Annotated in this window: 112 protein-coding genes, 3 tRNA genes and 1 riboswitch; of the genes, 54 read left to right on the top strand and 61 right to left on the bottom strand. The window is 60.1% G+C overall.

Annotated features, from left to right (window positions below; translation table 11 throughout):
• The first annotated feature begins 65 nt into the window (after positions 1 to 65).
• Complete coding sequence (gene typA / locus BM225_RS03190) at positions 66 to 1,883, top strand: translational GTPase TypA (RefSeq protein WP_072706919.1); 1,818 nt, start codon at positions 66 to 68, stop codon at positions 1,881 to 1,883.
• Between the two features lie 77 nt (positions 1,884 to 1,960).
• Here typA and BM225_RS03185 read toward each other — a convergent pair whose 3' ends face one another.
• Both BM225_RS03185 and alaS read right to left on the bottom strand, forming a co-directional pair.
• On the bottom strand, positions 1,961 to 2,248 hold the full coding sequence (locus BM225_RS03185) for a DUF1330 domain-containing protein (protein ID WP_072706918.1): 288 nt from the start codon (positions 2,246 to 2,248) through the stop codon (positions 1,961 to 1,963).
• Between the two features lie 3 nt (positions 2,249 to 2,251).
• Positions 2,252 to 4,906, bottom strand: a complete 2,655-nt coding sequence (gene alaS / locus BM225_RS03180) for an alanine--tRNA ligase (protein ID WP_092463832.1) — start codon at positions 4,904 to 4,906, stop codon at positions 2,252 to 2,254.
• Between the two features lie 203 nt (positions 4,907 to 5,109).
• On the opposite strand from alaS, the gene BM225_RS03175 reads away from it, so the two are divergent.
• Positions 5,110 to 5,910 (top strand): class II glutamine amidotransferase, encoded by an 801-nt coding sequence (locus BM225_RS03175; protein ID WP_072706916.1) that lies wholly within the window; start codon positions 5,110 to 5,112, stop codon positions 5,908 to 5,910.
• Here the strand turns inward: BM225_RS03175 and BM225_RS03170 are convergent.
• The 5 genes from BM225_RS03170 to BM225_RS03150 all read right to left on the bottom strand — a co-directional run bounded on the left by BM225_RS03170 (position 5,907) and on the right by BM225_RS03150 (position 8,704).
• Positions 5,907 to 6,518, bottom strand: a complete 612-nt coding sequence (locus tag BM225_RS03170) for a YitT family protein (RefSeq protein ID WP_072706915.1) — start codon at positions 6,516 to 6,518, stop codon at positions 5,907 to 5,909. The genes BM225_RS03175 and BM225_RS03170 overlap by 4 nt on opposite strands.
• 31 nt (positions 6,519 to 6,549) lie before the next feature.
• On the bottom strand, positions 6,550 to 7,173 hold the full coding sequence (locus BM225_RS03165; RefSeq protein WP_072706914.1) for a YitT family protein: 624 nt from the start codon (positions 7,171 to 7,173) through the stop codon (positions 6,550 to 6,552).
• Between the two features lie 71 nt (positions 7,174 to 7,244).
• The gene (locus BM225_RS03160) at positions 7,245 to 7,832 is read right to left on the bottom strand and encodes an HD domain-containing protein (RefSeq protein WP_072706913.1); all 588 of its coding nucleotides are present in this window, start codon (positions 7,830 to 7,832) and stop codon (positions 7,245 to 7,247) included.
• Complete coding sequence (locus tag BM225_RS03155) at positions 7,829 to 8,047, bottom strand: hypothetical protein (RefSeq protein ID WP_072706912.1); 219 nt, start codon at positions 8,045 to 8,047, stop codon at positions 7,829 to 7,831. Before BM225_RS03155 ends, BM225_RS03160 begins: the two co-directional genes overlap by 4 nt.
• A gap of 3 nt (positions 8,048 to 8,050) precedes the next feature.
• Entirely contained in the window at positions 8,051 to 8,704 is a 654-nt protein-coding gene (locus BM225_RS03150; protein WP_072706911.1) for an alpha/beta hydrolase, read from the bottom strand.
• 161 nt (positions 8,705 to 8,865) lie between these two features.
• Between BM225_RS03150 and iscR the strand changes: the two genes are divergently transcribed.
• The 10 genes from iscR (at position 8,866) to BM225_RS03100 (ending at position 16,879) form a co-directional block, all read left to right on the top strand.
• Positions 8,866 to 9,324, top strand: coding sequence for a Fe-S cluster assembly transcriptional regulator IscR (iscR, locus tag BM225_RS03145; protein ID WP_072706910.1), 459 nt, complete (start codon positions 8,866 to 8,868; stop codon positions 9,322 to 9,324).
• A 76-nt stretch (positions 9,325 to 9,400) separates the two neighbouring features.
• Entirely contained in the window at positions 9,401 to 10,444 is a 1,044-nt protein-coding gene (locus tag BM225_RS03140) for a cysteine desulfurase family protein (RefSeq protein WP_072706909.1), read from the top strand.
• Between the two features lie 26 nt (positions 10,445 to 10,470).
• Positions 10,471 to 11,991 (top strand): Fe-S cluster assembly protein SufB, encoded by a 1,521-nt coding sequence (sufB, locus tag BM225_RS03135; RefSeq protein ID WP_072706908.1) that lies wholly within the window; start codon positions 10,471 to 10,473, stop codon positions 11,989 to 11,991.
• Between the two features lie 48 nt (positions 11,992 to 12,039).
• Complete coding sequence (locus tag BM225_RS03130) at positions 12,040 to 12,351, top strand: heavy metal-binding domain-containing protein (protein WP_072706907.1); 312 nt, start codon at positions 12,040 to 12,042, stop codon at positions 12,349 to 12,351.
• Positions 12,352 to 12,375: 24 nt separating this feature from the next.
• Complete coding sequence (gene sufC, locus BM225_RS03125; RefSeq protein WP_072706906.1) at positions 12,376 to 13,131, top strand: Fe-S cluster assembly ATPase SufC; 756 nt, start codon at positions 12,376 to 12,378, stop codon at positions 13,129 to 13,131.
• Positions 13,131 to 14,438, top strand: a complete 1,308-nt coding sequence (locus BM225_RS03120; protein WP_072706905.1) for a SufB/SufD family protein — start codon at positions 13,131 to 13,133, stop codon at positions 14,436 to 14,438. The genes sufC and BM225_RS03120 overlap by 1 nt, the downstream gene beginning before the upstream one ends.
• Entirely contained in the window at positions 14,438 to 14,944 is a 507-nt protein-coding gene (locus BM225_RS03115; RefSeq protein WP_072706904.1) for a YIP1 family protein, read from the top strand. The genes BM225_RS03120 and BM225_RS03115 overlap by 1 nt, the downstream gene beginning before the upstream one ends.
• Before the next feature lie 9 nt (positions 14,945 to 14,953).
• A complete protein-coding gene (locus BM225_RS03110) occupies positions 14,954 to 15,514 on the top strand; it encodes a YIP1 family protein (protein WP_072706903.1) in 561 nt (186 codons plus the stop codon).
• 21 nt (positions 15,515 to 15,535) lie between these two features.
• Complete coding sequence (locus BM225_RS03105) at positions 15,536 to 16,756, top strand: cysteine desulfurase (RefSeq protein ID WP_072706902.1); 1,221 nt, start codon at positions 15,536 to 15,538, stop codon at positions 16,754 to 16,756.
• 46 nt (positions 16,757 to 16,802) lie between these two features.
• A tRNA-Arg gene (locus BM225_RS03100) sits at positions 16,803 to 16,879 on the top strand.
• A 70-nt stretch (positions 16,880 to 16,949) separates the two neighbouring features.
• Here the strand turns inward: BM225_RS03100 and BM225_RS21760 are convergent.
• A complete protein-coding gene (locus tag BM225_RS21760; RefSeq protein ID WP_177218567.1) occupies positions 16,950 to 17,087 on the bottom strand; it encodes a hypothetical protein in 138 nt (45 codons plus the stop codon).
• Here BM225_RS21760 and BM225_RS22385 point away from each other — a divergent pair.
• A complete protein-coding gene (locus BM225_RS22385; RefSeq protein WP_420809846.1) occupies positions 17,022 to 17,240 on the top strand; it encodes a hypothetical protein in 219 nt (72 codons plus the stop codon). The genes BM225_RS21760 and BM225_RS22385 overlap by 66 nt on opposite strands.
• A gap of 161 nt (positions 17,241 to 17,401) precedes the next feature.
• Here the strand turns inward: BM225_RS22385 and BM225_RS03095 are convergent, their stop codons facing one another.
• The 4 genes from BM225_RS03095 to BM225_RS03080 form a co-directional block, all read right to left on the bottom strand.
• The gene (locus tag BM225_RS03095) at positions 17,402 to 18,355 is read right to left on the bottom strand and encodes a TIGR03571 family LLM class oxidoreductase (RefSeq protein WP_072706901.1); all 954 of its coding nucleotides are present in this window, start codon (positions 18,353 to 18,355) and stop codon (positions 17,402 to 17,404) included.
• A 13-nt stretch (positions 18,356 to 18,368) separates the two neighbouring features.
• Positions 18,369 to 18,818, bottom strand: coding sequence for a nuclear transport factor 2 family protein (locus BM225_RS03090; RefSeq protein ID WP_072706900.1), 450 nt, complete (start codon positions 18,816 to 18,818; stop codon positions 18,369 to 18,371).
• Between the two features lie 112 nt (positions 18,819 to 18,930).
• A complete protein-coding gene (locus tag BM225_RS03085; RefSeq protein WP_245780406.1) occupies positions 18,931 to 19,782 on the bottom strand; it encodes an alkene reductase in 852 nt (283 codons plus the stop codon).
• Positions 19,783 to 19,939: 157 nt separating this feature from the next.
• Complete coding sequence (locus tag BM225_RS03080; RefSeq protein ID WP_083595699.1) at positions 19,940 to 21,280, bottom strand: aldo/keto reductase; 1,341 nt, start codon at positions 21,278 to 21,280, stop codon at positions 19,940 to 19,942.
• 94 nt (positions 21,281 to 21,374) lie between these two features.
• Here BM225_RS03080 and BM225_RS21950 point away from each other — a divergent pair, with 94 nt between their 5' ends.
• The 6 genes from BM225_RS21950 to BM225_RS03055 all read left to right on the top strand — a co-directional run bounded on the left by BM225_RS21950 (position 21,375) and on the right by BM225_RS03055 (position 26,831).
• Positions 21,375 to 21,599: a helix-turn-helix domain-containing protein gene (locus tag BM225_RS21950; protein ID WP_181950667.1), complete on the top strand. Its 225-nt coding sequence runs from the start codon at positions 21,375 to 21,377 to the stop codon at positions 21,597 to 21,599.
• A gap of 17 nt (positions 21,600 to 21,616) precedes the next feature.
• Positions 21,617 to 22,261 carry a LysR substrate-binding domain-containing protein gene (locus BM225_RS03075; RefSeq protein ID WP_181950666.1) on the top strand — a complete coding sequence of 215 codons (645 nt, stop codon included), beginning with the start codon at positions 21,617 to 21,619 and terminating at the stop codon, positions 22,259 to 22,261.
• A gap of 474 nt (positions 22,262 to 22,735) precedes the next feature.
• A complete protein-coding gene (locus BM225_RS03070; protein WP_083595698.1) occupies positions 22,736 to 24,172 on the top strand; it encodes a methyl-accepting chemotaxis protein in 1,437 nt (478 codons plus the stop codon).
• Positions 24,173 to 24,298: 126 nt separating this feature from the next.
• The gene (locus tag BM225_RS03065; RefSeq protein WP_072706899.1) at positions 24,299 to 24,523 is read left to right on the top strand and encodes a hypothetical protein; all 225 of its coding nucleotides are present in this window, start codon (positions 24,299 to 24,301) and stop codon (positions 24,521 to 24,523) included.
• A 178-nt stretch (positions 24,524 to 24,701) separates the two neighbouring features.
• A complete protein-coding gene (locus tag BM225_RS03060) occupies positions 24,702 to 25,148 on the top strand; it encodes a MarR family winged helix-turn-helix transcriptional regulator (protein WP_177218566.1) in 447 nt (148 codons plus the stop codon).
• A gap of 60 nt (positions 25,149 to 25,208) precedes the next feature.
• Positions 25,209 to 26,831 carry an FUSC family protein gene (locus BM225_RS03055; RefSeq protein ID WP_072706897.1) on the top strand — a complete coding sequence of 541 codons (1,623 nt, stop codon included), beginning with the start codon at positions 25,209 to 25,211 and terminating at the stop codon, positions 26,829 to 26,831.
• Between the two features lie 7 nt (positions 26,832 to 26,838).
• On the opposite strand, the gene pdxR is transcribed toward BM225_RS03055, so the two are convergent.
• A complete protein-coding gene (gene pdxR / locus BM225_RS03050) occupies positions 26,839 to 28,308 on the bottom strand; it encodes a MocR-like pyridoxine biosynthesis transcription factor PdxR (RefSeq protein WP_072706896.1) in 1,470 nt (489 codons plus the stop codon).
• A gap of 86 nt (positions 28,309 to 28,394) precedes the next feature.
• Entirely contained in the window at positions 28,395 to 29,774 is a 1,380-nt protein-coding gene (locus BM225_RS03045) for an aminotransferase family protein (RefSeq protein WP_072707250.1), read from the bottom strand.
• Between the two features lie 280 nt (positions 29,775 to 30,054).
• Here BM225_RS03045 and BM225_RS03040 point away from each other — a divergent pair, with 280 nt between their 5' ends.
• From BM225_RS03040 to BM225_RS03030, 3 genes are all read left to right on the top strand, one after another.
• Entirely contained in the window at positions 30,055 to 31,035 is a 981-nt protein-coding gene (locus BM225_RS03040; protein ID WP_072706895.1) for a taurine ABC transporter substrate-binding protein, read from the top strand.
• Between the two features lie 64 nt (positions 31,036 to 31,099).
• The gene (locus BM225_RS03035; protein ID WP_072706894.1) at positions 31,100 to 31,900 is read left to right on the top strand and encodes a taurine ABC transporter ATP-binding protein; all 801 of its coding nucleotides are present in this window, start codon (positions 31,100 to 31,102) and stop codon (positions 31,898 to 31,900) included.
• Positions 31,901 to 33,163, top strand: a complete 1,263-nt coding sequence (locus BM225_RS03030; RefSeq protein ID WP_072706893.1) for an ABC transporter permease — start codon at positions 31,901 to 31,903, stop codon at positions 33,161 to 33,163.
• A gap of 56 nt (positions 33,164 to 33,219) precedes the next feature.
• Here the strand turns inward: BM225_RS03030 and BM225_RS03025 are convergent, their stop codons facing one another.
• The 8 genes from BM225_RS03025 to BM225_RS02990 form a co-directional block, all read right to left on the bottom strand.
• Positions 33,220 to 33,951 carry a sulfite exporter TauE/SafE family protein gene (locus BM225_RS03025; RefSeq protein ID WP_072706892.1) on the bottom strand — a complete coding sequence of 244 codons (732 nt, stop codon included), beginning with the start codon at positions 33,949 to 33,951 and terminating at the stop codon, positions 33,220 to 33,222.
• A 1-nt stretch (position 33,952) separates the two neighbouring features.
• A complete protein-coding gene (locus tag BM225_RS03020) occupies positions 33,953 to 35,443 on the bottom strand; it encodes an aldehyde dehydrogenase family protein (RefSeq protein ID WP_092463826.1) in 1,491 nt (496 codons plus the stop codon).
• Between the two features lie 117 nt (positions 35,444 to 35,560).
• Positions 35,561 to 36,739: a calcium-binding protein gene (locus BM225_RS03015; RefSeq protein ID WP_072706890.1), complete on the bottom strand. Its 1,179-nt coding sequence runs from the start codon at positions 36,737 to 36,739 to the stop codon at positions 35,561 to 35,563.
• A gap of 194 nt (positions 36,740 to 36,933) precedes the next feature.
• Positions 36,934 to 37,677, bottom strand: coding sequence for a sulfite exporter TauE/SafE family protein (locus BM225_RS03010; RefSeq protein ID WP_072706889.1), 744 nt, complete (start codon positions 37,675 to 37,677; stop codon positions 36,934 to 36,936).
• Positions 37,678 to 37,721: 44 nt separating this feature from the next.
• A complete protein-coding gene (locus BM225_RS03005; protein WP_072706888.1) occupies positions 37,722 to 38,669 on the bottom strand; it encodes an aldo/keto reductase in 948 nt (315 codons plus the stop codon).
• 39 nt (positions 38,670 to 38,708) lie between these two features.
• Positions 38,709 to 39,254 carry a VOC family protein gene (locus tag BM225_RS03000; RefSeq protein WP_072706887.1) on the bottom strand — a complete coding sequence of 182 codons (546 nt, stop codon included), beginning with the start codon at positions 39,252 to 39,254 and terminating at the stop codon, positions 38,709 to 38,711.
• A gap of 509 nt (positions 39,255 to 39,763) precedes the next feature.
• Positions 39,764 to 41,371, bottom strand: a complete 1,608-nt coding sequence (locus tag BM225_RS02995; protein ID WP_072707248.1) for a peptide chain release factor 3 — start codon at positions 41,369 to 41,371, stop codon at positions 39,764 to 39,766.
• Between the two features lie 52 nt (positions 41,372 to 41,423).
• Positions 41,424 to 42,443 (bottom strand): Hint domain-containing protein, encoded by a 1,020-nt coding sequence (locus BM225_RS02990; RefSeq protein ID WP_072706886.1) that lies wholly within the window; start codon positions 42,441 to 42,443, stop codon positions 41,424 to 41,426.
• A 150-nt stretch (positions 42,444 to 42,593) separates the two neighbouring features.
• Between BM225_RS02990 and BM225_RS02985 the strand changes: the two genes are divergently transcribed.
• From BM225_RS02985 to BM225_RS02960, 6 genes are all read left to right on the top strand, one after another.
• Complete coding sequence (locus BM225_RS02985; RefSeq protein ID WP_072706885.1) at positions 42,594 to 43,373, top strand: SDR family oxidoreductase; 780 nt, start codon at positions 42,594 to 42,596, stop codon at positions 43,371 to 43,373.
• A 131-nt stretch (positions 43,374 to 43,504) separates the two neighbouring features.
• Entirely contained in the window at positions 43,505 to 44,596 is a 1,092-nt protein-coding gene (locus BM225_RS02980; RefSeq protein ID WP_072706884.1) for an ABC transporter ATP-binding protein, read from the top strand.
• Between the two features lie 182 nt (positions 44,597 to 44,778).
• Positions 44,779 to 44,991, top strand: a complete 213-nt coding sequence (locus tag BM225_RS02975) for a twin-arginine translocase TatA/TatE family subunit (protein WP_072706883.1) — start codon at positions 44,779 to 44,781, stop codon at positions 44,989 to 44,991.
• Between the two features lie 6 nt (positions 44,992 to 44,997).
• Complete coding sequence (gene tatB, locus BM225_RS02970; protein ID WP_072706882.1) at positions 44,998 to 45,459, top strand: Sec-independent protein translocase protein TatB; 462 nt, start codon at positions 44,998 to 45,000, stop codon at positions 45,457 to 45,459.
• A 12-nt stretch (positions 45,460 to 45,471) separates the two neighbouring features.
• Complete coding sequence (gene tatC, locus BM225_RS02965; protein ID WP_072706881.1) at positions 45,472 to 46,389, top strand: twin-arginine translocase subunit TatC; 918 nt, start codon at positions 45,472 to 45,474, stop codon at positions 46,387 to 46,389.
• Positions 46,386 to 47,225 carry an ATP-binding protein gene (locus BM225_RS02960; protein WP_072706880.1) on the top strand — a complete coding sequence of 280 codons (840 nt, stop codon included), beginning with the start codon at positions 46,386 to 46,388 and terminating at the stop codon, positions 47,223 to 47,225. The genes tatC and BM225_RS02960 overlap by 4 nt, the downstream gene beginning before the upstream one ends.
• 74 nt (positions 47,226 to 47,299) lie before the next feature.
• Here BM225_RS02960 and BM225_RS02955 read toward each other — a convergent pair whose 3' ends face one another.
• The 4 genes from BM225_RS02955 to BM225_RS02940 all read right to left on the bottom strand — a co-directional run bounded on the left by BM225_RS02955 (position 47,300) and on the right by BM225_RS02940 (position 50,730).
• Positions 47,300 to 48,541 (bottom strand): LysM peptidoglycan-binding domain-containing protein, encoded by a 1,242-nt coding sequence (locus BM225_RS02955; RefSeq protein ID WP_245780405.1) that lies wholly within the window; start codon positions 48,539 to 48,541, stop codon positions 47,300 to 47,302.
• Positions 48,542 to 48,571: 30 nt separating this feature from the next.
• Entirely contained in the window at positions 48,572 to 49,213 is a 642-nt protein-coding gene (locus BM225_RS02950) for a protein-L-isoaspartate(D-aspartate) O-methyltransferase (RefSeq protein WP_420809843.1), read from the bottom strand.
• 2 nt (positions 49,214 to 49,215) lie between these two features.
• Entirely contained in the window at positions 49,216 to 50,007 is a 792-nt protein-coding gene (surE, locus tag BM225_RS02945; RefSeq protein WP_072706878.1) for a 5'/3'-nucleotidase SurE, read from the bottom strand.
• A gap of 66 nt (positions 50,008 to 50,073) precedes the next feature.
• Positions 50,074 to 50,730 carry an SDR family NAD(P)-dependent oxidoreductase gene (locus BM225_RS02940; RefSeq protein ID WP_072706877.1) on the bottom strand — a complete coding sequence of 219 codons (657 nt, stop codon included), beginning with the start codon at positions 50,728 to 50,730 and terminating at the stop codon, positions 50,074 to 50,076.
• Positions 50,731 to 50,898: 168 nt separating this feature from the next.
• Here BM225_RS02940 and BM225_RS02935 point away from each other — a divergent pair, with 168 nt between their 5' ends.
• Complete coding sequence (locus BM225_RS02935; RefSeq protein ID WP_072706876.1) at positions 50,899 to 51,513, top strand: glutathione S-transferase family protein; 615 nt, start codon at positions 50,899 to 50,901, stop codon at positions 51,511 to 51,513.
• Here the strand turns inward: BM225_RS02935 and BM225_RS02930 are convergent.
• The 13 genes from BM225_RS02930 to BM225_RS02870 all read right to left on the bottom strand — a co-directional run bounded on the left by BM225_RS02930 (position 51,510) and on the right by BM225_RS02870 (position 63,500).
• Positions 51,510 to 51,929: a DUF1284 domain-containing protein gene (locus tag BM225_RS02930; protein ID WP_072706875.1), complete on the bottom strand. Its 420-nt coding sequence runs from the start codon at positions 51,927 to 51,929 to the stop codon at positions 51,510 to 51,512. The genes BM225_RS02935 and BM225_RS02930 overlap by 4 nt on opposite strands.
• A complete protein-coding gene (gene purF / locus BM225_RS02925; RefSeq protein ID WP_072707244.1) occupies positions 51,926 to 53,383 on the bottom strand; it encodes an amidophosphoribosyltransferase in 1,458 nt (485 codons plus the stop codon). Before purF ends, BM225_RS02930 begins: the two co-directional genes overlap by 4 nt.
• 120 nt (positions 53,384 to 53,503) lie before the next feature.
• Positions 53,504 to 54,070 carry a CvpA family protein gene (locus BM225_RS02920; RefSeq protein ID WP_072706874.1) on the bottom strand — a complete coding sequence of 189 codons (567 nt, stop codon included), beginning with the start codon at positions 54,068 to 54,070 and terminating at the stop codon, positions 53,504 to 53,506.
• A 23-nt stretch (positions 54,071 to 54,093) separates the two neighbouring features.
• A complete protein-coding gene (gene radA, locus BM225_RS02915) occupies positions 54,094 to 55,461 on the bottom strand; it encodes a DNA repair protein RadA (RefSeq protein ID WP_072706873.1) in 1,368 nt (455 codons plus the stop codon).
• Between the two features lie 13 nt (positions 55,462 to 55,474).
• The gene (locus BM225_RS02910; protein ID WP_245780403.1) at positions 55,475 to 55,951 is read right to left on the bottom strand and encodes a paraquat-inducible protein A; all 477 of its coding nucleotides are present in this window, start codon (positions 55,949 to 55,951) and stop codon (positions 55,475 to 55,477) included.
• Positions 55,927 to 56,313, bottom strand: a complete 387-nt coding sequence (locus BM225_RS02905) for a hypothetical protein (protein WP_072706872.1) — start codon at positions 56,311 to 56,313, stop codon at positions 55,927 to 55,929. The genes BM225_RS02910 and BM225_RS02905 overlap by 25 nt, the downstream gene beginning before the upstream one ends.
• A 19-nt stretch (positions 56,314 to 56,332) precedes the next feature.
• Positions 56,333 to 57,079 carry an ABC transporter ATP-binding protein gene (locus BM225_RS02900; protein WP_072706871.1) on the bottom strand — a complete coding sequence of 249 codons (747 nt, stop codon included), beginning with the start codon at positions 57,077 to 57,079 and terminating at the stop codon, positions 56,333 to 56,335.
• Positions 57,076 to 57,852, bottom strand: a complete 777-nt coding sequence (locus BM225_RS02895; protein ID WP_072706870.1) for an MlaE family ABC transporter permease — start codon at positions 57,850 to 57,852, stop codon at positions 57,076 to 57,078. The genes BM225_RS02900 and BM225_RS02895 overlap by 4 nt, the downstream gene beginning before the upstream one ends.
• Positions 57,849 to 58,889 (bottom strand): alanine racemase, encoded by a 1,041-nt coding sequence (gene alr / locus BM225_RS02890; RefSeq protein ID WP_072706869.1) that lies wholly within the window; start codon positions 58,887 to 58,889, stop codon positions 57,849 to 57,851. Before alr ends, BM225_RS02895 begins: the two co-directional genes overlap by 4 nt.
• 78 nt (positions 58,890 to 58,967) lie before the next feature.
• Positions 58,968 to 60,449, bottom strand: a complete 1,482-nt coding sequence (locus BM225_RS02885; protein WP_072706868.1) for a replicative DNA helicase — start codon at positions 60,447 to 60,449, stop codon at positions 58,968 to 58,970.
• A gap of 232 nt (positions 60,450 to 60,681) precedes the next feature.
• Positions 60,682 to 61,359 carry an orotate phosphoribosyltransferase gene (locus BM225_RS02880; protein ID WP_072706867.1) on the bottom strand — a complete coding sequence of 226 codons (678 nt, stop codon included), beginning with the start codon at positions 61,357 to 61,359 and terminating at the stop codon, positions 60,682 to 60,684.
• A 91-nt stretch (positions 61,360 to 61,450) separates the two neighbouring features.
• Positions 61,451 to 62,491: a dihydroorotase gene (gene pyrC, locus BM225_RS02875; protein WP_072706866.1), complete on the bottom strand. Its 1,041-nt coding sequence runs from the start codon at positions 62,489 to 62,491 to the stop codon at positions 61,451 to 61,453.
• A gap of 49 nt (positions 62,492 to 62,540) precedes the next feature.
• Positions 62,541 to 63,500, bottom strand: a complete 960-nt coding sequence (locus BM225_RS02870) for a phosphoadenosine phosphosulfate reductase (protein WP_072706865.1) — start codon at positions 63,498 to 63,500, stop codon at positions 62,541 to 62,543.
• Positions 63,501 to 63,818: 318 nt separating this feature from the next.
• Here BM225_RS02870 and BM225_RS02865 point away from each other — a divergent pair, with 318 nt between their 5' ends.
• Positions 63,819 to 64,730, top strand: coding sequence for an AAA family ATPase (locus tag BM225_RS02865; RefSeq protein WP_072706864.1), 912 nt, complete (start codon positions 63,819 to 63,821; stop codon positions 64,728 to 64,730).
• A gap of 89 nt (positions 64,731 to 64,819) precedes the next feature.
• Positions 64,820 to 66,082, top strand: a complete 1,263-nt coding sequence (locus BM225_RS02860; RefSeq protein WP_072706863.1) for a vWA domain-containing protein — start codon at positions 64,820 to 64,822, stop codon at positions 66,080 to 66,082.
• On the opposite strand, the gene BM225_RS02855 is transcribed toward BM225_RS02860, so the two are convergent.
• A complete protein-coding gene (locus BM225_RS02855; protein WP_092463818.1) occupies positions 66,079 to 66,789 on the bottom strand; it encodes a glutathione S-transferase family protein in 711 nt (236 codons plus the stop codon). The genes BM225_RS02860 and BM225_RS02855 overlap by 4 nt on opposite strands.
• Before the next feature lie 108 nt (positions 66,790 to 66,897).
• Positions 66,898 to 66,975, top strand: a riboswitch (SAM riboswitch).
• 74 nt (positions 66,976 to 67,049) lie between these two features.
• Here BM225_RS02855 and metZ point away from each other — a divergent pair.
• The 3 genes from metZ to BM225_RS02840 all read left to right on the top strand — a co-directional run bounded on the left by metZ (position 67,050) and on the right by BM225_RS02840 (position 70,942).
• On the top strand, positions 67,050 to 68,240 hold the full coding sequence (gene metZ, locus BM225_RS02850; protein WP_092463815.1) for an O-succinylhomoserine sulfhydrylase: 1,191 nt from the start codon (positions 67,050 to 67,052) through the stop codon (positions 68,238 to 68,240).
• A gap of 104 nt (positions 68,241 to 68,344) precedes the next feature.
• A complete protein-coding gene (gene folE2 / locus BM225_RS02845; RefSeq protein WP_072706860.1) occupies positions 68,345 to 69,448 on the top strand; it encodes a GTP cyclohydrolase FolE2 in 1,104 nt (367 codons plus the stop codon).
• Between the two features lie 45 nt (positions 69,449 to 69,493).
• Entirely contained in the window at positions 69,494 to 70,942 is a 1,449-nt protein-coding gene (locus tag BM225_RS02840) for a TrkH family potassium uptake protein (RefSeq protein WP_072706859.1), read from the top strand.
• Positions 70,943 to 70,963: 21 nt separating this feature from the next.
• Here BM225_RS02840 and BM225_RS02835 read toward each other — a convergent pair whose 3' ends face one another.
• The gene (locus BM225_RS02835; protein WP_072706858.1) at positions 70,964 to 72,757 is read right to left on the bottom strand and encodes a serine protease; all 1,794 of its coding nucleotides are present in this window, start codon (positions 72,755 to 72,757) and stop codon (positions 70,964 to 70,966) included.
• A gap of 158 nt (positions 72,758 to 72,915) precedes the next feature.
• On the opposite strand from BM225_RS02835, the gene BM225_RS02830 reads away from it, so the two are divergent.
• From BM225_RS02830 to glmM, 8 genes are all read left to right on the top strand, one after another.
• A complete protein-coding gene (locus tag BM225_RS02830) occupies positions 72,916 to 73,854 on the top strand; it encodes a glycine--tRNA ligase subunit alpha (RefSeq protein ID WP_072706857.1) in 939 nt (312 codons plus the stop codon).
• Complete coding sequence (locus BM225_RS02825) at positions 73,851 to 74,384, top strand: DUF6446 family protein (protein WP_072706856.1); 534 nt, start codon at positions 73,851 to 73,853, stop codon at positions 74,382 to 74,384. The genes BM225_RS02830 and BM225_RS02825 overlap by 4 nt, the downstream gene beginning before the upstream one ends.
• A complete protein-coding gene (glyS, locus tag BM225_RS02820) occupies positions 74,384 to 76,435 on the top strand; it encodes a glycine--tRNA ligase subunit beta (RefSeq protein ID WP_072706855.1) in 2,052 nt (683 codons plus the stop codon). Before BM225_RS02825 ends, glyS begins: the two co-directional genes overlap by 1 nt.
• Positions 76,436 to 76,578: 143 nt before the next feature.
• Positions 76,579 to 79,119: a putative PEP-binding protein gene (locus tag BM225_RS02815; RefSeq protein WP_072706854.1), complete on the top strand. Its 2,541-nt coding sequence runs from the start codon at positions 76,579 to 76,581 to the stop codon at positions 79,117 to 79,119.
• Positions 79,120 to 79,282: 163 nt separating this feature from the next.
• Positions 79,283 to 79,945 carry a cell wall hydrolase gene (locus BM225_RS02810; RefSeq protein ID WP_072706853.1) on the top strand — a complete coding sequence of 221 codons (663 nt, stop codon included), beginning with the start codon at positions 79,283 to 79,285 and terminating at the stop codon, positions 79,943 to 79,945.
• Positions 79,946 to 80,048: 103 nt separating this feature from the next.
• On the top strand, positions 80,049 to 81,005 hold the full coding sequence (locus BM225_RS02805; RefSeq protein ID WP_072706852.1) for a dihydroneopterin aldolase: 957 nt from the start codon (positions 80,049 to 80,051) through the stop codon (positions 81,003 to 81,005).
• A 17-nt stretch (positions 81,006 to 81,022) separates the two neighbouring features.
• A complete protein-coding gene (gene folP, locus BM225_RS02800) occupies positions 81,023 to 82,027 on the top strand; it encodes a dihydropteroate synthase (protein WP_072706851.1) in 1,005 nt (334 codons plus the stop codon).
• A 6-nt stretch (positions 82,028 to 82,033) separates the two neighbouring features.
• Entirely contained in the window at positions 82,034 to 83,383 is a 1,350-nt protein-coding gene (gene glmM, locus BM225_RS02795) for a phosphoglucosamine mutase (protein WP_072706850.1), read from the top strand.
• A gap of 55 nt (positions 83,384 to 83,438) precedes the next feature.
• On the opposite strand, the gene BM225_RS02790 is transcribed toward glmM, so the two are convergent.
• Complete coding sequence (locus tag BM225_RS02790; RefSeq protein WP_072706849.1) at positions 83,439 to 84,350, bottom strand: DMT family transporter; 912 nt, start codon at positions 84,348 to 84,350, stop codon at positions 83,439 to 83,441.
• Positions 84,351 to 84,461: 111 nt separating this feature from the next.
• Positions 84,462 to 85,484: a ketol-acid reductoisomerase gene (gene ilvC, locus BM225_RS02785; protein ID WP_072706848.1), complete on the bottom strand. Its 1,023-nt coding sequence runs from the start codon at positions 85,482 to 85,484 to the stop codon at positions 84,462 to 84,464.
• Between the two features lie 134 nt (positions 85,485 to 85,618).
• On the opposite strand from ilvC, the gene BM225_RS02780 reads away from it, so the two are divergent.
• The 3 genes from BM225_RS02780 (at position 85,619) to BM225_RS02770 (ending at position 87,845) form a co-directional block, all read left to right on the top strand.
• Positions 85,619 to 86,074, top strand: coding sequence for an Lrp/AsnC family transcriptional regulator (locus BM225_RS02780; RefSeq protein ID WP_072706847.1), 456 nt, complete (start codon positions 85,619 to 85,621; stop codon positions 86,072 to 86,074).
• Positions 86,071 to 86,532 carry an Lrp/AsnC family transcriptional regulator gene (locus tag BM225_RS02775; protein ID WP_072706846.1) on the top strand — a complete coding sequence of 154 codons (462 nt, stop codon included), beginning with the start codon at positions 86,071 to 86,073 and terminating at the stop codon, positions 86,530 to 86,532. Before BM225_RS02780 ends, BM225_RS02775 begins: the two co-directional genes overlap by 4 nt.
• Positions 86,533 to 86,720: 188 nt before the next feature.
• Entirely contained in the window at positions 86,721 to 87,845 is a 1,125-nt protein-coding gene (locus tag BM225_RS02770) for an aminotransferase class V-fold PLP-dependent enzyme (protein WP_072706845.1), read from the top strand.
• Between the two features lie 18 nt (positions 87,846 to 87,863).
• On the opposite strand, the gene BM225_RS02765 is transcribed toward BM225_RS02770, so the two are convergent.
• From BM225_RS02765 to BM225_RS02755, 3 genes are all read right to left on the bottom strand, one after another.
• A complete protein-coding gene (locus tag BM225_RS02765) occupies positions 87,864 to 89,066 on the bottom strand; it encodes a UbiH/UbiF family hydroxylase (protein WP_072706844.1) in 1,203 nt (400 codons plus the stop codon).
• Positions 89,067 to 89,124: 58 nt separating this feature from the next.
• Entirely contained in the window at positions 89,125 to 89,376 is a 252-nt protein-coding gene (locus tag BM225_RS02760; protein ID WP_072706843.1) for a hypothetical protein, read from the bottom strand.
• Between the two features lie 86 nt (positions 89,377 to 89,462).
• Positions 89,463 to 90,107 carry a pyrimidine 5'-nucleotidase gene (locus BM225_RS02755; RefSeq protein WP_072706842.1) on the bottom strand — a complete coding sequence of 215 codons (645 nt, stop codon included), beginning with the start codon at positions 90,105 to 90,107 and terminating at the stop codon, positions 89,463 to 89,465.
• A gap of 115 nt (positions 90,108 to 90,222) precedes the next feature.
• Here BM225_RS02755 and BM225_RS02750 point away from each other — a divergent pair, with 115 nt between their 5' ends.
• On the top strand, positions 90,223 to 90,873 hold the full coding sequence (locus BM225_RS02750; RefSeq protein WP_072706841.1) for a GntR family transcriptional regulator: 651 nt from the start codon (positions 90,223 to 90,225) through the stop codon (positions 90,871 to 90,873).
• Here the strand turns inward: BM225_RS02750 and BM225_RS02745 are convergent.
• Both BM225_RS02745 and carA read right to left on the bottom strand, forming a co-directional pair.
• A complete protein-coding gene (locus BM225_RS02745; RefSeq protein WP_072706840.1) occupies positions 90,870 to 92,558 on the bottom strand; it encodes a glycosyltransferase in 1,689 nt (562 codons plus the stop codon). The genes BM225_RS02750 and BM225_RS02745 overlap by 4 nt on opposite strands.
• A 67-nt stretch (positions 92,559 to 92,625) precedes the next feature.
• Positions 92,626 to 93,798: a glutamine-hydrolyzing carbamoyl-phosphate synthase small subunit gene (gene carA / locus BM225_RS02740; RefSeq protein ID WP_072706839.1), complete on the bottom strand. Its 1,173-nt coding sequence runs from the start codon at positions 93,796 to 93,798 to the stop codon at positions 92,626 to 92,628.
• Between the two features lie 173 nt (positions 93,799 to 93,971).
• Here carA and BM225_RS02735 point away from each other — a divergent pair, with 173 nt between their 5' ends.
• Entirely contained in the window at positions 93,972 to 94,433 is a 462-nt protein-coding gene (locus BM225_RS02735) for a GatB/YqeY domain-containing protein (protein ID WP_072706838.1), read from the top strand.
• Positions 94,434 to 94,504: 71 nt separating this feature from the next.
• Here BM225_RS02735 and BM225_RS02730 read toward each other — a convergent pair whose 3' ends face one another.
• The 5 genes from BM225_RS02730 to lipB all read right to left on the bottom strand — a co-directional run bounded on the left by BM225_RS02730 (position 94,505) and on the right by lipB (position 99,009).
• On the bottom strand, positions 94,505 to 95,419 hold the full coding sequence (locus BM225_RS02730) for a hypothetical protein (RefSeq protein WP_072706837.1): 915 nt from the start codon (positions 95,417 to 95,419) through the stop codon (positions 94,505 to 94,507).
• A gap of 11 nt (positions 95,420 to 95,430) precedes the next feature.
• The gene (locus tag BM225_RS02725; protein ID WP_072706836.1) at positions 95,431 to 95,949 is read right to left on the bottom strand and encodes a DUF2244 domain-containing protein; all 519 of its coding nucleotides are present in this window, start codon (positions 95,947 to 95,949) and stop codon (positions 95,431 to 95,433) included.
• 81 nt (positions 95,950 to 96,030) lie between these two features.
• Positions 96,031 to 97,701, bottom strand: a complete 1,671-nt coding sequence (gene ctaD / locus BM225_RS02720) for a cytochrome c oxidase subunit I (RefSeq protein WP_072706835.1) — start codon at positions 97,699 to 97,701, stop codon at positions 96,031 to 96,033.
• A 158-nt stretch (positions 97,702 to 97,859) separates the two neighbouring features.
• Positions 97,860 to 98,255, bottom strand: coding sequence for a c-type cytochrome (locus BM225_RS02715; RefSeq protein ID WP_072706834.1), 396 nt, complete (start codon positions 98,253 to 98,255; stop codon positions 97,860 to 97,862).
• A 91-nt stretch (positions 98,256 to 98,346) separates the two neighbouring features.
• A complete protein-coding gene (lipB, locus tag BM225_RS02710) occupies positions 98,347 to 99,009 on the bottom strand; it encodes a lipoyl(octanoyl) transferase LipB (RefSeq protein ID WP_072706833.1) in 663 nt (220 codons plus the stop codon).
• Between the two features lie 214 nt (positions 99,010 to 99,223).
• Between lipB and BM225_RS02705 the strand changes: the two genes are divergently transcribed.
• The 3 genes from BM225_RS02705 (at position 99,224) to BM225_RS02695 (ending at position 101,892) form a co-directional block, all read left to right on the top strand.
• Entirely contained in the window at positions 99,224 to 100,864 is a 1,641-nt protein-coding gene (locus BM225_RS02705) for a peptidoglycan-binding domain-containing protein (protein ID WP_083595694.1), read from the top strand.
• A gap of 146 nt (positions 100,865 to 101,010) precedes the next feature.
• Positions 101,011 to 101,097 (top strand) — tRNA-Leu (locus BM225_RS02700).
• 141 nt (positions 101,098 to 101,238) lie between these two features.
• A complete protein-coding gene (locus BM225_RS02695) occupies positions 101,239 to 101,892 on the top strand; it encodes a GntR family transcriptional regulator (protein ID WP_072706832.1) in 654 nt (217 codons plus the stop codon).
• A 3-nt stretch (positions 101,893 to 101,895) separates the two neighbouring features.
• On the opposite strand, the gene BM225_RS02690 is transcribed toward BM225_RS02695, so the two are convergent.
• A complete protein-coding gene (locus tag BM225_RS02690) occupies positions 101,896 to 102,723 on the bottom strand; it encodes a sulfite exporter TauE/SafE family protein (protein ID WP_072706831.1) in 828 nt (275 codons plus the stop codon).
• A 147-nt stretch (positions 102,724 to 102,870) separates the two neighbouring features.
• Here BM225_RS02690 and BM225_RS02685 point away from each other — a divergent pair, with 147 nt between their 5' ends.
• Positions 102,871 to 103,254, top strand: a complete 384-nt coding sequence (locus BM225_RS02685; protein ID WP_072706830.1) for a rhodanese-like domain-containing protein — start codon at positions 102,871 to 102,873, stop codon at positions 103,252 to 103,254.
• On the opposite strand, the gene BM225_RS02680 is transcribed toward BM225_RS02685, so the two are convergent.
• Genes BM225_RS02680 through BM225_RS02650 form a run of 7 tightly spaced genes read right to left on the bottom strand, consistent with a single transcriptional unit; the run spans position 103,251 to position 109,575 of the window.
• Positions 103,251 to 104,180, bottom strand: a complete 930-nt coding sequence (locus BM225_RS02680; protein ID WP_072706829.1) for an AEC family transporter — start codon at positions 104,178 to 104,180, stop codon at positions 103,251 to 103,253. The genes BM225_RS02685 and BM225_RS02680 overlap by 4 nt on opposite strands.
• On the bottom strand, positions 104,181 to 104,978 hold the full coding sequence (locus BM225_RS02675) for an MBL fold metallo-hydrolase (RefSeq protein WP_072706828.1): 798 nt from the start codon (positions 104,976 to 104,978) through the stop codon (positions 104,181 to 104,183).
• Positions 104,979 to 105,785: a TatD family hydrolase gene (locus tag BM225_RS02670; protein WP_072706827.1), complete on the bottom strand. Its 807-nt coding sequence runs from the start codon at positions 105,783 to 105,785 to the stop codon at positions 104,979 to 104,981.
• On the bottom strand, positions 105,782 to 106,927 hold the full coding sequence (locus tag BM225_RS02665) for a DNA polymerase III subunit delta' (RefSeq protein WP_072706826.1): 1,146 nt from the start codon (positions 106,925 to 106,927) through the stop codon (positions 105,782 to 105,784). Before BM225_RS02665 ends, BM225_RS02670 begins: the two co-directional genes overlap by 4 nt.
• Entirely contained in the window at positions 106,924 to 107,562 is a 639-nt protein-coding gene (tmk, locus tag BM225_RS02660) for a dTMP kinase (RefSeq protein WP_072706825.1), read from the bottom strand. The genes BM225_RS02665 and tmk overlap by 4 nt, the downstream gene beginning before the upstream one ends.
• A complete protein-coding gene (locus BM225_RS02655) occupies positions 107,562 to 108,722 on the bottom strand; it encodes a D-alanyl-D-alanine carboxypeptidase family protein (protein ID WP_092463812.1) in 1,161 nt (386 codons plus the stop codon). Before BM225_RS02655 ends, tmk begins: the two co-directional genes overlap by 1 nt.
• A gap of 22 nt (positions 108,723 to 108,744) precedes the next feature.
• Positions 108,745 to 109,575, bottom strand: a complete 831-nt coding sequence (locus tag BM225_RS02650; protein WP_072706823.1) for an SPOR domain-containing protein — start codon at positions 109,573 to 109,575, stop codon at positions 108,745 to 108,747.
• 209 nt (positions 109,576 to 109,784) lie between these two features.
• On the opposite strand from BM225_RS02650, the gene BM225_RS02645 reads away from it, so the two are divergent.
• The 3 genes from BM225_RS02645 to BM225_RS02635 all read left to right on the top strand — a co-directional run bounded on the left by BM225_RS02645 (position 109,785) and on the right by BM225_RS02635 (position 111,797).
• A tRNA-Ser gene (locus tag BM225_RS02645) sits at positions 109,785 to 109,874 on the top strand.
• Between the two features lie 146 nt (positions 109,875 to 110,020).
• Positions 110,021 to 111,187, top strand: a complete 1,167-nt coding sequence (locus tag BM225_RS02640; RefSeq protein ID WP_092463809.1) for a tyrosine-type recombinase/integrase — start codon at positions 110,021 to 110,023, stop codon at positions 111,185 to 111,187.
• Between the two features lie 49 nt (positions 111,188 to 111,236).
• Positions 111,237 to 111,797 carry a hypothetical protein gene (locus tag BM225_RS02635; protein WP_092463806.1) on the top strand — a complete coding sequence of 187 codons (561 nt, stop codon included), beginning with the start codon at positions 111,237 to 111,239 and terminating at the stop codon, positions 111,795 to 111,797.
• Positions 111,798 to 111,889 lie beyond the last annotated feature (92 nt).

Raw genomic sequence — 111,889 nt, 5'->3', positions numbered from 1 at the left:
CTTTACTTCTGGCTTTTTCTGCGCCTGCGCGGTAACCCGCGCGGGAATAGGAAAAGGCTGAACTCATGGATCTTCGCAATATCGCGATCATCGCGCACGTTGACCACGGTAAAACCACGCTGGTCGATGCGCTTCTCAAACAATCGGGCGCCTTCCGTGAAAACCAAGCCGTGGACGAACGTGCCATGGACAGCAACGACCTGGAACGCGAGCGCGGGATCACCATCCTTGCCAAAGCGACCAGCGTCGAGTGGAACGGAACGCGCATCAACATCGTGGACACTCCCGGTCACGCCGACTTCGGCGGCGAGGTCGAGCGTATCCTGAGCATGGTAGACGGCGTGGTTCTGCTGGTGGACGCGGCCGAAGGCCCGATGCCCCAGACCAAATTCGTGACCTCCAAAGCTCTGGCACTGGGGCTGCGTCCCATCGTCGTGGTGAACAAGGTCGACAAGCCCGACGGCGAACCTGACCGCGCACTGGACGAATGCTTTGATCTCTTCGCGAACCTCGGTGCGAACGAAGAGCAGCTGGACTTCCCGACCATGTACGCGTCGGGCCGCGCCGGCTGGTGTGACGCAAGCCTAGAAGGGCCCCGCGAAAACCTTCACGCTCTGTTCGACTTGATTGTCGAGCACGTTCCGTCGCCCAAGCAGCAGGAAAAGGCCGGTGAGCCCTTCCAGATGCTGGCGACCACTCTGGGCAGTGACAACTTCCTTGGCCGTATTCTGACCGGTCGTGTTGAAGCAGGCACCCTGAAAACCGGCGATAGCCTCAAGGCACTGAGCCGCAAGGGCGAGCTGATCGAAAACTTCCGCGTTGCCAAAATTCTCGCGTTCCGTGGTCTGGGCCAGCAGCCCATTGACGAAGCGGTCGCAGGCGACATCGTGACCATCTCGGGCATGACCAAAGCGACCGTTGCGGATTCGCTGGTAGCCCCGTCGGTGAACGAGCCTCTGCCCGCGCAGCCGATTGACCCGCCGACCATCACCGTGACCTTTGGCATCAACGACAGCCCGCTGGCGGGCCGCGATGGCAAAAAGGTGCAGAGCCGCGTCATCCGTGACCGCCTGATGAAGGAAGCCGAGTCGAACGTCGCGATTCAGATCACAGACACCCCCGGTGGGGACGCCTTCGAAGTTGCCGGTCGCGGCGAACTTCAGATGGGGGTTCTGATCGAGAACATGCGCCGCGAGGGTTTCGAACTGTCGATCTCGCGTCCGCAGGTGTTGTTCCGCGAAGAGAACGGCGTTCGCATGGAGCCGATCGAAGAAGTCACCATCGACGTGGATGATGACTACTCGGGTTCCGTGATTGAAAAAATCACTGGCAACCGCAAGGGCGAACTGGTCGAGATGAAGCCCGCCGGCACCGGCAAAACCCGTATCATCGCGCACGTTCCGTCGCGCGGCCTGATTGGTTACCACGGCGAATTCCTGACTGACACCCGCGGTACAGGCGTGATGAACCGTGTGTTCCACGAGTGGGCACCGCACAAAGGCGCAATCCCTGGGCGCCGTGCTGGCGTTCTGATCTCGATGGAAAACGGCCAGTCGGTCGCGTTCGCGCTGTGGAACCTCGAGGACCGCGGCAAGATGTTCATCGGTGCGCAAGAAGAAGTGTACACCGGCATGATCATTGGTGAGCACAGCCGGGAAAACGATCTGGAAGTGAACCCGCTGAAGGGTAAGAAACTGACCAACGTGCGTGCTTCGGGCACTGACGAAGCGGTTCGCCTGACCACTCCGGTCACTCTGTCGCTGGAAGAGGCGATTGCCTACATCGACAACGATGAGCTGGTTGAAGTGACCCCGAACAAGGTTCGTCTGCGCAAGCGCTATCTTGATCCGCACGAGCGTAAGCGGATGGCGAAACAAGCCTAAAACAGCAAAGGCCCCGAGGATCACCTCGGGGCCTTTTGTTTTGTCGGGATGGCCGCCGGAGCGGCCAAGTCATCCGATTATTCTGTCAGTTCGACGATCACCAGATCGCGTTCAGCGGCACCTTTGGCGTGGGCCAAGGCGGCTTGGTATTCGTCCGAATGGTAGCAGTCGATGGCCGCCTGCTTCGACGGGAACTGCGCGACCACATGGCGCTCGCGCTCGGCCCCTTCTAGCGTGTGGTAGTCGCCACCACGGGCAAGGAACTTGCCCCCGTGGGCGGCGATGGCAACGCCTGCGCCCTTGGCATATTTGCCATAGGCGTCTGCGTCGGTGACGTGCACGTGTGCGATCCAGAGAGCAGACATGGTTTATCCTCCGATGGCTGTTTTGGCAGCGGCGATCGCGCCGTCTGCATTGCTGGCGTCTTTTGCGCCGCCCTGGGCCATGTCGGGACGGCCACCGCCGCCTTTGCCACCCAGTTCGACGACAGCCGCTTTGACCAGATCAACCGCGCTGACTTTGTCGGTCAGGTCTTTGGTCACGCCAGCGGCCACGGCGACTTTGCCGTCCGCTTCGGCGATCAGCAGGATGGCGGCGCTACCCAGTTTCTCTTTGTGTGCGTCGATCAAGGAGGGCAAGTCCTTGCCCGTCACGCCCGACAGAACCTGAGCAAGGAAGGGCACGCCGTTCACGTCCTCGGCCTTGGCTTCGGCCTGACCGCCGCCCGACATGGCCAGTTCACGGCGCAGTTGGGCAACTTCGTTTTCCAGCTTCTTGCGCTCGTCCATCAGGCCCTGAACGCGGCCCACCAGATCGGCGGGCTGGGTTTTCAGAGCGCCCGACAGTTCCGAAACGCGCTCTGCCTGCTCGCGCAGATAGTTCAGCGCGGCCTGACCGGTCAGAGCCTCAATCCGGCGGACGCCAGAGCTGGAGGCGCTGTCGGACAGGGTCAAATACAGGCCGATCTCACCCAGCTGGCGCACGTGGGTGCCGCCGCAGAGTTCCAGCGAGTAGGTTTCACCGTCCATACCTTTGCCCGACCCGGGCAGGGTGCCCATGGAGACAACGCGCACCTCGTCGCCGTACTTTTCGCCGAACAGAGCCTGCGCGCCAAGGCCGCGGGCATCGTCAGGGGTCATGATACGGGTTTCGACTTTGGTGTTCTGTCGGATGAACTCGTTCACCTCTGCATCGACTTGGGCCAGCTCTTCGGCGGTCAGCGGCTTGGCATGGCTGAAGTCGAAACGCAGACGGTCCTCTGCATTCAAAGAGCCGCGCTGTGCCACGTGATCGCCGAGCGCACGGCGCAGAGCTTCGTTCAAGAGGTGGGTGGCCGAGTGGCTGGAGCGGATCGCGCCACGGCGCTCGTGGTCCACTTCAAGCTGTGCGCCTTGGCCACGGTCGATCTTGCCTTCGGTCACTTCGACGAAGTGGATGAAGACGCCAGCCGTTTTCTTGGTGTCGGTGACGCGGGCTTTGCCGCCCTCAACCGTAATCTCACCGGTGTCGCCGATCTGGCCGCCGCTTTCCGCGTAGAAGGGGGTCTGGTTCAGCACAATCTGGCCGGTGTCGCCAGCGGACAGGCTGTCCACCTGCGAGCCGTCTTTGACCAATGCCACGACCTGACCTTCGGCGGACTCGGTGTCGTAGCCTAGGAAGTCGGTGGTGCCTTTGTCGTCCGCGATGTCGAACCAGATGGTCGCGTCCGCCGCTTCGCCCGAACCGGACCATGCCGCGCGGGCTTTGGCCTTTTGTTCGGCCATGGCGGCATCAAAGCCATCGGTGTCCACGGTGCGATCCTGCTCCCGCAAGGCGTCCTGCGTCAGGTCGAGCGGAAAGCCGTAGGTGTCGTAGAGCTTGAATGCCGCTTCGCCGGGCAGGGGCGCGCCCTCGGGCAGGCCGGCCACTTCGTCCGACAGCAGTTTTAGGCCGCGGTCTAGCGTGGTGACAAAGCGCTTGCCTTCCAGCTCCAGCGTTTCTTCGATCAATGCCTGAGCCTGACCCAGCTCGGGGTAGGCGGCACCCATTTGGCGGACCAACGCGGGCACCAGCTTGTGCATCACGGGGTCCTTGGCACCCAAGAGGTGCGCGTGGCGCATAGCGCGGCGCATGATGCGACGCAGCACGTAACCACGGCCTTCGTTCGAGGGCATGACGCCATCAGCAATCAGGAACGAGGTCGAGCGCAGGTGGTCTGCGATCACACGATGGTGCACGTTGCCTTCGCCATCAGGGGCGCCGTCGGTGACTTCGGCGCTGGCCTCGATCAGGCTGCGCATCAAGTCGGTGTCGTAGTTGTCGTGCTTGCCTTGCAGCAGGGCGCCAATGCGCTCCAGACCCATGCCGGTGTCGATGGACTGCATGTCCAGCGCCTTCATCGAGCCGTCTTCGAACTGCTCGTTCTGCATGAAAACGACGTTCCAAATTTCGATGAACCGGTCGCCGTCCTCTTCGGGCGAACCCGGAGGGCCACCCCAGATGTGGTCGCCGTGGTCGTAGAAAATCTCGGTGCAGGGGCCGCAGGGACCGGTCGGCCCCATCTGCCAGAAGTTGTCAGAGGTCGCGATACGGATGATGCGATCTTCGGGGATGCCGACCTTTTTCCAGATCTCGAAGGCTTCGTCATCGGTGTGGTAGACGGTGGCCAGCAGGCGTGTCTTGTCGATGTCGAACTCTTTGGTGATCAGCTCGTAAGCAAAGGGGATCGCTTCGTTTTTAAAGTAACCGCCAAAGCTGAAGTTCCCCAGCATTTCAAAGAACGTGTGGTGACGGGCCGTGTAGCCGACGTTGTCCAGATCGTTGTGTTTGCCGCCTGCGCGTACGCATTTCTGAGATGTGGTCGCGCGCTTGTAGTCGCGGGTTTCGACACCGGTGAAGCAGTTCTTGAACTGTACCATGCCCGAGTTGGTGAACATCAGGGTGGGGTCGTTGCGCGGAACCAAGGGCGAAGAGGGCACAACCTCGTGTCCCTGCTTGGCAAAGTAGTCGAGGAAGGTCGATCGGATATCGTTCAGCGAAGGCATGTCGTCTCTTTCGTTCTGGCGTGGGCCAAGCGTCACGAATGTCTACCCACGCAAAGGGGGCTTGTCCATAAGGCCGCCGCGATTGGAATGTGTAAAAGGGATAGGATCGGGGCGGGGGTCTTTGGTGCTGCTTGTCCCCGTTGAAACTGGCCTGTAGATTGCATGCCGCAACACAGCATTCGCCACAGATCGAGGACACGCCAATGTGCCGTTGGGCCGCCTATATCGGAGCGCCGATTTTCTTGTCCGAGGTCGTGACCGACCCCAAGCATTCGCTCGTTCACCAGTCCCAATGCGCGACCCAGTGCCAGACTGCGATTAATGCGGATGGTTTTGGGCTTGCGTGGTACGGGGAACGCGAAGAGCCGGGCTTGTACCGCGATGTGCATCCGGCGTGGTCGGACCCGAACCTGCGGTCGCTGGCCTATCAGGTAAAGTCGGGGCTGTTCATGGCGCATGTGCGGGCATCGACCGGCACCGCGACCAGCCACAACAACTGCCATCCGTTCGCCGTGGGCAAGTGGAGCTTTATGCACAACGGGCAGGTCGGGGGCTTTGGCATGATCCGCAAGGACGCGGATATGATGATTTCTAACGCGCTCTATGACAGCCGCAAAGGGGCGACGGATAGCGAGGCGCTGTTCCTGATTGCCTTGGATGAGGGGCTGGATGCCGACCCCCATGGTGCGATGCTCCGTTCGGTCGCTCGTCTGCAAATCCTGTCCGAAGAAAAGGGCGCGACGCCCCACATGCGGCTGGCGGCTGCGTTGTCTGATGGGCAGAGCCTGTATGCGGTGCGCTATGCGTCGGACGCGCTGGCGCCCTCGCTGTACTACCGCTGGAGCGACACGCGGAACGGCTGGGCTGTGGTATCGGAACCCCTGGAAACTGACGAGACGGATTGGGTCGAAGTTCCGCCCGGCTGCTGGATGCGCTTTAGCGCGGATGGCGTCGAACGGTCGTGCTTTGCGCCCGATCTGCACCGGGCGCACAAAGTCGCCTAGAGCGCGACGTAGCGGTCTTTGCGGTGATTGGTGGCGATAATCAGGTTCACGATCACCGCGCCAAGCAGACTATACAGCACCATCGGCAGCGGCAGGACAAAGAACGCCACCGTAAAGAGGCAAGCGTCAAAAATCAGCTGGGTGTGGCCCGCGCGAAAGCCGGTTTTATCCTGCAGGTACAGCGCCAGTACGCCGATCCCGCCAAGGGACGCGCCATGCCGGAACAAGACCATCAGACCCAACCCAGTCACGCCCGCCATGATCAAGGTGCCCACCAATGGGTCAATCTCGCTGAATTTGACGAAGTTGGGGAGCTGGTCGGCAATGACCGACAAGAGGGCCACCGCGATGAACGTCTTGATCGTGAAGCGTGTGCCCATCCGCATGTAGGCGAGGATGTAGAACGGAATGTTCACCAAAAAGAAGAGCACCCCGAACTTCATGCCAGTTAGGTAACTCAACAAGACGGCAAGGCCTGCCGTTTGTCCCGTGATCAGCCCTAGATTGGTCAGGATCAATAGTCCGAGCGAACACATGGTCGTTCCCAGCGCAAAGGCTTGGGCATCTTCGGCGAGGGTGTGGTTAATCGAGTGATGTGGCTCTGCCATGGCGCATCGTTTCTGTCTTTTGGATCAAATTTCAGTCCGCGATATAACGGTCGCGCCGGTGATTAAAGGCAATAACGCCGTTCAGGATGACAGCGCCGAACAGCGAAAACAGCACGATGCGCGGGTCAAACAAGAAAAACGCCACGGCAAACAGGATCGCGTCGAACCCCAGTTGCACATAGCCCGCTCGGATGTTCAGAAACTCTTGGGCCATCAGGGCCACAACTCCCAGTCCGCCGAGCGATGATTTGTGGCGGAAGACACCCAGCAAGCCAAATCCGGTCAGTACGCCAAACGCTACTGTCCCGAACCAAGGGTTCAACCCGTCAAAGGGCATCAGGCCCGGCACAACCGCCATGAGCACCGACAGCAGTGTCACGCTGATCGCGGATTTGATCGTGAATTCGGGCCCCATGTAGAACCACGCCACGATGTAAAAGGGGATGTTGATCGTCCAGAATACCCAACTAAAGCTGATGTCGGTCAGGTAGCTGATGATCAACGCCAAGCCCGCTGTTTGGCCTGTGATAAAGCCAAGCGAGGTCAGGAATGTCAGGCCGATCGACGTGGTGATCAGGCCGATGGATAGGCCTTGGACGTCCTCGATCAGCGAGTGTTTCTGACGGGACAGCGGGATATGATAGGAGGCTGGCATAGCCTGCAATATAGGGCAGAGATGCTGACCTGTCTATATGCTGTGCATGCAAAGCCGCAGTGCGGCAGGCGCTAGCCTGTGTTTTCAGCGAACCAGCGGTCGATCCGCGCCTTCAGTGCTTCCCAAATCGCGGGAGCACCGCGTTTGACTTTGACGCCAACGCGGGTCTCCAGCTGCTCTGGGGTGACGTTGTATTCGGGCCATGTGCCGCCGCCGGTTTCGAGGTTCGCGATCACGGGCTGCACGCGGTCGATGGATTTGGCAAAGATCGCGTCGTCGGTTTCGGCGGCCTCGAACTCCTCCCAAATCGCGCGGAAGGCATCGCGCTGGTCGGCAGGCAGCAGGCCAAAGATGCGGTCGGCGGCGGCCTGTTCCTTGGCGGCTTGCAGGTCGGGATCGGGGCTGCCGTGGATTGGTGCGTCACCGGCATCAATCTCGACGATATCGTGGAGCAGCAGCATCTGGATCACGCGGCCCACGTTAACGGGGCGCGACGCGTGCTCGGCCATGGTCAGCGCGTACAGCGCGATGTGCCAGCTATGTTCTGCAGAGTTTTCGCGGCGCGATGCGTCGCACAGGGTGGTCGCGCGGTCGATGGATTTCAGCCGATCCGCCTCTGTTAGAAACGCGAGTTGGGCCGAAATCCGATCTGCGCTCACGCTTCTTCCTCGCCGAGTTTGGAGGCAAGGAATTTGCGGGCCCGTTGCTCGGCGATCCGCACGCGCACAGCGGTGCGGAAGGCCTCTTCGGTGGTGGGAGAGGTGGCGCCGATCACATCGGCAACCTCGTCCGGCAGGCGATCATCGCCAAGCTTTTCCATGGCAGCGATCACGTCTTGGGCCAGCTTGTCGGCCAGATCTTCGGTGATCCCCATGACTTAGCGGCTGTTCTCGGTCAGGCGACGCTTCACATAAGTCGACACGGTGTCGATCATCGGCTCCATGTTCGGCTCCTCGAAGAAGTGACCGGCACCGGGCATTTCCTCGTGGGTGATCGTGATGCCTTTTTGCTCTTGAAGCTTTTTGACCAGTGAAACGGTGTCCGCAGGCGGCGCAACTCGGTCAGCACCGCCGTTGATGATCAGGCCAGAACTGGGGCAGGGCGCCAGGAAGCTGAAGTCGTACATGTTCGCCGGCGGCGCAACAGAGACAAATCCTGTGATCTCGGGGCGGCGCATCAAAAGCTGCATGCCGATCCAAGCGCCAAAGCTGAAGCCAGCGACCCAGCAATGCTTGGAGTTGGAGTTCATCGACTGCAGGTAGTCCAGCGCCGATGCCGCATCCGACAACTCGCCTACGCCCTGGTCGTATTCGCCCTGGCTGCGGCCGACGCCACGGAAGTTGAACCGCAACACGGTGAAGCCCATGTTGTAGAACGCATAGTGCAGGTTGTAGACGACCTTGTTGTTCATCGTGCCGCCGAATTGCGGGTGGGGATGAAGCACGATGGCGATCGGGGCGTCACGGTCTTTTTGGGGGTGATAGCGGCCTTCGAGGCGGCCTTCGGGTCCTGGAAAAATGACCTCGGGCATGTACTTGGCGCTCTCCTGAACAAATTGGGCGGCGAATTCTTGACGAAAACGATCAGCCACCTTAGAAGGATTCTAAATTACCGTCGGTGTGGACGGGAAGGTGTAAGCGATTTAGGGCTTGCGGGCGCGAACGTCAATCTATTCGCCGTCGGGGGGACGAAATGAAACTGAGTACCAAAGGTCGTTACGCAATGGTTGCACTGGTGGATCTGGCTCTGCAGCCCGAAGACCACCTGGTGACATTGGGTGAAATCTCGAAGCGTCAGGACATCTCGCTGCCCTATCTGGAGCAACTCTTTGTTAAACTGCGCCGCAGCGGGCTGGTTGAATCCGTGCGCGGTCCGGGTGGTGGATATCGTCTGGCGCGCCCCTCGGCAGAGATCCGCGTGTCCGAGATTTTGGGAGCCGTCGACGAAACTGTGAGCGCCATGCATAAAGGGGCAGGGGCCTCTGGTGGGTTGTCTGGCTCGCGGGCGCAATCGCTGTCCAACCGGCTTTGGGAAGGGTTGAGCGCCCATGTGTACGTCTTCTTGCATCAGGCGAGTTTGAAGGATGTGATCAAGAACCAGTTGGCGCCCTGTCCGGCGGTGCCGAGCCTGTTTGCTGTGGTGGATGAATGAAGCGTGGGTGGGGGCGCTGCCCCCGTCGCTGCGCGACTCCCCCGGAGTATTTTAAGCAAAAAGAAGGACCTGTGCTGTGAAGCGCGTTTATCTGGATTGGAATGCGTCCACGCCTTTGCGGGCGGAGGCCAAGGCGGCAATGATTGCGGCCATGGATGTGGTGGGCAATCCCTCCAGCGTGCATGCCGAGGGGCGTGCTGCGAAGGCTTTGGTTGAGACGGCAAGGGCACAAGTTGCAGAGGCGCTGGGGGCGGAAGGGGCAGATGTTGTCTTTACCTCTGGCGCGACAGAGGCGGCGGCTCTGGCCTGCGCAGGGCGCGGGTTGCAGGGGGCTGCTGTCGAGCATGACGCTGTGTCAGCGTGGGTTACGGATGAGTTGTCGGTGGACCCTCTGGGGAGTGTGACTGTTGAGAACCCCGCCGCGGCGACGTTGCAGTTGGCGAATAGTGAAACCGGAGTCTTGCAGAAATTGCCAGAAGGGCTGGCGGTTAGCGACATGACGCAAGCCTTTGGCAAGGTGCCGTTCGCATTCAATTGGAGCGGGGCGCAGATGGGGCTGGTGTCCGCGCACAAGCTTGGTGGGCCAAAGGGCATTGGGGCTTTGGTCTTGCGCCGGGGCCTGGATGTGGAGAGCCGGATCAAAGGCGGGGGTCAGGAAATGGGCCGCCGGTCGGGCACCGAAAACGTCATCGGGATGGTGGGTTTTGGGGCCGCCGCTCAGGCGGCCGCCCGCGATCTGGCGGATGGCGTTTGGGAACGGGTTGCGGAAATTAGAAATATTCTAGAAAACGCTCTGGAAGATGACTCGGAGTTGCCTATTTTTGTCGGGAAAGGCGCTGAACGCCTGCCGAACACCACAGTGGTGGCGGTGCCCGGATGGAAGGGTGAGACGCAAGTCATGCAGATGGATTTGGCGGGTTTTGCGATCAGTGCCGGGTCTGCTTGCTCCAGCGGAAAAGTACGCGCGAGCCGCGTCTTGACCGCCATGGGATTTGATGAGGCCACAGCCAGCGGAGCGATCCGCATCAGCTTGGGGCCGGACGTGACGGAAGAGGACGTGCTGCGCTTTGCCGATGCTTGGCGCAAGCAGTTCAAGAAATTTCGCGCCCGTGGGGCGTGAACGAGATGTGAACAGGAGGGACGCCAATGGCAACCTTGGATGACGAAATCCGCGAAGGCGTGGATCGGGAAACGGTTGAAACCGTCCGCGCAATGGGTGGCACCTATAAGTACGGGTGGGACACTGACATCGAGATGGAATACGCGCCCAAGGGCGTGAACCCCGATATCGTGCGTCTGATCTCGGAAAAGAACGGCGAGCCGGAGTGGATGACCGAATGGCGTCTGTCCGCGTTCGAGCGTTGGGAGCAGATGGAAGAGCCCGATTGGGCGATGGTCACCTATCCCGAGATCGACTTTCAGGAACAATACTACTACGCGCGTCCCAAGAGCTTTGAGACGAAGCCGAAGTCGCTGGACGAGGTCGATCCCAAGCTGCTGGCCACCTACGAAAAGCTGGGTATTCCGCTGAAGGAACAGATGATCCTTGCCGGTGTTGAAGGCGCCGAGGATATGCCCGCCGAAGGGCGCAAGGTCGCTGTGGACGCGGTGTTCGACTCGGTTTCGGTCGGGACCACGTTCCAAGCCGAACTGAAGAAGGCTGGCGTGATTTTTTGCTCGATCTCCGAAGCGATCAAAGAACACCCCGAGCTGGTCAAGAAGTATCTGGGCAGCGTTGTGCCTGCGTCGGACAACTTCTATGCGACTCTGAACAGCGCTGTCTTCTCGGATGGCTCGTTCGTGTACATTCCGCCGGGCGTTCGCTGCCCCATGGAATTGTCCACCTATTTCCGCATCAACGCGGAAAACACCGGCCAGTTCGAGCGTACCCTGATTATTGCGGACAAGGGGTCGTACGTGTCTTACCTTGAGGGCTGTACTGCGCCTCAGCGTGACACCGCGCAGCTGCACGCCGCAGTGGTCGAGATCATCATCGAAGAAGACGCCGAGGTGAAATATTCGACCGTTCAGAACTGGTTCCCCGGTGATGAAGAGGGCAAGGGCGGCATCTATAACTTCGTAACCAAGCGTGCCGATTGCCGTGGCGACCGCGCCAAGATCATGTGGACACAGGTGGAAACCGGCTCGGCTGTGACGTGGAAATACCCGTCCTGCATCCTGCGCGGCAACGAAAGCCAGGGCGAGTTCTACTCGATCGCCATTGCGAACAACATGCAGCAGGCCGACACCGGCACCAAGATGATCCACCTTGGCAAAGACACCAAGTCGCGGATCGTCTCCAAAGGGATCAGCGCGGGCAAGGCGCAGAACACCTATCGCGGTGCGGTTACCATGCACCCCAAAGCCAAGAATGGCCGGAACTACACCCAGTGTGACAGCCTTCTGATCGGCGATCAGTGCGGAGCGCACACGGTTCCGTACATCGAGGTTCGCAACAACTCGGCCCGCGTCGAGCACGAGGCGACCACGTCGAAAGTGGACGACGATCAGCTGTTCTACTGCCGCCAGCGTGGCATGGACGAGGAAGAGGCCGTCGCACTCGTGGTGAATGGCTTCTGTAAAGAGGTGCTTCAGGCTCTGCCCATGGAATTCGCCATGGAAGCGCAGCAGCTGGTGGCCATCTCTCTCGAAGGCTCTGTCGGTTAATCTGGTGGGGGCATGTTGCCCCCTTCGCATCCCACAAAGGAACGTCCAATGATCGTCACCACCACCCCTACCGTCGAAGGGTACCAGATCGCCGAATACCGTGGCATCGTCACGGGCGAGGCTATTCTAGGTGCCAACGTGTTTCGCGATCTGTTCGCGGGCATCACCGACATCATCGGGGGACGGTCCGGTGCCTATGAGGCAAGCCTCGCTGAGGCTCGCGAAACCGCTCTGAAAGAGCTGGAAGAGCGCGCCGCCGCTGTGGGCGCGACCGCCGTTGTCGGCGTCGATCTGGACTACGAAGTAATCAACAACATGCTGATGGTCTCGGCCTCGGGCACCGCCGTGGTGCTGGGCTGATCTGACCTGAAAAGGAACGAAAATATGCTGGAAATCAAAAACCTGCACGTCAAACTTGAAGACGAGGACAAGCAGATCCTGAAGGGTCTGAACCTGACTGTCGAAACCGGCAAAGTCCACGCGATCATGGGCCCCAACGGCTCGGGTAAATCGACCCTGAGCTACGTTTTGTCGGGCCGCGATGGCTACGAAGTGACCGACGGTTCGGCCACCATGGACGGCTTTGATCTACTGGAAGCGGAAACCGAAGAGCGCGCCGCCGAAGGCCTGTTCCTGGCGTTCCAATACCCCGTGGAAATCCCCGGCGTGTCGAACATGACATTCCTGCGCACCGCTCTGAATGCACAGCGTAAGGCGCGCGGCGAAGAGGAAATGTCGGCGACCGACTTCCTGAAGATGGTGCGTGAAAAAGCAAAGTCGCTGAAGATCGATGCGGACATGCTGAAGCGCCCTGTGAACATGGGTTTCTCGGGCGGCGAGAAAAAGCGCAACGAGATCCTGCAGATGGCGGTTCTGGAGCCCAAGATGTGCATCCTCGACGAGACTGACTCGGGTCTGGACGTGGACGCCATGAAGCTGGTGTCGGACGGCGTGAACGCCCTCCGCGACGAAGGCCGCTCGTTTCTTGTGATCACCCACTACCAGCGTTTGCTGGACCACATCGTACCTGATGTCGTGCACATCATGGCAGACGGCCGCATCATCAAGACCGGTGGCCCTGAGCTGGCGCTGGAAGTTGAAAAGAACGGCTACGCAGACCTGCTGGCGGAGAACGCGTAATGGCGATCAAACGTGCACAGCTGAAGCAGCAGAAACAGGACGCTCTGGCCGCGCGCCAGCCCGCCTTGTCGATGCCCGAAGGTGGCGAGTGGATCACCGCTGCCCGCAAAGATGCCGCTGGTCGTCTGGACGCGATGGGTCTGCCCATCCGCCGCGACGAATACTGGAAATACACCCGCCCCGACGCGTTCACATCAGCCGAGCCGGTTGCTGCGGCGCTGACTGATGATGCTGGCACGCAGGTGTTCGAGGGCGTGGACGTTCTGACCGTTGTTTTCCGAGATGGCGCCTTTGATGCGGATGCGTCCGACGATCTGGCGCTGGACGGTGTGGAAATCAGCCGCTTGGCCGACGCCGCACAGGCGGATATCCACTGGGCCAAGGACATCTACGGCGCACTGGAAACCGCAGGGCAGGACCCTGTCGAGCGTCCGCTCGCGGCTCTGAACACGGCTTATGCGACCGATGGTCTGGTGATCCGTGCCACTGGCGCGGCGGCCAAGCCGATCCACGTTGTCTACGAGCGCAGCTCTGACACCTCTGACGCGGTTTTGCACCACGTGGTGAAGGTTGAAGAGGGCGCATCCGTGACCCTGTTGGAAACCGGCGCTGCTGGCGCACGCGCCAATACCGTGACCGAAGCTGCGATCGCAGACACCGCAGCGTTCCACCACGTGCGCAGCCAAGGCCGCGATCAGGAACGTCAGTTGGTCACCCATATGTTCGCGCGTCTGGGCACCGAAAGCACCTTTAAGTCGTTCACCCTGACTCCGAACGGCAAGATGACTCGCAACGAGTGCATCATGGAGCTGACCGGCGACGATGCGATTGCCCACGTGGCAGGCGCGCTGATGGCGGACGGCAAGGACGTGCATCAGGACGACACCATCTTTATCACCCATGACGCCGTGAACTGCGAAAGTCGTCAGGTGTTCAAGAAGGTGCTGTCGAACGGTGCGACCGGCGTGTTCCAGGGCAAAATCTTGGTAAAGCAGGGCGCTCAGAAAACCGACGGCTATCAGATCAGCCAGTCGCTGCTTCTGGACGAGGACAGCCAGTTCCTCGCCAAGCCCGAGCTGGAAATCTATGCCGATGACGTGGCGTGTTCGCACGGCTCGACTTCGGGTGCGATTGACGAGGATGCGCTGTACTATCTGCGCGCCCGCGGCATCCCGCACCGCAAGGCACAGGACCTGATGGTTCTGGCATTCCTTGCCGAAGCAGTGGACGAGATCGAATCCGAAGAGCTGCGCGAGGCCATCCTGCGCCGCATCCGCCTCTGGCTGGATCTGGAAGACGATCTCTGATGTCGATCACGCGGGATATGGTCGCGACCTATCGCAACCCCGGTCAGGTGTTCACGCGCCTGTCCGCAATGGGCCAGCGAGAGGATCGCGCCCTGTTCTGGCTGATCGCCGCGTGCGGTCTGACCTTTGTCGGGCAGTGGCCCAAAATCTCGCGCGAGGCATTTCTGAACGGTCAGGATTTCACCGAGAGCCTGACCGGTCCTCTGATGGCGTGGGTCTTCTTTGCGCCACTTATATTCTACATTCTGGCGGGACTGCTGCACCTGATCGTCCGCATCGTGGGCGGTAAGGGAAAATCCTATGGCGCGCGTCTCGCGCTCTTCTGGGGCTTTTTTGCCTCCGTCCCGCTTTTGCTGCTCTATGGCCTGACCGAAGGGCTCGCGCCCGGCAGCGGCGTTGCGATTGTAGGGGCCCTGTGGATAGTGGCCTTTGTCTGGTTCTTGTTCTCGGGGCTCAAGGTCGCCTACTGGACTGGCCCACTTGCCTCTGCGTCAAGAGGCGCATAGTGACAGGCCATGACACTGAACACTTCTTTCCTCTGGCAGCTTATTCTGGCCACCTTCCGCGATCCTGACGAGGTTGCCAAAGGGCTGCTCGCCATGAACCTGCCCACACGGGCGGTCTGGCTGTTGTTCGGGCTGACGGTGATTTCCAGCGTGATGATGTTCTTTGGGACCGAGTTGCTGCTGCCCACGGGCATGGGCTCGGTCCTGACGCCGTTCCTGCTGACTGTTATGATGGCCGCAAATCTTGGCATCATGTCATTGGCGATGCTGGGGGCAGGGCGCGCGCTTGAGGGGACGGCGCGGATGGATCAGATCGTCCTGCTCATGTCGTGGACCCAAATCATTCTGATCGCCCTGCAAATCCCGCAGAGTGTTCTGGCCTTGGCCATTCCGGCTCTGGGCTCTCTGTTTTCCCTGATCGTGATAGGCTACGCGCTGTGGCTGACCGTCAGATTTATCAAAGTCGCACACGGGTTCGAGACAACAGGTCGCGCCATCGCTACGGTGGTCTTCGGCTTTGCCGGCATTACCTTCGGCATGATCATCCTGCTCGCCTTGCTTGGTGTGTAATCCTATCGGAGGCTCTGTCCTATGTTTGATGTAAACGACATCCGCGCTGAATTTCCGATCCTGTCGCGGCAGGTGAATGGGAAGCCGCTGGTTTATCTGGACAACGGCGCCAGTTCACAAAAGCCTCAGGTCGTCATTGACGCGATCACCCGCGCCTATTCCGAGGAATACGCGAACGTGCACCGCGGGCTGCACTACCTGTCCAACCTTGCGACCGAAAAATACGAAGGTGTCCGCGGGATTGTGGCCAAGTTTCTGAACGCCCCGTCCGAGGACGAGATCGTGATGAACACCGGCACGACCGAGGGCATCAACACGGTCGCCTACGGTTGGGCCATGCCCCGTATGGAAGCGGGTGACGAGATCGTCCTGTCGACGATGGAGCACCACGCCAACATCGTGCCATGGCACTTCCTGCGGGAACGTCAGGGGATCGTTCTGAAGTGGGTCGATCCCGAAGTGGACGGCAGTCTTGATCCGCAGAAGGTCATTGACGCCATCGGCTCCAAGACCAAGCTGGTTGCGATCACCCAAATGTCGAACGTTCTGGGCACCGTGGTCGACGTCAAAACTATCTGTGCTGCCGCCAAAGAGCGCGGTGTGCCTGTCCTGGTCGACGGCTCTCAGGGCTCTGTCCACATGCCTGTGGACGTGCAGGATATCGGCTGCGATTTCTACGCGATCACGGGGCACAAACTGTATGGTCCCTCTGGTTCGGGTGCGATTTTCATCGCCAAAGAACGTCTGGCCGAGATGCGCCCCTTTATGGGCGGCGGCGACATGATCCGCGAAGTGTCCAAGGATGCGGTCAGCTACAATGACACCCCGATGATGCTAGAGGCTGGTACGCCCGGTATCGTCCAGCAAATCGGTCTGGGTGTCGCGCTGGACTGGATGATGGGCGTCGGGATGGAGAACATCGCTGCTCATGAGGCCGCGTTGCGTGACTACGCGCAGGAACGTCTGCTAGGCCTGAACTGGCTGCAAGTGCAGGGCACCGCGCCGGGCAAGGGCGCGATCTTCAGCTTCACCATGTCGGGGGCTGCGCATGCGCATGACATCTCGACCATCCTTGACAAAAAGGGCGTCGCCGTGCGCGCAGGTCACCACTGCTGTGGCCCCCTTATGGAACATCTGGGCATCACCGCCAGCTGCCGCGCGTCCTTTGCCGCGTACAACACCACCGCAGAAGTCGATGCTCTGGTCGATGCACTCGAGCTGGCTCAGGAACTCTTGGGCTAATTTTGCGATTGCGGGGCTGTGATGGCCCTGCTATTCCCCCCTCTAGGCACCCATAGCTCAGCTGGATAGAGCGCTGCCCTCCGAAGGCAGAGGCCTGAGGTTCGAATCCTCATGGGTGCGCCACTTTTCTTTCTAAGCCATTGTCAGAATTCAGCTCTTGCACGCGCTGGAGCCTTCAGAAACTAATTTAGTTTCAGGTGCGTTCGTCAAAGACGGCATGTTCCATTTCAGTTGGGGCGATCCGGCTGACCTGTCCCAGCACTTTCTGCCACCCCGAATCCAGCATTCCCTCCGAACCAAGACGCCGTGCGTGGCCTATGCCAGTGCGCATCAGGCTACTCAGCAACCGGACGAATTTTGGTATCGTCTGAGGCTGCAGCAAATTGGCTTCCCGCAGCAGTACAGGCTCAGGCCATCGGGAGGAGGGGCAGCAGTGCGACCAACGCTCTCTAAACCGTCCCAAGCGACGTGGCTGAAACTCTGAGAGGCGCGCTACTTCTCTCAACGGATCAAGGCGCATAGCGTCCCATGCTTGGCGCGAACCAAGGGAGTCTGGGCGAATGGTGTTGGGCAATGTCTGCGTGTCACCTTTGGCCCAGACGGCCGCGATACGACCCCGTTCTGCGCCGTTTCCTGCCTGTTCCGTTATGCGGCTTCGAGCGCTGGCAAGACGTGGGTGCCCATTTCCGCGATAACTGACTGCGCCGAACGGCGCGACGGTTTGAGGTTCAGTGCAACGTGTTGGACACCAAGGTCGCGATGATGCAGCAACCGCTCGATCAGCGCTTTTCGTCCAATCCGCACCACGTTGTAGAATCGCTGGTAGGGCGCGTCGGGGTTCGGGTCGAGGTCGAAGAACGTCGAGTAGCCGTAAGCGGGTGGGCGGCCATCTAGGGCAGAGGTTTGCAGCGCCGAGAGGATTTCTCGGATGGCTGCGCTCTCATCCACCGCCCAAACCCATGCATCTACATTTTGAGCCAGCCATTCGATTGGCTGCCCCGAGCGGCCTACAGCCATGATCGGCAGGCGGCCATGGATGGGCTTCGGGTGCATGTCGAGGGTACCGGAAAACGTGCCAAAACGCATCGTTTCGGCCTTGGGAAAATGATTTTCGGACAGAGTTCGGATGACTTCGATGGCCTCGCGGTAACGCGCAGCCCGATCCTCAAAATCGATGTTGAAGGCGGGATATTCCACGGGGCGATCGCCGGTTGACAGACCCAGTACGAACCGCCCGTCGGTCAGTTGGTCGACGGACAAGGCTTGCTTGGCCACTGCCACTGGCTCCCGAAGTGGCAAAACGATCCCGGTGGTGCCGAGCGTGATGCGCTCGGTCACCGCCGCGAGATAGCCGGCGTAGACAAAGGGATCGAGCATCTGCGCTGCGTCGCCGAAATTCGGGTCATAAAATGGCACATCGCGAATCCAAAGGCTGCTGAAGCTTGCGTCCTCAGCCTGCTTGGCAGCCTGTTGATGGTCTTTTAGCGTTGGGAAAGGACTCTCGGGATAGGCCTCGAGCGGTGTGATCAGGCCAATGGATAGGCGGCCCTTGGTGAACACGCGGGCAAAGCTGTCGGGTGTTGTTGTGGTGTCAAACATTGGGGAGCCTCGGTCAATCTTGGGGCCAAAGAACGTCCAGCACGGACCTTTGGATGCGCCATTCACCACTCACGCGGACATAGTCGTTCTCGTAGCGGCCCAGTAGCAGGAAGGGATGCTGCGCGCCGGGACGGTCGGTGACAAAGTCCAGTAGGTAACAGCTACCTTTCGCAGTGTCGGGGCCGGTCAGCGTGACCTCGTGGTTGGCGATGGCGTGGATAAATGGGAAATGTCCGGCGTGGCGAGTGTCGAACGTCTGATAAGCATCGCGCAGGCTGCGCTTGATCTCGTCTAGTCCCTTCATCGTGCCCACGGTCACGGTCACCTCCGCATCTTCGGTAAACACTTCCTCCATCCGATCAGCTGCATTGCTGTCCAGCAGGGCACTGTAGAGCAGACGTAGGGTGCGGATATCTTCGCGGTCCAGCATTGCGGATATGCGGGCGTCTCGGGTGTCAGTCATTCTGATTGTCTTTCTCTTTGTCCCAAGTCGGGAAATCCGTGTATCCGGACGCGCCCGTGCCGCCGTAAAAAGCCTCGCGTGGGGCTGTAGCTATGGGCCAGCCGTTCTGCATTCACTCGACGAGGTCAGGGTTGGCGATGAAGGGTTTGCCATAGGCGATCAGGTCCAGTGCGCCGTCCTTCAGGGCTTGTTCACCGGTCTCTTGAGTGAAGCCGCCAGCGGCGATCAGCGTTCCAGTGAACGTTTCGCAGAACTGCGCGGGGAAGCCTTTGGGCATGGCCTCGCCACCTATGGTCAATTGGTCGCTGAGATGCACATAGGCGGGCTGGCGTATTTCGAGCGCCTTGGCGACGGCAAGCCAAGTTTCGGCTTCATCGTCATACCCCTGCATCCCCGAGAGCCGTCCGAAGGGCGAAATCCGGACGCCCACGCGGTTCATCCCGATCTCGGACGCGACGGCGTCGATGGTTTCCAGCAGGAAACGCATGCGGTTCTCGATGCTGCCGCCGTAACGGTCGGTGCGCTGGTTAGAGTTAGCGTTCAGGAACTGCTCAAAGAGATAGCTGTTTGCACCATGGATCTCGACCCCATCAAAACCTGCGCGCGTCGCGCGGCGGGCAGCGGTCACGAAATCGTCCGTGATGCGGGCGATCTCTGTGGTCAGCAGAGCACGGGGCATGGAGGCGGGCTGCTGCCCCGGTTTTCCATCCGGACCAATAGCGAAGGAAAACGCCCCTTCGGCACGCTGCGCACTGGCGGAAACTGGTGCTGACCCATCCGGTTGCAGGGACGTGTGCGAAACGCGCCCAACGTGCCAGAGCTGCAAGAATATGCGTCCGCCGCGGTCGTGCACGGCCTGAGTGACCTTGGCCCAGGCAGCCTCCTGTGTGTCGGTGTAGATGCCAGGGGTGTAGAGATAACCGGTGCCTTCCTGACTGACTGGCGCGCCTTCGGTGATCAGCAAACCCGCGCTGGCGCGCTGCGCGTAATAGAGCGCGGTCTGAGCGTCAGGCGCCCGCCGCCCGAGAGCGGGTCATAGGCGCCATGACGATGCGGTTCGGCAGGGTCAGACCGGCAAGGTCGTAGGGGGTGAAGAGTAGGGACATGTCGTCGTCCTTGGATCAGGTTAGAGAAGGGAAACGCGGCAGCACGTCGCGTTCGAGATCGTCCAGCACCTCGGTCATGGGCCGGGGCGTGAAGCGGGGATTCAGCGCGATGTGGTTAACGCCGGCCTCTCTTGCGCGCTCCATGAACGCGGCCAGTCCCTTGCTGCCGGTCTTGAAGCCAGCACGGACGCGTTCGAATGGGCGGTCCCGGTCGCGGGACAGGTGCAGGAAACCGGCGATGCCATAGGGCTTGAAGGGCGCTCCGCTGGTGGCCCGCCACTCCGCCACGGCCTGCGGCAGGTCAGGCTCGGCCGGGCTGGGGACGATGAGACCTTCCATATGCGCGCCGATCCATTTCAAATCTTGCCCCGCGCGCCCGATAGCGATGGCAGGTGTCCGCCGGGCTGGGGGCTTTGGTAACACGTCGAAACCACCGGGGGACGCACCGAAGTGCTTTGTTTCGTAGGCCGGTGCATGGGTCTCGGTGAACTGGCGGTAAAGGTCGTAGGCCTCGCGAAACCGCTCTGCGCGGGTGTCGAAATCGATGTCGAACAGCGGATATTCCTTGGGGCGGTCGCCAGAGGACAGACCCGCAATTATGCGTCCGCCAGAAAGCTGGGCGATGCTTGCGATTTGTCGCGCCAGCAGGTTTGGCTCGCGGAAGGGAAGAACGATCCCTGCTGTGCCAAGGGTGATGCTGTCCGTCACAGCTGCGAGAGCCGTAATGTAGGTCAGCGGCTCGAAGACCTGTCCTGCATCGCCATATTGTGGATCAAAGAAAGGGATGTCGCGCATCCACAGACCGCTGATGCCAATCGGCCCCGGCAGGCCATGGGCGCGTGCCAGCGTAGCGATCTTGGCCACGTACCACGACGGCGCGTTGGAAAAGCCGTAGTGCAGGATATCGCCCCGTGCGACCGCATCGGACAGTGTGCGCAGCACCTCTTCGGCCGGTGTAAGCTGGTCCCAGACATGCACCCAGTACAGGTCGATCCGGTCCACGCCGAGCCGCTTCAGTGATCCTTCGATCCCGAGCCGGATGTTGTAGGTGCCGTTGCCCGCGTGCATCGGCGTGCCCTCGGACCGCGAGAAGCCCGCCTTGGTCGAGACCACCAGCCGGTCGCGTATCCCGCTGTCCTTCAGGAACCGGCCCAGCATTTTTTCGCTTTCGCCGCCCGAATAGACATCAGCGGTGTCGATCAGGTTGCCGCCAGCCTCGACATAGGTGTCAAAGATCGCGCGTGCCGTGGGTTCATCGGTGCCCCAGCGGCCTGCGCCAAATGTCATGGTGCCAAGCGCCAGCGGACTGACGATCAGGCCAGAGCGGCCAAAAGGGCGGTAGTCGGTCATGTTCATGCGTCTCTCCTGTGCGTTGAGAGACAACGTAAGGGGCTGCGGCGTCGGCGATTAGCTGCTAACGGTGCCATAATCTTGTGAGGATAATTCAGTAATGGCACGGACACCGCTCAATGATCTTGGCGCTTTCGCTGCCGTTGCTCGGACGCGCAGTTTCACCGCCGCTGCGGTAGAACTCGGGGTCTCGCCGTCGGCCCTCAGCCATGCCATGCGTGGGCTTGAGGACCGTCTGGGTGTACGGCTGCTGGCGCGGTCCACCCGCTCCGTCGCACCGACAGAGGCAGGCGCGGCGCTGCTCAACCGCCTAGCACCCGCCTGACTGATATCGAGGAGGGGTTGGAGGCGCTTGCTGCGTTTCGCGACACGCCCGAAGGGATCGTGCGCCTGACGACCTTCCACTGGATCGCCTCGACTTTTCTTGCGCAGCGTTTGCCAGCCTTCCTCGTGGCCCATCCCGGAATCACGGTGCAGGTGACGGTGGACGACAAACTACAGGACATCGTGGCCGACGGGTTCGACGCCGGGTTGCGCTTTGGCGACGACGTAGAGAAAGACATGATTGCCATTCGCGTCGGTCCGCCGTTGCGGCACCTCGTGGTGGCGACGCCGGATTACTGGGACCGCCACGGGCGCCCAACACACCCGCGCGATCTGCGCAATCACCGCTGCGTCGCTTACCACAACCTAAGTAGCGGCAGCATCAGCCCTTGGGAGTTCGAAAAAGACGGGCGCGAGCTGCGGCAACGCGTCGAGGGCGGGCTGATCTGCAATTCCGTCGACCTTGCGCTCTCGCTTGTCCGGAGTGGAGAGAGCGTTAGCCTGCATATGGAAGAGGATGTGGCAGATGACCTTGCCTCTGGGCGATTGGAGGCTGTGCTCCAAGACTGGTGCCCACCCTTCGACGGCATCAGCCTCTTTCATCCAAGCCGCCGTCAGACCCCGCCCGCGCTGCGCGCATTGATAGACTTTCTGAAGAAGTAACGTGTTGGTTGGGCCTTGTACGATCTTTGCTCCGGTGAGCGGTACACTTGGAGCGTCCAGTCGCTGTAAGTTGAAAATCAGAGGATACCCGCGCCCGTGACGCTGCTTTGCTCTTGATAGACTGCAGAAGGCGACGGCCATTTGCACCGCTCACCATCCGTCGCATTGGCCGTGTCCCGCAGGGCAGGCAAATCGCTGGTCCTGCCAATTCTAACATCTTTACAGAGCCACGGTTTCCTCAGTTAGTCGCGGCGAAAGACATTCAGCCCAAGCTCTGAAGCCTCTTTGGCCAAATCCCATATGCGCTGTAAGCACGAGCCTACCAACCCGCACACGCGGCAGGCTATCCAAAATTTATGTCGCAAACCTATCCCTCTGTCCCAAACCCATCCCATCGATGAATGGTCCTATAGATTTGGCGCGATATGTCGTTCGTCCAATATAGAACCAAAATGGCAGTATCTGGGGGATATCATGGCCGAAATCGCGGTGTTTCCAAACGCAGCCGACCACGCTCCGCAACAGCCCGAGCAGGATAAGTCTGCGATCGCAGGGATTGCAAATCGCGTCGGAACCCTGAGTGTCGCAATCGCCGAAGTGTCTGGGGATGTGAACGACACCGCCGCGCGGGTCCAAGAACAGAGCGAACGCTTCAGGCAAATCCACAATCGCGCCCTCGGGATGTCCGAGCAGAGCGCCGTGGTCACTTCTGCTGCTCAGCGCGCCTTGGGGATTTCTGAAGAGGCCGAGGGGCGCATGGCGTCGACCAGCGGAAACCTAAGCGCCATGGTGGCCGACGTGAACCGCCTGACTGAACAAGTCACTGCAATCGCGGGGCAGCTTGATGGTCTGCAGGCGGCACTGGATCAGGTGGCCAAGGTTTCGCGCCATGTGGCTGGCATATCCCGTCAGACCAACCTGTTGTCGCTGAACGCTTCGATCGAAGCGGCGCGCGCAGGGCAGCATGGCAAAGGCTTCATGGTGGTCGCGGGCGAGGTCAAGGAACTGTCGAACCAAGCCGGGCAGGCGACTGCCGAGATCGGCGAAACTATCGAGCAGCTTAACAAAGAGCTTGGGGCCCTGCGCGCCAATGCGGAAAGCGCCACAGCTTTGGCCGGGGATATCAGCGAGAAAACCAGCGGCGTAGAGGGCGAAATCGACGCCATCCCCTTGACGCTTGGCAAGGTGCGGGTCGCACAACAGGATATCGTGACGGCCTCTGGCACCATCGACCAGTCGATCGTGGCGACCCAGAAGGACATCGACGAGTTGATCGTAAACGTGGAGCAATCCGCAGGTAGCCTTGCCAAGGCGAACGACGCCTTGCTCGAGGTCACAGACGACGCTGAAACCCTCACGGCGCTGTCCGCGCAGCTGGGGGTCGAGACGTATGACACGCCCTATATCGATGCCGTTAAAACCTATGCGGCGCAGATTACCGAAGCGCTCAATGCTGCGGTCAAAGCGGGTAGGGCGACGGAGCGGGATCTCTTTGACGATAACTATGTCCAGATCGAAGGTACCGCGCCGATTCAGCACATGACCCGCTTTACGCATCTGACGGATTCGATCCTGCCGAGCTTCCAAGAGCCCCTGCTCAAGTTCTCGGACAAGGTGGTGTTTTGCGCGTCCATCGACCGCAACGGCTACATTCCGACCCACAATTTGAAATTTAGCCACCCCCAGCGTTTTGGGGATGTGGAGTGGAACACTGCAAACTCGCGCAACCGTCGAATCTTTGACGACCGGGTCGGCTTGGCGGCGGGCAAAAGCACGCGTCCGTTCCTGCTTCAGGCCTATCGCCGCGACATGGGCAATGGCGAATTCCGCATGATGAAGGACGTCTCTGCGCCCATTTACGTCAACGGACGCCACTGGGGTGGTCTGCGACTCGCATATCTATGCGACTGAACGGGGCAGGGTGCCCATAAGGGTACATCGCCGCATCCCAAAGCGAACGTTAGCTGCCGTTAAGAGATTATTCTCCTTTGGCGTGCATTTTGCGAAACTGAACCCAATAGGCAATCAGGAGCGACCATGTACGGCGATCACTATGACAAAGGCCCCGGACCCGCGCGGCACATTGCCGTGGTGCGAAGCCAATATGGTGGAAACTATCAGGAATTCGGTCGCCACTACGGCTATGATCGTATGGAAATGATGGTCCTGCAGCGCAAAATCACACGCCGCCTCTATATGGGAATCGCTGGTTTGGCGACCGGTGCGGTGGTTCTGGCGTGGGTGTTAGGCCTACTGAACTGACCGTTGGGGAATGGGGTTTAAAAGGGCTGGTACCGACAGGTGCCAGCCTTTTTCCGTTTTGCGATCCGATATCTGTGCTGCGGCTTGCGCAATCGTCATAGAGGCCATGCGCGGCAGCGCCTTGCTATATTGATCCATATGAAATAGATAGCAAAGCTACCTAAATATGGAGCGCCCCGTGAGACACAGCGAAAACCGAGAGGACATTGGCTTTCAGCTGGTCATGGTGTCCCGCCGCTATCGCAAGGCAATGGACGCCGTCTTTGCCGAAAACGACCTGAGCGATGCGACCTCACTGCCGCTGCGCTACTTGGCGCGGCAGGAGACGCCGCTCCGGCAAAAGGATTTGGCCGACCGCTTGGCCATCGAAGGGCCGACACTGGTGCGGACGCTCGACATGCTGGTGTCCAAAGGGCTGGTGCGCCGGACAGAGGACCCAGACGACCGGCGGGCCAAGCTGATCAGCGCAACTGACGAGGGGCGCGCTTGCCTAAAACAGATTTCAACGCGGTTTAGCGCCCTGCGAAGCGCTCTGTTCGACGGGATCGCCGAGGCGGACATCGACGCGACCCTTCGGCTGCTCGACCAATTGGAGCGCAATATTGCAACGCATCGCGACAGGTGACGCGAACAAACGAATTTAAATTTACTCGGGCAGGATGCCGGAGCTGGAAAGGTGGATTGGATGACACGGTCGGATTGGGCGCGCGCGGCGAGCCTTGGGATGGCAGCTTGGATGTCCTTTGTGGTCGCGACGGCGCTGGGGGTGGATCACGCATTCTGGGCGGCGATGCCTGTGTGGGTGGTGGCCCAACCTTGGCGCGGCGTCACGATGGAGCGGGCGCTGTGGCGGCTGGTCGGGACAATCGTTGGCGGTGCGGCGGGGCTTGCGTTGCTGGCGGTGTCGCCGTCGCCGTGGGTGACAGGGATCGGCATGTCGGCGCTCGTGGCCCTTGGGGCGGCGTTGGTGCATCTATGGTCCGGTGTCCGCAGCTATATGCCCCTAATGTGTGCGATCACGGTGGGTGTTGTCGTTGTGCCGGCGATGCTCGACCCCAGCGCCGAAATCACTTTGGCACTGGACCGTTTGCTATGCACCTTGATCGGGGGCTTGTCGATTGCGGTGTTCGTTGCCCCGTTCACACCCCATGCAGACAAGCAAAGCTTTCGCAAAGCGGGCGCTGATCTGGCCGAGCGGTTTATCGGCACGGCGCGCTTGCTGCTGGATGCAGATGCTTCGGACGCCCAACTGGATGCAGCGGTCGCTGAAACCGTAGGTCAGGGCGCAGCGCTCGAGGCGCGTGCGCGGCTCGTGGCTGCTGGGTCCAGAGACGGGTATCGCCGGATGGCGGCGCTAGACGCTATTTTGGCGGCAGGGCTCGGCCTGCTCGAGGCGGCGACTGCCGCAAGCGAAGACCCCGAGCAACGAGAGCTCGCGATCCAAGCGTTGGACACCCACGCAGACCGTCCTGAACCGACATCGGCGCAAGCGCTGTTTCCCGCAGTCGTCCGTCTGATCGAGGCGCAGCGGGCCCTGCAGATCGCATCCGAAGATCTGCAATCCGTCGCCCCCTCTGGCCGAGACTTTCGCAAGCTGGTGCCGCCAAACAATCCGGCGCTCGCGCTTCGCGGAGCACTTCTGGCGGCGGCTGGGGGCCTTGTTGGGTCCGCTCTGTTCATTCTGACGGGCAGCTTTATCGGAGAGCTGACGGCGTTCTCGATGGTTATCTTTTCGCTTGTGCTCGGGTCGATGCCCGTCCCGCAAAATATTGCGCCAAAGCTGGTGATTGGTGTTTTTGCAGGGGCAAGCGCGGGGGTCCTCTATCGCCTTGGGGTGCAGCCGTTTGTGACGGATTGGGTGACGCTCGTGCTGGGTCTGCTGCCGTTTGTCGCTGTGGGGGCGATTGCCCGCGCCAACCCGCGCACCGCGACTTACGCGCTAGATGCGAACATGTGCTTTATGCTGGCCAGTCAGGCCGGAGCGGCTGCAGCCCCTCTGCCAGTGGTTCTGGGATCAGGTGCGGCGATGATTGGTGGTACGATTGCGGTGGTCCTGTGCATCATGGCGCTGCCCCGTCCGGGGCGTGGGCTGATCACCAAGACAGAGGATCGTCTGATCCGCGACCTGAATGCCTTGTCCGCACGTCGAGAGGCGGTTGATCCGCACCGGTGGTCTGCCCTCTGGGGACGCCGTATTTTGACCTTGGCAACAGCGCTGGACACGGCGGGCGAAGGCTTGCCGCGGCAATTCTTTGGCCTTGCGGGGCAGGGCTATCAGATTTTGGGGCGGCATTCGAAGACAGGCTAAACCCCAGTCAGGTGGCGCCTTCGTCCAGCCGTTCGGCTACCAGTTCCAACCCTTGCCGAATGCGGCCAGAGTCGATCGACGAATAGGCCAGCCGGTAATGCGAGGCATCGGGCGCGCGTCGGGCAAAGAAGGCATTGCCCGGCTCGATCAAGACGCTGTCGGCTCGCAGGTCCAGCGCCAGCTTCATCGTGTCCACGCCCTCTGGCGCGCGCATCCAGAAGGACGAGCCGCCGTGCACTTCGCGCGTGCCAAGGGTCAGGCCAAAACCCTTGATGCAGTCCTCCATGACAGCGCGGCGCTTGGCGTAGCTGCGGGCCATGCGGGTGATCTGCGCGTCGTAGTGGCCCAAAGACAGGAAGTAGGCCGCCGTGCGCTGGATGTGGCTGGGGGGATGGCGCAAGACGACAGAGCGCAGCTTGCGCATTTCCTCGATCATCGGGCGGGCGGCGACCACATAGCCCAGACGCAGGCCGGGAAAGACCGATTTGGAGAACGAGCCGACGTAGATCACCGACCCTGCCTGATCGAGCGATTTGAGCGCGGGCGCAGGCGATGACAAAAAGGACATCTCGAACTCGTAGTCATCCTCGACGATGATGTAGCCGTCGCGCAGAGCGCCCTTTAGCATAGCAAGCCGACGGTCCAAGGGCATGGTGATGTTGGTCGGGCAATGGTGGCTGGGGGTGGTGAAGACCAAGTTCGCATCTGCGGGAATCTGGTCCGGGGGCAGCCCGTCTTCGTCCACGTCGATCGAGGACGCCACAAACCCCATCTGGTCAAAGATCTGTCGCAAGCCGGGGTAGCAAGGGTTCTCGACCACGGCCTTTTGCCCCTCGGACAGCAGGAGTTGCGCGATCATCCAAAGGGCGTTTTGCGCGCCCATTGTGACGAGGATCTCATCCGGTTCAGCGCGAATGCCGCGACGGGGCAGGATGTGGCGCAGGATGTATTCGATCAGCATCGGATCATCGCGCTGGTAGTGGTCGCGGGTCAGGGTGTCGAAGTCCCGCCGCCCCACAGCCCGCAGAGAGCAGTCGCGCCAGTTGCGGTGGTCAAAAAGCTCTGGGTCGGACTGGCCGTAGATAAACGGGTACTTGAAGTCGGGCCAGTTCGGCGGCCGTGCGATGTTCTGGCGGGGCTGAGGACGGCGGGCCAGAATGCCATCCCAGTCAACGCCGCCGCTCTGGCTTTTGTCGACCTCGCGGAAACTGGGGCGCTTGGGAGCGGTGTCCGCGATGAAGTATCCAGAGCGGTCACGCGAAACGAGATATTCGTTTGAAACCAATTCTGTGTAGGCCAAAGTTACAGTAATTCTGGACACGCCAAGTTGCGCCGCCAGCCTGCGCGAGGATGGCATCTTTTCCCCTGTGACGCACCGGCCTGACATGATCGCATCCGACACAATCTGCTGGATTTGCTGCTGAAGTGTCGCCTCGCTGTGGGGCGGCAGCATAAAGATTTCAGGGGGGATCGACATGCACTGGACCTACGACACAAAAGAACTGGCCTTAACGCTAGAAGGCCAGTTCCGAGTGCGCAATCAAAGCTGGGCTTTCGCTTTGGTCAGCCGAAGACGTTGCCCAAAGCTTCATCAATTGCGTGGGTGATTGCGTCGATGTCGTCCGCTGTTGCGATCAGCGCGGGGGCAAGGCAGAGGGTGTTGTTGAATCCCGGAATGGCGCGGGCGGTCGCACCGATGATAACCCCTTGGCGCATGCAGTCGGCGACGACGGCTTGGACCTGAGCCTCTGGCGCGGGCGTTTTGGACGCGCGGTCGGACACCAGTTCTAGGCCGCAGAACAGCCCCAATCCGCGGGCCTGTCCGACGACGGCGTGCTTGTCCGCCAGTGCGTTCAGGTTGGCCATCAGGCGATCGCCCATGGCGGTGGTGTTGTCCAGCAGGCCCTCGTCCTCGATGATGCGCAGGTTCTCCAAAGCGGCGGCGGGACCAGCCGTGCAACCGCCAAAGGTCGAGATATCGCGGAACATGGCGAGGGGGTCGGTGGCGTCCTCTTTGAACAGGTCAAAGACTTTTTCGTTGGTCACCAGACAGGCAATCGCCGCATAGCCAGAGGCCACGCCCTTGGCCATCGTGACGAAGTCCGGCTCGATCCCGTAGTGCTGGTAGCCGAACCATTTGCCCGTGCGCCCAACGCCGCAGACAACCTCGTCGATGTGCAGCAGGATGTCGTATTTGCGGCAAATCTCTTGGACGCGCTGCCAGTAGCCCACGGGGGGGGTGATGACGCCGCCGCCTGCGGTCACGGGCTCTAGGCAGATCGCCCCGACGGTGTCCGGCCCCTCCCGCAGGATGACCTCTTCGATGGCGTCGGCGGCGCGCTCGCCATAGTTTTCGACGTCCCACTGAGTGCGGTATTCAAGGCAGTGCGGCACCTCGAGAAAGCCGGGGGTGTAGGGACCGTACTGCGCGTTGCGCTCGAATTGCCCACCGGCCGAGATCGTCGAGATGGTCGAGCCGTGGTAGTCACGCTCGCGGTACAGGATTTTGTGCTTCTTGCCGCCGTAGCGCTTGTGCGCGATTTGGCGGACCATTTTGAAAGCTTTCTCGTTCGCCTCAGAGCCCGAGTTCACGTAGTAGACGCGGCTCATCCCTGGCATTTTCGAGATCAGGCGCTCTGCAAACTGCGCCCCTGGGATCGAACCTGCGGATTGGGCAAAGTAGTTCAGTTTCACCAGCTGGTCGCGCACCGCATCGGCGATGCTTTCGCGCCCATAACCCACGTTCACCGTCCAGACGCCGCCCGACACACCGTCCAGATGTTCACGCCCTGTGGCGTCCCACAGGCGCATGCCTTTGCCCTCGATCATGATGCGCGGGTCGGTGGACTCATACTGTTTGTGCTGGGTCAGGTGGTGCCACACATGGGCTTTGTCAGCGGCGATGACGTCCGAGAAGTCATTGGTAGAAAACGATTGTGTCACGTTCGGGCTCCGGAGGCGTGCGTTGAATAGGGGGTGCTCTGCGTCCGACTCGAAGGGCCAAGGCGCAGGGTTGATCCCACGGTGTGCCCAAATTTGCAGCGTGAGTAGGGCCAGTCGCCGCATAGCCATATGTCCAGTTGGCCACCGCCGTTGAGCGTTGGGGCTGGGGCGCTCTTACTTGGGTCAAGGCGGGCCGTGCAGGTGCAGCATGTGCCGTCGCCGATCACCCCAATCGCATCGGTCCAGCAGATGACCGAGCGTTCCAACAAGGAGAGTGACCATGAAGACCCTCACCAAACTGATGACCGGCGCCGCCGTTTTGCTGAGCGCCCAAGCCGCCACCGCCGAAGAGCTGACCGTTGGCTACTTCCTCGAGTGGCCGATGCCGTTCCTCGCGGCCAAGGCGGACGGTGCTTATGAAGAGGCGCTGGGGATGGACGTGAACTGGGTGTCGTTTGAAACCGGCACCGCGATGTCGGCGGCGATGGCCTCGGGCGATGTGCAGATTTCGGTGTCCCAAGGGGTGCCGCCCTTTGTCGTCGCAGCCTCGGCAGGCCAGCCGCTGCAGGTGATCGACGTGGCTGTGTCTTATTCTGAGAATGATAACTGCGTCGTCGCGACCGAGCTGGAAATCGACAAGGACAGCGCAGGCGAGCTCGCGGGCAAGAAGGTTGCCGTGCCGATCGGGACCGCCGCGCACTACGGATTCCTGCGTCAGATGGACCACTTTGGCGTCGACCTGTCGAGCCTGACTGTAGTCGACATGCCCCCGACCGATGGCGCAGCTGCGCTGGCGCAGGGCGAGGTCGACTTTGCCTGCGGCTATGGCGGTGGCCTGACCCGCATGAAAGAGCACGGCAATGTGCTGCTAACCGGCGCCGAGAAGGAAGAGCTGGGTATCTTGGTGTTTGATGTGACCACCGCGCCTTCGGATTTCATCGTCGAGAACGAAGCGCTGGTCTCCACGTTCCTGAGTGTGACCGCTGCGGCGAACGCCGAATGGAACGAGACCCAGTCGCCCGAGATGCTGGAAAAGATCGCAACCGAATCCGGCATGACAGTCGAGGCGACCGAAGCTTCGATTTCGACCTTCACCTTCCCCTCGATCGAAGAGCAGCTTTCTGAGAAATGGCTCGGGGGCAGCGCGCAGAATTTCATGAAGGGCGTCGCGGATGTCTTCGTGGAGGCAGGCTCGATCGACAGTGCGCTAGAGAGCTACGAAGGCTCGGTGAACACCGGTCCGCTGATGGCGGCACAATAAGCGGTCCAAACGGGTGCGCCACATCTGGCGCGCCCAAACCTCTGATCCCCCAAAGGAATATTGTATGTCTTCTTTGAGCATCGAGTCTGTCTCTATGCGGTTTGACCTGCCGGACGGCGGGCATGTTCAAGCGCTCAAGGATGTGTCGCTGGACATCGCCAAGGGCGAGCTTTTGTCCGTTTTGGGTCCGTCGGGCTGCGGGAAATCGACATTGTTGAACATCGTTGCGGGTTTTCTGGCTGCGACGGACGGGCAGGTGACCTTGAACGGCAAACCCGTGAACGGACCGGGCGCAGAGCGCGGCATGGTTTTCCAGAAAGGGGCGCTGTTCGAATGGATGAGCGTCCGCCGGAACGTGGAATTCGGCCCGCGGATGAAGGGCATGCCCGAAACGGAGCGCAACACGATTGTCGAGAACCTGCTCGATACGGTTGGCCTGCGGGCCTTCAAGGACAAGGCGGTGTACGAACTGTCCGGCGGAATGCAGCAGCGTGTGGCTTTGGCCCGCTGTCTGGCGAACGATCCCGATGTGATCCTGATGGACGAACCTTTGGGCGCGCTGGACGCTCTGACCCGAGAGAAGATGCAGGGGCTCGTGCTGGACCTGTGGAAGAAGACGGGCAAGACCATCATCCTGATCACCCACTCCGTGGACGAAGCCCTGCTACTGGGGGAACGGCTGATCGTCATGGCCCCGCGTCCGGGGCGCATTCACCGTGAATACCGTCTGCCCTTTGCGGACCGCGCGGCCACGGCCGATCTGCGCACGGTCAAAGAGGACCCTGATTTCGGAAACACCAAGAAAGAAATCCTCGGGATGATTTGGGAAATGGAAGAAGAAATCATGAGCGGAGGAGACAAGTAAATGACCGGTCTCGTTATCCTAGCTGTCTATCTCGCGCTCTTTTTCGGGGCGTATTTTGCCGTGGTTGCGGCGCGCTCCAGCATGGCCAAGGTCTCTGATTTCACCTCGTTGAAAACGGTGACATTTGGCGATGAAAGTGCGGTGCGGCCTGATCGCATGGCCTCTTTGATTTCGGTTGTTGTGGTGTTTCTGGTTTGGGGCGCGTTCACCGGATCCAAGCTGGTGCCGATCCATGTGCCGGGCCCCTTCATGGGGCAAACCGAGTTCACCTACACCGCCACTGCGCCGGATGGAGCGACCTCTGACGGCACGGTCCGCGTGCTGGTCCACGAAATGGGCGAGGATGTTGCGGACCCAGAGCCCGCAGCGGACACGGGCTTTGCCGTCAGCGATGTGGCGACGGTTGCGGCTTGGCGGTCGGTGCTCATCCCCGCCTCCCGTAATGACGGCGAGGATGTCACCGTCACTCTGGTCGAGGGGCAGGCCATCAGCCCCGGCGATACGGTCTCGGTTCCCAATGGTTCGGTGACCATGACGCGCAAAGGATCGCTCAACTTCTCGCCCGACAGCGGCTTGCAGATGGAGGCGATCTGGATGCCTCCACCCGAAGCTGTGGCCGCGCAGCTGGTCGATATCGCGGTGAATGGCTACCAGAATGTGTCCCTGTGGGAGCATGTGGGCTGGTCGCTCTGGCGCGTTCTCGCAGGCTTTGTGCTTGGGTCGCTGATCGGCATTCCGCTGGGCTACGCGATGGGCCTGTCCGGATGGGCGCGCGGTTGGTTTGATCCAATTGTCGAGTTCATGCGCCCTGTGCCGCCCTTGGCTCTGATCCCGCTGGTGATCATCTGGTTCGGCATCGGCGAAAACGGCAAGATCGTGCTCCTGTTCCTTGCGGCGCTGTGGGTGATGATCATCTCGGCGCGGGCTGGGGTGTCGGGCGTCAACATCACCAAGGTGCATGCGGCCTACTCGTTGGGCGCATCGAAATGGCAGGTGCTGCGCCACGTGATCGTCCCCAATTCACTGCCCGAAATTTTCACAGGTGCGCGCGTGGCGATGGGGGTCTGCTGGGGTACAGTTGTCGCGGCGGAACTGGTCGCTGCAGAAAAAGGTGCGGGCAAGATGATTGTTGCGGCGTCGAAGTTCCAAGCAACCGATATTGTGATCATGGGGATCGTTCTGATCGGGATCATCGGCTTTGCCATCGACATCTTTATGCGCAAGGCAGAGGCGTGGTTGGTCCCATGGAAAGGGCAGTCCTGACCTTGTCCCGACAGGCAAACAAACGGGGCGCAGTCACACTGCGCGCCGTTTTGCGTTTACAGCAGACCATTTAGCCCTTTGATCCCCGTCAGCAGCGCAGAAATCAGCATGATGCCCAACGCCGCCATGCGGTAGTGCCCGTCGCCAAGCCGCTTGAACAGCAGACTGCCCGCATAGGTTCCAATCAGCAGCGCCGGATAGCTGGCCGCCGCAATGTAGAGCAGATCAACGGATATGGCGTCTGAGCCAAGCTCAATGAACAGCAGCGCCAAAGCGGCGGCAAAACTGAAGTAAATCAGCAAAGACGCACGGCTGGTGGCTTTGTCCGCGCCACGACCCAAGAAGTACGCCACAGCGGGCGGGCCGGGCATTGCGGCCAACCCCGCGAGCAAGCCAGCAGCGCAGCCGGTCCCAAGCGCGGGCCCGCGACCATCGGGGATCGCAACCTTGGCCAACAAGGCAAACAGCCCCACAAATACCAGCGCCGCAATTGCCACGCGCATCACATCGGGGGGCAGTTGCGTCGCCAGAAGCGCGCCAGCTGGCGCCCCGATCAACGTCCCGAGGCACAAGAGACCTACCGCCTTGCGGTCGATCCGCCGGTGATGCTGGTAAATGTCAAAGGGTGCGGCGGCGATCTGCAGAATTTCGATCACGATGACCGCATGCAGGGGCGGTACCACCAAACTGAACAAAGGCACAGCGGCGAGCCCAAAGCCAAAACCGGTGACACCACGCAAAAAACCGGCGGCCAAGGTGGCCGCCGACAGAATAAAGATATGATCCATGTCAGTCGAAATTCATCACGATGGTTTTTGATCTCGTAAAGTGTTCCAGCATCGCTTCGAGCGAGGCCTCTTTGCCAAGCCCCGATCTGCCAAAACCCCCGTAGGACACGTTCGGCTGGATGGTCAGGTTTTGGTTCACCTGCACATATCCTGCGTTCAGTCGCGCGGTGCTGTCCAAGGCGGTCGAGAGGCTGCGCGTCCAAACGCTTGCCGCTAGGCCATAGTGCGTAGAGTTCGCTGCAGCAATGACCTCTTCGTAGTCCGTCCAGCTATGGACAACCGCGACGGGGCCAAAGATTTCTTCCATCACGCAGGGGTGGTTGTCGGGCAGGTCCATCAGGATGGTCGGCTGAATGAAAAGGGCGGGCGACAGATCGGCGCTTTTGGGCAGGGTGCCATAGCGTTTGACAGTTGCTCCTTCGGTGCCCTCGGCCAGCGCAATATAGCGCTGGATCGTAGCCATCTGACGCGCGTTGATGATCGTGCCGACGTCGGTGGATTCGTCCAACGGATTGCCGATGACCAGCGCGTTCAGCGCCTGTTCGAGCTGCGCCATGAACGCGGACCTCAGGCTCTCATGCACGTAGATCCGGCTGGCGGCCGTGCAGCTCTGCCCTTGGCGGGTGAAACGCATGCCAGATATTGCCCCCGCGACGGCTTTGTCCAGATCGGCGTCTTCGCAGATAATCATGGGGGATTTCCCACCAAGCTCTAGTGACACAGGGATGATCCGGCTGGCCCCGATTTTGTAGATAGTTTCGCCCACGGCTTCGGACCCGGTAAAGGTGATCTTGGCGATGTCGGGATTGCGTGTCAGGGCATCACCGCACTCTGCGCCCGTGCCATTGATCACGTTCAAGACTCCAGCAGGCAGATGGCGCATGAGGATGTCCGCCATCAGGAAAGTCGCAAAAGGTGCCTCTTCCGAGGCTTTGACCACCACGGTATTGCCGGCAACCAGAGCGGGCCCAACCTTGAGCGCAAAGAGCACGAGCGGCACGTTCCACGGGACAATGGCGGCGACCACCCCCAAGGGCTCGCGGGTCGTCATGGTCAGCATGCGCGGGTTGTAGGGGATGGTCTGGCCTTTGATCTCGGACCCGAGGTTGCCGTAAAAATCCATGATGTCAGAGGCAACAGCGACTTCGCCGCGGCATTCGGTCCGGATGGCTTTGCCGGTTTCGCGGGCCAGCACCTGCGCGATGAGCTCCGCATGCTCCGCCAAAGCGCGTGCGGCAGCGGACACGCGCTTGCCGCGATCTCTTGCGGGCACTGCGGCCCATGCGGCCTGCGCGGCTTGGGCTGCATCAACCGCGAGCGCTGTGTCCTCTGCCGTGCTGGCGGGCGCGGTCCCCAAGACCTGTCCTGTCGCCGGATTGCGAACGTCTAGCGTATGCTGCGTATTGGCCAGCGCGGCGTTGACCAAATTCGAAGAGGCATAGGCCGCGAAGGTGGCATCTGGTGTCGTCGGGAGTGGGGGCAGGGTGGTCATCTTGGCCTCGGGGTCAGTCTGTTTGACCCCGAGAGTACTCTTGCCCGCTTGGCTCGCGTTAGGGCCAGCCTGAAGCTTTGATAAGGCCAGATGAGGTGCCTAACGCCTGGGCGCCGATTAGAAGTCGACCACGCCTTCGTCCAGCCAAGTCACCCCGACAAGCCGGATCGAGCCATCGTCGTAATCAAGATAGGTGTCGCCGTTCTGGTGAGTGACGGTGACCTCGACATCGCCACCGGAGAACCGGATTGTGTCCTGGCGTTTTTGGAAGTCGAGGATGAGGTCATTCCCTTGGTCCTGACCGCCCGCGGCAAAAATAAAAGTATCCTGATGCCGACCACCCGTCAGAATGTCATCTCCCGTGCCGCCAAAGAGTTTGTCTCGTCCGGTGCCCCCCGACAGGGTGTCGTTCCCCGCGTCGCCCTTGAGCTTGTCATTTCCAGCATCCCCGAAGAGCTCGTCGTCCCCGGCATTGCCGAACAGCTTGTCTTTGCGTTGCTTGCCGGACAGCCAATCGTTTCCGTCGTTCCCAAAGAGCCGATCGTTTCCGCCATCACCCGAAATCGTATCGCTGCCTGCGCCGCCGCGAATGACATCCCGTCCGCCATTTCCAAAAAACAGATCATGGCCTTCGCTGCCCGTGATCTTGTCCCGAAACCGTGTTCCAGCCAGTTCCTCAACGTTGCTAAGGGTGAGGGTGCGCGCGTATTCCGTGCCTGACACCTCTTCGGAGAAGGTGACCATGCCGGTCCCAAGGTTTGCGATCACGCCGGTCGTCAGTTCGCTGAGGACGACGTAATCTGTATCCTCGCCCCCATCAAAGTGATCGGTGATCGCGCGGGCCTGCCCATAGCCCATGGACGCCGTGTAGACGTCGTTCCCGTCCCCACCCGAAACGGAGTCCGCGCCGTAGAAGCCCAGAAAAGATTCGCCATAGACGCCGCCGGTGCCGGTCCAATCTGTCGTCGACAACAGTGTGTTCAGCGCATGCATCGGATCGTCCGCGTCGGCGGTCGCCAGCAGGCTTTGGAACGAGATGTCCGGCAGGCCGTCGATGATCATCGCTACGGAGCCCACATTTGGCCAATAGATGTCTATGTGCCGGACCGTGCCATCGCCCAACCCGTTCATGCCCGACCCAAAGAAGTTGGTGTACGGATCGCGCATCGGGTTTACGCCATAGTCGATCTGCGTGCTGGTGCTGGAGAGAATTTGATTATTGTTGCTCTCGAGAACAGAGAGCAGCAAGAGTTGCATCGCGCCGTGATAATTGTTGTGAGCAAAGGTAGCGGCCATGTTCGATCCTTAGGGTTGGAAAACCGAACAGGCGTGTTCGATTTCGAAATCGCAACGGGGAGTTTTGCGCAGTATCTCTCAATAATACGTTAGAGGCAGTAAGAAGTTGCGGTGGATTTTAACCCCGCCAACCGGATGCGCGCGTTGGCGAATTGGTCGGGGCATGATCATGCTCTACGTGATTGGGCACCCTGTCAGCCTCCGAACCCCTCCATTCCACCGCGGATCAGGAGCAGGATCGACAGGACAAAAAGCATGATTTGGATGATCCTCATGTAAACAGCTTCTGACAGGATTCCGGTGATGTACCGCCCCGCGAATGTCCCAGCGACGCCCGACGCTGCGAGAGCGGCGATCAGCCCCCAATTCAAGCCATCCAACTGGCCAATGGCCCAGTAGGCGGGCAATTTCACCAGATTGCCGATGGCAAAAGCGATGGCGATGGTTCCGGCGAATTCCAGCTTCGGCAGCTTTTGCGGCAGCAAATAGGCTTGGGACGGAGGTGCGCCGGAATGGGTGATGAAGCTGGCTATGCCGGTCAGGGTGCCCCAGAAAACGCCGGGCAGGACCTTGGCCTCGTGCTTTTCAGTTGAGCCGCGTTTTAGCCTAGCGCGGGCGCAAAACCACAGGCCGATCAGACCAGTAAAGATGAGCAGGGCGTATTCCGGCGTGTAAGGGGTGATAAATGTCGCAATGGCGACCCCAAGCAGAATTGATGGCGTCAGGATCAGCAGATTGCGTTTGGAATAATGCTGGCGGTAGAGCCATACGCCGATCCAGTCGGTCACGATGTACACTGGTAGCAGGGTCGCGGCGGCTTTGACCGGGTTCATAAAAAGCGCGAGCATTGGGACCGCGATCGCAGCCGCGGAGGCAAGGCCGCCTTTGGACATCCCGACGATCAGCGCGGCGGTCACAAGAAGAATTGTATCTAGCATTCAGACCGGTTGCGCGGCGCGATTTGGGACACGCCGCGCGCTCCTTAGGCGTTGGTCAGGCGCGACATGTCTTCGTCGGTCAGGCTCAACGCTGCGGCTTTGGCAAAGCTTTCGACTTGGCTCAGGCTGGTGGCTGACGCGATTGGGGCCGTTACGCCATCGCGGGCAATGAGCCACGCAAGCGCTACTTCGGCAGGCTTGGCATTGTGCAGTGCGGCAACATCTTCGAGTATGTCGATCAGCTTCATCCCGCGCTCTGTCAGGTATTTCTCGACCATGCCGCCGCGCTGACGTCCGGCCAGATCGTCCTTGGATCTGTATTTCCCCGACAAAAATCCGGCAGCGAGCGAGAAGTAGGTGACTACGCCGATGTTCTTTTTCAGGCATAGCTCACGCAGCCCGCCATCCAGCGCATCGCGGTCATATAGGTTGTATTCCGGCTGGATCACTTGGTAGGTAGGCAGCCCCTCTGACACAGAGGTGTCGAGCGCGGCACGAAGCAATGTCTCGTCATAGTTTGAGGCACCGATCGCGCGAATCTTGCCCGACTTGAGCAAAGCATCATAGGCGCCGAGGGTTTCGGCATGAGTTACGCTGTCATCAGGCCAGTGCGAAAAGTACAGATCGACGTAGTCGGTTTGCAAACGCGACAGCGATTTGTTGATCGCCGCGCTGATCCAGTCTGCGCCAAGGCCCTTTTGCCCGTCGCCGCCCATGTCCGAGCCGACCTTGGTAAAGAGTTTGACCTTGTCCCGCATGCCGGGCCGTGCCGCGAACCAGTTGCCTAACACCGTCTCGGACTCGCCGCCCGAATTGCCATCGGCCCATGCCGAGTAGACATCTGCGGTGTCGATCGCGTCGAACCCGTGGTCGATAAACGCATCCAGAATTTTGAAGCTTTCGGCTTCGTCGAGGGTCCAGCCAAAGACATTGCCGCCAAAAACGATGGGCGAGATGTTGAAACCGGTGGTGCCGAGGGGAGCGTAATTCATGGGAAATTCCTTGGTTTGTAAATCGGGAACGAGCGTCTCTCAGGACGCCTTTTTCGAGGCCGGCGCAGGGATCCAGCGTGGGCGGCTTGGGTGGCAGTCATAGGACATCGGCGCAGGGAGTTGTTCGAACTCGATCAGCAGACCCCACGGGGTCAGGCCGAACTGGCCGCGGTTCCCGGGTCCTTCTTCCTGATCGCTCAGGTCGTAGGGCCCTTCCAGCAGCTCACCGCCCGCAGCCGCGAAAGCCTGTGTCGCGGCGTCGATATCATCCACCGTCACACTGAAGTGGCTGATGCCGTAATCGGAAATGCTGCGCCCCGTCTCGCCGCCGGGCCGATCAATCTTAAAAACCTCTAGGTTCGCGCCGTTCTGGAGCCGCAGCATTGAAACGGCGACCATGCGGGTGCCTTTGCGCAGTCTGTTCTTTGATCCCACATCCTCGTGGGTGATGGGGTCGTGATCCTTGTCAGTAAGCGAGTAGAGCACTTCGGCCCCAAAGGCGGCTTTGAAAAATCGGATGGCCTCTTCGTGATTTGGAACGGTCAGGCCGATATGCTCGATGCCGCGAATACTGCTCTGGGTCATGGGGTCCCTTTCTCTCTGAACACGTCACTGAAATGCGGGACGGCCTGTTCGAGGCCCGCGACGTTGGGGCATCCAAATTGCCGGATGCAGGTCGCGGACGAGATGACGTCCCAGTCACATTGAGGATGAAATCACCGAAGCCTTGGGCTCCGCGCTTCTCGATGTAAACGTGCGTAAGCTCGTGCTGTTCCAAGCGTTTATGGCATAGCCGTCTTGCACTGGTCTTCTCGGGTCAGACAGAACTGGGTTTCGTCTTATGCCAGCAAAGCCAGTGAGTCGTTCGTAGCTGAGGATGCGAACGATGCTCGGCTCAGCTGACATGCCAAACCGTCCGCTTTCGAGGCGTCCGATAGCTGGGGGCGTGAACTTTAGGGGAGTAGTCCTAAGGGAGCGATTTGCGTAGTAATTTGCCCGCCGCGTTCAAAAAACGCAGCGGGGCGAAGCGTCGATCGCGCATCTGGCTGACGGTATCAGCCTTTGGCAAGTTGGGGCGCAGAACGCCCCAGCTATTAGACCATCATTTCTTTGGTCGCGGTCAGGCTTAGTTCGGGGTGATCGCGGACCACGCGGTCGATGTCCCACTGCATGCGGGTTAGGTACACAACGTCGCCATCGTGATCGAACGCGATGTGCTGCTTGTTCGTGTTGACGAACTTGTCCACGTCAGCCTTGGCACCGGACACCCAACGGGCGCTGGTGAACTGGCTCGCCTCAAACCGGACGGGCAGGCCGTACTCAAGCTCGATCCGGCTGGCCAAAACTTCGAACTGCAGCGCGCCCACCACGCCGACGATAAAGCCCGAGCCAATGTTCGGTTTGAACACCTTGGCCGCGCCTTCTTCGGCGAATTGCATCAGCGCCTTTTCAAGGTGCTTGGCCTTCATCGGGTCGCCCGCGCGGACGCCCTGCAACAGTTCCGGTGCAAAGCTGGGGATGCCGGTGGCGCGGATGGTCTCGCCTTCGGTCAGGGTGTCGCCGATGCGAAGCTGACCGTGGTTCGGGATGCCGATGATGTCGCCCGCCCAAGCCTCTTCGGCCAGTTCGCGGTCCGACGCGAGGAACAGCACGGGGTTCGAGATCGCCATAGGCTTCTTGGTGCGCACATGGGTCAGCTTCATGCCGCGCTTGAAGTGGCCCGAGGCCAGACGCACAAACGCCACGCGGTCGCGGTGCTTGGGGTCCATGTTCGCCTGCACCTTAAAGACAAAGCCCGCGACTTTGGTTTCATCGGGGCTGATCTGGCGAGGATCGGCGCTTTGGGGCTGGGGTTCGGGACCGTAGTTGGCAATCCCGTCCATCAGTTCCTTGACGCCAAAGCTGTTGATCGCAGAGCCGAACCAGATCGGGGTCATGTGCCCTTCGAGCACCGACTGAGGGTCGAGCGCGGGCAGCAGTTCGCGGGCCATCTCGACCTCTTCGCGCAGCTGGTCCAGCATGTCGGCGGGGATGTGTTCTGCCAGTTTGGGATCGTCCAAACCTTGGATCTTGATCGACTCGGCGACTTTGTTCCGGTCGGCGCGGTCCATCAGTTCCAGCCGGTCGTTGATCATGTCGTAGCAGCCCAAGAAATCGCGGCCCATGCCGATCGGCCAGCTGGCAGGCGTCACGTCGATGGCGAGGTTTTCTTGGATCTCGTCGATGATCTCGAAGGTATCGCGGCTCTCGCGGTCCATCTTGTTACAGAAGGTCAGGATGGGCAGGTCGCGCAAGCGGCAGACCTCGAACAGTTTCTGGGTCTGGCTTTCAACGCCTTTTGCGCCGTCGATCACCATGATCGCCGCGTCCACCGCCGTCAGGGTGCGGTAGGTGTCTTCGGAAAAGTCCGAGTGACCGGGGGTGTCGACAAGGTTGAAACGAAATTCACGGAAATCGAACGACATCGCCGAGGCGCTGACCGAGATCCCGCGATCCTGTTCCATCTTCATGAAGTCAGAACGCGTGCGGCGCGCTTCGCCTTTGGCGCGCACCTGACCGGCCATCTGGATCGCGCCACCATAGAGCAGGAATTTTTCCGTCAGAGTCGTCTTACCGGCGTCGGGGTGCGAGATGATCGCAAAAGTCCGGCGGCGGGCGATTTCAGGGGGTAGGGCGGGGCGATTAGAAGATGTATCCAGCATGGCCTCGCGCATACAGCGCCCGCTGGATTTCGGCAAGCCTGCCTTGCGATCCCTAGCCCGAAGAGGCGCTGCGGATGCGTTTCAGGATGTCCGGCGATTGCAGCAGGCTTTCGGGCACTTCGAGCGACTGGGAGGTCAATCCCGCCTCGCCAAGCGCACTGTCCGCAACGCTCTGGATCACGTCGTCTGGCAGAGCGGCCTCTGTGCGCAGGTCCAAAAGCAGCGTTTCGGCGGCGATGCCTTCGGCGTAGATGATCTGGTGTTCATCAAACAGCAGCTGGAAATAGTCGACGAACCCGCCTTCGCGCCAATAGATCGTGTCGCCATTCACAAGGTGCCGCGCTTTGATCAACACTTCGGAGCGGCCCGCCCCAAGATGGTCCTGACGCTGATAAATAAAGAGCCGGTGTTCGGGGCTGACCACCAGATCGTGTTCGTTGTTCAACGTTCCAGCGGTGATCACGATAGGTGCAAAGGCCCCAGCCGCGCGCACTGTGGTCTGGCCGATCCAGCGGATCTGCTGCACACCGCAATCCCGGGTCAAAACGCGGTCTCCGACCTGCAGTTCCTCGATAGGGGTCTGTCGGCCCGAGGCCAAAGTGATATGTGTGCCGCGTGAAAACGCCACACAGGCCACTTGGGCCAGTTTTTGGGCAGCGTCATCGGTACTGATCCCGACCAGCGTATAATCGTCGCCTGGCACCAGACGAGCGAGGGGCAGTAGGTACACTTCTTGCACGTCCATCTCGTCATCCAGTTCAACGAGAATCAGCGCTTCGGTCGTGTCGCCGCGTGGGGACATCAAGGTGATGCAGCTGTCCAGCACGGTCAGGTTTCCCGCCAGACCGACTTCGGTATCCGGCGCGATGCGCGCTTTGCTGCGGGTTTCGGGCAGAATGGACAGACGCGCGGGTGCGCCTTTTTCCAAGCAGTACACGTCATCCAGCGCCAAATCTTCGGCAAAGGAAAGGGTGTCACCGATGTTGGCACCTGAAACCACGATGAACTGTTCGCTCCGGAAGACGGGCAAACTTTGCGGCGGTAGGGACGTGGCTCGGGGCGAATTGCCCATAGGGTGGGTTTCCTTTGTCTCGCTACTGATTACTTATTCAAGGAATGAAGGCGAATCTAGGTCAGCTTTGTGATGGGTCGGGCAATTGGCCGGAAGACATTGTAAAGAACGACCGAAAGTTCAGCTAAATAAGCTCAAGGGGAGAGAATAATGGATTTGGGTATCGCAGGTAAACGCGCACTGGTCTGTGCATCCAGCAAGGGGCTGGGCCGTGGCTGCGCCGAAGCACTGGCCGAAGCGGGCGTCAATCTGGTGATGAACGCACGTGGCGTTGAGGCGTTGGAAGCCACCGCCGCAGAGATCCGCGAAAAGTATGGCGTGACCGTCGAAACCGTGGCCTGCGACGTGACCACCGAAGAAGGACGCGCGCAACTGTTGGAAGTGGCCGGACAGGTCGACATTCTGGTGAACAACGCGGGCGGCCCCCCTCCGGGTAGCTGGAAGGACTGGGACCGCGAGGATTTCATTGCAGCGCTGGATGCGAACATGCTGGCACCGATCGCACTGATCAAAGCGCTTGTCCCCGGTATGGAAGAGCGCGGCTGGGGCCGCGTGGTGAACATCACCAGCGTTTCGGTCAAGGCACCCATCGCGGCTTTGGGGCTGTCGAACTCGGCCCGCGCGGGTCTGACCGGTTACGTGGCGGGTACCTCGCGTCAGGTCGCGCCAAGCGGTGTGATCATGAACAACCTGCTGCCCGGCATCCACGCGACCGACCGCATGATTGCGCTGGACGGAAACACCGCCAAGACCGAAGGCATCACAGTCGAAGAGGCGCGTTCCCGGCGTCTGGCTAGCATCCCGACCGGCGCATATGGCGATGCTCGTGACTTTGGCGCGACATGCGCGTTCATGTGCTCGCAATACGCCAAGTTCATGGTCGGGCAGAACGTGCTCTTGGACGGCGGCGCCACCAACACCACGATGTAAATTCCAATCCCGCCCCTGACGGTCCTGTCAAAAACGCAGGGCCGACCCTGCAGCTTTGCTTGCAGGGCAGGGGCGGGCTTGCTATCAGCCGAGGACCCGACAGAAATAGTCGGAAAGTAAAGAGGACAGACTTGCCCCATACTGCACCCATCCCGCGCCTCGAGATCCGTAACCTGACCCGTAGTTTCGAGGGCAATCAGGTTGTGAAAGGCGTCTCGCTCAAGGTGTTGCCGGGTCAGGTGACCTGTCTGTTGGGGCCTTCTGGATGCGGCAAATCCACGACCCTGCGGATGATCGCGGGTGTCGAGATGCAGGACAGCGGCGAGATTTACGTTGATGGCAACCTGATCTGTGACACGGTGTTTCGCGTGCCGCCAGAGCGCCGCTCGATCGGCCTCATGTTTCAGGATTTCGCCCTGTTTCCCCACCTGAGCGTAGCCGAGAATGTCGCTTTTGGCCTCAAGGGTGACAAAGACAGCAAGCGGGCCCGCGTCGAGGAACTGCTGAACAAGGTGGCCATGGGCCGCTACATCGATTCTTATCCGCACGAACTGTCAGGGGGCGAGCAACAGCGTGTCGCCTTGGCCCGCGCACTGGCGCCCAAGCCCCGCATCATGCTGATGGACGAGCCCTTCTCGGGGCTTGATAATCGTCTGCGCGACGATATCCGTGATGAAACCTTGGCCGTTCTCAAAGACGAAGACACTGCAGTCCTGCTCGTGACCCACGAGCCCGAAGAGGCGATGCGCATGGCGGACGAAATCGCTCTGATGCGCGACGGTTTGATCGTCCAGCAGGGTGCACCCTATAACATCTACAACAATCCCGTCGATAAGCGCGCAGTCGCTTTCTTTAGTGACATCAATGTGTTGCGCGGCACTGTGAAGGGGGCTTTGACAGAAACGCCCTTTGGTCAGTTCCTTGCGCCTGGTGTGCCTGACGGTGCCGAAGTGGATATCGTGATCCGCCCGCAGCATATCCGGATTGACTTTGATCGCGGGGGACGCGGTCCGAACCCGACGCCGACTGATGGCACCCCCGCACGGGGTATTGTGGAACGTGCCCGTTTTATGGGCAAAGAGAGTCTGGTCGAATTCCGTATGGACTACGATGGCTCGATTCTGCGGGCAAACGTCCCCGGTGTGTTCCTGCCCAAGCCCGGAAAACCCCTGTGGCTCATGCTGCGGCGCGACCGATGCTTTGTGTATCCGGCGACTGTCTAAAGGCGCCTGCAAGCTGGCGAAAAGTTGCCCGTGGCAAGCAGCTTACGAAACAAATGCAAAAAATCCGACATTAGGGACCGTTTCGCGCTTTTAACCCTGCGACAGACTCCATACATATTGTTGCGATGTTTGTGCGAGGCTCGGCGACATAATGGATCGGGCCCCTGCAAGGGAGAGAATACATGCTGAATAACATCGGGCTGCCCGGTCTTCTTCTGATCGCTGTTGTTGTGCTGGTCCTGTTCGGACGCGGCAAGATCAGCTCGCTGATGGGCGAAGTTGGCAAGGGCATCACCGCCTTCAAAAAGGGCGTCAAGGACGGCTCTGAAGAGCTGGAAGACAAAAGTGATGACGCGCGCGACGTGACCCCCGCCGAAGAAAAAGACAAGGCGTAAGCCCACATGCTTGACCTTGGCTGGAGCGAGTTGCTGCTGATCGGGATCGTGGCGCTGATCGTCGTCGGTCCCAAGGACTTGCCTGTACTGTTCCGCAACGTCGGACGGTTCGTGGGCAAGGCCAAAGGCATGGCCCGCGAATTCTCTCGGGCGATGGAACAGGCCGCCGACGATGCTGGCGTCAAAGATGCTGCCAACAGCTTCAAGAGCGCCGCGTCCTACAAGGACATGGGCCTCGACAGCGTCAAAGATGCGGCCAAGAGCTTCACCGACTGGAACCCTGACGCTGAGGCGCGGGGCATGGACGAAAAGCGGGCGGACGCCGCACGCAAGATCCATGACGCAACTGCCCGCAAGGCGCAGACCCGTCAGGACGCCGAAGCCAAGGCCGCCGCAGATGCCGCCAGCGCAGACGCGCCTGCCAGCCCTGCACCGGCACCGGCCAGCACCAGTGGCGACAGGGAATAACGGACCCCGTACATGACCAAAACCGACGAGATCGAAGATTCCTCGGCCCCGCTGATCGAGCATCTGGCTGAGCTTCGTACCCGACTGATCCGCGCCATGCTGGCCTTTGTGGTTGGCATGGTGATCTGTTTCACCGTGTGGAACCCGATCTTCAACTTCCTGACCGAGCCTCTGTGCTCGGCGCTCGCCGCACGCGGGCAGGAGGATTGCGGCCTTGTACTGATCAAGCTGCAAGAGGGCTTCTTTGTGGCTGTGTCGATCTCGCTCTTGGGCGGTTTGGTGCTGTCCTTCCCGATGATCAGCTACCAGCTGTGGCGCTTTGTTGCGCCGGGTCTGTACAAATCCGAGAAGGGCGCTTTCCTGCCGTTCTTGGTGGCTTCGCCCTTCATGTTCTTTCTCGGGGCATCGTTCGCTTATTTCGTTGTGACGCCGATGGCGTTCGACTTCTTCCTTGGCTTCCAACAAGATGGCGTCTTGGTGACAGATGGCGAAGTGCAGCAGACCCAGCATAGCGCGATTGCCTTTATGGGCTCTGCGCAAGAATACCTGAGCCTGACCATCAAGTTCATCGTGGCGTTTGGTCTGTGTTTCCAGCTGCCTGTCTTGCTGACCTTGCTTGGGAAGGCCGGCATTGTCAGCGCAGAGGGCCTTGGTGCGGTGCGGAAATACGCAGTGGTGGCGATCCTGATCCTCGCCGCTGTGGTGACGCCGCCGGATATTATCACGCAGGTGATCCTGTTTGTCGTGGTCTACGGTCTGTACGAAATCTCGATCTTCCTTGTTGCCCGTGTTGAGAAAAAGCGCGAGGCGCGTCTACGGGCCGAAGGCTACTATGACGACGAAGAAGAAGAGGATCTGGCCGAAGATCCCCTGATCAAGAATGATCCTTTGATGAAGGAATTCGACGAGGACGAAGAGGACCGCAAGTGACCGATCCTTTGGAACGTATTGCAGCGGCGCTGGAGCGGATGGCTCCGGCGCCGCTTGCCGCTCCGGACTTTGACAGTGCTGATGCTTTCTTGTGGCAAACTGCGCCAGAGCGTTTGACCCCTGTGAACAAAGTGTCCCGCGTGGATTTCGACCTGCTGGTCGGCATCAACCGGAGCCGCGACACGTTGCTGGCCAACACCCGCCAGTTCGCCAAAGGCTTTCCTGCGAACAACGCGTTGCTTTGGGGCGCGCGGGGCATGGGCAAATCCAGTCTGGTTAAGGCCGTGCACGCCAAGCTGCTGGATGAAGGCTTGCCGCTGAAAGTGGTCGAACTCGCCCGCGAGGACCTACCCACCGTAGCGCGTCTGATGGACCTGCTGCGCGAGGCGCCCCAGCGCCGGTTTATTCTGTTCTGTGATGACCTCAGCTTCAGCCACGACGACCAGCACTACAAATCGCTCAAGGCCGTTCTGGATGGCGGTATCGCAGGGCGTCCGGACAACGTGATTTTCTATGCGACCTCGAACCGGCGTCACCTGATGCCGCGGGACATGATCGAGAACGAACGCTCCAGCGCGATCAATCCTGCGGAAGCGGTCGAAGAAAAGGTTTCTCTGTCGGATCGTTTCGGGCTTTGGCTGGGCTTCCATCCCTGTTCGCAGGACGAATACATGTCGATGATCTTTGGCTACGTTGCGGCCCATGGCATGACCGTAGACGAAGAAACTGTGCGCGCCGAGGCGATTGAATGGACAGCAACACGTGGGGCCCGTTCTGGCCGCGTGGCGTGGCAGTTCTTTACCGATCTGGCAGGACGGCACGACGTTTCGCTCTGACCGTTACCTCAGCTCTCAAACAAAAAGGCCCCTTCGCAGTGAAGGGGCCTTTTGCATCTCTGGGTGATGCCAGATCAGTTCAGGTAATCTGTCGGATCGACGCTTTCAAAGCCATCGCGGACCTCGAAGTGCAGGATCGCAGGGCTGCCTGCGCGGACCTTCGCGATGGTCTGGCCACGGCTGACAGTGTCGCCTTTCTTGACCTGCAGGTCGTCGATATAGGCATAGACGGTCAGCAGATTGCCTGCGTGTTTGACCACGAGGATTGGCACCTGATTGGCGTCAGCGGTGATCGCAGCAACGGTACCCGCCTCGGCTGCTTTGACCGATGTGCCAGCCGAAGACGCAATGTCGATACCCTCGTTGGTGCCCTTCTTGTAATCGCGGACGATGTTGCCCTGCACGGGCCAGCCCAGACGACCACCTGCCTTGGCGGTTTGCTTGACCTCGGGGGCAGCAGGCGCTGCGACCGGTTCAGAGGCCGCTTGGGTCTGCTCTTTGGGCAGCGGCGTGGTGGCCGACGGCGGGGTCGGTGTTGGCGATCCGTTGCCCGGCGACTGAGGCTTCTCTGCGACGGCTGTGCTGGCGGCAGTGCGGGCTGCAGCGGTCTGTTCGCTGACAGGAATCAGCAGCACCTGTCCTTCGCGGACGGTGAAGTTGCTATCCAGACCGTTCCACTCGCCTAGGCTGCGCACTGACACGCCGTACTGGCGCGCAATGATAAAGGCAGTCTCGCCGCGCACGACTTTGTGGCGCACTGGGGTCGGTCCTGCGGGCGCCGCAGGGGCGGGCGTCGCGTTTGCGGGTGGCGAAATGGTGGTCGGGCTGTTTTCGATGGCATTGCCGGCCATGGTGGTGATGTCCACGGACGGGGCCCCGAGCGAGGTCGTCTGAATACCGGAAGGTGCGCTAATGCTGTTGTCGATCTTGGTCGGCAGGGCCAGCAATTCGTTGCGCTGCAAGCGGTCGCCGGTTTTCAAGCCGTTATACGACGCCAATTCTTGGGCGCTGATCCCCAGACGGTCGGCCACTTGCTGCACGGTTTCACCGTTGCGAGCGAGCGCCACTTGATAGCTGGGGTAGGAAATTACACCACGGGCGTCGGGGGCAGGGCGGCTTAGGGTGCCGCCGGTGACGGCGGACGAGGTATCAAACCCCTTGCCGACGCTGCGAAAATCTACATCCATGCTGTTGGGGTCACACGCGGACAGCAGTCCGACACCAAGAACAGCAGTCATGGCTTTGGGAAAGCGCATGTAGGCGAAGCGGGTCATCTCGATCATCCTCTCGTGCGGGCTCTTGTCGTCTGCGGCCATTGGCAGGGCCCTTGGGTACTAAAAATAAACCTAGTCTTTTCCAAGCCCCTCGACGAGAGGCACAAAGCGCACAGGGCGCAATTCGTCGTAATGCAGGCCATCTTCGGTCTTTGTGACGCGGATCAAGCTCTGGACGGCGTCTGATTGGCCGACCGGTAGCACCATGATACCGCCGACCTTGAGTTGGGCCAAGAGCGGACCCGGGGGGTCTTCGGCTGCGGCGGTCAGAATAATGCGGTCGAAAGGCGCCTGCTCGGGCAGACCATAGCTGCCATCGGCAATCAGAGCCGTGATGTTGTTCAGATCAAGTCTGCGAAACAGGGACATCGCGTCTTTGACCAAGCGGGCGTGGCGGTCCACCGTGTAAACGCGGCGCACCAATTGCGACAGGATCGCGGCTTGATAGCCAGAACCTGTACCGACCTCTAGCACCTTGTCCCGAGGGGACAGTTTCAGTGCTTGGGTCATCATGGCGACGACTGACGGCTGTGAAATTGTCTGCCCACAGGCAATGGGCAGGGGGGTGTCCTCATAGGCGCGGGCCGAGAAGATGCCTTTGACAAAATAGGAGCGGTCGATGGCCTCCATTGCGGACAGCACACGCGCATCCGTCACCCCGTGCGAGCGCAGGGCGAACATGAATTGCATCTTCTGCTGGGCTGCCTCGTCCATCATCATCCCTGATTCAGGGCGTCGCCGAGTGCACCCAGCATGTCATGGGCCGTGAAATCGGCACGCATGGGGGTGACCGAGATATAACCATTCAGGTTCACGTCCGCGTCGCAGCCCTCTTGGGTCACGGCGCGCTGGTCGCCGCCACGGGCCCACAGGAACATCCGGCCAGACGGCGCTTTGTGCGGCTCGACCGCGAAACTGGTGCCAAGGCGCAGACCTTGGGGCGCAGCGCGCACGCCCTTGACACCAGCAGCAGGTACAGGCGGGAAGTTCACGTTGTAAAACGTGCGGTAGGTGGGGCCATCCGGCAGACCGGCGTCCAGAATTTTCTGGATGGTGGCTGCGCCGTGGGTGCGCGATGCCTCGAACGGGTCTTCGATGTCGTAGTTTTCCGGCCCGAGGTATTGCGACAGCGCAAAGGACGGGATGCCCTGAAGCGCCCCTTCGAGCGCGCCACCAAGGGTGCCCGAGTAGAGCGCGTTCTCGGCCGAGTTGTTACCACGGTTAACGCCCGACAGGATCAGATCCGGAGGCGTGTCTTTCAGAACGTGGTGGACACCGGCCAGCACGCAATCGGCGGGGCTGCCCTCTGCCGCGAAGCGGCGGGGCCCCATCTGTGCGATCATCGTGGGATGGGTGTAGCTGATGCAGTGAGAAACGCCCGACTGCTCGAACGCGGGGGCAACGACCCAAACCTCGCCATCTGGACCGGCAAGTGTGGTGGCAATCTCTTCGAGCGCGACCAGGCCGGGCGCGTTGATGCCGTCGTCGTTGGTAATGAGAATGCGCATGACCTGCCCCTGAACTGTTTCTTAATTCGTGAATAGTTCAGGCAAAGGGGCAGGTCCAGCGGTGGGTCAGGCGAAAAGCTGATCCAACAGTTTTTTGGCAACATCCATTGGCGCATTCAGCGCCTCACGGTCCTCGCCAGGGTGGAAACGAGCGCGTGTGGCGGTCGGCATTGGATCAGGCTCGGTGATCACGACGCGCGGGCCAAGGCGCTCGGTCTCTTTTTGCCAGCTGCGGGCAAGGGCGATCTGTGCTGTTTTGGTGGCGCCATAGGCACCGTACAGCTTCTCGCCTGCCTTGGGATCGTCAAAGAAGACAGCGGTGCCTTTGTCGCCAAGAAGCGGCGAGATGTAAGGGATCAGCACACCGGTTGCGGTGGCGTTGACCGCCATCGACTTGTCCCAATCCTTGGCCATGATGTGGTCGGCAGGGGTCAGCGCGGTGGCGTGCACCGCAGTGTGCGCCCAGAGGTCGATTTTGCCCCAGCGGTCATAGATGCTGCGGCACAGTTGGGCCATCGCGTCGCGGTTGGTGATGTCCATCGGGGCCAGCGTGGCGCTGCCGCCCCGCGCCTGAATGCGGTCATCCAGCTCTTCGAGCGCGCCAGTGGTGCGGGCCACGGCAACGATGTGGTACTCGGCCGAGAGTAGCTCGGACAGGGCGGCCCCGAGGCCGCGCGAGGCGCCGGTCACAAGGGCGATCTTGGGTGCGTTGGTCTGTTCCATGGGCGATCAGATTTCAGGGTTTGGCGGTGGGATCAAGATGGCATCGCTGCAAATTGGCGGCCCTGCGGCGAAAAGAGCGGTGAAACGCGCGGCGCACGCTCTCTTTGGTTGACAGACGCGCGGCCCTGCGCGGAACTGAGCGCATAGATTAAACTACGGAAATTTCCAATGACTGAGATCGTGCTCTACGGCCATCCTGATTCCGGCCACGCTTGCAAAGTCGCTTTGGCCTTGTCGCTGGCCGAGATTCCCCACCGGACCGTGTTCGTGGATATCTGGGCCGAACGCGCCACGCGGCCCACGGATTTTCTGGCGGTCAGCCCCTTGGGCGAGGTGCCGGTGCTGGTGATTGATGGCACGCCGTACTTCCAGTCAGGGGCGATCCTGATGCAGATCGCGGAACGTTTTGGCGTTTTGGGAGGCGAAAGCGCCGAAGGCACCGCGCGGGGCCGTAGTCTGCTGATGTGGGAGGCGAACCGGATTGGCATGTGTTTGCCCCAACTGAAGCAAGCGCATGTGGACCAGTTTGTCGGCTGGGATCCTGCGGTGATCAAATGGCTCGAAGGGCGCTATGCGGTCGATGCGGCGAATTTCGATGTGCTGCTGGGGGATGCGCCGTTCCTGCACGGGGATGCACCTGGCTTTGGCGACGTGCAGGTCTGGGGTTACGTGCAGTGGGTGCGCGAGGCGGGTCAAGAGCCGACCGAAAAGATGCAGGCATGGATGGACCGGATGCTGGCGCTGCCGGCCATGCGGACGCCGGCAGAATTCTTTCCGGCCTAAGCGCCGCGGTGCAAATCGCTGAGGGCTGACTTGCACAGCCCCAGCTCCAGCCATTTACATCCCTTGCACAGGCTATCCAGATCGTCAGGCCGCACCTTTTCGCGGATGCGCATTTTGGCTTGTCCCCACGTCAGCACGTCCCCGTGCTTCAGGTTCAGGGCAGCGGCATGGCGACCGTCCAGAGCATCAATTTCGGCTTGGTTCGTGCATCCCTCGCCACGGCGTTTGGGGCAGGGGGCGCACAGGCTGTCCGCAGAGGCGCGCACGCGGATCAGGGTGTGGTCGCCACCATTGGCAAAAAGCCCGTTGGTGACGATCTGTGTCATATTTGCCGTAAAGGCGTCAGAATACCCTTTGCCCCGATAACCCAGAGCACAGAGAAAGTGGTGGGGCCTGAATGTCAGGCCCCCCGTCATTCTGCGGCCTTCAGCTCAAAGCCTTTTTCGATCATGTCGCGCGGACGCACGGGGTATTCGCCCGAGAAGCACGCGTCACAGAACTGCGGGCAGCTGTTGTTGCGGCCTTCGGCTTCGCCTGCAGCGCGGTACAGACCATCCAGCGAGATGAACTTGAGGCTGTCGACACCGAGGTAGTCGCACATTTCCTCTTCGCTCATGCGGGCCGCCAGCAGCTTCTCTCGGTCGGGGGTGTCCACACCGTAGAAGCAGGGCCACGCGGTGGGCGGCGACGCGATACGGAAGTGCACTTCGGCAGCGCCTGCGTCCAGCAGCATGTCCTTGATCTTGCGGCTGGTGGTGCCGCGCACAACCGAGTCGTCCACGAGGATAACGCGTTTGCCTTTGATCAGGGCGCGGTTCACGTTCAGCTTCAGACGCACACCCATGTTCCGGATCTGCTCTGTCGGCTCAATGAACGTCCGGCCCATGTACTGGTTGCGGATGATGCCCATTCCGTAGGGAATGCCGGATTCGTGGCTGAACCCGATCGCAGCGGGGGTGCCGCTGTCTGGAACGGGGCAGACCAGATCCGCATCAACGGCAGCTTCTCGCGCGAGTTCCACACCGATCTGGCGGCGGGTCTCGTAAACCGAGCGGCCCCCAAGGATCGAGTCGGGACGCGAGAAGTACACCTGCTCGAACACGCAGAAGCGCGATTTCGCGGCTTCGAAGGGGCGGTGCGATTTCAGGTGACCATGTTCGATCACCACCATCTCGCCGGGCTCGACTTCGCGAACGAACTCTGCACCGATGATGTCCAGCGCACAGGTTTCCGACGACAGCGCGTAGCCATCATCGCCGATGCGGCCAATCACCAGCGGGCGCACGCCCAAGGGATCACGGACACCAATCAGCTTGGTGCGGGTCATGGCGACGACGCTGAACGCGCCTTCGACACGGCGCAGGGCGTCTTTCATCCGCTCGGGCACGTTCTGTTGCAGCGAACGGGCCATCAGATGGATGATGCATTCCGAATCCGAGCTGGACTGGAAGATCGACCCACGCTCGATCAGTTCGCGGCGCAGGGCGTTTGCGTTGGTGATGTTCCCGTTGTGGGCAATGGCAGCACCACCCATCGAGAATTCACCAAAGAACGGCTGCACGTCGCGGATCGCGGTGTTGCCTTTGGAGCCAGCGGTCGAATAACGCACGTGGCCGATCGCAAGCGGACCGGGCAGCGTCTCCATCAGGCTCTGTTTCGTAAAGTTATCACGGACATAGCCGAAGCGGCGTGCCGAATTGAAACCCTGTTCCGGATCGTGGCTGACAATACCGCCGGCTTCCTGACCACGGTGCTGCAGTGCGTGAAGGCCAAGAGCAACAAAGTTTGCTGCGTCTTGTACACCGACAACACCGAAAACACCGCACTCTTCGCGCAGTTTGTCATCATCGAACGGATGGGCGGGGGGCATCTGGGCGGTCAAGAGGGGTCTCCGAATCCAAGAATGGCCTAGCACGGCCCCATATAAGGGCCGTGCGCAGAAGTGTCACGAAAGGATTACATTCGTGAATGGAAGTTTATCGTTTCGTGTTTAGTTACCCGCGGGGGCGCCACAGCGGCCAACCAGACCTTCGTACTGCTGGGTGATCCAACCAAGCGCCTGCTCGGGGTTCTGATCCTCGATCTGGCCGGTCATCTGGCTGAATACAACGGCCGAACGCGAATTGTTTACCACTTCGACGGTCTGGGTGGTCATCACGGTGTTATACAGGAAGAACGCGATCCCCACGAGAAGGATGCCGCGCACCACGCCGAACACAAACCCCAGTGCCTGATCCACGCCGCCAAGGGCACTTTCCTGCACGAGGCTGGAAAAGAGTGGGGTAAACAGCGACACGACCACCAGCGCCAGCGCGAACACGCAGGCAAAGGCTGTGATGATCGACAATTCGCAGCTGTCCGACAAGAAGTCGCCGACAACGGGGATTTCGGTGACCAGCGGCTCGACCGCAGGGGCAAAGATAAACGCCAGTACCGCTGCCGCAATCCAGCCTGCGATGGCCAGCGCTTCGCGGACGATCCCACGAGAGAATGCCAGCAGTGCCGATAGGACCACCACGCCCGCGACAACTGCGTCAATAATCGTGAAACCTTCCATGCGTCGTCCCCGCCTTGGGCGCGCTATCCCGCGCCGAAAATATCACCAACAAAACCGGTCAGATCCGCAAAAGTGCGGGTTTGCATACCGGCTGTGTCCCCGTCCTTTTTCGCATTAGGGACGATTGCGGTTGAAAAACCAAGTTTTTGGGCTTCTTTCAACCTGTTTTCGGTTTGGCCCACCGGACGTATGGCGCCAGAGAGACTGATTTCACCGAAAACGACGGTGTCTTTGGGCAGCGCTGCGTCTTCTCTTGCTGACAAAAGTGCTGCTGCAACGGCCAAGTCAGCGGCAGGCTCAGAAATCTTCATCCCGCCCGCGACATTGAGGTAAACATCCAGTCCGGCAAAGGCGATGCCGCATCGCGCCTCGAGAACAGCGAGGATCATGGCGAGGCGGGCCGAATCCCACCCGACCACTGCGCGGCGCGGTTGGGAGTGCGGACTGGGGGCGACCAGCGCCTGCATTTCGACCAGAACGGGACGTGTGCCTTCGATCCCAGAGAACACGACAGAACCGGGCGTCGGTTCCCCGCGTTCGGATAGGAACAGGGCAGAGGGGTTCGACACCTCGGACAGACCGCCGCCGGTCATCTCGAACACACCGATTTCGTCCGCAGGACCAAAGCGGTTTTTGACGCTGCGCAGGATGCGGAACTGGTGACCGCGCTCGCCCTCGAAATAGAGTACGGTGTCGACCATGTGTTCCACCACGCGAGGGCCTGCGATCTGGCCCTCTTTGGTCACGTGGCCGACAAGGATGACCGCCATGCCGCGCTGTTTCGCAAACGTGGTTAATTCATGCGCGGCCGCGCGAACCTGACTGACACTGCCCGGTGCGCTCTCAACATGATCGGCCCACATGGTCTGGATCGAGTCGATGATGGCCAGATCGGGCTTTTCGGTTTCCAGAGTGGTCAGGATATCCCGCAGGTTGGTTTCGGCCCCGAGCAGGACCGGTGCGTGGGACAGGCCCAAACGCTGCGCCCGCATTCGCACCTGTGCGCTGGCTTCCTCGCCCGAAATATACACGACCTTCAGTCCTGCTTCGGCAAACCGTGCGGCCCCCTGCAGCAGAAGGGTCGATTTCCCGATGCCGGGATCGCCGCCCACCAGAATCGCCGAGGCATCCACCAGTCCGCCACCCAGCACGCGGTCCAATTCGCTCATCCCGCTCATGGTGCGGGGCGGGGGGGCTTCGGTCGTGCCAAGGTCGGTCAGGGGGATGCTTCGCCCCTTCATCGCGCCAAGGGTTTTCTTGGCGGGGCCCGCCGTTGACAGCGGCACCTCTTCTTCGATGGAATTCCACGCGCCGCAACTATCGCAGCGGCCCGACCATTTTGTGTAGGACGCCCCGCATTCGGAGCATTTGAAAATCGCTTTCTTTGCCATAATGCAGATGTGCCTATTCGGGGGGCAAAGCGCAAGTGTTCTTTTTATGTTCCGGTTTGATCAGGGTCAGCAGCAGTTGGATAATCACAAGCAGGGTAAAGAGATAGAGGCCCCAGCCGGTCTCTACTCGCCCGATCCCGATGCCTTTGGCCAGAGTAATGTATAGGGCGATCAGGAAAACATCGGCCATGGCGAGGCGGCCTAGTAAAGTGACCCAGCGCGGGGCACCGCGAATGATGCCAAAATCGGCCAGAGCGATTGCAAGGGATTTGGCCATCGGTGCGACCATTGCAAACAGCGCGACGACAACGGCCAGGACAATGTCTGTTGACCAGAGGCTGGCAATGCCAGACAGCACGGAGATTTCTGATAGGCCAAAGAGCGGCAGGACCCCAGCGCGGGCCAGCGGAGCCCACCACGCCACCGGGTAGAGGATCAGGCAGGCCAGATTGGCCCAACGCCGGATCAGAACCAAGTGGTCCAGCCCCACAGCACCAACCAGACGACGAAGCCAATCCCGTGTAGGTAATCGAGCCAAGGCCAGCGCGACCCGTGGGATGTGGCGCAGGCCAGCATCATCACCGACGCGAACAAAGGCACCATGACGCCGCCGCCGTAGGTTTTGATCGAAGAGGCCCAGACCGCGATCGGAGCGGTGTAGAGCCCCAGCGCGGGGACGACATAATACGCGACCGCACTAATCAGGCAGAGGATCAGCGCACCAATGGCCCAAAAACGGGCGGGGCTGCGGCAAACGATCGCCTTGGCCAGAGCGATGGGTAAAAGACCAGCGAGGTACAGACCATTTCGCAGGGCAAAGAAAATCAGAACTGGATAACTGGGCTCTAGCAATATGGCCCCTCCTCGGTATTTAGCGCACCGCGGCAATAGGCCCTTCGGCACGGCCGTGAATAAACTGGTCCACATATGGATCGCCGGACGTGTCCATATCGTTAACGGGTCCGGTCCATTTCACAACGCCATCGTGCAGCATCGCCACGTTATCGGCAATGGCCCGCACACTGGTCATGTCATGGGTGATCGTTAACGCGGTGGCCCCCATCTCCGTCACAATTTCACGGATCAGGTCATTGATAACACCCGACATAATCGGGTCGAGGCCAGTGGTGGGTTCGTCAAAGAAAATGATTTCGGGATCTGCGGCAATCGCGCGGGCCAAGCCCACACGTTTTTGCATGCCGCCAGAAAGTTCAGCGGGAAATTTGTCTGCGACTTCGGGTTTCAGGCCCACGCGCCGCAGCTTTTCAATGGCAACTTCGCGGGCTTCGTCTTTGGGGCGTTTCAATGCTCCCCGCATCAGACGAAAGGCCACGTTTTGCCAGACAGGGATACTGTCGAACAGAGCAGCGCCCTGAAACAGCATCCCGAAACGAGCAAGGAAGGCGTCGCGGCTCGCGTCCTCGACATTCTGCCCGTCCACAAAAATCTGGCCCTGATCCGGTTTGATCAGACCCAGAATGCACTTAAGCGTCACGGATTTCCCCGTGCCGGACCCGCCGATGATCACCAAAGAGTTGCCCTTGGTGACGGTCAAATCAACCCCGCGCAGAACGTGGTTGGCCCCAAAGGTCTTGTGTATATCGCGAAGTTCGATCATGCGGCAAAGAACAGTTCAGTGAGAATGTAGTTGGCCGCGAAAATCAGCACCGAGGCCGAGACCACAGCAGATTTTGTCGCCGCGCCAACGCCTTGGGCACCGCGGCCTGATTGCATGCCGTGATAGCAACCCATGGTCGCTACGATAAAGCCAAAGGCTGCGCCTTTGAACAGGCCGCTGGTGATGTCCCAAGGCTCTAGGAAATCGACGGTATTTTTCAGGTAGGTCGCCGCGTTGAAGTCCAGACGTCCGACGCCGACCAGATAGCCGCCCATGATCCCGACCGAGTCGCCAACCGCCACCAGCACCGGCACGGCCAGAGTGGCAGCCAGAACGCGGGGCAGGGTCAGGTACTTCATCGGGTGGGTGGACAGGGTGACAAGCGCGTCAATCTGTTCGGTGACCTTCATGGTGCCAATCTCGGCGGCGATCGAACTGGCCACACGTGCCGCAACCATCAGGCCGCCCAAAACGGGGCCAAGTTCGCGCACCATGCCGATCGCCACGATCGAGGGCACGACCGCTTCGGCGCCATAGCGCGATCCACCTGCAAAGATCTGCAGCGCCAGCGCGCCGCCGGTAAAGAACGCAGTGAGGCCAACGACGGGCAAAGACAGCCATCCGATCTGGATCAGCGCGTGCCAGAACTCGCGCCCATAGAAGGGCGGGCGGAACAGGTGGCTAATGGTTTCCAGCGCAAAGAGCGCGACCGAGCCGACCTTGGCCAGCGCGGCCATGACCGCGCGACCGATGGATGCCAAAAAGTGGATCATGCGCCGAGGTATTCCCGCTGATACCGCGCGCCGAGCGAGGTCAGGATTTCATACCCGATGGTGCCCGCATAGCTCGCCACAGTGTCCACAGTCTGACGCAGGCCAAGGAAGGTGACGCTTTCGGGTGTGTGGTCCAATTCACTGATATCGATGCCGATCAGGTCCATGGAGACGCGCCCCAGAATGTCACAGGGCGTCTCGCCCACGAAAACCTGACCTTTGCCAGACTGCGCGCGGATGATGCCATCGGCGTAACCTGCAGCGATTGTTGCGACACGGGTTTCTTTGTGGGCGACCCACGTGTTGCCGTATCCCACGCTTTCGCCAATGCCGACAGTGCGGGCTTGGATCACAGGGATGTTTAGGTAGGCCACAGGGCGCGCACCGGTAAAGGGCTCGCCGCCGTACATGCCGATACCTGGGCGGGTGACGTCGAAATGAAAATCACCGCCCATTAAAATGCCGCCGGTTGCAGACAGAGACTTGGGCGCGTCAATGCCAGCGGTCATATCGCGGAAAGCTTCCAGCTGCTGCGCATTCATCGCGTTATCAGGTTCGTCCGCGCAGGCAAGGTGACTCATCACCAGTTCGGGTCCCTTGGCCATCACGGCGTCGCGGATGTCGGCCCAGTCCTCAGGCTCTAGGCCCAGACGGTTCATACCGCTATCCAGCTGAATGCCAAAAGGCAGGTCAGGGCATTCGGACTGATGCCGCTGCCACTGCTCGCCCGAATTCAGCATGGGGATCAGGCCGTTGTCGCGCAGGACGGCTGCGTCGCCTGCCATATGTCCGCCGAAAACATGGATGGTTGCGTCTGGCCCGACGGCCTTGCGCACCTCAACGCCTTCTTCGGCGATAGCGACGAAGAAACGCTTGGCGCCTTCGCGTGCCAGTCGGGTGGCGACCTGCGTGGCCCCCAGCCCGTATCCATCAGCTTTGACGACCGCGCCAGCTTCGGCAGAGCCCGAAGCTGCAGCGAGGTCGCGCCAGTTCGCCGCAAGGGCGTCGAGATCAATCTTGAGTACAGAGCGTGCCATAGCGCCTAGATGCCATGCCCTATGATAGGGTCAAGTGAAATCGCAGATTGGACGATCCACAAAGATGTGTGCGTCAGCTTAATAATCGCCCTGCTGGTTCTGCTGCCACGGCTTCACAAGGTTGCCAAAGCGGGTGAATTGCGACTCAAACGACAGTTCGACCGTGCCGATGGGACCGTGACGCTGCTTGCCCAGAATGACTTCGGCCTTGCCGTGCAGGCGCTCCATCTCTTCTTGCCAGACCTGCAAGCGTTCCAGATCGTGTTCGCCGGGTTTTTCACGCTCTTTGTAGTATTCCTCGCGGAACACGAACATCACCACGTCGGCGTCCTGTTCGATCGAGCCCGATTCACGAAGGTCCGACAGCTGCGGGCGTTTGTCTTCGCGGTTTTCCACCTGACGCGACAGCTGGGACAGGGCGATGACGGGGATCTGGAGTTCCTTGGCGATGGCCTTGAGACCCTGCGTGATCTCCGAAATTTCGTTCACGCGGTTTTCCGATTGCGAGCCGCGCAGCAGCTGCAAATAGTCGACCATCAGCACGTCCAGACCGTGGGTCCGCTTCAGGCGGCGGGCGCGGGCGGCGACCTGAGAAATCGGCAGCGCCGGCGTGTCGTCAATGAACAGGGGGCAGGATTCCAGGCTTTTTGCGGCCTCGACGAAGCGGCGGAACTCTTCTTCGGTGAAGTCACCCTGACGGATTTTGTGCGAACTGATTTCCGAGGCTTCGGCCAGAATACGGCCCGCCAGCTGGTCGGCGCTCATTTCGAGGCTGAAGAAGCCTACGACGCCGCCGTCCAAAGTGCCATCGGTCCCGTCAGGGCGCGTGCCGCGCCGGAACGCCTTGGCCACGTTGAAGGCGATGTTGGTTGCGAGCGAGGTTTTCCCCATCGAGGGACGACCCGCTAGAATGATAAGGTCCGACTTGTGCAGGCCGCCCATCTTGCCGTCCAAGTCCATCAGACCCGTTGAAATACCGGCCAACTGACCTTCGCGCTGGTAGGCGATGTTGGCAGTGTTCACAGCCTCGGTCACAGCACGCAGGAAGGACTGGAAGCCGGTTTCCGATTTGCCCTGTTCCCCGAGTTTATAGAGCTTCTGCTCAGCATCGGTGATCTGTGCGCGGGGGTCGGATTCGACCTCGACCTTGGAGGCCTTGCCCTTGATCTCTTCTCCAAGCTGGATCAGCTCGCGGCGGATCGCCATGTCATAGATCATCTGGGCATAGTCGCGCGCAGCATAGGCGGCCACAGCGCTGCCTGCTAGACGGGCCAGATAGGCGGCGCCCCCCAGTTCCTTCAGACCTTCGTCATTTTCCATGAACGCCTTGAGCGTCACTGGCGAGGCGAGGGTGTTCTTCGCGATCCGCGCTGCCGCCACCTCGAAGATGCGGGCGTGCACGGGATCGTGGAAGTGGTGGGGTTTGATCAGGGTCGCAACCCGATCGTAAATCTCGTTATTCGTCAGGATCGCCCCAAGCAGCTGCTGCTCTGCCTCGATCGAGTGCGGCAGACCGTTTGAGTCGTCGACTTGCGCTTTGATGGCTGCAATCTCGTTCATCATGATCCTCGAATGATAGTGAGGCCCCGTGTTAACCGAAGCCGGACCTGTCAGGCAAACTGTATAAGTCTGTGGAGAAGTTGTGAATAGCTGCCTACCAGATGTGGTGGGCTTCTGACCTTTTGGGGCAAGGCGTAGGCGGTTCGATCCCGCGGAACGAAACAGACCGGCGGGAGATCGCCGGTCTGTCTGATTTACGATGTTTCCGATGCGCTCTGGGGGCGCGGCGGAATCATTTCTTGTTGGCTTCCTGCCATTCGCGGGGCGCGTTCAGGAATTTCTCGACCTCGGTCAGGGTTTCCTCGTCAAAGGCGCCGCTTTCCTTGGCTTCGGCCAGAACGTCCCACCAGGTGCAGAGATAGTGCAGGTCGACGCCGTGATCGCCGAGGGTTTTTTCGGTCTCGGGGAAGATGCCGTAGTAGAAGATCACCGCAGTGTGGCCGCAGGTTGCGCCGGTTTCGCGGATCGCATCCACGAAGGACAGTTTGGAGCCGCCGTCGGTGGTCAGATCTTCGACCAGCAGGACGCGCTCGCCTTCGGTCATGGCGCCTTCGATGCGGGCGTTGCGGCCGTAGCCCTTGGGCTTTTTGCGCACGTAGGTCATGGGCAGGGCCATGCGTTCTGCGACCAGAGCGGCAAAGGGGATGCCTGCGGTTTCACCGCCAGCGATGTTGTCGAACGCCTCGAACCCTGCGTTGCGCATGACGGTGACGGTCAGGAAATCCATCAGGGTCGAGCGGATGCGGGGGAAGCTGATCAGCTTGCGGCAGTCGATATAGGTTGGCGAGGGCAGGCCGGACGCCAGAGTGAAGGGCTCGCGCGCGTTGAAGTGGACTGCCTTGATCTCCAGCAGCATGCGGGCGGTCAGGCGGGCGATCTCTTCGCGGGTGGGGTAGGAAGTGGGGATCATCGATGTGGGTCCTTGTGGCTGCGGAGGGGGGGGCTGTCTGCCCCCCGGCGCTGGCGCGCCTCCCCCCGAGGGTATTTTGGCCAAGATGAAGTTAGTTGGCGGCCCAGAAAACAGGGAAGCCGGGCTGGAAGACGGTGACAGGGCCTGCGCCGGTGTCGATTTTGTCCGCGAACTCGACGGGGGTGTCCTGTTTGGTCAGGGTGAGCGTCGCGTCGTTGGGTTTCAAGCCATAGAAGGCCGGACCGTTCAGCGAGGCGAAGGCTTCGAGTTTGTCCAGCGTGCCGTCTTCTTCGAAGACGTGGGCGAGCAGGGACATAGTGTTGGTGGCCGTGAAGCAGCCCGCGCAGCCGCAGGCGGATTCTTTGGCGGCGTCCGCGTGGGGGGCGCTATCTGTGCCAAGGAAGAAGCTGGCCTCGCCGCTGGTGGCGGCTTCGCGCAGGGCGATGCGGTGCTCTTCGCGTTTGGCGACAGGCAGGCAGTAGTAGTGCGGCTTGATCCCGCCCACGAGGATGTGGTTGCGGTTGATGATCAGGTGGTGCGTCGTGATCGTCGCGGCAAGGTTATCGCCGCCCGAACGCACGTAGTCGACGCCGTTCTTGGTGGTGATGTGCTCCATGATCACGCGTAGGGCAGGGGTCGCTTTGCGGATCGGGTCCAGAACGCGGTCGATAAACACAGCTTCGCGGTCAAAGATGTCGATGGCAGGGTCGGTGACTTCGCCGTGGACGCAGAGGGGCAGGCCGATCTCGGCCATCTTTTCGAGAACGGGGCGGACTTTGTCGAAATCGGTCACGCCGCTGGCCGAGTTGGTGGTCGCACCTGCGGGGTAGAGCTTGACCGCAGTAATGATGCCGTCCGCGTGGGCCTGCGCCAGATCACTCGCGTCGGTGTCCTCGGTCAGGTAGCAGGTCATCAGCGGTTGGAAATCCGCACCCTCAGGGATCGCTGCCATGATCCGCTCGCGGTAAGCCGAGGCCTGAGCGCCTGTGACCACAGGGGGCACGAGGTTGGGCATGATGATCGCCCGACCGAAGTGGCGGGCGCTTTCGGGTGCGATGCCCTGCAGCATAGCGCCATCGCGCAGGTGCAGGTGCCAGTCGTCGGGGCGACGGATCGTGATGCTCTGGGTCATGGGCGCGGATTAGCCCAAGACGGGCCTTTGCGCTAGTCCAAATACGGGATCAGGTGGCGTCCCCGGGGATGTGAATGCGGCCCCGTTCGGCGGCGGCTTCCAGCTCTCGCAGGCGCTGGGCCAGTCGCGGGGCGCGCATCCGTCTGGTAATGCTGCGCAGGACCAGGGCTTCGTACGAGTTTCGGCGCCGCTGCCGCAGATCCGAGGCCAGAGCCCGCAGGTAAACAAGGTATTCGCGCCGCGCCCGCATCAATCGGTGCATTGCGTTGGGATCTAGTTTGCCCGACATCGCTTTGGCGAGCATCCGGTACAGGATCTGCATCTCGACCAGATGATGCTCTAGGTCGTCGGCCATATGGTGCAGCCGCACAGGCGTCACGTTGGGGCGACGGAATAGGGCCGCGTGCATGCTGTCGTAGGTGTCTGCCGGGTTGTAGATGATGTACCCGCGCTCTGCAGCCTCGAGCATGTCGGGGGCGAATCCATAGCGATCCGTGAAAGACGTCATGCGGATTGGGTGAAAGCGTTCGTCCCAGTTGGTGAGTTGCGGCTCGAGTGTCGCTTGGGGCTGGATCGCGATCACCGTCGATCCGGGGCAGGCGACCGAGAATGCCGCCGCCGCGTAACCACAGCTGCCCTTGCCATAGAATACCACGTTGTCGAATTCTTCGAAGAAGCCGTCGTCGATCAGGCGGTCAAACAGTCCATAGACAGGGTCAGCGCGGAACCACGTGTCGCCGTCACTGATCAGCGCCAAGTGCGACCAGCCCAAAGCCCGAACCAGATCAAAGCCCATGGGCTGCCCCAAATCGGTCGAGGTCTGCGCGCTGTTCAGCGTCTCGAACGTGACCAGAAGCTGTGGTTTTTTGTCGATGAAGACTGCCAGATGCTCGTCACCCAAAGGCTGGAAGTATCCGTGCTCTTCGCCAATCTCGACAAGGCGTTCCAGCCACTCGTCATCCGAGAGGTCGAGCATTGAATCATCGAATGCATTGGCTGTGTCTTGCATCGCGCTCTCTTGGGTCGGTTTCGTTGTTTGTTACGACCGCACTACTGCGGGATTGAGGCAGAATTGCGAAAAACGAAGGTTAAATAAAAGGCTGGCTTACAAAATAGAAGGGGTTAACGCGACCTTAGGTATTATAAATATGACCTTAATGGGTGGAATTTGGGTGGTGTACACGTAATGCGTGTGATGCTGGTGTCTTTGCAAATATGTGAGTTTTGCGGGCGTCCCTATGCAACCAAGGTCGGAATGCCAACCGTAAAAGCGGGCTTGACCCGTCTATCCTGCCATGCAGCAATGACCCCGTGAGGGAGGACATGAATGGAATATCCGGACAGCATCGACGCGGTGCAAGAAAGTCTTGCGCGCGAAAACTACGTGTGTGGCCGCGCTTTGGCGACGGTCGTTTTCCTATCGCTTCGGCTCGGGCGTCCCCTCTTTCTAGAAGGGGAAGCGGGCACAGGAAAAACAGAGATCGCCAAGACATTGGCGCGTGCCTTGGGGCGCCCGTTGATCCGGCTTCAGTGCTACGAGGGGCTTGATGCATCCAGTGCCGTATACGACTGGAACTTCCCCGCGCAGATGATCGCGATCCGCACCGCCGAAGCGGCAGGCGGGTCAACCCGCGAGGGCTTGCAGGAAGAGCTGTTTGGACCGGACTACCTGATTGAACGTCCGCTGCTGCAGGCAATGCGCCCTAGCGATGCCGGAGCGCCAGTCCTGCTGATCGACGAATTGGACCGCACCGACGAGCCGTTCGAGGCATTCCTCCTCGAAGCGCTGTCTGATTTTCAGGTTACCATCCCTGAATTGGGCACGATCAAAGCGCCCGAACCGCCCATCGTGATCCTGACCTCGAACCGGACCCGCGAAGTCCACGACGCGTTAAAGCGCCGGTGCCTGTACCACTGGGTCGATTATCCCGATGTGCAGCGCGAACTGGACATCCTGCAAGCGCGCGTCCCCGAAGCCTCGCTGCAGCTCTCCAAAGAAGTGATCGCTTTTGTCCAATCCCTGCGCACCGAAGACGTCTTCAAAAAGCCCGGTGTTGCGGAAACCATCGACTGGGCAAAATGCTTGCTGGCGCTGGACGTGATCTCGCTGACGCCCGAAGTCATCTCGGACACCCTTGGCGCGCTACTTAAATATCAGGACGACATCCAACGTATTCAGGGCTCCGAAGCTTCGCGACTGCTCGAAGAGGCGAAAGCTCAGGCAAAAGAGATGGTGTGATGTTTCATCTTTGCCCAAATACTCTCGGGGGGAGGCGCCTCTCGGGCGTCGGGGGGCGGATAGCCCCCCTGCAACGGATGCCGCGCTAGATGGCCGAATATATCCCGCTCCTCCTGCCGGAAAACCCGAAGCTCGCGCAGAACATCGCCCATTTCGCGCGGGCCTTGCGCCATGCGGGCATTCCAGTGGGTCCGGGCCGTGTGGTGGATGCGGTCGAGGCGATCAGTGCTGCAGGTTTCACCAGCCGGACAGATTTCTACCACGCGCTGGCCGCTTGCTTCATCTCGCGCCCAGAACACAGGCTCGTTTTTGCGCAGACCTTTCGGCTGTTCTGGCGCGACCCGCGCTATCTAGAGCATATGATGAGTATGATGCTGCCGTCGGTGCGCGGGGTGTCAGAAGAGCGAAAAGCACAGGCTGCGGAGAAGCGCGCAGCTCAGGCATTGCTCCAAGATGAAATCCCCGACATCCCCGAAAGCGCAGAGGACGAAGACCCCGGAGAAGAGGTCGAGGTTAAATCGACGCTCACCATGTCTCAGGAAGAGCGGCTGAGAACGTTGGACTTTGAACAAATGTCCGCAGCCGAACTGGCCGAAGCCAAGCGCCGCATCGCTGCCTTGCGCTTGCCCGTGCCGCCGTTGATGTCTCGACGCCACAGCCCATCGATCAACGGGGCACGGATCGACGCGCGGCGCAGTTTGCGCGCGGCTCTGCGCAACGGAGGAGAGCTGGGACAATTGCCGCGCTCTTCGCCGCGGACCCGTCCGCCGACATTGGTGGCGCTCTGCGATATCTCGGGGTCCATGAGTCAGTATTCCCGCGCGATGCTCCACTTCCTGCATGCCATCAGCAATGACGCCAGTGCGGGTTGGGGCAAGGTGCACGCCTTTACCTTTGGGACGCGTCTGACAAACATCACCCGCCACCTCAAGGCGCGCGATGTGGATGCCGCGCTCGCCTCGGCTGGGGCAGAGGCGCAGGACTGGCAGGGGGGCACGCGCATCGGTGAAACGCTTGCTCGGTTCAATCGCGACTGGTCTCGGCGCGTGCTGGGGCAGGGGGCTGTGGTGCTCTTGATCACGGACGGGCTGGAACGCGGCGATCCGCATCTGTTGCAGGTCGAGGCAGGCCGGCTGGGCCGAAGCGCCCGAAAACTCATCTGGATCAACCCGCTCCTGCGGTGGGAGGAGTTCGCCCCCAAAGCCGCAGGCATCCAGGCAATCCTGCCCAATGTGGACGTCTTCCGCACAGGCCACAACATTGCCTCGATTGAAGGGCTGGCGCAGGCCCTGTCCGGTGACAGCGGCGAAAAGGACCGGATGCTCGCTGCGATGCGGTCCATAGACCGTTAGCGCGGCGCGGGTTTGAACATCCCTTGCACGGCGGCCTTGTTCGCCTGCAGGGCTTGGCGTTTGTCCAAATGCAACGCCATTCCCTTGGCGACCGCGGCGCGCGCGGCCAGTTCTTCGAGCCAGCGGCTCAGGTTTGGCTTATCGTCCAGCGTTTGCTGCTGCCCTTCCCACAGGCTGGCCCACGGATAGATCGCGATATCGGCTATCGAATAGAAGTCGCCTGCCACATACCGATGCTGATCTAGCTGCGCATCCAGCACGCCATAGAGCCGCGAGACCTCTTTGCGATAGCGTGCCTTGGCATATGGGATGACTTGCGGTGGCTCCATTTGCGGGGCGTATTTCAGAAAGTGGTGCGCTTGGCCCGCCATGGGGCCCAGACCGCCCATTTGCCACATGAGCCACTGGTCTACCGTGATCCGGTCGCGTTCTGTCTGACCGTACAGCTGCCCCGTCTTCCGCGCCAAATACTGCAGGATCGCGCCGGAGTCAAAAATGCTGATGGGCGTGCCATCCGGCCCGTCAGGATCGACAATCGCGGGCATCTTGCCGTTTGGCGACAGTGCCTTGAAATCGTCGGTGTGCTGATCCCCTGCGCCGATGTTGATCAGGTGCACCAGATAGGGTAGGCCCAACTCTTCCAGCGCGACAGAGATTTTCCAGCCATTGGGCGTGGGCCAGTAATACAGATCAATCGGTGCGCTCATCAGGGTCTCCTCCGCCAAACTCAGCCTTTATCAGGTGGCGATTGTCCCGCTCTCGTCAAGGCTGCCACCCTGTCGGATATCTTGACGCAACGGACCAAGGCGCGTATGCGGGCACCAAGTGGCGCTTTGTTACCGGATTGCGGGCCACGTTAAACAAGCCGCTAAAGAGGTCAGAATAGGGCGTCCCCCGTTGCTGACCGCGACCGGGGGATTTTTTATTGCCTCGCGTTCTCCTCCCGCGGGGCCGAAGGAGAGACGGTATGAAAAAGGACACCTCGCACTGGAGCGCTCGGACCAAGGCCGTGCACGCAGGCACGCGCCGCAGCCAGTATAATGAAGTCTCCGAGGCCATTTTCATGACCCAAGGCTTTGTCTACGACACTGCCGAAGCCGCAGAGCAGCGCTTCCTCGCGCTCGGGGATGACGAGTTCATTTATGCTCGGTACGGCAACCCCACCGTTGCAATGTTCGAAGAGCGGATTGCCGCGCTAGAGGGGGCCGAAGACGCCTTTGCCACCGCCAGCGGCATGGCAGCTGTAAATGGCGCAATGATGTCGATGCTCAAGGCAGGCGATCACGTGGTCTCTGCCAAGGCACTGTTCGGCTCGTGCCTCTATATCCTCGAAGAAATTCTGGGCCGCTACGGTGTCGAAACCACATTCGTAGATGGCACCGATCTAGAGCAGTGGAAGGCCGCGATCCGTCCCGACACCAAAGCCGTCTTCTTTGAGTCTGTGTCGAACCCGACCCTCGAAGTGGTTGACCTGAAAGCCGTCGCAGAGCTGGCCCACGCGGTTGGCGCGCTGGTTGTCGTGGATAACGTTTTCGCGACCCCGGTCTTTTCCAATGCGGTCGAGCAGGGCGCGGACGTGATCGTTTACTCGACCACCAAACACATCGACGGTCAGGGTCGTGCGTTGGGCGGCGTGGTTCTAGGGTCCAAGGACTTCATTCGCGGCACACTGGAACCCTACATGAAACACACCGGTGCGGCGATGAGCCCGTTTACCGCGTGGATCATGCTGAAAGGTCTGGAAACGCTGGATTTGCGTGTCAAAGCGCAAGCGGCAACCGCCAAAGCGATCGCAGAGGCGCTGGAAGGCCATCCCAAGCTGGAACATGTTAGCTATCCTGGCCTACCGAGCCACCCGCAGTATGACCTGTGCATGTCGCAGATGGGCGCGGGCGGCACCATGGTCGCCTACGAGATCAAGGGTGGCCGCGATGCTGCGTTCCGCTTTATGAACGCGCTGCAAGTGTGCATTATTTCGAACAATTTGGGCGATGCCAAAACCATCATCACCCATCCGTTCACCACAACGCACCAGCGCCTGCCAAAGGAACAAAAGGACCATCTGGGCATTACCACTGGATTGATCCGTATGAGCGCCGGCCTCGAAGACAGTCAGGATCTGATCAACGACGTTCTGCAAGCACTCGAGCAGGCGTAAACTGATCCAGCATGACGGTTGGGGCGTATAATGGGTCGATCATGGCAATGTAGGGGCGGCGCTCCTACATTGTATTAGGCACCAGAATGCGAGGGACGAAGTCCATGAATATTCACACTCCGGAGTTGGACCAGCAACCGACCGAGCGTCAGGCAGAGGAAGCTTTGGCTGTGCTCCGGCGTTGGGCTGTGCATGCCTCTGACACCGAGATTGCCGCTCTCGACCCCGAGCTGCGTGCCCTGCTGCCCGAAGCACGCCCGGTGGACTACCCCGTCCTTTCCCGCGTATATCCGCAGGATTTCGCGGTTGATGCCGAGTATCGCGCAGACCTGCCCGACCTGCAAAACGGCCCGTCGAGCCTGATCAGAGGGGCCCGCAAGCAAATCCAGCATGTGGGCATTTCGAATTTCCGTCTCCCGATCCGCTACCACACCCGCGACAATGGTGACCTGATGCTGGAAACCAGCGTCACCGGCACAGTAAGCCTTGATGCCGAGAAAAAGGGCATCAACATGTCCCGCATCATGCGCAGTTTCTACAAGCACGCGGACGAGACGTTTAGCTTCGAAGTGATCGAGGCAGCGCTGGACGACTACAAGTCTGATCTGCAGAGCTTTGATGCCCGCATCCAAATGCGGCTGAGCTACCCGGTCAAAGTCGAGAGCCTGCGTTCTGGCCTGTCGGGCTACCAGTATTACGACATCGCGCTGGAACTGATCGAACAGAATGGCGTGCGTCGCAAGATCGTGCACCTTGACTACGTCTACAGCTCGACCTGCCCGTGTTCGTTGGAACTGTCCGAGCACGCTCGCATGATGCGTGGTCAGCTGGCGACACCGCACTCGCAGCGCTCTGTCGCGCGGGTCTCTGTGGTCCTAGAGCCGGGGCAGGAGTGTTTGTGGTTCGAAGACCTGATTGGTTTGTGCCGCAACGCCGTGCCCACGGAAACGCAGGTGATGGTGAAGCGCGAAGATGAACAGGCCTTTGCCGAGCTGAATGCCGCCAACCCGATCTTTGTCGAGGATGCCGCGCGTCTTTTCTGCGAGCAGATGCAGAATGATCCGCGCATTGGCGATTTCCGTGTGATCGCCAGCCATCAGGAAAGCCTGCACAGCCACGATGCCGTCAGCGTCCTGACTGAAGGTGAGACTTTCGCCAGCGCGTCCATCGATCCGAAAATGTTTGCCTCTCTCTTCCACGTCGGCTGAGAGCGCGCTTGACAGCGCGGGGGGCTCGGGCCAAGGGTCGCGGTTATGATTGATCTGCGACCCGTCGGATATGTGATCGGCCTGCTTGTTCTGGCCCTTGGCGTGACCATGATCCCGTCCTTTTTGGTCGATCTGGCCGAGGGACGCGGCCATCGTTTCGTTCTTCTGGAAAGTGCTTTCATCACAATGGCTTTTGGCGCTTTGCTCGCCTTGGCGTGTGCGAACGCGGTCCAAGAGGGGCTGACGCTTCAGCAAACCTTTATCCTGACTACAGCCGTCTGGGTGGTGCTGCCCTTGTTCGGCGCGCTGCCCTTTATGCTGGGAGAAACCGACGCGAGGTTTGTTGACGCCTTTTTCGAGGCGATCTCGGGTATGACGACCACAGGCTCCACCGTGTTTTCTGGGCTCGATACGATGCCCAAGGGGCTGCTTTTGTGGCGGGGGACGCTGCAATGGCTGGGGGGGATCGGGATCATTGTGGTCGCGATGGTGTTCCTGCCTGAACTTCGGGTTGGTGGGATGCAGATTTTCCGCGCCGAAGCCTTTGACACAATGGGCAAGATTTTGCCCCGCGCCAGCGCTATCGCGGCGCAGATTTCGGTGATCTATCTGGGTCTGACCATGGTGTGCGGGCTGTGCTACCTGGTCCTGGGGATGAGCCCTTTTGACGCGACGGTGCATTCGCTGACCACAATCTCGACCGGCGGGTTTTCGAATTACGACGCGAGTTTCGGGACCTTCTCGGGGGCACCGGAATACGTGGCCTCTGTTTTCATGATCCTCGCGGCGCTGCCCTTCGTGCGGTACGTGCAGCTTTTGAACGGAAACAGCCGAGCGATTTGGCAAGACACACAAGTGCGCGGATTTCTGTTGGTGATTTTCACCCTGACAGCCGTGACGACCTTGGTGCTGACCTCCATCTTTCCCCACCATTGGGAGGATGCGGTACGTGAGGGTCTGTTCAACATCACATCGATCATCAGCGGCACAGGCTACGCCAGCGTGGACTACATGGAGTGGGGCCCGTTCCTGATCACCATGTTCTTTTTCATCGGCTTGATCGGTGGCTGCGCAGGCTCGACAGCGTGTTCTATCAAGATTTTCCGCTATCAGTTGCTGCTGGCCTCGCTCAAGGTCCAGATCCGCCAGATTTATGCGCCGTCGGGCGTGTTTTTGCCGCGCTATGACGGCCGCCCGATTTCCGAGGACGTCATCAACTCTGTCGTGGCGTATTTTGTGATGTTCATCGTGTCGCTAGGGGTTCTCACCCTCGCGCTATCCCTGACTGGCCTGGACTTGGTCACCTCGGTCTCCGGCGCGGCGACAGCGCTGGCGAATATCGGGCCGGGACTTGGGGATGAGATTGGGCCGTCAGGAAATTTCCAAGGGCTGAACGACGTGGCCAAATGGCTGCTGTGTTTTGCAATGCTGGCGGGGCGGCTGGAACTCTTGGCAGTGTACACCCTGTTTACCGCGCGGTTCTGGCGCGCCTAAGGCGGCGCGCCGAGCTTGTTTTTACTTCCAGCACTCAACGAGCGCGGTCAGATCGCTGGCTGCTAGACGAAGGTCTTCGGCTTCCATCCGGCCCACATCGGTTGTGACCTCGGATGTCACTCCCTGCGCCGCGAGGAATGCCTCAAGTCCTGCTTCTTTGATCGCAAAACGCACATCTTGGGGCAGGGCGCGGCTGCTGTAGCTCTGGGGCACCAGCAGGCCAATTACAGCGCCGCTCATATCCAGAACGGGACCGCCAATATCGCCCTCAGTGGTGTGGGCGGACAGGCGCATGCGTGTCGTATCACCGCTCAGGTCTTCCATATTTTCGATGGTGCCAAAGGTGACCGAAGGCGCCCCGAGTTGGCCACCAAAGCTGTAGCCCGCGACTGCAATCTCTGTCTGCAAACGAGGCGACGACTTCTGCAGGAGCGCTTTTGCGGGGGGCACCAGCGACTCCATCGGGCGTAGCAGCGCAAGGCCACTGGCAGCATCCACAGCGGCAAGTGTCGCCTCGTGCTCGCTCTCCAGCATGATGCTGGCGCAGGTGTCCAAACCGTCGGCCAAAGTCACGACTTGACCTGACCCGTCTGCCCACATGCCCGAGCGGGCAAATTCCGGTCTGCGCACTTCCAACCCTGCCACCAGATCAAGGCTTTGGGCGACGTCTAGGTTCAGCGCGCCGCTCAGAATGCCGGGAATGCGCGTAAAGCTGGCCTGAATGCGTTCTAGAACGCGGGTGCGGCGGCCTTCGTCCCCGGCGGGCCAAACAAGGGTAAAGCCCTTGATCTCTCCGCCTTCGAGCGAAACCTCTGTGTAGGACACGATATCGTTGTTGATGCCCTCAATGGTGAAACCGTTGCGGCGCAGGGTGCGTGGGCCATCCAGCGGGATGATCTGCAAGGTTTGCATGATCTCGTAGAGACCGCCCAAGGTTGCGGCATCGCCCGGCTCGCTGATCAGGTGGACCTGTACCGCAGGCTCGCCCGAGGGCAGGTAGCGCGCAAAGGGTGGGCTGTAGCCGTCAAAGCGCAGCGCGCCCATGGGTAGGTCGATCTGGATGCCGGCCTTGTCGTCGCGCACGGTCTCAAAACCCAGTCCGTCGAAAACCGCGTTGTACTGCGCCAAGAGTTCGGCACGCTGCAGGGTGGTCAGGATGCCTGTGGGCTCAAAATCATTGGCGGCCTGCCAATTCGCCATGGACCCACGCGTGCCGCGGCCAAAGGCACCGTCGATCCGGCCTTCGTAGAAGCCTGCCCATTTTAGCGCCACTTGCAGCATATTGCGCTCTTCGGCGGTCAGCAGGGCTTCGCTCTGGCGGGCTTGATAAGGCGTCTCGTCGATGATTACGGGCTCTGGCGCTTCGACCACTTCGGGCTCGAGCGCGACAGGGGCGTCGTCCGTTTGGGGCAAGTCGTCCAGCGGGGTGACTTCGACCGTGGGGGCAGGGGGTTCACCTGTAACCGGCGGTTCACCAATCGGCTGGGTGTTCGCCCCAACGGGCCAGTACTGATCCTGATACTCGCGACCATCGGTGATGTAAGCATCTCGCGGGATTTGTCCGGTGCGCAGGTATTCGCGGCGCAACGTCTCGGCCTGCTGGGGGTCAAAGGGCCCCAACGTGATCGCGTACCACCCTGATCCCAAAGAGAAACCGTTCACCTGAGGCAGTGCACCCGCATAGGCCTGCGCGCGGAATTGCGCCTCGTTCAGGGTGGGCTGAGCCTCGATCTGGATATATGCGACTTCTTGGGAAATCGCTGCCGTGGCGGCGAAAACCGAAATGCTGGTCATCAGCGAAAGATACCGATTCATACAGTGTCCTTGAAAAGTCTTTTGTTATGTCCGCTTGCGCGCTTTTGATGCCCAACAAATCTGCCTTCGGGCCGCAGGTCAATAATGCGGGTCATATAATTGACCCTGACCGCCTACGCGACTAGAGAGTGTTGCGCACGAGCCCTAGAGGAATGAGCATGTCAGCACCGCTTGAAAAACCCCGTAGCTTTCAGGAAATCATCCTTCGTCTCCAGAATTACTGGGGCAGCAAAGGATGCGCCGTCCTGCAACCCTACGATATGGAGGTCGGTGCCGGTACGTTCCACCCCGCGACCACCTTGCGTTCGCTGGGCTCCAAGCCATGGGCAGCGGCTTATGTCCAGCCTTCGCGCCGTCCCACTGACGGCCGCTATGGCGAGAACCCGAACCGTCTGCAGCACTACTATCAGTACCAGGTGCTGATCAAACCGTCGCCGCCGAACCTGCAAGAGCTGTATCTTGGCTCTCTGGCCGCGATTGGTATCGATATGGACCTGCACGACATCCGCTTTGTCGAGGATGACTGGGAAAGCCCGACGCTTGGTGCGTGGGGTCTGGGTTGGGAAGTCTGGTGTGACGGTATGGAAGTGTCGCAGTTCACCTATTTCCAACAGGTTGGCGGCCATGACTGTCACCCTGTGTCCGGCGAGCTGACCTATGGTCTGGAGCGTCTGGCCATGTACGTTCTGGGCATCGACCACGTGATGGACATGCCCTACAGCGATCCCGACAGCCCGATCCCGCTGAAATACGGTGACGTGTTCCAGCAGACCGAGCAGGAATATTCGCGCTGGAACTTCGATGTGGCCGACACCGACACCCTGCTGCGCCACTTCGAAGAGGCCGAGGCCGAATGCGCCCGCATCCTGAGCCAAGAGCATGTCGATCCGAAAACCGGCAAGCGTATCATCATGGCGCACCCTGCCTATGACCAGACCATCAAGGCCAGCCACATCTTTAACCTGCTGGATGCGCGCGGCGTGATCTCGGTCACCGAGCGTCAGGCCTATATCGGCCGCGTCCGCGCCTTGGCGAAAATGTGTGCAGATGCCTTTGTCTTGACCGAGGCGGGCGGCTACACGCCCGAAACCACATGAGAGCGGGTCAGTTACTCGTGGGCGCGATTGGTGTGACAGCCGCAGTAGCGGGCGCGGCTCTGTATTATTTGCAGGTCTATGCCTATTACGAACCCGTTGAGGCCAGCGGCACAGATGACGTGACCCTGACGGGCATCGTCAGCGAAGCGCCCGAAAGCATCGTCTATGACAATTTTCAGGCCATTGATGCGGACAGCAGCCCGCTACGGTACCGCGCATGTTTTGAAACGCCGCTGTCCCAGTCGATGCTGACCGAAACCTATCAGGACTACCCCAAGGCCGAACCTCTGGTCGGCCCCGGTTGGTTTGACTGTTTCGACGCCAAAGCCCTTGGCGCCGCGCTGGAATCCGGAGAGGCGCTCGCCTTTCTTGGCCAGCGTGACTTTATCTACGGCATCGACCGTGTGGTCGCTGTGCTGCCCGATGGCCGCGGCTTTGTCTGGCACCAGATGAACCATTGCGGCGAAGTCGTCTATGACGGCGATCCCGTTCCCGAAGATTGCCCCGAACCCCCGAAGAGCGTGAACTAATGCCCGATCTGCTGATTGAACTTTTCTCCGAAGAGATCCCTGCGCGCATGCAAGCCCGCGCCGCCGAGGATCTGAAAAAGAAAGTGACCGACGGCATGGTCGAGGCGGGTCTGACCTATGCCCACGCCAAAGCCTTTGCCACGCCGCGCCGCTTGGTGCTGGCGGTCGAGGATGTGCTGGACCGTTCGCCCGACCTGAAAGAAGAGCGCAAAGGCCCCCGTGTCGGCGCGCCCGAAAAGGCGATCGAAGGCTTCCTGCGGGGCGCTGGCGTCACCATGGACCAGCTCGAAATCCGGGACGAGAAAAAGGGGCAGGTCTATTTTGCGACCATTCAGACCCCCGGCCGCGAGGCTGCTGCGATCATCGCAGAGGTTCTGGAAAACACCGTTCGCAATTTTCCGTGGCCCAAATCCATGCGCTGGGGCGCAGGTTCCTTGCGTTGGGTGCGCCCGCTGCACTCGATCATCTGCCTGTTGACCGCCGAAGACGGGGCAGAGGTTGTTGATCTGGACATCGATGGCATCAAATCAGGCCGCGCGACCCGTGGTCACCGCTTCATGGGCGGCGATGCGTTCGAGGTGAGCAGCTTTGACGACTATGTCGCCAAGCTGAAGAAGGCCAAGGTCATTCTGGACCCCGAGGAGAGAGCAGAGACCATCTGGCACGACGCGACCAACATGGCCTTTGCCCAAGGCATGGAAGTGGTCGAGGATCGCGGTCTGCTGGCAGAGGTCGCCGGTCTGGTCGAATGGCCCGTCGTCCTGATGGGCGAGATTGGCGCAGACTTCCTGAACCTGCCGCCCGAGGTTCTGCAAACCTCGATGAAAGAGCACCAGAAGTTCTTTTCGGTGAAGAACCCGAAAACGGGCCGGATCGAGAAATTTGTCACCGTCGCGAACATTGAGACCCGCGACAACGGCGCGACCATTCTTGCGGGCAACCAGAAGGTTCTGGCTGCGCGTCTGTCGGATGCGAAATTCTTTTGGGAGAATGACCTGCGCACCGCCAAGGCAGGTATGGACACTTGGGTGGACGGTCTGGGCAACGTGACCTTCCACAACAAGCTAGGTGCGCAGAAAGAGCGGATCGAACGCATTGTGGCCTTGGCCGCCGAACTTGCGCCGGTCACGGGTGCGGACGCCGAAGCGGCACAAACTGCTGCCCGCATCGCCAAGGCTGACTTGCAGTCCGAAATGGTCTACGAATTCCCCGAACTTCAGGGGCTTATGGGCCGTTATTACGCCGAAGCGGCAGGCTATGACGCCGACGTGGCGCGCGTGTGCCAAGAGCATTACTCGCCTCTCGGTCCGTCGGATGACGTGCCCACCGCGCCATTGTCGGTGACTGCCGCTCTGGCGGACAAGCTGGACACGCTGACCGGCTTCTGGGCCATCGACGAGAAGCCGACCGGTTCCAAAGACCCGTTCGCTCTGCGCCGCGCGGCATTAGGTGTGATCCGGCTGTTGCTGGAGAATGATCTGCGCATGAACCTGCTCGATCATCTGTCGGCGGCGGGTGAAGCGAAAGACGATCTTTTGTCCTTCTTCCATGATCGTCTGAAGGTCTACCTTAAGGATCAGGGTATCCGTCACGACATCATTGATGCCTGTTTGGCGATGGATGGGGCGGATGATCTGACGCTTTTGGTCAAGCGCGCGCGGGCGCTGTCCGACGTTCTGGGCACCGAGGACGGTGTGAACCTGGTTCAGGGCTACAAGCGGGCCGCCAACATTCTGGCGCAGGCCGAAGAGAAGGACGGTGTGGAGTATTCCTTTGGTGCCGATCCGAAATTTGCCGAGGTGGACGAGGAGAAGGCTCTGTTCGATGCGCTGACCGCTGCGAGCGGCGCGATCAAGGATGCGCTGTCGTCGGAAGACTTTGCCGCCGCGATGGGGCAGATGGCAGAGCTGCGCGCCCCGATCGACGCTTTCTTTGAGGCGGTTCAGGTGAATACGGACAACGAGATCGTGCGCCGGAACCGCTTGAACCTGCTGAGCCAGATCCGTCAGACGTGCGGTCAGGTCGCTGATCTGGGCCGGATCGAGGGGTAAACCCCGCCTGAGAGGCGCGGGGCGGCCTAGGTGCGTGGGGGCGCTGCCCCCACGCCCCCGGAGTATTTTTGCAAAGATGAAGAAGAGGCGCTTGCTCGGACAGAGTTAGCGCCTATTCTGTGCGCAGCGAAAGAGGTGCTGCAGTGCAGAATTTTGATGAAAACGTCACCCTGATCACCCCATCGGCCCCCGTGGCCGTCGCGACCCATGGCGGGCGGGCGAAGTGTCTGCAGCGGCTTGTGCGCATGGATTTGCCTGTGCCTGACACGGTTGCGCTGTCATTTGCGGCGGTCAAACTGATCGCTTCGGGACGGGTGCCAGATGTCTCTCGTATTCTGGAGCCGTTCGGCGAGGGCGCTCTGATGTGTGTGCGCCCATCGTCAGAGGACCCCGATTGGGGCGGTCCGGGGGCTGTTCTGAACATCGGGATGAATGACGCCACATATGTGGATCTGTCAGACAAGATCGGGCACGAGGCCGCAGCAGAACTGTATCTGCGTTTCGTCAAGAATTTTGCGGTGCACGTGGCGCGGTTGGATCCGGACGTGTTTGACGAGATCACTGAAGAGGGCTCGGCGGGCCTTGGGGCCGCTTTGGCGGCATATGAGGCTGAGACTGATGAGCGGTTCCCGCAGGACGCTGGCCAGCAGTTGACCGAAGTGTTGCGCTCGATGGCGCGCGCTTGGGAAGGGACCAGTGCGCGGCTCTTGCGGCAGGCCAAAGGGGCCCCTGCGGATGCAGGGCTCGGGCTTGTGGTGCAGCGAATGGCCTTGGGGCTGGGGTCGGGCGAATGCGGGTCTGGTGTGATTCAGTTCGTGGATTCCGAAACCGGTGCGCCGCGGATCAAGGGCCGTTATTTGAGCCAGAGCCAGGGGCGTGAGGCGCTCTTGCAGGCTGAAGCGATTTATCTGGAGAAAGACGCGCGCGGACCTTCGCTAGAAGAACACGCGCCGGATGCCTTTGAAAAGCTCAAGGATTTCGGATCGCGGATGCGGACGCGTCTGCGCGAGGAGTTGCAGATCGAATTCACCATCGAGGATGGCGAAATCCATATTCTGGACGGCGTGCGTGTCGTGCGGAGCAACCGTGCGGCGCTACGGATCGCGGTGGATTTGGCCGAAAGTGGTGTGATCAGCCGCGAAGAAGCCGTGCTGCGGATTGAGCCAAGAGCACTGTCGGAATTGTTGCACCGTCAGGTGGATCCGAACGCACCGCGGGATCGGATCGCGCGCGGTGTGGCGGCCAGCCCTGGCGCGGCAACCGGCAAAATCGTGTTCAGTGCGGCGGATGCGCAGGCCAGCGCCTCGCGCGGGGAACCGTGCATTCTGGTGCGGCGCGAAACCCAGCCCGAGGACATTCGCGGTATGCACGCGGCTGTGGCCGTCATGACAGAGCGTGGCGGAATGACCAGCCATGCTGCTGTGATCGGACGCGGTTTGGGTCTACCTTGTGTGGTCGGGATCGAAGCTCTGCGGTTTCATATGAGAAAGAAGCTGCTGGTGACGCGGGACGGGCGCCAGTTCAAAGAAGGCGATGTGATCACGGTCGATGGTACCACCGGTGATGTGCTGGCGGGCGAGCCCGCAATGCTGGAGGCGGCCGAGGATGATGGGCTCCAGACATTGATGGAGTGGGCCGATGAGTTTCGGGACATCGAAATTCGCGCGAACGCCGACACGCCAGCGGATGCGCAGGTCGCGCGCAACTTCAAAGCGCAAGGCATCGGATTGGCACGAACAGAGCACATGTTCTTTGACTCTGATCGCCTGACCGCCATGCGCGAGATGATCTTTGCCCATGCGGTCGAGGACAGGCGTGCCGCTCTCGAGCGGATTTTGCCCATGCAGCGGGCGGACTTTATCGATTTGTTCCGGATCATGGCTGGGCTGCCAGTTTGTATTCGCCTGTTCGACCCGCCGCTACACGAATTCCTGCCATCGGACCGCGCTGGGCTTCTGAACTTGGCAGAGGCGTTGGACCTGCCGGTGTCAGACGTGACCCGCCGCGCCGAAGAGCTGGAGGAATACAACCCGATGCTTGGCCTGCGGGGGGTCCGTCTGGGCGTGACCGTTCCCGAGATCTACGAGATGCAGGCACGCGCGATCTTCGAGGCCACGATCGCCACCCAAAAAAGCGGGGCGACCGTTGTGCCAGAGATCATGATTCCCCTCGTCTCCGCCAAGCGCGAGGTCGAGCTGGTGAAAACCCGCGTCGATGCGGTCGCTGCGGCTGTGCGGACCGAAACGGGGCAGGACTTTACCTACCGCCTTGGCGTGATGGTCGAGACCCCGCGCGCCTGTTTGCGGGCAGGGGACATCGCCAGCCATGCGTCGTTCTTTAGCTTTGGTACTAACGACCTGACCCAGATGACATACGGCCTGTCGCGCGACGATGCGGGCCGCTTTATGTCCAACTATGTAAGCGAGGGGGTCTTCCCCGAAGATCCGTTCCATAGGCTCGACACCGAGGGTGTGGGCGAGTTGCTCGACTTGGCGGCGACCCGCGCCAGAGACGCGCGCCCAAATATTACGCTATCAATTTGCGGAGAACACGGCGGCGATCCCGAATCAATTGCATTCTGTCGAAAGGCGGGTTTCAACTATGTTTCGTGCTCACCATTCCGTGTTCCGGGTGCCAGATTGGCAGCCGCGCAATTCGCGTTGAGTGAGCGTGAAACGCGCTAAGTGCCTGTAACAGAAGTGTAAAACCTCAGGTCGCGAAAGAATGTCGCGTGACGCCAAAAGGTTACATGCCTTTAAGACACCTCTGAGAGTATTGAAAAAGGAGGCCCAAGTCGGGTACGTCCTTCGCCGGACCGCTGGACGGTACTGATGACGAGGATAAGGCATGCGTTTTGGCATTCTGAAAGTAGCAGCTCTGGGACTTCTGGTACTCGCACCGGGAGCCGTCTTTGCGGATGCTTTGAATGCGCGCCTGACCGACCTGCTCGGACAAGAGAAAGAGGCCCTCGCCGCCGTCTCGTCCAAACACTTAGGCAGTCTGACACGTTTGCCGAAAAAGGCCAAAGAGGCCGCAATCGCCAAGACGCCTCAGGTCGAATACTCCAAACAGTTTCTGGCCGAGCTGCCCAAGGCCAAGGGCGGGGACGAGTTTCAATGTCTGGCAGAGGCGCTTTACTTCGAAGCGCGTGGGGAAACGGTCAAAGGCCAGTTTGCGGTGGCTGAAGTCATCTTGAACCGTGTCGATAGCAAGAAATTCCCCGATACGGTTTGCGCCGTCGTCAATCAGGGCACTGGACGCAAGTACGCCTGCCAATTCACCTACACGTGTGATGGCTATGCCGAAGTGATCAACGAGCCCAAGGCGTACGAGCGTGTGGCTAAAGTGGCCCGTATCATGCTGGACGGCGGTGATCGCACTCTGACCGATGGTGCCACGTTCTATCACACCAAAGCTGTGCGTCCCCGTTGGGCATCCAGCTTTAACCACACCGCGACGATTGGTGTGCACAAATTCTACAGCGCGACCTCTCGTCTGACACAGCGATAACGCCTGCCTGTCGCGGTTGTTCCCCGATATGCCGCCTCGGAGTTGGCATTTGCAGCCATAGCGCCTAGGGTCGCCGAAAATTCGACGACATGAGTGTAGCGATATGACCAACGAAGTACGGCTGGCCTTTTCCCACCCTGACGAGCGGGCCAAAGCGAGCCCGATCCCTGGCATCAGCGGCCCCTTGGACCGGATTAGCCTGCGCGACCATATCGTCGAGGTCGAGATCGGTGCATTTCAGGCAGAACGTGGGACCACCCAGCGCGTGTGCTTTAACGTTGTTGTTGAGGTGCAGCCTGTGACCGAGGTGCTGGACGACGATGTAGATCGCATCCTGTCCTACGATCGTGTGACCGAGGCGATTGCAGACTCGCTGGCCGAAGAACGCCTGAATTTGCTCGAAACCCTCGCGGATCGTGTTGCCAGTCGTATCCTGTCCGAACCGCAAGCCGTGCGTGCCTTTGTTCGGATCGAGAAGCTGGACCGCGGGCCCGGCGCTCTGGGGGTAGAGATTGTGCGCAATCGCCAAGACTACGGTCTGGCGCCCGAGGTGGCCCACAACGCCGCAAACGACCCGCGTGTGATTTACCTGACCAACGAAGCGATTGCCGCGCCGCATTTGTCGGATTGGCTCGACCAGCTGGCAGCAGGGGACCGTCCGGCTATTCTGTGCGTGGGTCTACCGGATCGGGCCGAGACGCACTCTGCTGCGCCTCTTGCACAGCGCCGCATTGACCTGCTGTCGATTGAACAGAACGCATGGGTTCTGGCGGGGCGTGATCGTCGCTGTGTGGTCGTGGGGACTCGGACCGAGTTGGACTGGGGTATGAAGCACGGTCAGATCAGCGTCTGGGCCCCATCCAAGATCGTCCTTGATGCCGTCGAGGGGCCGCACGTGTCCGTCCGTGATACCGAAGCGCTGAGCCGATGGTTTGCGTCCGAAATGGACGCCGCTGAGGTGATCTTTGTTAGCAGTGGCGAGATTGAGGGCGTTTCCGGTCAAATCGAGGAACGCCACCACGATCTGCGGGAAAGTCGGCTCTTGTCAAACGACGACTGATCGCTCATCCACGCAGTATGCGTGATTATTTTCGTCCCATTTTGCAATCTGGTCCCGCCCGTCCTGACAGCGCTTTGACGCTTGGAGGGGGCTGGACGTGGTTCACCGATGTCGAAGTTCTGCGCCGCGATGCGCCTGCGCGGATCATTCCAGCGGCAGCGCTGCCAGAGGCGGCGCGCACGGCGCTGTGTGCGCCGCGCGCGGACATCGCCCGTTTGTCCATGGCGCGCCCAAACATCATGGGCATCCTGAACACCACACCGGACAGCTTTTCCGACGGCGGACAGTTCTCTGATCGGGATCGCGCCTTGGCCCATGCAAAAGAGATGATCGGGGCAGGGGCCGATATGCTGGACATCGGCGGCGAGTCGACCCGTCCCGGTGCAGAAGACGTCGCGCTGGACGAGGAAACCCGCCGCACCGAACCCACCATCGCGGCCTTGCGTGCCTTTAGCGACGTGCCCGTGTCGATTGATACGCGTAAATCCGTTGTCGCTCGTGCGGCGTTAGATGCTGGAGCGGATCTGGTGAACGACGTTGCAGCCATGACCTATGATCCGCAAATTGCGCATGTGACGGCGACCGCTGCTGCGCCGATTTGCCTGATGCATGCCCAAGGCGACCCACAGACTATGCAGAACGCCCCTCACTACGATGATGTGGTGCTGGATGTGTACGACTTCCTGTCAGAGCGCGTGAGCGCCGCCGAAGCAGCAGGTATCCCGAGACAGCACATCGTGGTCGATCCGGGCATCGGCTTTGGCAAAACGCTGGACCATAACCTCGCGCTGCTACAGCGCCTTTCGATTTTTCATGGGCTCGGGTGCCCCATTCTTCTCGGGGTGTCGCGCAAGCGGTTCATCGGAACCCTCGCGGGCGTGTCAGAGGCTGCGGCCCGCATGCCCGGCTCTGTCGCAGTTGCGCTCGCAGGCGTGGCCCAAGGCGCTCAAATCCTGCGGGTCCATGATGTCGCCGAGACGCGTCAGGCCCTGACCCTCTTTCAAGCTGCTATTGGAGACTAACCCATTATGTCGAGAAAGTTTTTCGGAACCGACGGTGTGCGCGGCAAAGCGAACACCTATCCCATGACTGCCGAGATGGCCCTCAAGATCGGCGCTGCGGCGGGGCGGTATTTCCGGCGGGACTCCAGTACAGCGCACCGCGTGGTCATCGGCAAAGACACCCGACTGTCGGGCTACATGTTCGAGAATGCGCTGACTGCGGGTTTCACGTCGACCGGTATGAACGTTCTCTTGCTTGGCCCTGTTCCGACGCCTGCGGTGGGTCTGCTCACCACCTCTATGCGCGCCGATGTGGGCGTGATGATTTCCGCAAGTCATAACCCGCACGAGGACAATGGGATCAAGTTCTTTGGCCCCGATGGTTTCAAGCTGTCAGACGAGGCCGAGGCTGAAATCGAAGCTATGGTCATGGGTGAAATTCAACCGGCCAAGGCTGAAAACATCGGCCGCGCCAAGCGGATCGACGACGGTATTTATCGCTACATCGAACGCCTGAAATCCACCTTTCCGCATGGCAAGCGTCTTGATGGTCTGAAGGTAGTGATCGACTGCGCCAACGGCGCGGCCTATCGCGCGGCGCCCGAGGCGCTATGGGAGCTTGGCGCAGATGTCATCCGCATCGGCACCAGCCCTGACGGCAAGAACATCAACTTGAATTGCGGCTCCACGCATCCGGAAACAGCGGCCAAAGCAGTCATCGAGCACGGCGCAGATATCGGCATCTGCCTTGATGGGGATGCTGACCGTATCATGATCATTGACGAAAAAGGCCAGATTGCTGACGGCGATCAGTTGATGGCCCTCATCGCCGCGCGCTGGGCCGAAGAAGATCGCCTGAAAGGCAATGCGCTCGTTGCGACTGTGATGTCCAACCTTGGGCTCGAGCGCTTCCTTGGCGGGCGTGGCATCGATCTGAAGCGTACCAAAGTTGGCGATCGCTACGTGGTCGAAGAGATGCGCAAGAACGGTTACAACTTGGGCGGCGAACAGTCGGGTCACATCGTGATGACGGATTATGCGACCACCGGGGACGGACTTCTGGCGGGCCTGCAATTCCTTGCCGAGATGGTGCTGACGGGTAAACCCGCTAGCGAATTGGCCAAGAGCTTTGACCCCGTGCCGCAGCTTTTGAAAAACGTGCGCTACACGGCCGGACAAACACCGCTCGAAACCCTTGCCGTCCAGCAGGCCATCGCAAGCGCCGAGGCTGATCTAAAAGGCCAAGGCCGCCTTCTGATCCGCAAGTCCGGCACAGAGCCGCTGATCCGCGTCATGGCCGAATGCGAAGATCCGATCCTGCTGGAAAAAGTCGTCGACTCGATCGTGGCGGAGGTCGAGGCTGCGAGCCGAACCTAAGGTTTCTTTTTGCTAAAAATACTCAAACGGCGCGCCAATCCCCTTTGCGCGCCGTTTATGCTTTGCGGAATAGGCGGCGCAGATGGCTCCACTGGCTCAGGCCCATACCCGCCAGAATCAGACCCAGCGCCAGGAATAGCCCGGCGGGCAAGGCTTCTCCTAGAATGAGCGCCCCAAACACCATCGACCAGAAGGGCACCTGGTAGTTGGTCAAAGACATGAACGTCGAGCCAGCGCTTCGGATGACCAGTATGCGCAGCAAATTTGCGCCTGCTGTTTGGATCAGCCCAAGTCCGCTCAGGACTGCCAGCGTTGTAAGATCGGGCAGGGGCGGCGGGCCTTCTTTGAGCCACGCGACGGGCAGGCCAGCAAGCGCTGCAATGATCATCACGACGGCCGACATGGCGTAAGCATCAATCGGAGGGCAGTTTCGGGTGGTCACTGAACTGATCGCATAGCAGGCTGCAGCAGACAGACAGGCCACACGCCCCCATCCTTCCAGACCTGAGCCGCTGCTCTGCATCAGTCCGTCGCCAAGTAGCACGAGCACGCCGCAAAATCCCACCAGCAGTCCTACAAGCTTCATCACAGTGATGCGTTCACCGACAGAAAAGAAATGCGCCAAAGGCATCACGAGCAGCGGCACGCCGGCCATAGACACGCCCGCCGTGGCGGAGGTGACATGCTGCTGCCCCCAACTGAGAAGGAAGAAGGGAAAGGCAGAACTAAATAGACCGACCACCACCAGATAAGGCCAGCGGTTCTTGCCATCCTTGACGGGCGTGACCTTGCCACCCAGCGCGCCCCACACAGCGGTTAGCAGTATTGCGGCAAACAGGAGTCGCGCTTCAGCAAGCCAAAAAGGGCTGATCCCTTGGAGCGCAATTTCGATCAAGAGGAAGCTGCCGCCCCAAACACACCCCAGCGTCAGGACCATGATCCAGCTTTTCAGGGTGACTTCGGGCATTCTGTGACCTGCAATAAAAAAGGCTCCGACCGCAACGGATCGGAGCCTTTAGATGGGGTGGTGGCCATCTTGTCAACGGCCACCCCGCCTGCGGAAAATCCCGCGAAGCGATTAGTTCTTCGACTTGTCGACCATCTTGCCGGCAGAGATCCAAGGCATCATTTCGCGCAGCTTGGCACCGGTTGCTTCGATCAGGTGCTCGTCGTTTGCACGGCGCGATGCTTTCAGGGTGGGCTGGCCAACAGCGTTTTCCAGCATGAAGTCGCGAACGAACTTGCCCTGCTGAATGTCGGTCAGAACCTCTTTCATCGCCGCTTTGGTCTGCTCGTAGGGCAGGATGCGCGGGCCGGTGACGTACTGGCCGAACTCTGCAGTGTTCGAGATCGAGTAGTCCATGTTCGCGATGCCGCCTTCGTAGATCAGGTCCACGATCAGCTTCACTTCATGCAGACACTCGAAGTACGCCATTTCGGGTGCGTAGCCAGCTTCAACCAGGGTTTCGAAGCCGCAACGGATCAGCTCAACCAGGCCGCCGCACAGAACTGCCTGCTCGCCGAACAGGTCGGTTTCGCACTCTTCGCGGAAGTTGGTTTCGATGATGCCCGAACGGCCGCCACCGATTGCCGAGCAGTACGACAGACCGATTTCCAGCGCTTTGCCGGTTGCGTCGTTGTGAACTGCGACCAGGCAGGGCACGCCGCCGCCTTTGGTGTATTCGCCGCGTACGGTGTGGCCGGGGCCCTTGGGTGCCATCATGATGACGTCAACGCCTTCGGGCGCTTCGATCAGGCCGAAGTGAACGTTCAGGCCGTGGGCGAATGCGATCGCTGCACCGGGCTTGATGTTGTCTTTGACGTACTTTTTGTAGGTCTCTGCCTGAAGTTCGTCGGGCATGGTGAACATGATGACATCGCACCATGCTGCGGCTTCGGCGATACCCATGACCTGCAGGCCTTCGGCTTCACACTTCTTGGCCGAGGGCGAGCCTTCGCGCAGAGCGATGGCAACGTTCTTGGCGCCCGAGTCGCGCAGATTCAGCGCGTGTGCGTGGCCCTGAGAGCCGTAGCCCAGAATCGCCACTTTCTTTTCTTTGATCAGGTTAACGTCGCAATCGCGGTCGTAGTATACGCGCATCGGAATTCTCCTCGCTTGGGTGTTCGTTGGCGACCTTATCGCATGAATGTTTTGTGGATGCGCTTTTAATCTCGCGTGATTTTTGCGATTAAGTGAAAAATCTATTCGCATTAGTTCGGAATATAGAGAAGATCATGCTCGACGACACCGATAGACGCATTCTGCGCCTTTTTCAGGCGGACCCGTCCATTTCCACGGCAGAGCTGGCGGAAAGAGCAGGGGTAAGTGCGGGGGCATGCTGGCGCAGGCTTGAAAAACTGCGCAGCACCGGAGTCATCAAAGGCGTAGAGGCGGTGATCGACTGGCGTGCCTTGGGCTACGAGGTCGAGGTGTCCTTGCGTGTCGTGCTGGACAAAACCGTCCCGCGCGCGTTCGAGGATTTCAGCGCTGCCGCCCGCGAGGTGCCAGAGGTGCTGGAAATCCAGAGCTTCCTTGGCCGCGTGGACCTGCGCTTGTCCCTGATCGCCCGCGACATGCCCCATTACCAGCAGCTCTACCGCGACCGCATCCTGACCCTGCCACATATCGTGGACATCGAAGCCCTGATGCACGTCGCCCGTATCCAGAGCCAAGGGACCTTGCCGATATGATTGACCTTGATGATCTCGACCTGAAGATCCTGCACGCCCTGTCCCAAGACGCGACCCTAAGCGCAGGCGCTATAGGACGCCGCTTTGGCCTGTCCCAACCCGCAGCTTGGCGCCGAGTTAAACGCCTGTGGTCCGAGGGCGCATTATCCCACCGCCGTCTGGTATTGGATCACGAGGCACTGGGCTTCGGCGTGACCGTCTTTCTTGGCGTCAAGCTGGCCACCAAAGGACGCGTCAGCCTTGAGGATTTCGAGCGTGCGGTGACGGCAGTGCCAGAGGTGCAGACGGTCGAGCACATTCTCGGGGTCTATGACTATCGCCTACGCATTGTGGCGCGGGATATCAGTGACTTTGAACGGGTGCTGCGTCGGCGCATCATGGCACTTCCGGGTGTCGGCGACGTCGAGGCCAACGTCCTGCTCAGCGAAGAGCGTCTGCCCGGGCCGCTTGGCGGATAGGCTCCGACAGTGAGTATTTAAGACAAAGCAGAAAGGGCAGGCTTCTTTTTGCTAAAAATACCCATGGCTCCTGGTCACCACCCGCGCAGGCCCCGAATTTGCACGCCACTGCATGCAAAAGTATTCCTCGCCACACCCCTAACGGGCCGTTACTGATCTGGTCAGAAGTTTTCGAGAAGGAGAGAGCCGTGGCGTTGCTTGATAGTGTTGATCCAAATGGTCTGGACGAGTTTTCGGTGGTCTTCACGGACCGGTCGCTGAACCATATGTCCGCGCAATTTCAAGGCGTGATGAACGACATCTCCTCGATGCTCAAAGAAGTGTACAAGGCGGACGGCGTTGCCATTGTGCCCGGGGGCGGCACCTACGGAATGGAGGCGGTTGCGCGCCAGTTTGCCAAGGGCTCCAAGGTTCTGGTGGTGCGCAATGGCTGGTTCTCTTTCCGCTGGAGCCAAATTGTGGATGCGGGCGATCTGGCGACCGAGACGATCGTGATGAAGGCACGCCAGCAAGGCAATGAAACGACTGCGCCTTTTGCCCCTGCGCCGATTGAAGAGGTGGTCGCAAGAATCCGCGAAGAGAAGCCCGATGTGGTCTTTGCCCCGCACGTGGAAACCTCGGCGGGGGTGATCCTGCCGGACAGCTATATCAAGGCGCTGGCTGAAGCTGCCCACGAGGTCGATGCGCTGATGGTGCTGGACTGCATCGCCAGTGGCTGCATCTGGGTCGACATGAAGGCGACCGGAGTGGATGTGCTGATCTCTGCTCCGCAGAAGGGCTGGTCGTCGACCCCTTCGGCGGGTCTGGTGATGCTAGGGGAGCGCGCGATTGCAAAGCTGGAAGAGACGACGTCGGACAGCTTTGCCGTGGACCTGAAAAAATGGTTCCAGATCATGCAGGCCTATGAGAATGGTGGCCATGCCTATCACGCTACGATGCCGACGGATTCTTTGCTGGCCTTCCGCGATACCATGGCTGAAACGCGCGCCTATGGCTTCGAGCGTTTGCGCGAGGCGCAATGGGCGCTGGGGAATGGGGTTCGTGAACTCTTGGCGAAGCGCGGGATCAAGTCCGTCGCGGCCGACGGGTTTGGCGCGCCGGGCGTCGTGGTCAGCTACACGGATGATCCCGAGGTGCAGTCGGGTCGTGCCTTTGCAGCGAATGGCACCCAGATCGCGGCGGGCGTTCCGCTGCAATGTGACGAACCGCAGGGGTTCTCGACCTTCCGTTTGGGCTTGTTCGGGTTGGATAAACTCTATGACGTGCCCGCGACGATTGAGCGTCTGACACGGGCGCTGGACGCGGCGCTGTAAACGCGCCGCGACGTGGGCTTAGCGCATGCCGAGCCCCAATTGCATCAGCGTCTTCCGCACGGGTGCCAGAGAATAGAGCGCGTTCAGTCCCGCCGCGCGCAAATCGCGCAGGGGCTGGGCCGACAGTTGCGACGTGCGGTTCAACAGATCAATGCCGGTGACACGGGCCAGCACCTCTGGGTGGCGGCGACGGTGGTAGCGTTGCAGCATCTCGGGCGATCCGATGTTAGCGGGGTCGGCCTTGGCCAAATCCAGCAGGCACCGCTGATCGGCCAGTGACATATTCAGACCTTGTGCGCCGATAGGGGGCACGACGTGCGCGGCCTCTGCCACCAGCGCGGTCCGTGCGCCGTACATCTGGTCGGCCCACTGGCTGATGATTGGCCAGACGGTCCGGCGCGAGGCCAGCGTCAGCGGGCCAAGGATCTGGCAGGACCGTTCGTTCATGGCTGCTTCGAAGTCTGCTTCGGGCAGGTTGATTAGACGCATCGCCTCTGGCCCGTCTTCCATCCAAACGATTGCGGAACTGGGACGCCCCTCGTAGTCGGGCAGCGGCACCAAGGTAAACGGTCCGCCCGAGCGGTGAATCTCGGTCGAGACATTTTCGTGGGGCAGGGGGTGCGTGACCGCAAAAGCCAGCGCCTTTTGACCATAGCGGCGGGTTTTAACAGGGATGTTCAACGCCTTGCGCACGGGCGAATTGCGGCCATCTGCGGCGACCAGCATCCGGCATTGTGCCACGGTGCCGTCACTCAGCCTGACGCGCGCATGATCAGTGCGGGTCAGAACGCCCGCAGTGCCCACGCCGGGGCGGAAAGTGACAGTCTCCATCCCCTCTAGATGCGCGACCATTTCGCGGCGCAAAAGCCAGTTGGGCAGATTCCAGCCAAAGGGTTGATCCGAAATCTCGGAGGCGACGAAATCCTTGGTCACGCGGGGCTCGGCCACTTCGCCGCCCGCGTCGATGATGCGCATGACGTCCAGCGGCATCGCCTCGGCGTCCAGACGGTCCCACAGGCCCGCTTCTTCGAGCAAGAGCCGCCCCGGCTGTAGAATCGCCGTTGTGCGCAGGTCGGACCCTTCGGCGTTGCGATCTGTGATGGGGGGCTGGGGGTCCACGCAAAGAACGGTGAACCCCGCAGATCCGAAGGCCGCAGCTGCGCTCAGGCCAGCAACGCCGCCTCCGGATACAATGATGTCGTAGCTTTGGAATGTCGTCATGGGATCTCTCCTTGTCCCATGACATAGGGCGTTTCTGCCCGAAGGTCCAAGCGACAGTTTAGCCGCGTGTGATGAGCAGCAGGATCACCCACATCACGGGAACAAATGCGACCGCAGGCAGGTAAAGCGCGGGGATGCCCCACGTCATCACAGCGGCGGCCCATAGGCTCAGGACCGCGACGAGCAGATACCAGATATTGTCTTTGTCGCCGTGGAGCAGGTCCTTGGCGATCCAGCCGATCACGGGAATCGACAGAATAATGCGCATCGGAACGCCGGGCTGGGAGGGGGTGCTGGTGATGTCAGCCATGTTAAGGAGTCCTTCGGATAAATAATTTGCCCCCTAGGTATGTTTTCCAAAACACCAGTGAAATTGCCCTCTTTGACGCAGTGCGACTATTTGAGCCGCGACAAAAAGTCAGTCAGATCAACGGTGTGGTGGTGGATGTGATCGGCTGCGTGCGGCTCTGGTGCGACATGGACGGTGCGCATCCCGATGGCATGGGGAACGGCCAGATTGCGCGGGTCATCCTCGAACATTGCAGCAGTCGTGGGCGACAGGTTGTCCTTGGTAAACACCGCGTCAAACGCAGCGGCTTCGGGCTTGGGGCGGTAGTTCGCGTGTTCGATCCCGTAGACCGCATCGAAAAGGCCCTCCAATCCGCGCGCCTGCAAAACCTGCTCGGCATAGGGCGCAGAGCCGTTCGTATAGACTATTTTGCGCCCCGGCAGGTCGCGGATGTGGCCCGCTAGGGCCGCGTCGGGCTCTAGCACGGTAAAGTCGATGTCGTGCACGTGGTCCAAGAACGGGTCCGGCTCGATGCTGTACTCGGCCATCAAACCCGCGAGGGTGGTGCCATGGAGCGCCCAATAAGTCTTGCGCAGGCGGTCCGCCTCGGCGTGCGAGACACCGAGCGTGCCCATGACGTAATCGATCATTTTCTTTTCGATCTGGTCGAAAAGACGGAAGTGCGGCGGATACAGAGTGTTGTCGAGGTCAAACACCCAGGTATCGATATGGTTGAAATCCTGACGTGGCATGGCTTTCCCCTAGCCCAAATGCGGCGCTTTGCCCATAACCTAGGAAACACAGTGGGTTGATCCACGGGCGCGCGCCAGCATAATCTGGCGCATTGAGTTGTAAGGGGGACTGCAGGTGGCAGACGACAAGAACCAGAACAAGGATGCCTACACGCTGATTCTGGATGCAATCGATACCGGGATTTACCGGCCGGGCGACCGTCTTGTCGAAAGCGAGCTGGCCGAACGGTTCGGCGTGTCCCGCACCCCGATCCGAGAAGCCTTGCAGCGTCTGGAAACCCAGTCCCTGCTGACTCGGGACGGGCGGTCGATGATTGTGGCGTCCTTGGATCATAACCAGCTGGCCGAATTGTACGTCGTCCGCTCCGAGCTAGAGGCTTTGGCCGCCCGCCTCGCGGCCCGCCATGCGACCGAAGAAGAGATCAACGTGCTGCGCGACATGAACGAAGCCGACCGCGCGCTGATCGGAAACCCTGCGGCATTGGCGCGTGCGAACCGCCGGTTCCATCGTCAGGTGCATCTGGCCTCGCACAATCGATATCTGTTTCAGCAGCTCGATTTGGTTTACCGGACTATGGCCTTGATGGCGACGACATCTTTGGCGGCCGAGGGGCGCTCTGAGACCGCGATCAAAGAGCATGATCAGATCGTTGACGCGATTGCCGCGCGTGACGGGGAGGCAGCCTATGCCGCGCTCAAGGCGCACATCTCCAAGGCTTTTGTGACGCGTCTGAAATCCGACGCAGCTGCAGCGGAGAAAGGTTAATTTTCTTCGTCCGAATGTCCGTGATCGGTCTTGTCCCAGTAAAACGGACGCAGGGCCAGCTCGTAGGCTGCTTTGAACGCGGCTGGTGTGGCGAGTGGAAAGTACAGCGGCATAAAGATCGCCCACGGCAACAAGTGCCGTAGGTGCGGCGCGGCAACTGCGATCAGGGAAGCGGACAGATTGATCACCTCACAGGCCATGAAGGTATAGATCAACGTCCATGTGGCGGTGTGGTCCAGAGCCCCAAGCATTGGATGGGTAAAGCCGAAGGGCAGCAGCCAGAACGACCAAAGCAGCGGGGCCAATAAAAACTGGCTGATTGAGGCCAAGAAGAAGATTTGGAATCCTAGAAACTGCCGCGCCCCAAGCTCTCGCCACAGGCGCCATGGGCTACGCATGTGTACCAGATAGGTGACCATGTAGCCCTTGATCCAGCGCGAGCGCTGCTTGATCCACGGCCAAGTCCGGCAGTTCGCCTCTTCCATCGTCGTTGTCGGGATAAGCTCGGTGCGCCATCCACGTCGCGACAAGCGAATCCCCAGATCTGCGTCCTCGGTGACATTGTGCGCGTCCCAGGCGCCAAGCTCTTCGAGCGCGTGACGGCGGACGAACAGGGTGGTGCCCCCCAGAGGAACCGCAAGTCCCAGCGCCGAAAGACCGGGCAAGATCAGGCGGAACCACGCCGCATATTCGGTCGTAAAGCAGCGCGATAGCCAGTTGTCGCGCGGGTTGTAGTAGTCGAGACGCCCTTGCAGGCACACGACCTCTGGCGGGGCGGCTGCAAAGGCGGCGGCGACTTTGCGCAGTTGGTCTGCCTCGGGCGCATCTTCGGCATCGTAGACGCCAACAATCTCGCCTCGGCAGAAATCTAGGGCGTAATTCAGGGCGCGCGGCTTGGTTTTCGGGTGTCCGTCCGGCACGACAATCACGCGGAACCCCTCAGGAAGGGGCGCGGCCTCGTCTAGAGCATTGCGGGTCTTGGCGTCATGCTCCTCGACGACAAACAGGACGTCGAGTTTGTCGTGGGGATAATCGAGACGGCGCATTCGCCGGACCAGTCGCTGCGCGATCCGCGATTCTTTGTGCAGCGGGACCATGATCGAAATCACCGGCAAGCTGGCGTTTTCAAGCGCGGGCGGGTCTTGGTGGGATCGCCGGCCCACCAAGGCAGCGCCCAAGCAAAAGAGCTTTAGCACGGTCACACAAATCAGGGTAAAGATGCACCACGCTGTCAGGACCAGCGCGGCGGTCGACGGCGTGGCAAGCACAAAGCCGAGGCCCGTTACAGTGACCAAGGGCATTTGTAGGCGATTGCGGGCGTAGAACCCGTCAAAGCCGCGGCAGCTCAGATCTTTGGCGACGCGAGTCTCGGCGCGCCGCGCGAGGGCCATTCCGAAAAACTGATGATGGGCGGCTTCGATCTGAGATTGCGTGGCTATGCAATAATTTGTGCCTGCGCCCAGTTGGGTCGATACCGTCGCGACTGCAGATGCGCTTTCGACTGCAACGGTTCCATCGGCCAAGGGGACGGCCCGCAACCTTACCCAGTCATTTGGCGTCAGATGCGGGTGGCCTTTAGGATCGCACGTCAGCGCTAGATCTTCGGGCAACTGAAAATACCCAGCGGCAGCATGCGCTGCGGCTGTCCGAGGGCGTACCTTCTGCGGCGCTCCTTGGCTGAACATGAAAATGCTCTCCTCACTGGGTGAGAAGAGCATCCATGGTAGGTCTTAATAGGCGGTTAAGCCGATCTTAATTTGCAGCCGCTTTGCGCGCATCCATCGCTTCGGCGAAACGCTCGAAGAGGTAGAAGCTGTCCTGCGGGCCGGGGCTTGCCTCGGGGTGGTGCTGTACGCTGAACACGGGCTTGCCTTCGACCTCGATACCGCAGTTCGACCCGTCGAACAGCGACACGTGGCTTTCCACAACACCTGCGGGCAGGGTCTGTGTGTCAACAGTGAAGCCGTGGTTCATCGAGGTGATCTCGACCTTGCCGGTCTTGTTCTCTTTAACCGGGTGGTTCGCACCGTGGTGCCCGTGGTTCATCTTGACGGTCTTGGCACCCAGCGCCAGAGCCAGCATCTGGTGTCCAAGGCAGATGCCAAAGACGGGCAGATCAGCTTCAAGGACCTTCTTGATCGCGGGCACAGCGTATTCGCCGGTCGCAGCCGGATCGCCAGGGCCGTTCGACAGGAAAACGCCATCGGGGCTGTGAGCCAAAATCTCTTCGCCAGTGGCGGACGCGGGCAGGACGGTCACGTCACACCCAGCGGACGCGAGGCAGCGCAGGATGTTGCGTTTGGCGCCAAAGTCGATCGCGACGACCTTGTGCTTGGGGGCCTCTTGCTTGGCGTAGCCTTCGGGCCATGCCCAACGCATCTCGTCCCAGCGGTAAGATTGCGCGCAGGTCACGTCTTTGGCCAGATCGAGCCCGACCAGACCTTTGAAGGCGCGGGCTTTGGCGACCAGAGCTTCGATGTCAAAGTTGCCTTCGGGATCGTGGGCCAGAGCAACGTGCGGGGCGCCTTGCTGGCGGATCGCGCGGGTCAGGCGGCGGGTGTCGATGCCACCGATCGCGATGCGGCCGCGCTTGGTCAGCCATTCACCCAATGTTTCAACCGAACGCCAGTTGCTGGGTTCGGTGGGGTCCCATTTCACAACCATCCCTGCGGCCACCGGATCACCGGTTTCGTCGTCTTCGGGGGTCGCACCGGTGTTCCCGATATGGGGGAAGGTAAAGGTCACGATCTGGCCCGCATAGGACGGGTCGGTCATGATTTCCTGGTAACCGGTCATGGCAGTGTTGAAGCACAGTTCGGCTTCGGTCACTCCGGTTGCACCGAAGCCTTTGCCATAGAAAATGGTCCCGTCTGCAAGGGCCAGACAGGCGGTCGGGCGGGCAGGGGCGTGGGCGCTGCTGGGCATCGGCTCTCTCCTTGGGGACAAATCGGGCGACACATAGGCCCGCACGCGTCAGCGGTCAAGCAGAATGGGTCAAAATAGCGCCTATGCAGAGCGCTAACAGCGAAGGTAGACATATGTTGGGTGAACTCTTATATGAGCGCACTTGTGCAAGCCCCTGGGATGGGAATGATTTAATGGAACTGCGTAAAAAGATTGGCGCCGCACTCAAGGACGCCATGAAAGCAAAAGACGCCACACGGCTGTCGACGCTGCGCCTGATCAATGCGGCCATTAAGGATCGCGAGATCGCGCTGCGTGTCGACGGCGAAGAAGCCGTGATCTCGGAAAGCGAAATTCAGGCGATTCTGGCCAAGATGGTCAAGCAACGTCAGGAAAGCGCTAAGACCTACGAAGAAGGGGGCCGGCTCGATCTGGCTCAGTCCGAAGAGGCAGAAATCGAGATCATCGAAGAGTTTTTGCCCCGCCAGCTGGATGAAGACGAAACCAAGGCGGCGATCGATGCGGCCATCGCCGAGAGCGACGCGTCCTCGATCCGCGACATGGGCAAGGTTATGGGCCTGCTCAAAGAGAAATACATGGGGCAGATGGACTTTGGTCTGGCTGGTCCTCAGGTGAAGGCCCGTCTGTCGGCCTGATCATTTTGAGGGATTTGCGTGGCAAATCCCTCATCGCCTCCGGCGCGGGGGTATTTTTTCCAAGAAAGAGATCAGTCGAGCGCGAAGTCCTGACGGATTCGTGCCAGCGTTTCAGGGTCGGTGACCTCGAAGCGTTCGGCAAAGCGTTGCTTGAAGCTCACGCGGCCGCGGCGTGCACCGAAGTTTTCGCCGTGGTTGAGCATGTAGAGCGCCTTTGGCCCGCTCAATGGAGACAGGGGGCGGCCTGCGAGTTTTGCCAGATAGGGGAACATGCGGTGTTCGTGCTGCGTCGACTCTCGGATACGCGCTGTTTCGGCGTTCGGGTCTGAGCTGAAGTCAAAGGCAAGCGCTGCGCAGCTGCCGCAGAGTTTCCAGAACGGTTTGCGCAGGGGCTGCGCTGCGCTGGCAGGGGCGGCGAGGGCGATGCGATTGTTGCCCACGTCAAACACGTAGCCTTGGCTCATCAGATAACCGCCTGCTGCGCGTCGGGTGTGCATTTCTTCGACCAATGCGGGATGCGCGAGATCATCTGCATCAAAGGTCATGGCGTAGCCTTGGGCGATCCCAAGTGTCGGAAGGGTTTCGCAGAGCTGCCTCAGCTTGGCCCATTTGTCATTGCCTTCGATTTCTTCGGTGAAGGGGACAAAGGTGATGCGAGCATCATCGGGTAAGTCAGGGCTGGTCTGGCCGCAAATCAAAACACGCCAGTTCGGATCTGTCTGTGCGATGAAGCTGCGCAGGGTGGCGGTCAGGCGCAGGCACACCGCCTGCCAGTCGCCCACGTGGTGCGGGCCAACCAGCGGGATCAGGAAGATCGATGTCGGATTTTCGGGGGCACGTGGAGACTTCAGGCTGCGCAGGGTCAAAGCCGCGCGCTCAGAGGCCTGAAGATCGGAGTTCTTGAGCAATAGGTCAGGCCCAAACAGGCGCGCCGCGGTCAGCAGGCTGAAGCGGCGCATTTTCGGTGTGGCAGGAACCTGGGCCATAGACGGGCTTTCTATTGTTTGCGCGCCGCGCGCGGAAGGGCGAGGAGAAGCTCCGAGTAGAGCTCTTTGCGCTCGTCTTCGCTCAGAAACGCTCCGATCTCAACCTCTCTGCTGTTGCCCTTGAGGGTAACATAGTTCGGTACCGGGCCGCCGCGCGGATGGAGGCTGACTTTGGCCCAGTAGATGTTGCAGGTCCACTGGCTGGTTTTTCCGGTCTTGTCGCGGTGCAACAGGTCGACCCGTTCCGGCCAGAGGGTCATCGTCTCGATCACATCTCCGTCGCGGTAGCTGCGTTGAAGCAGGTACCACATCAGGCCCATGGCGATCACGATAAAAGGCAGCAGCCCCCACATCACCGGCGATCCGATCATTGCGATCAGCGGCAGGGCGATGAACGCAGAAGTAATCGCAAAGAAGGTCACGAACCCTTTGCGGGGCAAAGAGCGGTAGGGCCAGAGATGGAGTTCGGCCAGCGGCCCCTCGGACTCTGTCGGGGTGTCGGGAAGTTCTTTGACCCATTCGTACGGCATCAGGACCTCTGCAGCTTGGAGGAACGAAAAAGGCCCGGACAGTGTCCGGGCCTTTGAAGGTCTATGGGATCAAGCCCGGGATTAGTGGGCGTGGCCCTTGTCCCAGTCTTCCTGCTTCGGCAGCTGCTCGAAGGTGTGCTCGGGCGGCGGCGAGGGCAGGGTCCATTCCAGAGTATCCGCGTACTCGTTCCAGTAGTTCGCGCGGGTCTCTTTCTTGCCGTAGAACAGCGAGTAGAACATCACGCCAAAGAAGAACAGGAACGAAGCAAAGGCGATGAATGCGCCGATCGACGAGATGGTGTTCCAGAAAGCGAACGCTTCGGGGTAGTCGATGTAACGACGGGGCATGCCCTGACGGCCCAGGAAGTGCTGGGGGAAGAAGGTCAGGTTTGCGCCGATGAACATCGCCCAGAAGTGCAGCTTGCCGGCCCACTCGGGGTACTGGCGACCAGTCACTTTGCCGAAGTAGTAGTAGATACCGGCAAAGATACAGAACACCGCACCCAGCGACATCACGTAGTGGAAGTGCGCAACCACGTAGTAGGTGTCATGGTATGCACGGTCCAGACCTGCCTGCGACAGGACAACACCGGTCACGCCACCAACGGTGAACAGGAACAGGAAGCCCAGAGCCCACAGCATGGGGGTTTTGAACTCGATCGAGCCGCCCCACATGGTTGCCAGCCAGCTGAAGACCTTCACGCCGGTGGGAACCGCGATAACCATGGTGGCCATCATGAAGTACGACTGCTGACGCAGGCTCATGCCGACGGTGTACATGTGGTGCGCCCACACGACGAAGCCGAGAACACCAATCGCAACCATCGCGTAGACCATCGGCAGGTAGCCAAAGACGGGCTTGCGCGAGAAGGTCGCAATGATGTGGCTGATCAGGCCAAAGCCGGGCAGAATGATGATGTACACTTCGGGGTGACCGAAGAACCACAGGATGTGCTGGTACAGGATCGGGTCACCGCCGCCAGCAGGCTGGAAGAAGGCAGTGCCGAAGTTACGGTCGGTCAGCAGCATGGTGATCGCGCCAGCCAGAACGGGCAGCGACAGAAGGATCAGCCACGCGGTTACGAATACCGACCATGCGAACAGCGGAACCTTGTGCAAGGTCATGCCAGGTGCGCGCATGTTCAGGAAGGTGGTGATGATGTTGATCGCACCGAGGATCGACGACGCACCCGATACGTGAACCGCAAAGATTGCGAGGTCCATCGAGTATCCGGCTTCGTTGGTCGACAGAGGCGCGTAAAGAACCCAGCCAACACCCGAACCCAGCTGGTCGTTACCGCCAGGAGACAGAAGCGACGCAACACCCAGCGCGGTACCAGCAACATAGAGCCAGTAGCTGAGGTTGTTCAGACGGGGGAACGCCATGTCCGGCGCGCCGATCTGCAGCGGCATGAAGTAGTTGCCAAAGCCGCCGAACAGCGCGGGAATAACGACGAAGAACATCATGAGGATGCCGTGATAGGTGATCATCACGTTCCACAGGTGTCCGTTCGGGGTACACGTTGCATCGCTCGCGAAGAAACGTGCGCCCTCAAGGCACATGTACTGAACGCCAGGATGCATCAGCTCCAGGCGCATATAAACGGTAAAGGCGACCGAGATCAGACCTACAAACGCCGCGGTAATGACGTAGAGGATCCCGATGTCCTTGTGGTTGGTCGACATGAACCACCGGGTAAAGAAACCCCGGTTGTCTTCATGCTCGTGGCCTTGAATGGCTGCGTCCGCCATACTCTTGCCTCCTGCTGGTTAGACTTTGGGCGCGAAGAAAACTCCGCGCCCGGATTCCATTCGGTTTTTAGATTGCGACTTTGACTTCGGCAATGCACGACTTTGACGCAGATCAAAAAAATGTGGCCAAAGGTGTGGTCACATGTCGCAGTCGCGGCTTATTCCACAACCGAAGAGAGATAGGCGGCGATGTCTTCGGCGCTTTTGATACGCTGAGCGGCCATTTTCGACTTGGCGCCATCGTCACCAGTGACCTCTTTGAGGTAGCTGGTGGGGTCGGGCAGATAGGCCGCGAGCGTTTCTGCAGTCCAGACCAGACCCGCTTCGCCTGCTTCTACCATCGAAGAGCTGTATTTGTAGCCGTCCAGCGTGCCTGCGGTGCGGTCCATGACACCATAGAGGTTGGGGCCAACGGTGCTTTTCGCGCCGTCTTCCAGCTTGTGGCAGGCTTTACACTTACGGAATTCTTTTGCGCCCTTGTCAGCGTCGCCTTCTGCCAGTGCAGGTGCGGCCAGAGCCAGAATAGTTGCTGCTGCGGTAAGGATCGTCTTCATTTCTCTTCCCTTTACGTTGCTTAAAGCGAACAAAGCACACTTCCCCCCAGAAGTGCCACTCCAATAATGGAAAGCAAATGCGACCTTTCGCTTAGTTGCTTTCCAGTGGGGGAAATCGGTCTTCGAATGTACGTTGTAGGGCGACGTCCAGATCATCCATTGTGACAGGAAGTCCCAGGTCAACCAGACTGGTCACCCCGTGCTCGCGAATGCCGCAGGGCACGATGCCGCCAAAATGGCTCAGGTCCGGCTCTACGTTAATGGAAATTCCGTGGAAGCTGACCCACTTGCGCAGACGAATGCCAATCGCGGCGATCTTGTCCTCGGGCTTTGCTCCTGTCGCGGTCAAGGGCTTGTCATCCCGTGTCACCCAGACACCGACGCGCCCCTCGCGGATTTCGCCTTTGACATTGAATTGGTCAAGCGTGGTGATCACCCATTCTTCTAGATCTTTGACAAAGGCGCGCACATCGTGGCCACGTTTGCCGACATTCAGCATGACATAGGCGACGCGCTGGCCCGGCCCGTGATAAGTGTACTGGCCGCCGCGCTTGGTGGGATAAACGGGAAAGCGGTCAGGGTCGGTCAGATCCTCGGTTTTGGCCGAGGTGCCCGCGGTGTAAAGGGGCGGGTGCTCGACCAGCCAGATCGCCTCGTCCGCTTCGCCAGCGGCGATTTGGGCTGCGCGCGATTCCATGTAGGCTTCGGCCTCTCGGTAATCTGTCAGCCCTTCTGAGATGATCCACTCGACCATTTTGCGCCCCCGATTTGGTGATCGACCAATTTTTTAAGGGGTGTAAGGCCTTCCTGACTAGGTCACAAGCGCGATTCGAGGCATAGTTTACTGACTATTTTGAAGACCTGACTTGAATACCCGATTGAATTTAACCGCTTGCGCCGCATCGCTGTGATTCCTTTTGGCTCGTTGTTTGTCGTGATTGGGCGCTGGCTCTGACGGAGGGCCAGATATGGCAAAATACTCCCTTCCGACCGGTGTGATCGCCGGTGTCCTTTCCCTATCGCTTGCCACGAATGCGCTCGCTGATAATGATTTGCTCAAAGGGTTGGTGATCGGCGGTGCCTTGGGGGCAATCGCAAATAGCGCAGCGTCAAAGCAGCGCACAACGACCAAGACCTACGTTCAGCCGCGCTCTAGCGGCGTATCCTCGGCCCAGCGGGAATCTAACCGAGAGGTTCAACGCGCTCTGAACCACTTCGGTTTTCCTGCAGGGACCGCCGATGGTGTGCTTGGGTCCAAATCCCGCTCTGCTATCTCACAATATCAGGCGCTTTTGTCCTTCCCCGTCGATGGCACGCTCAATGACATCGAGCGCAACATTCTGGTGACCGCGTACCAGCGGGCCATGATGGGCGGGCAGTATGTCACGCAAACCGTCTCGACCCACCCCATGGGCATGCGCGGGCTTCTGATGAAGCAAAAGGAAGAGGCGCTCGGCGTTGGGGGCACGACGCGGATGTCTGGCAACTACGGAGGTCTGCCGCCCGAGGTCGCGCAAGCCGTGGACGAGATAGCCCGCAATTCTGGGGTCGAGGGCACCGCGTTGATGCAGCGCGCGGGCTTCATCCAGCTGGCAGATATGAACAAAGATGGCAAAACCGATTACCTGATCGACACCTCAAAAAGCGGTTCGCAATTCTGGTGCAGCGCCCAAAGCTGTATCGCGCGGGTGTTTGCATCGACACCGACAGGCTTTCAGCAGAACGACTTTCAGGTGACAAGCCGAGAGCAGATCATCCCTGCGGCCTTCTCTTGTCAGCAGGGGAATTGCACCCTGAATGACTTTGCTCCGCAGCCCATTGGCACCGAGCCGGTGGCCCCTGCGGAACCGGAAGAGGCTCTGCCAGACAAAAAAATGGCCTCAGCCGAAGGGCCGATGGTTCCGAATTTCTTCAAGCCCGCAGAGACTGCTGTCTCGGTCAGCGCCGCGCCGTTCTGTTCCAAAATCGCAGTGAATACGGCAAAAGCGGGCGGCCCCGAAACAGCAGCGTCAATGACGAGCCCCGCCCAAGCCATCGGCGAGCAGTTCTGTATGTTGCGGGATATCACCATCGACCAGAGCGAAACCCTGCTGTCGCAAATCGAAGGCTTCACACCCCAGCAGATTGCAGAACAATGCGCCGGGTTTGCAGAGCACATGACGCCCGCGATCAAGGCCGCTGCCGGAGGCGATCGTGAAGAAACGCTGAACGCGACCACCGCTCTCCTGCAAGATTTGGGTATGTCGGCGGAGCAAATTGCCGGAACAGCACGCATCTGTCTGGGTGTGGGGTACCGGACCGACAACATGCCCACCGCGATCGCATCGGCTCTAGCGCTTTCTGCCGTGAACCTAGGGGCTTACGATGAAATGGTCGGGCATCATCTTGCAACCGGAGTAGGGGGCACCATGCGTCCCGACTTGGCCGTCGCATGGTATGATAATGCGTTCGAGGTAACCCAGAAGGCCAGCGCGGAACCACTTCGCGCCCCCGAAGATGCAGAGGGCCAGACCTTGGTCGTCGCCGCATCGCACGAGTTGACAGGCACGGCGAAGCCGAAACCAACCCTGATGGATTTCAGTAACGCCGCCGCTACGGCAGCGAAATAATCGGCGTGTTCGCCAGAAAATCCCACGACGCGCGGAGGGCAAAGCAGCCTTTGGCGCGTCACTCGAAAAAATATGGAAAAGGGTGAAAAATCCGCTTTTCATCTGCAGCACGACTCGCTAAGAACCGCGCACCAAGTCAAGACAGTGCGGTCGTGGCGGAATTGGTAGACGCGCAGCGTTGAGGTCGCTGTGGGGTAACTCCCGTGGAAGTTCGAGTCTTCTCGACCGCACCATCGACATCACAAGAGTGATGTCAGGCATCCCTACAATAGCATGTTTGCTCCCGTCGCGTCAGCGGAACGGCATTTTGCGTTTCGCCGTCTAGTGAATTGGTCTAAAAGCAATAAATGCCTAGCCGATGCCAAGGTGCTTTTATGCAAGATACCTCCGGACAGCCGCCCCTGCGTGCGGCGTCGATCGCCGCAACGCTCGAAGCGGAAATCATTACGGGCCAGATCACTGGTGGAACCAAGCTCGACGAGCAGGGGCTCGCTGAGCGGTTTGATGTGTCGCGCACCCCTGTGCGAGAGGCGTTGCACCTGTTGGCGGCGCGCTCTTTGGTCGAGCGCGTTCCGTATCGCGGGGTTGTTGTGCTGGACATCACACCCGAGCGGATTGAGCAGATGTTCGAAGCGATGGCCGAAGTCGAGGCGCTCTGCGGTCGGTTCTCGGCGCAGCGGATGACCATCGGCGAACGCGGTGCGCTTCAGGTTTTGCACGATGAGATGCAGGTCATGGCAGAAAAAGAGGCCTACAATGACTATGAGGCTGCCAATACCCGCTTCCATGCCATGATCTATGACGGCGCACACAACGCGGACATTGCGGAATTGGCGGACACTCTGCGACTGAAGTTGGCGCCGTTTCGTCGGACCCAACTTAAATCGGCTGCGCGCATGGAAAAATCTTCGGCCGAGCATCAGGACATTGTTACGTCTATCGTAGACAACGACCCCGCTGGAGCGGAACGGGCCCTGCGCCGTCATTTGATGAGTGCTGCGCAGCAAGTCCTAGGTCAGATGCGCTAGGGCTTATCCAACCACCGACATCAACATGCGCACCGCTGTGATCCCGAGGAACACGGCAAACGCGCGCTTGATCCATTTGGGGTCAACGGTGTGCGCGATTTTGACACCGACAGGCGCGAAACCCACGGTAAAGGGTAGGATGATCGCCGCAGCGGGCAGATTCACATAGCCGAGCGACAGGGGCGGGCGGTCCGGTACGCTCCAGCCTGCCGTGATGAAACCGATGACCGCAGGCACCGCAATCAAGATACCAAAGGATGACGCCGTCCCAACTGCGCGGCGCACTTCGACCGAAAAGGCGACGAGCAGGGGCACCGACAGCGTGCCACCCCCAATTCCCATCAGCGCTGAGAAGAACCCTGTGACATAGGAAAAGGCCCCATTCAGCGCGGCAGAGCCCGGCAATCTGTCTGAGATCACAAGTGTCTTGGGGGTCGCCATGTTGATCGCAACGAGCAGGGCAAGTGCCCCAAAGATGGCGCGCAATCCATCGCCATTGATGTACTTGGCTGCCAATCCGCCGCTGAGCGCACCGAGCACAATGCCGGGCGCCCATGTGCGAAGCAGGTCCTTGTCCACCGCGCCGCGCTTGTGATGGGCTCGCGCCGAAGAGATTGAGGTAAAGATAATGGTCGCAAGAGAAGTCGCGACGGCCATATGCATTGAGAGGTCCGGCGGGAAATCGGTCACGGACAAAATCCAGAACAGCACCGGGACAAGAACGATGCCTCCGCCAACCCCAAGCAGGCCGGCCATAATGCCCGCTATGATCGCTGTAGCGATGACTCCGCCAAGCAGAAAGATCATGTCGAGTGAGGAGAGCGTATCCATAGGGGCCTCTGGCTAAGTTTGGATACGAAGATAGGATTATTTGGATGAATTGTATACAATAAATGGCGCTGACGTAGCGAAGTTTTGTTCGCGCGTCGGGCAGCGCTGCTTTAACCCTATAGGGAAAGAGGAATGGAGGAGCAGAGTATGGCTGTCGGAATCAAGGATCTGATGGAAGAGGCCCGCGCAGATGTGCGGTCAATCACAGTCGAGGAGGCGAATGCACTACGCGATGACCCCGATCATGTGTTTGTCGATATTCGCGACGTCCGAGAGCTAGAGCGCGACGGCTTGGTCGCGGGTGCGCGGCACGCGCCGCGGGGTATGCTCGAATTCTGGATTGATCCCGACAGCCCCTATCACAAGCCGTATCTTGCAGAGGATAAGACGTTTGTTTTCTACTGCGCCTCTGGATGGCGGTCGCTTTTGGCTGCGCAGGTCGCACAGCGCATGGGGCTGCGCTGCGCGTCGATGGAAGGGGGCTTTGGCGCGTGGCGCAAAGCCGAATTTCCAACGGAAACTCGCGATTAGGGCAGGATCGAGAGCCATCCCCAAACGGTGATGATAGAGCCTGCGGTCGCCAGCAGTACAGCCGAGGCTGCCACACGCCGCGCCCGTCCGTACATATTGGCAAACAGGTAGGCATTCACGCCCGGCGCCATAGACGCGGTCAGGATCAGCGACCGCGTCTGATCGACGTTCAGGTTCTGCATGTGACCAAGGGTCCACGAGATTGATGGGTGCACCACCAGCGAGACAAAGCAGACAAAAGCAATCGTCTTGAGGTCACCTTCAGGGCGGTAGCGGTAGAGCACACCACCAAGGCCAAAGAGCGCGACGGGAATGGCCGAGCGGATCATCATGTCGATCGCGTCATTCAGCGGTGTCGGCAGGGTCAATCCGGTCAGATTCACCACCAGACCCGTGCTGATGCCTAGGATGAGCGGATTGCGGAACATCGCCTTAAGGACTTTGGGGGCGATGACGGCGGGGCCAGCCCCTTGGGCGCGGGCGATCTCCATCGCGGTGATCCCAAGCCCGTAGCAAAAGGGCGAGTGCATCGCGATGATCGCGTAGTTGTTCGTCAGAGCCGCCTCGCCATAGGCGCGTTCAGTGATCGGAATTCCCAGCAGCAGCGAGTTCGAAAACAGACAGCAGAACCCGATTGCGACCGAATCCTCCCAGTCCCGCTTGAACACATAGCGCGCGACAAGCAGGCCAAGGATAAAGCCGCCGACAGCGCCACCGTAAAAACTGCTCAGCAGGCTAAAATCGAAGTTCGCCTTGAGGTCCAGTTGCGAGATGCCGCGGAACAGCAAGCAGGGCACTGCAAAGTTCTGGGCAAAGCGCATAACCCCATCGACAGCACTGTCCGAGAACAGCTTGCGCCAAGTGACCAGATACCCGAAGCCAATGACGATAAAAACGGGGACAATGACTTCGAGCAGAATTTGCATTTAATCTGGATACCTTAGGACCATACCATCGTAAGCAGGGGATACATGGTCCGGTGTCTCCGCTTCAACGTCTGCGTAATCAAGATCGATATGCATATTCGTCAATACGGCTGTGCGCGGTTTCGCTTTGTCGATCCACTCCAGCGCTTTGTCGAGGTGCGCGTGGGTTGGGTGGGGCTTGCGGCGTAGGGCATCTACGATCCAGCATTCAAGGCCCTCTAGTGCGGGCCATGCATCGGCGTAAATCTCTGAAACATCAGGGAGGTACGCAATGTCCTTAATGCGGAACCCGAGGGAGTCGATGCTGCCATGGGCGACTTTGAAGGGGGTCAGCGTCACGTCACCGCCCGCGCCAGAGATCGTCACCGGTCCTTTGATCGTGTGCATGTTCAGGATCGACGGATAAGGCGAGCCCTCTGGCTGCACGAACGCATAGCTGAACCGCGTGAGCAGGCTGTCTTGGGTGTCGCCATCTGCCCAAACGTCCAGCTGATGCCCCAGGTTAAAGACCACTTGGCGCAGGTCGTCGAGCCCGTGGACGTGGTCCGCATGGGCATGTGTGTAGACAACGCCATCCAAGGTCCCAGCACCAGCTCCGATCAGCTGCGCCCGCATGTCGGGCGTTGTGTCGATCAGAACACGGGTGATGCCGTCTTCGGTTTCCCGCTCGACCAAGAGCGAGCAGCGACGGCGGATGTTCTTTGGGTTATCGGGGTCGCATTCGCCCCAGTGCCCGCCAATGCGGGGCACCCCGCCGGACGATCCACAGCCCAGAATGGTAAAGCGCAGCTCGGCCATTTACGCCGCCTCTTGATAGGCCACGACCTTGGAAAACAGCCGCTCGAAGTTGGCCTGGGTGGCAGCCGCGAATTCTTCGTAGCTGATGCCGAAAGCCTCGGCACCCTTTTGCGCGGTGTGCACGGTATAGGACGGCTCATTGCGTTTGCCGCGATAGGGCGGCGGGGCCAGATAGGGGCTGTCGGTTTCGACCAGAATGCGGTCCAAGGGCGCGGCGGCAAAGATATCGCGCAGGTCTTGGCTTTTGGGGAAGGCAGCGATGCCGGACATGGACAGGTAGAACCCCAAATCCAGCGCTGCACGTCCCAGTTCTGCGGAACTGGAGAAGCAGTGCATCACGCAGTCATAGGCGCCGTTCTTGTATTCCTCGGTCAGGATGCGCGCCATATCCTCGTCTGCGGAGCGCGCGTGGATGATCAGGGGCAGGCCGCTCTGACGGGCCGCAGCGATGTGGATGCGCAGGCTCTCTTGCTGCACCTGCGCGCTTTCGGCGGTGTAGAAATAATCCAGACCCGTTTCGCCAATGCCCACCATTTTCGGGTGCTTTGTCAGCTCCAGAATTTGGTCCACTGTCATGGGGGGATGTTCTGCCGCACTCATGGGATGGACGCCAAAGGTATAGAATACCTGCGCATAGGTCTCAGCGATTTGGCGAACGCGGGGCTCGTTCTCGAGTTTCGTGCAAATCGACACCATCCGAGTGACCCCAGCGCCGAGGGCGCGTTCGACGATCTGATCCAATTCGCCGTCGAAATCGGGGAAATCCAGATGGCAGTGACTGTCGGTGATTTCTGCTGTCGCGCTCATGCTCCACCCGCTGCCGTTCTGTTCATATGAAACAGCGTATCTAGGATGAGCGCGGAAGGGTCAAGGTTCACCGCCCGTCCGTGACGGAAACGTGCCAGGATGTCTTGCGCCTGATCGGCCCATTTGCGTGCTGCCCACGCATCGGGCGCAAGCTTTGCGAAGACCTGCGTTTCATGGCCGGTAGCGGGCATAGGGGCAGGGACGCCAAGGCTGCCTTGGCGCGCCATCCGCGCGATCGCCAGATCCAGCAGGGTTTCGAACAGCTCTAATTTGGCGTCATTGCCGCGTGCGGCCAGATGGTCAGCGAGCTTGATCGCTTGGGGCTGATCAAGGCGCGGCATCGTGTCCATCAGGCTGATCAGTTGTTCGTAGAGTTTCAGCCCGTCCAGCCGGATCAAGCGCATTGCTCCGCCGACTGACCCTCCGGATAAGGTTGCGAGCGCGGCGGCATCGTCTTCGGGTTCTGCGCCTGCTTGGGACAGGGCCGCGGTCATGTTCCCCGCATCCAGCGGACGCAGGCGCAACTCGCGGCAGCGCGATCGGATGGTCGGCAACAAGCGCGAGGGCTGGTGCGAGACCAAGAGGATCGTGGTACGGGCAGGGGGCTCCTCTAGCATTTTGAGGATCGCGTTGGCGGCCTGAACGTTCATGTCGTCGGCGGCGTCCACGATGACCACACGGCGGCGGCCATCCACTGCGGACATTCCAAAGAACCCGTGCAGTTTGCGAACCTCGTCCACGGTGATCATGGACTTGAGCTTCTTGGTTTTGTCATTCCAGCCACGGCGCAACAGGAACAGGCCGGGTTCAGACAGGGCAACGACTTGCTGAGCGACCGGATATTCGGGAGAGACGCGCATCGTCGTGGGCGGGGGCGGCGCACCGAAAAGCCCGCCGTCATCCTCAAGCGGTTGAGACAGGAGGAACTTGGCGATCTGCCACGCAAAGGTCGCTTTACCAACCCCTTGGGGGCCGCTGATCAGCCAACCATGGTGTAGGCGTCCGCTGTTGAAGGCATCCAGAAAGGCTTGCTCTGCCTCGGAATGCCCGATCAGGGTTTCGGTTTCGCGCGGGTGCGGGGCGCCTTCGACGCGGTCTGCCTCTGGGATCAGGTCGTTTTCGGGGACTTCGACCGCTCTCATGAACGGGCCTCGTCGTAATGGGCGCGGATGTCTGCGCGGACGGCTTCGATCGGCTGATCGCCATTCACCACGCGGAAGCGGTCGGGAAACTCGGCAGCGAGCGCCAGAAAGCCGTCACGCATTTTCTGCTGGAGCTCAACGCCCATGCTCTCAAACCGCTCTTCGGCCCCTTGCCGACCAAGCGCGCGGCTCAGGCCCACTTCGGGCGGCATGTCTACTAGGATCGTCAAGTCGGGCTCACGCCCGATCATCAGGTCGTGCAGGGTGTCGACCTTGGTACGCAGATCGCCACGGCTCAGGCCCTGATACATGCGCGTGCTGTCGGCAAAACGGTCGCAGATCACGGTCGCGCCTCGTTCCGTCGCGGGATTGATGACTCGTTCCAGATGGTCGCGGCGCGCGGCGGTAAAGAGCAGCAGCTCTGTCTCGGCGCTCCAGCGATCCTTGTCGCCTTGCAGGACAAGTGCGCGGATTTCCTCGGCCCCCGCGCTGCCACCGGGTTCACGTGTCAGGATGACTTCCTGACCTTCGGCCTGCAGAGCTTCGGCCAAGAGACGGGCCTGAGTGGATTTCCCCGACCCGTCAATGCCTTCGAAGGTGACGAAAAGCCCCTTCGGGGCAGCGGTCTGTGCCATCAGTTTGCGGCAGCCTCGGCTTGTTCATTTAACTTGCGCAGCAGAACCTGCGCGGCGGTGCGAACGCGGCCGGCAAAGCCAGCGCGGGCCACACTGCGATCCGCAACCAAGGGCAGGCGGCGTTCGGGCAGACCTTCGGGGTGCAGGACCAGTTCGGCCAGTTGCTGGCCTTTGGTGATCGGTGCCTCGACAGGGCTGTCGTAGATGACTTCTGCAGGGATTTCATTGCCCGCGAGGACAGGCAGCAGCAATAGCACGTCCTCACGCGGTACGAGGTTTACGCTGGTTTCGTTGCCCATCCATACCTTGGCTGTGGCCAAAGGGGCCGCAGGCTCCGTGATGTGGCGTTCGGCAAACTGGCGGAAGGCCCATGTAGCAATCCGCTCTGCCTCTTCGGCGCGCTGCGCCTGCGAGGCCAGACCGCTCATGGCAAAGATCACGCGGCGTTCGCCCTGTTTGGCCGACCCGACCAGACCATAGCCCGCCTCTTCTGTGTGGCCGGTTTTCAGGCCATCAGCCCCGATGTTGAGACGCAGCAAGGGGTTGCGGTTTCGTGTGTTTTGCGGCGCGCGGCCATCGAACGCGAACTCTTTTTGCGCGAACAGAGGGTAATACTGCGGGAAGTCCTGCATCAGGCGATCGGACAACACCACCAGATCCTTCATGCTCATGCGGTGACCGGGTGCGGGCCAACCGTTCGAGTTCGCAAAGGTAGAGTTGGTTAGGCCAATCTGCTTGCCCCGCTCGGTCATCATGCGGGCAAAACCAGCCTCCGTTCCGTCAGGGGACAGGGCCTCTGCCAGAACAGCGCAGGCGTCATTGCCGGACAACACGATCACGCCGCGGATCAGATCCTCGACTGCGACACGGTCTGTGGTGTCCAGAAACATGGTCGAGCCGCCATAGCTCATGGCGTGTTGCGACACAGGCAGACGCTCGGTCAGAGTGAGGCGCCCATCACCAAGCGCCTCGAAGGTCATATAAAGCGTCATCAGCTTGGACATCGACGCCGGAGGCAAAGGCAGGTCGGCGTTTTTGGCCAGCAGCACTGTCCCCGTCGTCTGATCAAAGACGTAGGCCGCCCGCGCTTGCGTATCAAACGCATACGCAGGAAGGGCCGTCGAAGCCACGAGGGCTGCTATCATCAGCAGATTACGCATTACAATTTCCTCTGGTCGGAGGTCAGTCTGTTACAGAATAGGCGTCCGTAAATCCGGCCGCTTTTACTTTGGTCAATGTTTCGGCGCGTTCCGTGGCCGACATGGCCGGACCGACGATCACGCGCCAGTAAGGCTTGTCTTTAATGGTGGCGGTTAGCACCTCGGTCTTCAGACCCAGTTTGCGCATCTGTTCGGCGGTGCGGTTCGCATTCGCCTGAATGCTAAAGATGCCGATCTGGACATAGGGCTTGGACAGATTGCTGGTCTGCGGGGCAGGGGCTGGAACGGCGTCCGGTGCGGGCGCGTCAATCGCGGCTTCGGCTGCGGCAATTGGGTCCAGCGACTGCGTTTCGACTTCTGCGGGCGCGGCGAGTTCTTCAGCGGGGGTGATCACTGCGTCAGCTTCGGGAGCGCCAGCCTCTTCGCGGCGCAGGGCGGTCACAGTGATGTCCACGGGCGCACCAGCCAGCATTCCGAGCGCTTCAGCCGCATCCGAAGACACTTCAATGCGCGGTCCGGGGTTTGTGCGTTCGCGGCGGAACAGCGCACCGATCACGAATGAACCATTGCTTTCGTTGCGAATGATAACGCGCTCGGGCTCTTTGACATCGGGGTGGGCAACCCACACGCCGCCAAGCGACGGGCGACCGTCCCAAAGGCCCTTTTCACTGGCCTGAAACACATCCGGCGCTTCGATGTCACGCTCGACACTGCGAGTCGCTGTTTGGCCCGGGGACGCTGCGATGGCGCTGTCCTCTTTCTTGGCCAGAGGGTTCATGCCCTCCATGCAACCTGCCACGAGCGAAAGCGCCGCGATCCCAACCAAGGTGCGTGTCACCAAAATCCCAGCCATTCAGAACTGCCCTCTGCCTGCGGCGTCTTGTTGCGCCGCCCCCATTTGTTACCAGCTTGCCGTTTTTCCAAGGCAATGCAGGCGTAACTGTAATGAAACCTGCCCCCCTTGGGAAGTGTCGCGCTGATATTGGGCAGAATTTCACCAACACGTTGCGGTGTAACAGGTCTTTTCGAATCGAATGCTTCATTGTAACCCGTCCAAACCACGGAGGTTTGGCAGAGTGGTCGATTGCGGCGGTCTTGAAAACCGTTGGGCGTGAGAGCGTCCCCAGGGTTCGAATCCCTGAGCCTCCGCCAGTGACCCGTTTTCGCAGCTTTCTTTAGATTGCATTCGGTTCCAGAAAGCCCTGCTTTTGCGGGGCTTTTTCTATTTTTGGGGTTCTTCTGGATTTCATTCGGTTTTGTCTGCACGCTTTCATTGTGTGGTATGAAAGGTGGTATGGATGGCTGCGCTATCCGGAAAGCTGACTAAGAAACTCGTAGAGAATTTGGGGCCGGGGCGTTATGGCGACGGCGCGGGCTTATATCTCGTGGTGGACCCTTCCGGTGCGCGTCGCTGGGTCGTGCGAGTCACCGTTAAAGGACAGAAAAATCAGAAGGGCGCACCGCTGCGCACTGATTTCGGGCTGGGCGGCGCTGACGTGGTGACACTCAATGCGGCGCGAGAACGTGCGCTAGAATATCGACGGATGGCAAAAGCTGGGTTGAACCCACGATTCAATGCCAAGCGGGAAATTCCGACCTTCGAAGAGCTGGCGCAACAGGTCCATATTGACCGGATGCCGACTCGGAAGAACGCCAAGCACGGCGCGCAGTGGATTAACACTTTGCGCGACTATGCGTTTCCAAAGATTGGCCGAATGCCAGTTGATGCGATTGGTCAGCCTGAAGTGTTGATGTGTCTTTCGCCCATTTGGACGGAAAAGCACGAAACAGCGCGGCGTCTCGCCCAGCGCATTAAGACAGTTTTGGATGTGGGGCGGTCGCGCGGATTCCGCGAAGGGGAGAACCCCGTCACAGCGGTGAAAGAGGCGGGCGTTCTGCCCAAGGTGAAAGCCAAGGTCGAGCATCACGACGCAATGCCATGGCGTGACGTTCCTGCTTTCTACGCCCAGCTAGAAGCACGTACCGCGACGGCGGCGAAGGCTCTCCAGTTTGCGATACTGACCGCATGTCGAACCTCTGAGGTGCTGGGCGCGACTTGGGTTGAAGTGGATCTTGTCGAGCGTATTTGGACCATCCCAGCGGCGCGCATGAAGGGCGGTGTAACGCATCGTGTTCCACTCACTGACGAAATGCTCCGCATTCTGGAACCCATGCGCGCTATGGCTTCCGAGTATGTCTTTGAAGGACAGAAGCGGCACAGGCCTTTATCTAATATGTCGATGCTTATGCTCATGCGGCGGATGGAAAGCGGGCAGTATACGGTGCACGGCTTCCGTAGCAGCTTTCGCGATTGGGCGGGGGAGTCCGCTGGTGTGGCGCGTGAGGTCGCGGAAGCGTCTTTGGCCCATCAAGTCGGTTCGGATGTGGAGCGGGCTTATGCTCGGTCAGACTTGCTGGAGCGGCGTCGTGAACTGATGTTGGATTGGTCTAGGTATCTATTTTGATGAGCATTTTTCTAATGCGTGGTTCAGCTGTCATTACGAGGTAATTCGCATGCAAAGCGATAACGACCCAAATGTTGAAAAAATCGACTGGCTGTCGATCAAAGAATGGAACGCGCGTGAGCGAGAGCTTGTCAGTGATTTGTACTCGAACTTCGACGCCCTAAAGTCCGGAATTGACGAACGGGGACCTCTCGAAATTACTACAGATAGGGCGAATGTTATTTTAACGCGCACATTTGGGCGTTTTGAGGATGGAATAGTGGCGATTAGGCAGTCGGGGTTGAGTGTTCGACGAGTTTACCTCGATCCCACGACTTTCAACGCAATGTATGGGGGCGTGGCATCATGCATCGACCATTTGTTGAGTAACAACGCAATAGGACCTGAGGTTGAAATTGCCCACTTGAGGGATTTCGCGTCTGAATCCAACTTGCATTCAGACAGTGTTGATCAAAGTCGGCATTATAATAGAGCTGAAATTGATGCAGTGGCCTGTCTGCAAATGTTGTCGGTATTCGAAAATTGTATTGAAGGCCGCTCCGAATCAGAAGATTTGATGAAGTTTATTTTTGATGTCGGTTTCACCGCTGGGCGCACTTTTTCTAGCTGACCTGCCACGGGATTTTTCCTCCATCATCGATTAGAGTCTGACCCAATTTGAGGACAGACAATGAAGCGTACACGATTTACGGACGAACAGAT

It is taken from the genome of Donghicola eburneus, from assembly GCF_900115865.1.
GTDB lineage: Bacteria > Pseudomonadota > Alphaproteobacteria > Rhodobacterales > Rhodobacteraceae > Donghicola > Donghicola eburneus.
This window is presented reverse-complemented; position numbering and strand designations above follow the sequence as displayed.

What these genes read in the sequence shown, in the direction of transcription:
- BM225_RS02865 (WP_072706864.1), top strand. Translation starts at nt 63,819, where the DNA reads ATGGAATATCCGGACAGCATCGACGCGGTGCAAGAAAGTCTTGCGCGC.
- BM225_RS02835 (WP_072706858.1), bottom strand. Translation starts at nt 72,757, where the DNA reads ATGAATCGGTATCTTTCGCTGATGACCAGCATTTCGGTTTTCGCCGCC.
- BM225_RS03025 (WP_072706892.1), bottom strand. Translation starts at nt 33,951, where the DNA reads ATGGATCATATCTTTATTCTGTCGGCGGCCACCTTGGCCGCCGGTTTT.
- BM225_RS03055 (WP_072706897.1), top strand. Translation starts at nt 25,209, where the DNA reads ATGACACGGTCGGATTGGGCGCGCGCGGCGAGCCTTGGGATGGCAGCT.
- pdxR (WP_072706896.1), bottom strand. Translation starts at nt 28,308, where the DNA reads ATGTCGATCCCCCCTGAAATCTTTATGCTGCCGCCCCACAGCGAGGCG.
- surE (WP_072706878.1), bottom strand. Translation starts at nt 50,007, where the DNA reads ATGCGCATTCTCATTACCAACGACGACGGCATCAACGCGCCCGGCCTG.
- BM225_RS02745 (WP_072706840.1), bottom strand. Translation starts at nt 92,558, where the DNA reads ATGTTCAGCCAAGGAGCGCCGCAGAAGGTACGCCCTCGGACAGCCGCA.
- sufB (WP_072706908.1), top strand. Translation starts at nt 10,471, where the DNA reads ATGGCAACCTTGGATGACGAAATCCGCGAAGGCGTGGATCGGGAAACG.
- BM225_RS02975 (WP_072706883.1), top strand. Translation starts at nt 44,779, where the DNA reads ATGCTGAATAACATCGGGCTGCCCGGTCTTCTTCTGATCGCTGTTGTT.
- BM225_RS03150 (WP_072706911.1), bottom strand. Translation starts at nt 8,704, where the DNA reads ATGCCCGAGGTCATTTTTCCAGGACCCGAAGGCCGCCTCGAAGGCCGC.
- BM225_RS03015 (WP_072706890.1), bottom strand. Translation starts at nt 36,739, where the DNA reads ATGGCCGCTACCTTTGCTCACAACAATTATCACGGCGCGATGCAACTC.
- BM225_RS21950 (WP_181950667.1), top strand. Translation starts at nt 21,375, where the DNA reads ATGGCACGGACACCGCTCAATGATCTTGGCGCTTTCGCTGCCGTTGCT.
- BM225_RS02825 (WP_072706856.1), top strand. Translation starts at nt 73,851, where the DNA reads ATGAGAGCGGGTCAGTTACTCGTGGGCGCGATTGGTGTGACAGCCGCA.
- BM225_RS03030 (WP_072706893.1), top strand. Translation starts at nt 31,901, where the DNA reads ATGACCGGTCTCGTTATCCTAGCTGTCTATCTCGCGCTCTTTTTCGGG.
- BM225_RS02805 (WP_072706852.1), top strand. Translation starts at nt 80,049, where the DNA reads ATGACCAACGAAGTACGGCTGGCCTTTTCCCACCCTGACGAGCGGGCC.
- BM225_RS03155 (WP_072706912.1), bottom strand. Translation starts at nt 8,047, where the DNA reads ATGGGGATCACCGAAGATCTGGCCGACAAGCTGGCCCAAGACGTGATC.
- BM225_RS02885 (WP_072706868.1), bottom strand. Translation starts at nt 60,449, where the DNA reads ATGAACGAGATTGCAGCCATCAAAGCGCAAGTCGACGACTCAAACGGT.
- BM225_RS02790 (WP_072706849.1), bottom strand. Translation starts at nt 84,350, where the DNA reads ATGCCCGAAGTCACCCTGAAAAGCTGGATCATGGTCCTGACGCTGGGG.
- alaS (WP_092463832.1), bottom strand. Translation starts at nt 4,906, where the DNA reads ATGCCTTCGCTGAACGATATCCGATCGACCTTCCTCGACTACTTTGCC.
- glyS (WP_072706855.1), top strand. Translation starts at nt 74,384, where the DNA reads ATGCCCGATCTGCTGATTGAACTTTTCTCCGAAGAGATCCCTGCGCGC.
- BM225_RS03175 (WP_072706916.1), top strand. Translation starts at nt 5,110, where the DNA reads ATGTGCCGTTGGGCCGCCTATATCGGAGCGCCGATTTTCTTGTCCGAG.
- BM225_RS03005 (WP_072706888.1), bottom strand. Translation starts at nt 38,669, where the DNA reads ATGAATTACGCTCCCCTCGGCACCACCGGTTTCAACATCTCGCCCATC.
- BM225_RS02935 (WP_072706876.1), top strand. Translation starts at nt 50,899, where the DNA reads ATGACTGAGATCGTGCTCTACGGCCATCCTGATTCCGGCCACGCTTGC.
- BM225_RS02765 (WP_072706844.1), bottom strand. Translation starts at nt 89,066, where the DNA reads ATGACGACATTCCAAAGCTACGACATCATTGTATCCGGAGGCGGCGTT.
- BM225_RS03105 (WP_072706902.1), top strand. Translation starts at nt 15,536, where the DNA reads ATGTTTGATGTAAACGACATCCGCGCTGAATTTCCGATCCTGTCGCGG.
- BM225_RS02760 (WP_072706843.1), bottom strand. Translation starts at nt 89,376, where the DNA reads ATGGCTGACATCACCAGCACCCCCTCCCAGCCCGGCGTTCCGATGCGC.
- BM225_RS02990 (WP_072706886.1), bottom strand. Translation starts at nt 42,443, where the DNA reads ATGGGCAATTCGCCCCGAGCCACGTCCCTACCGCCGCAAAGTTTGCCC.
- lipB (WP_072706833.1), bottom strand. Translation starts at nt 99,009, where the DNA reads ATGGTCGAGTGGATCATCTCAGAAGGGCTGACAGATTACCGAGAGGCC.
- BM225_RS03115 (WP_072706904.1), top strand. Translation starts at nt 14,438, where the DNA reads ATGTCGATCACGCGGGATATGGTCGCGACCTATCGCAACCCCGGTCAG.
- BM225_RS02870 (WP_072706865.1), bottom strand. Translation starts at nt 63,500, where the DNA reads ATGCAAGACACAGCCAATGCATTCGATGATTCAATGCTCGACCTCTCG.
- BM225_RS21760 (WP_177218567.1), bottom strand. Translation starts at nt 17,087, where the DNA reads ATGCGCACTGGCATAGGCCACGCACGGCGTCTTGGTTCGGAGGGAATG.
- carA (WP_072706839.1), bottom strand. Translation starts at nt 93,798, where the DNA reads ATGCCCAGCAGCGCCCACGCCCCTGCCCGCCCGACCGCCTGTCTGGCC.
- radA (WP_072706873.1), bottom strand. Translation starts at nt 55,461, where the DNA reads ATGGCAAAGAAAGCGATTTTCAAATGCTCCGAATGCGGGGCGTCCTAC.
- BM225_RS02640 (WP_092463809.1), top strand. Translation starts at nt 110,021, where the DNA reads ATGGCTGCGCTATCCGGAAAGCTGACTAAGAAACTCGTAGAGAATTTG.
- BM225_RS02665 (WP_072706826.1), bottom strand. Translation starts at nt 106,927, where the DNA reads ATGAGAGCGGTCGAAGTCCCCGAAAACGACCTGATCCCAGAGGCAGAC.
- BM225_RS02895 (WP_072706870.1), bottom strand. Translation starts at nt 57,852, where the DNA reads ATGATCCACTTTTTGGCATCCATCGGTCGCGCGGTCATGGCCGCGCTG.
- iscR (WP_072706910.1), top strand. Translation starts at nt 8,866, where the DNA reads ATGAAACTGAGTACCAAAGGTCGTTACGCAATGGTTGCACTGGTGGAT.
- BM225_RS02735 (WP_072706838.1), top strand. Translation starts at nt 93,972, where the DNA reads ATGGAACTGCGTAAAAAGATTGGCGCCGCACTCAAGGACGCCATGAAA.
- BM225_RS02950 (WP_420809843.1), bottom strand. Translation starts at nt 49,213, where the DNA reads ATGGACGAGGCAGCCCAGCAGAAGATGCAATTCATGTTCGCCCTGCGC.
- BM225_RS02995 (WP_072707248.1), bottom strand. Translation starts at nt 41,371, where the DNA reads ATGCTGGATACATCTTCTAATCGCCCCGCCCTACCCCCTGAAATCGCC.
- BM225_RS03185 (WP_072706918.1), bottom strand. Translation starts at nt 2,248, where the DNA reads ATGTCTGCTCTCTGGATCGCACACGTGCACGTCACCGACGCAGACGCC.
- BM225_RS02730 (WP_072706837.1), bottom strand. Translation starts at nt 95,419, where the DNA reads ATGGCCCAGGTTCCTGCCACACCGAAAATGCGCCGCTTCAGCCTGCTG.
- BM225_RS02860 (WP_072706863.1), top strand. Translation starts at nt 64,820, where the DNA reads ATGGCCGAATATATCCCGCTCCTCCTGCCGGAAAACCCGAAGCTCGCG.
- sufC (WP_072706906.1), top strand. Translation starts at nt 12,376, where the DNA reads ATGCTGGAAATCAAAAACCTGCACGTCAAACTTGAAGACGAGGACAAG.
- folE2 (WP_072706860.1), top strand. Translation starts at nt 68,345, where the DNA reads ATGAATATTCACACTCCGGAGTTGGACCAGCAACCGACCGAGCGTCAG.
- BM225_RS02775 (WP_072706846.1), top strand. Translation starts at nt 86,071, where the DNA reads ATGATTGACCTTGATGATCTCGACCTGAAGATCCTGCACGCCCTGTCC.
- BM225_RS02670 (WP_072706827.1), bottom strand. Translation starts at nt 105,785, where the DNA reads ATGAGCGCGACAGCAGAAATCACCGACAGTCACTGCCATCTGGATTTC.
- BM225_RS02715 (WP_072706834.1), bottom strand. Translation starts at nt 98,255, where the DNA reads ATGAAGACGATCCTTACCGCAGCAGCAACTATTCTGGCTCTGGCCGCA.
- BM225_RS02725 (WP_072706836.1), bottom strand. Translation starts at nt 95,949, where the DNA reads ATGCCGTACGAATGGGTCAAAGAACTTCCCGACACCCCGACAGAGTCC.
- BM225_RS02955 (WP_245780405.1), bottom strand. Translation starts at nt 48,541, where the DNA reads ATGGCCGCAGACGACAAGAGCCCGCACGAGAGGATGATCGAGATGACC.
- BM225_RS02810 (WP_072706853.1), top strand. Translation starts at nt 79,283, where the DNA reads ATGCGTTTTGGCATTCTGAAAGTAGCAGCTCTGGGACTTCTGGTACTC.
- BM225_RS02930 (WP_072706875.1), bottom strand. Translation starts at nt 51,929, where the DNA reads ATGACGGGGGGCCTGACATTCAGGCCCCACCACTTTCTCTGTGCTCTG.
- tatB (WP_072706882.1), top strand. Translation starts at nt 44,998, where the DNA reads ATGCTTGACCTTGGCTGGAGCGAGTTGCTGCTGATCGGGATCGTGGCG.
- ilvC (WP_072706848.1), bottom strand. Translation starts at nt 85,484, where the DNA reads ATGCGCGTATACTACGACCGCGATTGCGACGTTAACCTGATCAAAGAA.
- BM225_RS03130 (WP_072706907.1), top strand. Translation starts at nt 12,040, where the DNA reads ATGATCGTCACCACCACCCCTACCGTCGAAGGGTACCAGATCGCCGAA.
- BM225_RS02830 (WP_072706857.1), top strand. Translation starts at nt 72,916, where the DNA reads ATGTCAGCACCGCTTGAAAAACCCCGTAGCTTTCAGGAAATCATCCTT.
- BM225_RS03010 (WP_072706889.1), bottom strand. Translation starts at nt 37,677, where the DNA reads ATGCTAGATACAATTCTTCTTGTGACCGCCGCGCTGATCGTCGGGATG.
- BM225_RS02755 (WP_072706842.1), bottom strand. Translation starts at nt 90,107, where the DNA reads ATGCCACGTCAGGATTTCAACCATATCGATACCTGGGTGTTTGACCTC.
- BM225_RS02675 (WP_072706828.1), bottom strand. Translation starts at nt 104,978, where the DNA reads ATGGCCGAGCTGCGCTTTACCATTCTGGGCTGTGGATCGTCCGGCGGG.
- BM225_RS02880 (WP_072706867.1), bottom strand. Translation starts at nt 61,359, where the DNA reads ATGATCCCCACTTCCTACCCCACCCGCGAAGAGATCGCCCGCCTGACC.
- BM225_RS02940 (WP_072706877.1), bottom strand. Translation starts at nt 50,730, where the DNA reads ATGGAACAGACCAACGCACCCAAGATCGCCCTTGTGACCGGCGCCTCG.
- BM225_RS03090 (WP_072706900.1), bottom strand. Translation starts at nt 18,818, where the DNA reads ATGACTGACACCCGAGACGCCCGCATATCCGCAATGCTGGACCGCGAA.
- BM225_RS02685 (WP_072706830.1), top strand. Translation starts at nt 102,871, where the DNA reads ATGGCTGTCGGAATCAAGGATCTGATGGAAGAGGCCCGCGCAGATGTG.
- BM225_RS03020 (WP_092463826.1), bottom strand. Translation starts at nt 35,443, where the DNA reads ATGACCACCCTGCCCCCACTCCCGACGACACCAGATGCCACCTTCGCG.
- BM225_RS02655 (WP_092463812.1), bottom strand. Translation starts at nt 108,722, where the DNA reads ATGCGTAATCTGCTGATGATAGCAGCCCTCGTGGCTTCGACGGCCCTT.
- alr (WP_072706869.1), bottom strand. Translation starts at nt 58,889, where the DNA reads ATGGCACGCTCTGTACTCAAGATTGATCTCGACGCCCTTGCGGCGAAC.
- BM225_RS03165 (WP_072706914.1), bottom strand. Translation starts at nt 7,173, where the DNA reads ATGCCAGCCTCCTATCATATCCCGCTGTCCCGTCAGAAACACTCGCTG.
- BM225_RS02985 (WP_072706885.1), top strand. Translation starts at nt 42,594, where the DNA reads ATGGATTTGGGTATCGCAGGTAAACGCGCACTGGTCTGTGCATCCAGC.
- BM225_RS02900 (WP_072706871.1), bottom strand. Translation starts at nt 57,079, where the DNA reads ATGATCGAACTTCGCGATATACACAAGACCTTTGGGGCCAACCACGTT.
- tmk (WP_072706825.1), bottom strand. Translation starts at nt 107,562, where the DNA reads ATGGCACAGACCGCTGCCCCGAAGGGGCTTTTCGTCACCTTCGAAGGC.
- purF (WP_072707244.1), bottom strand. Translation starts at nt 53,383, where the DNA reads ATGCCCCCCGCCCATCCGTTCGATGATGACAAACTGCGCGAAGAGTGC.
- BM225_RS03070 (WP_083595698.1), top strand. Translation starts at nt 22,736, where the DNA reads ATGGCCGAAATCGCGGTGTTTCCAAACGCAGCCGACCACGCTCCGCAA.
- BM225_RS02705 (WP_083595694.1), top strand. Translation starts at nt 99,224, where the DNA reads ATGGCAAAATACTCCCTTCCGACCGGTGTGATCGCCGGTGTCCTTTCC.
- BM225_RS03095 (WP_072706901.1), bottom strand. Translation starts at nt 18,355, where the DNA reads ATGTTTGACACCACAACAACACCCGACAGCTTTGCCCGCGTGTTCACC.
- BM225_RS02840 (WP_072706859.1), top strand. Translation starts at nt 69,494, where the DNA reads ATGATTGATCTGCGACCCGTCGGATATGTGATCGGCCTGCTTGTTCTG.
- BM225_RS03120 (WP_072706905.1), top strand. Translation starts at nt 13,131, where the DNA reads ATGGCGATCAAACGTGCACAGCTGAAGCAGCAGAAACAGGACGCTCTG.
- BM225_RS03170 (WP_072706915.1), bottom strand. Translation starts at nt 6,518, where the DNA reads ATGGCAGAGCCACATCACTCGATTAACCACACCCTCGCCGAAGATGCC.
- BM225_RS02635 (WP_092463806.1), top strand. Translation starts at nt 111,237, where the DNA reads ATGCAAAGCGATAACGACCCAAATGTTGAAAAAATCGACTGGCTGTCG.
- glmM (WP_072706850.1), top strand. Translation starts at nt 82,034, where the DNA reads ATGTCGAGAAAGTTTTTCGGAACCGACGGTGTGCGCGGCAAAGCGAAC.
- metZ (WP_092463815.1), top strand. Translation starts at nt 67,050, where the DNA reads ATGAAAAAGGACACCTCGCACTGGAGCGCTCGGACCAAGGCCGTGCAC.
- BM225_RS02680 (WP_072706829.1), bottom strand. Translation starts at nt 104,180, where the DNA reads ATGCAAATTCTGCTCGAAGTCATTGTCCCCGTTTTTATCGTCATTGGC.
- typA (WP_072706919.1), top strand. Translation starts at nt 66, where the DNA reads ATGGATCTTCGCAATATCGCGATCATCGCGCACGTTGACCACGGTAAA.
- tatC (WP_072706881.1), top strand. Translation starts at nt 45,472, where the DNA reads ATGACCAAAACCGACGAGATCGAAGATTCCTCGGCCCCGCTGATCGAG.
- BM225_RS03065 (WP_072706899.1), top strand. Translation starts at nt 24,299, where the DNA reads ATGTACGGCGATCACTATGACAAAGGCCCCGGACCCGCGCGGCACATT.
- BM225_RS03000 (WP_072706887.1), bottom strand. Translation starts at nt 39,254, where the DNA reads ATGACCCAGAGCAGTATTCGCGGCATCGAGCATATCGGCCTGACCGTT.
- BM225_RS03110 (WP_072706903.1), top strand. Translation starts at nt 14,954, where the DNA reads ATGACACTGAACACTTCTTTCCTCTGGCAGCTTATTCTGGCCACCTTC.
- ctaD (WP_072706835.1), bottom strand. Translation starts at nt 97,701, where the DNA reads ATGGCGGACGCAGCCATTCAAGGCCACGAGCATGAAGACAACCGGGGT.
- pyrC (WP_072706866.1), bottom strand. Translation starts at nt 62,491, where the DNA reads ATGACCCAGAGCATCACGATCCGTCGCCCCGACGACTGGCACCTGCAC.
- BM225_RS03040 (WP_072706895.1), top strand. Translation starts at nt 30,055, where the DNA reads ATGAAGACCCTCACCAAACTGATGACCGGCGCCGCCGTTTTGCTGAGC.
- BM225_RS02855 (WP_092463818.1), bottom strand. Translation starts at nt 66,789, where the DNA reads ATGAGCGCACCGATTGATCTGTATTACTGGCCCACGCCCAATGGCTGG.
- BM225_RS02650 (WP_072706823.1), bottom strand. Translation starts at nt 109,575, where the DNA reads ATGGCTGGGATTTTGGTGACACGCACCTTGGTTGGGATCGCGGCGCTT.
- BM225_RS02780 (WP_072706847.1), top strand. Translation starts at nt 85,619, where the DNA reads ATGCTCGACGACACCGATAGACGCATTCTGCGCCTTTTTCAGGCGGAC.
- BM225_RS02690 (WP_072706831.1), bottom strand. Translation starts at nt 102,723, where the DNA reads ATGGATACGCTCTCCTCACTCGACATGATCTTTCTGCTTGGCGGAGTC.
- BM225_RS03080 (WP_083595699.1), bottom strand. Translation starts at nt 21,280, where the DNA reads ATGAACATGACCGACTACCGCCCTTTTGGCCGCTCTGGCCTGATCGTC.
- folP (WP_072706851.1), top strand. Translation starts at nt 81,023, where the DNA reads ATGCGTGATTATTTTCGTCCCATTTTGCAATCTGGTCCCGCCCGTCCT.
- BM225_RS02920 (WP_072706874.1), bottom strand. Translation starts at nt 54,070, where the DNA reads ATGGAAGGTTTCACGATTATTGACGCAGTTGTCGCGGGCGTGGTGGTC.
- BM225_RS03035 (WP_072706894.1), top strand. Translation starts at nt 31,100, where the DNA reads ATGTCTTCTTTGAGCATCGAGTCTGTCTCTATGCGGTTTGACCTGCCG.
- BM225_RS02695 (WP_072706832.1), top strand. Translation starts at nt 101,239, where the DNA reads ATGCAAGATACCTCCGGACAGCCGCCCCTGCGTGCGGCGTCGATCGCC.